Annotated in this window: 98 protein-coding genes and 1 pseudogene (1 of these 99 running past the window's edge); 47 read left to right on the forward strand and 52 right to left on the reverse strand. The window is 70.6% G+C overall.

The annotated features are described in order from the left end of the window. The 4 genes in view from ACWDAG_RS24495 to ACWDAG_RS24510 are tightly spaced (at most 27 nt apart) and all read right to left on the reverse strand, a layout consistent with a single transcriptional unit that may run on beyond the window. A protein-coding gene (locus tag ACWDAG_RS24495; protein ID WP_450697692.1) for a phage baseplate assembly protein V crosses the window boundary here: on the reverse strand, positions 1-107 show its start. The gene continues 430 nt to the left of window position 1, outside the view; 107 of the gene's 537 nt are visible here — the first part of the coding sequence; its start codon is at positions 105-107; the stop codon falls past the left edge of the window. A 27-nt stretch (positions 108-134) separates the two neighbouring features. Then, entirely contained in the window at positions 135-1,274 is a 1,140-nt protein-coding gene (locus ACWDAG_RS24500; protein ID WP_450697693.1) for a hypothetical protein, read from the reverse strand. Beyond that, positions 1,267-1,620 (reverse strand): hypothetical protein, encoded by a 354-nt coding sequence (locus tag ACWDAG_RS24505; protein WP_450697694.1) that lies wholly within the window; start codon positions 1,618-1,620, stop codon positions 1,267-1,269. The genes ACWDAG_RS24500 and ACWDAG_RS24505 overlap by 8 nt, the downstream gene beginning before the upstream one ends. 10 nt (positions 1,621-1,630) lie before the next feature. After that, positions 1,631-2,317, reverse strand: coding sequence for a hypothetical protein (locus tag ACWDAG_RS24510; protein WP_450697695.1), 687 nt, complete (start codon positions 2,315-2,317; stop codon positions 1,631-1,633). Between the two features lie 57 nt (positions 2,318-2,374). On the opposite strand from ACWDAG_RS24510, the gene ACWDAG_RS24515 reads away from it, so the two are divergent. Then, entirely contained in the window at positions 2,375-2,959 is a 585-nt protein-coding gene (locus tag ACWDAG_RS24515; RefSeq protein WP_450697696.1) for an alpha-ketoglutarate-dependent dioxygenase AlkB, read from the forward strand. A 14-nt stretch (positions 2,960-2,973) separates the two neighbouring features. Here ACWDAG_RS24515 and ACWDAG_RS24520 read toward each other — a convergent pair whose 3' ends face one another. Genes ACWDAG_RS24520 through ACWDAG_RS24565 form a run of 10 tightly spaced genes read right to left on the reverse strand, consistent with a single transcriptional unit; the run spans position 2,974 to position 17,120 of the window. After that, the gene (locus ACWDAG_RS24520) at positions 2,974-3,483 is read right to left on the reverse strand and encodes a hypothetical protein (protein ID WP_450697697.1); all 510 of its coding nucleotides are present in this window, start codon (positions 3,481-3,483) and stop codon (positions 2,974-2,976) included. A 7-nt stretch (positions 3,484-3,490) separates the two neighbouring features. Beyond that, positions 3,491-9,868 carry a Rossmann-like fold-containing protein gene (locus ACWDAG_RS24525; RefSeq protein WP_450697698.1) on the reverse strand — a complete coding sequence of 2,126 codons (6,378 nt, stop codon included), beginning with the start codon at positions 9,866-9,868 and terminating at the stop codon, positions 3,491-3,493. Further along, positions 9,865-10,029 (reverse strand): hypothetical protein, encoded by a 165-nt coding sequence (locus ACWDAG_RS24530; protein WP_450697699.1) that lies wholly within the window; start codon positions 10,027-10,029, stop codon positions 9,865-9,867. Before ACWDAG_RS24530 ends, ACWDAG_RS24525 begins: the two co-directional genes overlap by 4 nt. Next, positions 10,026-10,346: a hypothetical protein gene (locus ACWDAG_RS24535; RefSeq protein ID WP_450697700.1), complete on the reverse strand. Its 321-nt coding sequence runs from the start codon at positions 10,344-10,346 to the stop codon at positions 10,026-10,028. The genes ACWDAG_RS24530 and ACWDAG_RS24535 overlap by 4 nt, the downstream gene beginning before the upstream one ends. Continuing rightward, positions 10,337-12,277: an ATP-binding protein gene (locus tag ACWDAG_RS24540; protein WP_450697701.1), complete on the reverse strand. Its 1,941-nt coding sequence runs from the start codon at positions 12,275-12,277 to the stop codon at positions 10,337-10,339. Before ACWDAG_RS24540 ends, ACWDAG_RS24535 begins: the two co-directional genes overlap by 10 nt. 32 nt (positions 12,278-12,309) lie before the next feature. Beyond that, positions 12,310-13,167: a DUF4255 domain-containing protein gene (locus tag ACWDAG_RS24545; protein ID WP_450697702.1), complete on the reverse strand. Its 858-nt coding sequence runs from the start codon at positions 13,165-13,167 to the stop codon at positions 12,310-12,312. A gap of 49 nt (positions 13,168-13,216) precedes the next feature. Continuing rightward, entirely contained in the window at positions 13,217-13,945 is a 729-nt protein-coding gene (locus ACWDAG_RS24550; RefSeq protein WP_450697703.1) for a hypothetical protein, read from the reverse strand. After that, entirely contained in the window at positions 13,938-14,666 is a 729-nt protein-coding gene (locus ACWDAG_RS24555) for a T4 family baseplate hub assembly chaperone (protein ID WP_450697704.1), read from the reverse strand. Before ACWDAG_RS24555 ends, ACWDAG_RS24550 begins: the two co-directional genes overlap by 8 nt. Before the next feature lie 32 nt (positions 14,667-14,698). Next, complete coding sequence (locus ACWDAG_RS24560; RefSeq protein ID WP_004003113.1) at positions 14,699-15,223, reverse strand: phage tail protein; 525 nt, start codon at positions 15,221-15,223, stop codon at positions 14,699-14,701. Positions 15,224-15,257: 34 nt separating this feature from the next. Then, complete coding sequence (locus ACWDAG_RS24565) at positions 15,258-17,120, reverse strand: phage tail sheath subtilisin-like domain-containing protein (protein ID WP_450697705.1); 1,863 nt, start codon at positions 17,118-17,120, stop codon at positions 15,258-15,260. A 374-nt stretch (positions 17,121-17,494) separates the two neighbouring features. Here ACWDAG_RS24565 and ACWDAG_RS24570 point away from each other — a divergent pair, with 374 nt between their 5' ends. Next, positions 17,495-17,920 (forward strand): YchJ family protein, encoded by a 426-nt coding sequence (locus ACWDAG_RS24570; protein ID WP_450697706.1) that lies wholly within the window; start codon positions 17,495-17,497, stop codon positions 17,918-17,920. A gap of 27 nt (positions 17,921-17,947) precedes the next feature. Here ACWDAG_RS24570 and ACWDAG_RS24575 read toward each other — a convergent pair whose 3' ends face one another. Then, complete coding sequence (locus ACWDAG_RS24575; protein ID WP_450697707.1) at positions 17,948-18,649, reverse strand: FadR/GntR family transcriptional regulator; 702 nt, start codon at positions 18,647-18,649, stop codon at positions 17,948-17,950. Between the two features lie 149 nt (positions 18,650-18,798). Between ACWDAG_RS24575 and ACWDAG_RS24580 the strand changes: the two genes are divergently transcribed. The 5 genes from ACWDAG_RS24580 to ACWDAG_RS24600 all read left to right on the forward strand — a co-directional run bounded on the left by ACWDAG_RS24580 (position 18,799) and on the right by ACWDAG_RS24600 (position 23,886). Next, positions 18,799-19,326, forward strand: coding sequence for a gluconokinase (locus ACWDAG_RS24580; RefSeq protein ID WP_450697708.1), 528 nt, complete (start codon positions 18,799-18,801; stop codon positions 19,324-19,326). A 50-nt stretch (positions 19,327-19,376) separates the two neighbouring features. Continuing rightward, on the forward strand, positions 19,377-20,774 hold the full coding sequence (locus tag ACWDAG_RS24585; RefSeq protein WP_450697709.1) for a GntP family permease: 1,398 nt from the start codon (positions 19,377-19,379) through the stop codon (positions 20,772-20,774). 10 nt (positions 20,775-20,784) lie between these two features. Beyond that, positions 20,785-21,543, forward strand: a complete 759-nt coding sequence (locus ACWDAG_RS24590) for an SDR family oxidoreductase (RefSeq protein WP_450697710.1) — start codon at positions 20,785-20,787, stop codon at positions 21,541-21,543. Positions 21,544-21,566: 23 nt separating this feature from the next. Continuing rightward, on the forward strand, positions 21,567-22,595 hold the full coding sequence (locus tag ACWDAG_RS24595; protein ID WP_450697786.1) for an L-idonate 5-dehydrogenase: 1,029 nt from the start codon (positions 21,567-21,569) through the stop codon (positions 22,593-22,595). A gap of 184 nt (positions 22,596-22,779) precedes the next feature. Further along, on the forward strand, positions 22,780-23,886 hold the full coding sequence (locus tag ACWDAG_RS24600) for a hypothetical protein (RefSeq protein ID WP_450697711.1): 1,107 nt from the start codon (positions 22,780-22,782) through the stop codon (positions 23,884-23,886). On the opposite strand, the gene ACWDAG_RS24605 is transcribed toward ACWDAG_RS24600, so the two are convergent. The 4 genes from ACWDAG_RS24605 to ACWDAG_RS24620 all read right to left on the reverse strand — a co-directional run bounded on the left by ACWDAG_RS24605 (position 23,824) and on the right by ACWDAG_RS24620 (position 27,824). Continuing rightward, on the reverse strand, positions 23,824-24,450 hold the full coding sequence (locus ACWDAG_RS24605; RefSeq protein WP_450697712.1) for a cytochrome b/b6 domain-containing protein: 627 nt from the start codon (positions 24,448-24,450) through the stop codon (positions 23,824-23,826). The two genes, ACWDAG_RS24600 and ACWDAG_RS24605, sit on opposite strands and share 63 nt — an antisense overlap. Then, a complete protein-coding gene (locus tag ACWDAG_RS24610) occupies positions 24,434-25,186 on the reverse strand; it encodes a molybdopterin-dependent oxidoreductase (RefSeq protein WP_450697713.1) in 753 nt (250 codons plus the stop codon). The genes ACWDAG_RS24605 and ACWDAG_RS24610 overlap by 17 nt, the downstream gene beginning before the upstream one ends. Before the next feature lie 112 nt (positions 25,187-25,298). Further along, positions 25,299-26,840, reverse strand: coding sequence for an APC family permease (locus tag ACWDAG_RS24615; RefSeq protein WP_450697714.1), 1,542 nt, complete (start codon positions 26,838-26,840; stop codon positions 25,299-25,301). 33 nt (positions 26,841-26,873) lie between these two features. Continuing rightward, positions 26,874-27,824: a hypothetical protein gene (locus ACWDAG_RS24620; protein ID WP_450697715.1), complete on the reverse strand. Its 951-nt coding sequence runs from the start codon at positions 27,822-27,824 to the stop codon at positions 26,874-26,876. A 407-nt stretch (positions 27,825-28,231) separates the two neighbouring features. Here ACWDAG_RS24620 and ACWDAG_RS24625 point away from each other — a divergent pair, with 407 nt between their 5' ends. The 7 genes from ACWDAG_RS24625 to ACWDAG_RS24655 all read left to right on the forward strand — a co-directional run bounded on the left by ACWDAG_RS24625 (position 28,232) and on the right by ACWDAG_RS24655 (position 33,357). Then, entirely contained in the window at positions 28,232-29,125 is an 894-nt protein-coding gene (locus ACWDAG_RS24625; RefSeq protein WP_450697716.1) for a DMT family transporter, read from the forward strand. Between the two features lie 23 nt (positions 29,126-29,148). Next, positions 29,149-29,664 carry an NUDIX hydrolase gene (locus tag ACWDAG_RS24630; protein WP_450697717.1) on the forward strand — a complete coding sequence of 172 codons (516 nt, stop codon included), beginning with the start codon at positions 29,149-29,151 and terminating at the stop codon, positions 29,662-29,664. 126 nt (positions 29,665-29,790) lie between these two features. Continuing rightward, the gene (locus tag ACWDAG_RS24635; RefSeq protein WP_450697718.1) at positions 29,791-30,183 is read left to right on the forward strand and encodes a YidH family protein; all 393 of its coding nucleotides are present in this window, start codon (positions 29,791-29,793) and stop codon (positions 30,181-30,183) included. After that, entirely contained in the window at positions 30,180-30,503 is a 324-nt protein-coding gene (locus ACWDAG_RS24640) for a DUF202 domain-containing protein (RefSeq protein WP_450697719.1), read from the forward strand. Before ACWDAG_RS24635 ends, ACWDAG_RS24640 begins: the two co-directional genes overlap by 4 nt. A 135-nt stretch (positions 30,504-30,638) precedes the next feature. Then, positions 30,639-30,935, forward strand: coding sequence for a hypothetical protein (locus ACWDAG_RS24645; protein WP_450697720.1), 297 nt, complete (start codon positions 30,639-30,641; stop codon positions 30,933-30,935). A 169-nt stretch (positions 30,936-31,104) separates the two neighbouring features. After that, a complete protein-coding gene (locus ACWDAG_RS24650) occupies positions 31,105-32,136 on the forward strand; it encodes a phosphotransferase family protein (RefSeq protein WP_450697721.1) in 1,032 nt (343 codons plus the stop codon). Between the two features lie 6 nt (positions 32,137-32,142). After that, the gene (locus ACWDAG_RS24655) at positions 32,143-33,357 is read left to right on the forward strand and encodes an acyl-CoA dehydrogenase (protein WP_450697722.1); all 1,215 of its coding nucleotides are present in this window, start codon (positions 32,143-32,145) and stop codon (positions 33,355-33,357) included. A gap of 52 nt (positions 33,358-33,409) precedes the next feature. On the opposite strand, the gene ACWDAG_RS24660 is transcribed toward ACWDAG_RS24655, so the two are convergent. The 3 genes from ACWDAG_RS24660 to ACWDAG_RS24670 are packed head-to-tail and all read right to left on the reverse strand — an operon-like array spanning position 33,410 to position 36,488. After that, positions 33,410-34,003: a TetR/AcrR family transcriptional regulator gene (locus ACWDAG_RS24660; RefSeq protein WP_099927728.1), complete on the reverse strand. Its 594-nt coding sequence runs from the start codon at positions 34,001-34,003 to the stop codon at positions 33,410-33,412. 47 nt (positions 34,004-34,050) lie between these two features. Beyond that, on the reverse strand, positions 34,051-35,718 hold the full coding sequence (locus ACWDAG_RS24665; protein WP_450697723.1) for a class I adenylate-forming enzyme family protein: 1,668 nt from the start codon (positions 35,716-35,718) through the stop codon (positions 34,051-34,053). Then, positions 35,715-36,488, reverse strand: coding sequence for an SDR family oxidoreductase (locus tag ACWDAG_RS24670; protein WP_450697724.1), 774 nt, complete (start codon positions 36,486-36,488; stop codon positions 35,715-35,717). Before ACWDAG_RS24670 ends, ACWDAG_RS24665 begins: the two co-directional genes overlap by 4 nt. Before the next feature lie 161 nt (positions 36,489-36,649). Here ACWDAG_RS24670 and ACWDAG_RS24675 point away from each other — a divergent pair, with 161 nt between their 5' ends. Both ACWDAG_RS24675 and ACWDAG_RS24680 read left to right on the forward strand, forming a co-directional pair. Further along, positions 36,650-37,888, forward strand: coding sequence for an exo-beta-N-acetylmuramidase NamZ family protein (locus ACWDAG_RS24675; protein WP_450697725.1), 1,239 nt, complete (start codon positions 36,650-36,652; stop codon positions 37,886-37,888). Positions 37,889-37,970: 82 nt separating this feature from the next. After that, positions 37,971-39,305, forward strand: a complete 1,335-nt coding sequence (locus ACWDAG_RS24680) for a serine-threonine protein kinase (protein WP_450697726.1) — start codon at positions 37,971-37,973, stop codon at positions 39,303-39,305. Between the two features lie 18 nt (positions 39,306-39,323). Here ACWDAG_RS24680 and ACWDAG_RS24685 read toward each other — a convergent pair whose 3' ends face one another. After that, complete coding sequence (locus ACWDAG_RS24685) at positions 39,324-42,104, reverse strand: penicillin acylase family protein (protein ID WP_450697727.1); 2,781 nt, start codon at positions 42,102-42,104, stop codon at positions 39,324-39,326. A 221-nt stretch (positions 42,105-42,325) separates the two neighbouring features. Between ACWDAG_RS24685 and ACWDAG_RS24690 the strand changes: the two genes are divergently transcribed. Next, entirely contained in the window at positions 42,326-42,928 is a 603-nt protein-coding gene (locus ACWDAG_RS24690) for a hypothetical protein (RefSeq protein WP_450697728.1), read from the forward strand. Between the two features lie 93 nt (positions 42,929-43,021). After that, positions 43,022-43,759 (forward strand): 3-keto-5-aminohexanoate cleavage protein, encoded by a 738-nt coding sequence (locus tag ACWDAG_RS24695; protein WP_450697729.1) that lies wholly within the window; start codon positions 43,022-43,024, stop codon positions 43,757-43,759. Here ACWDAG_RS24695 and ACWDAG_RS24700 read toward each other — a convergent pair. Beyond that, positions 43,705-44,439 (reverse strand): hypothetical protein, encoded by a 735-nt coding sequence (locus ACWDAG_RS24700; RefSeq protein WP_450697730.1) that lies wholly within the window; start codon positions 44,437-44,439, stop codon positions 43,705-43,707. The two genes, ACWDAG_RS24695 and ACWDAG_RS24700, sit on opposite strands and share 55 nt — an antisense overlap. A 158-nt stretch (positions 44,440-44,597) precedes the next feature. Between ACWDAG_RS24700 and ACWDAG_RS24705 the strand changes: the two genes are divergently transcribed. Further along, positions 44,598-45,665 carry an RNA ligase (ATP) gene (locus tag ACWDAG_RS24705; protein WP_450697731.1) on the forward strand — a complete coding sequence of 356 codons (1,068 nt, stop codon included), beginning with the start codon at positions 44,598-44,600 and terminating at the stop codon, positions 45,663-45,665. Between the two features lie 164 nt (positions 45,666-45,829). On the opposite strand, the gene soxR is transcribed toward ACWDAG_RS24705, so the two are convergent. Beyond that, positions 45,830-46,300: a redox-sensitive transcriptional activator SoxR gene (gene soxR / locus ACWDAG_RS24710; RefSeq protein ID WP_450697732.1), complete on the reverse strand. Its 471-nt coding sequence runs from the start codon at positions 46,298-46,300 to the stop codon at positions 45,830-45,832. 123 nt (positions 46,301-46,423) lie between these two features. Between soxR and ACWDAG_RS24715 the strand changes: the two genes are divergently transcribed. After that, positions 46,424-46,885, forward strand: coding sequence for a MaoC family dehydratase (locus ACWDAG_RS24715; RefSeq protein ID WP_450697733.1), 462 nt, complete (start codon positions 46,424-46,426; stop codon positions 46,883-46,885). A 16-nt stretch (positions 46,886-46,901) separates the two neighbouring features. Here ACWDAG_RS24715 and ACWDAG_RS24720 read toward each other — a convergent pair whose 3' ends face one another. From ACWDAG_RS24720 to ACWDAG_RS24730, 3 genes are all read right to left on the reverse strand, one after another. Then, positions 46,902-47,525, reverse strand: a complete 624-nt coding sequence (locus ACWDAG_RS24720; protein WP_450697734.1) for a TetR family transcriptional regulator — start codon at positions 47,523-47,525, stop codon at positions 46,902-46,904. Positions 47,526-47,607: 82 nt separating this feature from the next. After that, positions 47,608-47,853 carry a YiaA/YiaB family inner membrane protein gene (locus ACWDAG_RS24725; protein WP_030946212.1) on the reverse strand — a complete coding sequence of 82 codons (246 nt, stop codon included), beginning with the start codon at positions 47,851-47,853 and terminating at the stop codon, positions 47,608-47,610. Positions 47,854-47,914: 61 nt separating this feature from the next. Further along, positions 47,915-49,066 carry an acyl-CoA dehydrogenase family protein gene (locus tag ACWDAG_RS24730; protein WP_450697735.1) on the reverse strand — a complete coding sequence of 384 codons (1,152 nt, stop codon included), beginning with the start codon at positions 49,064-49,066 and terminating at the stop codon, positions 47,915-47,917. Between the two features lie 91 nt (positions 49,067-49,157). Here ACWDAG_RS24730 and ACWDAG_RS24735 point away from each other — a divergent pair, with 91 nt between their 5' ends. The 3 genes from ACWDAG_RS24735 (at position 49,158) to ACWDAG_RS24745 (ending at position 51,655) form a co-directional block, all read left to right on the forward strand. Continuing rightward, the gene (locus ACWDAG_RS24735) at positions 49,158-49,799 is read left to right on the forward strand and encodes a TetR/AcrR family transcriptional regulator (protein ID WP_450697736.1); all 642 of its coding nucleotides are present in this window, start codon (positions 49,158-49,160) and stop codon (positions 49,797-49,799) included. 35 nt (positions 49,800-49,834) lie between these two features. Further along, entirely contained in the window at positions 49,835-50,557 is a 723-nt protein-coding gene (locus ACWDAG_RS24740) for an ArsR/SmtB family transcription factor (RefSeq protein WP_450697737.1), read from the forward strand. Positions 50,558-50,710: 153 nt separating this feature from the next. Continuing rightward, positions 50,711-51,655 carry a DMT family transporter gene (locus ACWDAG_RS24745; RefSeq protein ID WP_450697787.1) on the forward strand — a complete coding sequence of 315 codons (945 nt, stop codon included), beginning with the start codon at positions 50,711-50,713 and terminating at the stop codon, positions 51,653-51,655. Here the strand turns inward: ACWDAG_RS24745 and ACWDAG_RS24750 are convergent. From ACWDAG_RS24750 to ACWDAG_RS24800, 11 genes are all read right to left on the reverse strand, one after another. Then, positions 51,647-52,969 carry an MFS transporter gene (locus ACWDAG_RS24750; protein ID WP_450697738.1) on the reverse strand — a complete coding sequence of 441 codons (1,323 nt, stop codon included), beginning with the start codon at positions 52,967-52,969 and terminating at the stop codon, positions 51,647-51,649. The two genes, ACWDAG_RS24745 and ACWDAG_RS24750, sit on opposite strands and share 9 nt — an antisense overlap. Before the next feature lie 134 nt (positions 52,970-53,103). Then, entirely contained in the window at positions 53,104-54,186 is a 1,083-nt protein-coding gene (locus tag ACWDAG_RS24755) for a zinc-binding dehydrogenase (protein WP_450697739.1), read from the reverse strand. An 11-nt stretch (positions 54,187-54,197) separates the two neighbouring features. Continuing rightward, positions 54,198-55,586, reverse strand: a complete 1,389-nt coding sequence (locus ACWDAG_RS24760; RefSeq protein WP_450697740.1) for an aldehyde dehydrogenase family protein — start codon at positions 55,584-55,586, stop codon at positions 54,198-54,200. 185 nt (positions 55,587-55,771) lie between these two features. Beyond that, entirely contained in the window at positions 55,772-57,118 is a 1,347-nt protein-coding gene (locus ACWDAG_RS24765) for an ABC transporter ATP-binding protein (protein WP_450697741.1), read from the reverse strand. Positions 57,119-57,311: 193 nt separating this feature from the next. Next, positions 57,312-58,043, reverse strand: a complete 732-nt coding sequence (locus tag ACWDAG_RS24770; RefSeq protein ID WP_450697742.1) for a class F sortase — start codon at positions 58,041-58,043, stop codon at positions 57,312-57,314. A gap of 55 nt (positions 58,044-58,098) precedes the next feature. Next, positions 58,099-58,743, reverse strand: a complete 645-nt coding sequence (locus ACWDAG_RS24775; RefSeq protein ID WP_450697743.1) for a hypothetical protein — start codon at positions 58,741-58,743, stop codon at positions 58,099-58,101. Between the two features lie 102 nt (positions 58,744-58,845). Further along, positions 58,846-60,090 carry an MFS transporter gene (locus ACWDAG_RS24780; RefSeq protein WP_450697744.1) on the reverse strand — a complete coding sequence of 415 codons (1,245 nt, stop codon included), beginning with the start codon at positions 60,088-60,090 and terminating at the stop codon, positions 58,846-58,848. Between the two features lie 54 nt (positions 60,091-60,144). Then, positions 60,145-61,548, reverse strand: coding sequence for a CitMHS family transporter (locus ACWDAG_RS24785; protein WP_450697745.1), 1,404 nt, complete (start codon positions 61,546-61,548; stop codon positions 60,145-60,147). A gap of 134 nt (positions 61,549-61,682) precedes the next feature. Then, positions 61,683-63,935 carry a molybdopterin oxidoreductase family protein gene (locus ACWDAG_RS24790; protein WP_450697746.1) on the reverse strand — a complete coding sequence of 751 codons (2,253 nt, stop codon included), beginning with the start codon at positions 63,933-63,935 and terminating at the stop codon, positions 61,683-61,685. Between the two features lie 129 nt (positions 63,936-64,064). Continuing rightward, positions 64,065-64,682 carry a TetR family transcriptional regulator gene (locus ACWDAG_RS24795; RefSeq protein ID WP_450697747.1) on the reverse strand — a complete coding sequence of 206 codons (618 nt, stop codon included), beginning with the start codon at positions 64,680-64,682 and terminating at the stop codon, positions 64,065-64,067. Beyond that, positions 64,679-65,284, reverse strand: a complete 606-nt coding sequence (locus ACWDAG_RS24800; protein WP_450697748.1) for a hypothetical protein — start codon at positions 65,282-65,284, stop codon at positions 64,679-64,681. The genes ACWDAG_RS24795 and ACWDAG_RS24800 overlap by 4 nt, the downstream gene beginning before the upstream one ends. Before the next feature lie 156 nt (positions 65,285-65,440). Between ACWDAG_RS24800 and hmgA the strand changes: the two genes are divergently transcribed. Genes hmgA through ACWDAG_RS24815 form a run of 3 tightly spaced genes read left to right on the forward strand, consistent with a single transcriptional unit; the run spans position 65,441 to position 68,721 of the window. Further along, on the forward strand, positions 65,441-66,757 hold the full coding sequence (gene hmgA / locus ACWDAG_RS24805) for a homogentisate 1,2-dioxygenase (RefSeq protein WP_450697749.1): 1,317 nt from the start codon (positions 65,441-65,443) through the stop codon (positions 66,755-66,757). Positions 66,758-66,784: 27 nt separating this feature from the next. Further along, on the forward strand, positions 66,785-67,534 hold the full coding sequence (locus ACWDAG_RS24810) for a GntR family transcriptional regulator (RefSeq protein WP_450697750.1): 750 nt from the start codon (positions 66,785-66,787) through the stop codon (positions 67,532-67,534). A 26-nt stretch (positions 67,535-67,560) separates the two neighbouring features. Beyond that, positions 67,561-68,721, forward strand: coding sequence for a type ISP restriction/modification enzyme (locus ACWDAG_RS24815; RefSeq protein WP_450697751.1), 1,161 nt, complete (start codon positions 67,561-67,563; stop codon positions 68,719-68,721). 115 nt (positions 68,722-68,836) lie between these two features. On the opposite strand, the gene ACWDAG_RS24820 is transcribed toward ACWDAG_RS24815, so the two are convergent. Continuing rightward, positions 68,837-69,550 carry a TetR/AcrR family transcriptional regulator gene (locus ACWDAG_RS24820; RefSeq protein WP_450697752.1) on the reverse strand — a complete coding sequence of 238 codons (714 nt, stop codon included), beginning with the start codon at positions 69,548-69,550 and terminating at the stop codon, positions 68,837-68,839. Positions 69,551-69,613: 63 nt separating this feature from the next. Between ACWDAG_RS24820 and ACWDAG_RS24825 the strand changes: the two genes are divergently transcribed. Together ACWDAG_RS24825 and ACWDAG_RS24830 are read left to right on the forward strand one after the other, a co-directional pair. Beyond that, positions 69,614-70,582: an ATP-binding cassette domain-containing protein gene (locus ACWDAG_RS24825; RefSeq protein WP_450697753.1), complete on the forward strand. Its 969-nt coding sequence runs from the start codon at positions 69,614-69,616 to the stop codon at positions 70,580-70,582. Beyond that, the gene (locus tag ACWDAG_RS24830; RefSeq protein ID WP_450697754.1) at positions 70,579-71,361 is read left to right on the forward strand and encodes an ABC transporter permease; all 783 of its coding nucleotides are present in this window, start codon (positions 70,579-70,581) and stop codon (positions 71,359-71,361) included. The genes ACWDAG_RS24825 and ACWDAG_RS24830 overlap by 4 nt, the downstream gene beginning before the upstream one ends. A 183-nt stretch (positions 71,362-71,544) precedes the next feature. On the opposite strand, the gene ACWDAG_RS24835 is transcribed toward ACWDAG_RS24830, so the two are convergent. The 3 genes from ACWDAG_RS24835 to ACWDAG_RS24845 all read right to left on the reverse strand — a co-directional run bounded on the left by ACWDAG_RS24835 (position 71,545) and on the right by ACWDAG_RS24845 (position 73,301). Beyond that, on the reverse strand, positions 71,545-71,814 hold the full coding sequence (locus ACWDAG_RS24835) for a hypothetical protein (protein ID WP_450697755.1): 270 nt from the start codon (positions 71,812-71,814) through the stop codon (positions 71,545-71,547). Between the two features lie 126 nt (positions 71,815-71,940). Further along, positions 71,941-72,762 carry an anti-sigma factor gene (locus tag ACWDAG_RS24840; protein WP_450697756.1) on the reverse strand — a complete coding sequence of 274 codons (822 nt, stop codon included), beginning with the start codon at positions 72,760-72,762 and terminating at the stop codon, positions 71,941-71,943. After that, complete coding sequence (locus tag ACWDAG_RS24845) at positions 72,759-73,301, reverse strand: sigma-70 family RNA polymerase sigma factor (protein ID WP_266953822.1); 543 nt, start codon at positions 73,299-73,301, stop codon at positions 72,759-72,761. The genes ACWDAG_RS24840 and ACWDAG_RS24845 overlap by 4 nt, the downstream gene beginning before the upstream one ends. 250 nt (positions 73,302-73,551) lie before the next feature. Here ACWDAG_RS24845 and ACWDAG_RS24850 point away from each other — a divergent pair, with 250 nt between their 5' ends. The 4 genes from ACWDAG_RS24850 to ACWDAG_RS24865 all read left to right on the forward strand — a co-directional run bounded on the left by ACWDAG_RS24850 (position 73,552) and on the right by ACWDAG_RS24865 (position 80,253). Further along, positions 73,552-75,084, forward strand: coding sequence for a DUF4331 domain-containing protein (locus ACWDAG_RS24850; protein WP_450697757.1), 1,533 nt, complete (start codon positions 73,552-73,554; stop codon positions 75,082-75,084). 172 nt (positions 75,085-75,256) lie between these two features. Beyond that, positions 75,257-76,813, forward strand: coding sequence for a tetratricopeptide repeat protein (locus ACWDAG_RS24855; RefSeq protein WP_450697758.1), 1,557 nt, complete (start codon positions 75,257-75,259; stop codon positions 76,811-76,813). Next, positions 76,810-78,582 carry an urease accessory protein UreH domain-containing protein gene (locus tag ACWDAG_RS24860; RefSeq protein WP_450697759.1) on the forward strand — a complete coding sequence of 591 codons (1,773 nt, stop codon included), beginning with the start codon at positions 76,810-76,812 and terminating at the stop codon, positions 78,580-78,582. Before ACWDAG_RS24855 ends, ACWDAG_RS24860 begins: the two co-directional genes overlap by 4 nt. 63 nt (positions 78,583-78,645) lie before the next feature. Next, positions 78,646-80,253, forward strand: a complete 1,608-nt coding sequence (locus ACWDAG_RS24865; protein ID WP_450697760.1) for a protein kinase domain-containing protein — start codon at positions 78,646-78,648, stop codon at positions 80,251-80,253. Here ACWDAG_RS24865 and ACWDAG_RS24870 read toward each other — a convergent pair whose 3' ends face one another. After that, positions 80,254-81,060 carry an SGNH/GDSL hydrolase family protein gene (locus ACWDAG_RS24870; protein WP_450697761.1) on the reverse strand — a complete coding sequence of 269 codons (807 nt, stop codon included), beginning with the start codon at positions 81,058-81,060 and terminating at the stop codon, positions 80,254-80,256. Positions 81,061-81,375: 315 nt separating this feature from the next. On the opposite strand from ACWDAG_RS24870, the gene ACWDAG_RS24875 reads away from it, so the two are divergent. The 6 genes from ACWDAG_RS24875 to ACWDAG_RS24900 all read left to right on the forward strand — a co-directional run bounded on the left by ACWDAG_RS24875 (position 81,376) and on the right by ACWDAG_RS24900 (position 90,006). Next, a complete protein-coding gene (locus ACWDAG_RS24875; RefSeq protein ID WP_450697762.1) occupies positions 81,376-82,584 on the forward strand; it encodes a S8 family peptidase in 1,209 nt (402 codons plus the stop codon). A gap of 113 nt (positions 82,585-82,697) precedes the next feature. Further along, complete coding sequence (locus ACWDAG_RS24880; RefSeq protein ID WP_450697763.1) at positions 82,698-83,201, forward strand: hypothetical protein; 504 nt, start codon at positions 82,698-82,700, stop codon at positions 83,199-83,201. Positions 83,202-83,546: 345 nt separating this feature from the next. Next, positions 83,547-84,368, forward strand: coding sequence for a glycosyltransferase family 2 protein (locus tag ACWDAG_RS24885; RefSeq protein WP_450697764.1), 822 nt, complete (start codon positions 83,547-83,549; stop codon positions 84,366-84,368). Continuing rightward, positions 84,365-85,372, forward strand: a complete 1,008-nt coding sequence (locus tag ACWDAG_RS24890) for a glycosyltransferase family 2 protein (protein WP_450697765.1) — start codon at positions 84,365-84,367, stop codon at positions 85,370-85,372. Before ACWDAG_RS24885 ends, ACWDAG_RS24890 begins: the two co-directional genes overlap by 4 nt. Continuing rightward, positions 85,365-86,165 (forward strand): polysaccharide deacetylase family protein, encoded by an 801-nt coding sequence (locus tag ACWDAG_RS24895; protein WP_450697766.1) that lies wholly within the window; start codon positions 85,365-85,367, stop codon positions 86,163-86,165. The genes ACWDAG_RS24890 and ACWDAG_RS24895 overlap by 8 nt, the downstream gene beginning before the upstream one ends. Beyond that, the gene (locus ACWDAG_RS24900) at positions 86,158-90,006 is read left to right on the forward strand and encodes a lipopolysaccharide biosynthesis protein (protein ID WP_450697767.1); all 3,849 of its coding nucleotides are present in this window, start codon (positions 86,158-86,160) and stop codon (positions 90,004-90,006) included. The genes ACWDAG_RS24895 and ACWDAG_RS24900 overlap by 8 nt, the downstream gene beginning before the upstream one ends. 12 nt (positions 90,007-90,018) lie before the next feature. On the opposite strand, the gene ACWDAG_RS24905 is transcribed toward ACWDAG_RS24900, so the two are convergent. Next, positions 90,019-91,440: a GH39 family glycosyl hydrolase gene (locus tag ACWDAG_RS24905; protein WP_450697768.1), complete on the reverse strand. Its 1,422-nt coding sequence runs from the start codon at positions 91,438-91,440 to the stop codon at positions 90,019-90,021. 119 nt (positions 91,441-91,559) lie between these two features. On the opposite strand from ACWDAG_RS24905, the gene ACWDAG_RS24910 reads away from it, so the two are divergent. Together ACWDAG_RS24910 and ACWDAG_RS24915 are read left to right on the forward strand one after the other, a co-directional pair. Further along, positions 91,560-92,654, forward strand: a complete 1,095-nt coding sequence (locus tag ACWDAG_RS24910; protein ID WP_450697769.1) for a DUF5925 domain-containing protein — start codon at positions 91,560-91,562, stop codon at positions 92,652-92,654. A gap of 23 nt (positions 92,655-92,677) precedes the next feature. Continuing rightward, on the forward strand, positions 92,678-93,448 hold the full coding sequence (locus ACWDAG_RS24915) for a DUF72 domain-containing protein (RefSeq protein ID WP_450697770.1): 771 nt from the start codon (positions 92,678-92,680) through the stop codon (positions 93,446-93,448). Positions 93,449-93,551: 103 nt separating this feature from the next. Here the strand turns inward: ACWDAG_RS24915 and ACWDAG_RS24920 are convergent, their stop codons facing one another. Continuing rightward, the gene (locus ACWDAG_RS24920) at positions 93,552-93,920 is read right to left on the reverse strand and encodes a GntR family transcriptional regulator (protein WP_450697771.1); all 369 of its coding nucleotides are present in this window, start codon (positions 93,918-93,920) and stop codon (positions 93,552-93,554) included. A 71-nt stretch (positions 93,921-93,991) separates the two neighbouring features. On the opposite strand from ACWDAG_RS24920, the gene ACWDAG_RS24925 reads away from it, so the two are divergent. Together ACWDAG_RS24925 and ACWDAG_RS24930 are read left to right on the forward strand one after the other, a co-directional pair. Continuing rightward, positions 93,992-94,924 (forward strand): N-acetyltransferase family protein, encoded by a 933-nt coding sequence (locus ACWDAG_RS24925; RefSeq protein ID WP_450697772.1) that lies wholly within the window; start codon positions 93,992-93,994, stop codon positions 94,922-94,924. Continuing rightward, positions 94,905-95,405: a DUF402 domain-containing protein gene (locus ACWDAG_RS24930; RefSeq protein ID WP_450697773.1), complete on the forward strand. Its 501-nt coding sequence runs from the start codon at positions 94,905-94,907 to the stop codon at positions 95,403-95,405. Before ACWDAG_RS24925 ends, ACWDAG_RS24930 begins: the two co-directional genes overlap by 20 nt. Before the next feature lie 5 nt (positions 95,406-95,410). On the opposite strand, the gene ACWDAG_RS24935 is transcribed toward ACWDAG_RS24930, so the two are convergent. After that, positions 95,411-96,025: a class I SAM-dependent methyltransferase gene (locus ACWDAG_RS24935; protein ID WP_450697774.1), complete on the reverse strand. Its 615-nt coding sequence runs from the start codon at positions 96,023-96,025 to the stop codon at positions 95,411-95,413. A gap of 139 nt (positions 96,026-96,164) precedes the next feature. Between ACWDAG_RS24935 and ACWDAG_RS24940 the strand changes: the two genes are divergently transcribed. Then, the gene (locus ACWDAG_RS24940; protein ID WP_450697775.1) at positions 96,165-96,299 is read left to right on the forward strand and encodes a hypothetical protein; all 135 of its coding nucleotides are present in this window, start codon (positions 96,165-96,167) and stop codon (positions 96,297-96,299) included. Between the two features lie 48 nt (positions 96,300-96,347). On the opposite strand, the gene ACWDAG_RS24945 is transcribed toward ACWDAG_RS24940, so the two are convergent. Beyond that, positions 96,348-96,797: a GNAT family N-acetyltransferase gene (locus ACWDAG_RS24945; protein WP_450697776.1), complete on the reverse strand. Its 450-nt coding sequence runs from the start codon at positions 96,795-96,797 to the stop codon at positions 96,348-96,350. 181 nt (positions 96,798-96,978) lie between these two features. On the opposite strand from ACWDAG_RS24945, the gene ACWDAG_RS24950 reads away from it, so the two are divergent. After that, entirely contained in the window at positions 96,979-97,968 is a 990-nt protein-coding gene (locus ACWDAG_RS24950; RefSeq protein WP_450697777.1) for a lytic polysaccharide monooxygenase auxiliary activity family 9 protein, read from the forward strand. A gap of 61 nt (positions 97,969-98,029) precedes the next feature. On the opposite strand, the gene ACWDAG_RS24955 is transcribed toward ACWDAG_RS24950, so the two are convergent. Beyond that, complete coding sequence (locus tag ACWDAG_RS24955; RefSeq protein ID WP_450697778.1) at positions 98,030-98,899, reverse strand: esterase/lipase family protein; 870 nt, start codon at positions 98,897-98,899, stop codon at positions 98,030-98,032. Between the two features lie 172 nt (positions 98,900-99,071). Then, entirely contained in the window at positions 99,072-99,518 is a 447-nt protein-coding gene (locus ACWDAG_RS24960) for a MarR family winged helix-turn-helix transcriptional regulator (RefSeq protein WP_450697779.1), read from the reverse strand. Between the two features lie 98 nt (positions 99,519-99,616). Between ACWDAG_RS24960 and ACWDAG_RS24965 the strand changes: the two genes are divergently transcribed. Continuing rightward, complete coding sequence (locus ACWDAG_RS24965; RefSeq protein WP_450697780.1) at positions 99,617-99,991, forward strand: cupin domain-containing protein; 375 nt, start codon at positions 99,617-99,619, stop codon at positions 99,989-99,991. A gap of 17 nt (positions 99,992-100,008) precedes the next feature. Here ACWDAG_RS24965 and ACWDAG_RS24970 read toward each other — a convergent pair whose 3' ends face one another. Then, positions 100,009-100,983: a DNA polymerase Y family protein gene (locus ACWDAG_RS24970; RefSeq protein WP_450697781.1), complete on the reverse strand. Its 975-nt coding sequence runs from the start codon at positions 100,981-100,983 to the stop codon at positions 100,009-100,011. Next, positions 100,980-104,423 (reverse strand): DNA polymerase III subunit alpha, encoded by a 3,444-nt coding sequence (locus ACWDAG_RS24975; protein ID WP_450697782.1) that lies wholly within the window; start codon positions 104,421-104,423, stop codon positions 100,980-100,982. The genes ACWDAG_RS24970 and ACWDAG_RS24975 overlap by 4 nt, the downstream gene beginning before the upstream one ends. Positions 104,424-104,575: 152 nt before the next feature. Here ACWDAG_RS24975 and ACWDAG_RS24980 point away from each other — a divergent pair, with 152 nt between their 5' ends. Then, the gene (locus ACWDAG_RS24980; RefSeq protein ID WP_450697783.1) at positions 104,576-105,610 is read left to right on the forward strand and encodes a DUF3533 domain-containing protein; all 1,035 of its coding nucleotides are present in this window, start codon (positions 104,576-104,578) and stop codon (positions 105,608-105,610) included. An 11-nt stretch (positions 105,611-105,621) separates the two neighbouring features. After that, a pseudogene (locus tag ACWDAG_RS24985) lies at positions 105,622-105,714 on the forward strand (hypothetical protein); the annotation flags it as partial.

Consider the following 105,714-nt stretch of genomic DNA (forward strand, 5'->3'; position numbering starts at 1 on the left):
AGGACGTCCGGGACCTCGACAGTGATACGGCCGATGCGCAGGGGGTCGTTGTTGTCGACGACCCGGCCGCGGAACTTGCCGAGGTAGCGATTGTTGGGTGCCGCCATGCTGAACTGCTCCTGAGTGATTCGGTGTTACGGCCGGACGGTGTCGGTGAGGGCTTCCAGTCCCTCCCTGGAGAGGGTGAAGTTCTGCTGGAAGGACCCCGGCCGCAGGTTGTGCGTGACGGACTTGACGTAGTAGTCGCCGTCGTACGCCCGCCCCGAGCCGCGCACGCCGACCAACTGGCGCGGCTGCAGGATGTAGCCGTGCCGGTTGACGTCGAGCGACCCGGACCCGGAGACGACGTCCGCGGAGACGGCGGCCCGGGCGAGAAGCTCGGCCTCGGCCTGCTCGCGCTGCTGCTTGGCGGTGCCGGACAGGGTCCTGCGCCTGAGGGCAGGGGTGGGGCGGCGGCCGAGGGGCGGACGCAGGGGGCTGATCGGCGGCTGGGGCAGCAGCGTGGACACGCGGGTCCCCGGGTCCTGCCAACGGGCCTGCGGTTCCTCCCTCGCCGTCCCGTCGTAGGCGAAGGTCAGCTGGTCGACGGTGGTATTGGCGTCCATGTTCACGTTCAGGGCGTGCTGACGGATGCCGAGGCGGACTTCCGGGCCCCAACGGGCGGAGGACTGGCCGGGGTTGGGCCCGGGTTCGAGATAGAAGGTGTAGCCGTTGGCGCGGGCGAGATCGGTCACGTACTGGAGGTCGGTACCGGTCTGGTAGTGCACACGCAGATCCTGGTGCGGCGGCTGCGCGATCTTCTCTGCGTAGACGTCGGGCCGTATGCCGTAGTCGGAGTAGCGGCGCAGGATGTTGAGGACGCGCTCGGAGGGCGGCAGGTTGGGATACCGGGCGGTGCGCTCCTCGAGGTCCATGAGCAGGGTGAGGTCCTCGCCGGTGACGGTGAGGGTGGAGTGCCCGGGCTGATTGCTCGCACCGACCTCCTGACGCACGATGAGCCCGTCGAAGAGAACATCGGTCGTTCCCCGGACACTGACGGTGACGATGAGCCGCGTCTTGGGATCGAAGAACCCCTCGGGCAGCAGCCGCTGGTTGATGATCCCGGTCTTGGTGAGGTCGAAGGCGAGCTGGAACCCGCTCCTCTCCCCCGCGGTGGCGGTGATCTGGGCGGACAGCAGTGCCTCGGTCACCTCGGCCGGCACGGGCTTCACGAGCTTCGGCCCCATGAGAAGCGTGATGTGGACGGGGCCGTGCAGCACGGGCTGTTCAGACACGGCGACGCCCTCCGGGCTCGGGGATGTCGACGATCCGCCCGGCCTCGTCGGTCAACTCCCGTGGGTCGATGACGGGGTTGGCGTCGGCGATCCGCCACCACTGACCCGGGTCGCCGAAGAAGCGCTGGGCGAGCAAGTCTGGTCGCTCCCCTGCACCCACGACATGCTCCTGCGTCTCCTGGGCGTCGAGAGGGGGCAGCAACCGGCGCTTGGCGTAGCGGACTTCGGTGCCGTCCTCCTGGACGTGAATGCCTATCTCGGCGTCGTGGTAGCGGCTGGTGCGCGGATAAGGGTGAGCGCCCGGTATCGCGCTGAAGGCACTCTCGTAGGACTCGATCTCAGCCATGGGTTCGGACTCAGCCCCTTCCACTCAGTACGTCGGCACCAGGCAGCCCGAGCGCCCCGAGACTCCCGCCGCGCGCGGCAGCGGCGAGCCGCTCCTTCTGCGCGAGGTGGGCCATGTACAGATCGGCACCGCGGTGTCCGGCCGGCAGATCACTGACGGTGAGGATCTTCATCCCGATGCTCAGCGAGGCTCGAATCGGATTGAGGTTCACGTCGAAGGCGGACTCGTTGACGGAAAGCTCGGTGAGCCGCACGGGCATGACCCGCTTGCTTCCCCATGTGAACAGCGTGAGCGGCATCTCGATCGGGCTGATCTCGATGGTGCCCTTCTCCGCCAGCCGACTAGCCGCCCGCAACTGGGCCGTGGTCGGCTGCACGAGCATTTCAAGGGTGGCGAGTTGGGGGTGGATCCCGTCGGGCGCGGCGATCTCCAACTGGTCGGTGGCATCGATCTCGGCGGTGAACTTCCAGGTCTCTTCGGCGGGGCCCTTGAGCCGAAGCGCCTCGTTGCGGTCTCCACCGCCCTTGCCGCCACTGCCGCCGTCACCGCTGTCACCGGCGGACTGGGGGGCGATGCTGCGCTCCAGGGTGTCCGGGTTGAACTGGAGGACGATGATGCGCTGGGGGGTGCCGGTGTCGGGGTTGACGACGACTATTCCGGAGCGGATGGGTTTGGGGATGTCTGCGTAGCGGGTCATAGGGGGCTCCTTGAGCTGTGATCGCCGGTACGACTACCCGAGGGATATGCTGACGTCATGCTTTTCGAATTCCCCTCGGAGGAAGTGACCGTCCCAGGACTTCAGCACTTTCGACAGCGAGTCACTCCCGCGAGACAGACCGCGTTGTTGGAAACGATCGACCGCTCGCCATGGCTGAACGATCTGAAGCGCCGAGTGCAGCAGTATGGATACCGATACGACTACCGCCGCAAAGGACTTGACCCTGCCTCCCGAATCGGACCACTTCCCGTGTGGGCCTTGGATTTGATCGACGAATTCCGCCACGAAGGACTGACGGACACTTCTTACAATCAATTGATCATCAATGAATACACTCCAGGCCAGGGAATTTCCCCGCATATCGACTGCCGCCCCTGCTTCGATGACACCATCTTCTCCCTCAGCCTCGGCTCGCCATGCATCATGACCATGCGGCACATTGAGTCGAATCGAGCGAGAGACATCCTTCTCGAACCGGGCGACATACTGCTGATGTCCGGCGAGGCACGCTACGACTGGCGGCACGGCATCGCACCCCGCAAGACCGACAGAGTTTCCGGAAGAGTCGTCAAGCGAGGTCGTCGAGTTTCCCTTACATTTCGCCGGGTGCTCGAGGATTGAGTAGAGATTTTCCATCATGCGAGCTTCGGCCTCTCGAATCGTCCGCGTACCTCGATGAGCCTCTGCAGCCACTCACAGAAGTCGTCGGCGTACCGAATGAAGGGCTGCTCGGACTCCCTCAGGGTCGAGTCGGCCCGGTAAACGCCCGGCGGCCTGTCGCCTGCCACACTGAAAGCGAAGTCGTGCTCATACGAGTCGACCAGTTCACCGTCCGCGACTTCGCTGTAGATGCACTGGGCGAAGACAAGGAACCCGTTCTCGTCCACCAGCGGAAAATCGGGATCGACAATATCGGTGGACGTTCCACCGAAACCGAAAATGTCGACGATACGGGTCGCGTCCGAATTCTCGGCATAGGCTCCCGCATACTTCATCAGGAAGCCGACATAGCCTTCGTCCTCAGCGATCGAGGGATGTTCGCCGATGAATCGATCCAGCTCGGATTGCAGCTCTCGATTCGGATCGGTCGGATGCTCCGGACCGCGTCCCGTGACGGCACCGACCTGTTCCTCGAGCAACTTCACAAGGTCATCAACGCGCACTGCGGCCCTCGGCTTTCCTGAAGACGAACGTTATACCGGTGGATATGTCAGCGGGCCTGGCCCCGGCCGCCGTTGTTTCGTGATAATACCCGGGATAGTCGTTCTGTCTGAACGGACGCTCGGCCGCCAACCTCATTCCAGCCGCTGCTCCGATTTCACGCGGGCGCCACCTCGAGACGTACCAATTGCTCTTCAGGGTCACGGAGACCGTTCCACCGGGAGCGAGTACTTCTCTGGCGCTGAGCAGGAAGGCGGACAGCAGGGCCTGTCCCCTGGTGGCCACACCCTGTCGATCGCCTCCAGGATGCGGGAACATCCAGATGATGCTGTCGTAAAGGACTCGCGGTGTGCGCGCATGGAGCCGTGTCGCGTCGACGTTGTACTCGACATTGACCCCTCTGTTCCTGAGCTCTTCCGCCCGTCGCAGAGTCGACTCCTCCTTGACGTCCTCCTCCTTCTCATAAATGGTCGAAGTGATGTTGGAGGGTATGTTGCGGTTGAGGTTGAGATTCGCCTCGGTGAAGGACAGGTTCCCCTCGCCGACGAGCAGGGTTCTCCCTGAGGCGGGAACAAGCCTGTCGTCCCTCGCCTCAACGACCCTGCGTCCGGCCAGAGTCACCTCTCCGGGCGCGCTGCGGAGGGCGAGCGCGGCTGGGCTGTTGTCTGCCGCCCCTTCTGTCGGCTGCCTTTCCTGCCTTTCCTGCTGCTCCCGTTGCTGCTGTTGTTGCTCCTGCTTCTTCTGTTGCTCTTCCGGATCCACTTCGATGAACTCGTTGGTGGGCTTCTCCGGGTTGAGCGTCGCCCAGATGTTGCCGCGCTGCAGACCCCGGCGTTCGAGCGACGTAAGCCGGTACCAGGTGCGCAGGGCCGAAAGGGTGCCCTGCAGCGCGAGCGGATGAACTCCCTTGTGCAGCACGGGACTGAGAATCCTGTGGACACGCGGCACGATCTTCTGGAGCCGCGCCTCCTTCGACTCCTTGGACTTCTCGTCCTTCTTCCGCTGGTCCTGTTTGTTCCTCTTCTGCTCCTGCTGCCGCCGCTTGTGGTCGCGGAACTGGTCCTTCTTCTTCTTGAAGTAGTTGCGCAGCTTCGACGCGCCGTTCTTGAGCGCCTTGCCGAGCTTCGACTTCTTCAGCTTCCGGCCAAGGGTCTTCGCCGCGTTGCCGACCTTCTTGAGGGCGGACTTGACCGCTCCCTTGGCCTTCGAGAGGGCCTTGCCCACAGGGGACTTGGGCTTCTTCGGCTTGGTCGGCTTCGGGCCCTCGATCTCCTTCTGCTTCTTCTTCGGGGCGCTCTCCGGAGCCTTGTCCTTGGCGGGCTCCCGTTCCTTGGCAGGCTCTCGCTCCCTGCCGGGGGCCCTGTCCTGCGACGGGTCACGCTCCTTGTCGGGCTTCGTCTCCTTCGGCTTCGTCTCCTTCGGCTCCGTCTCCGCAGCATCCGGCTTCTTCGCCGGTCCCTTGGGTGTCGCGTGGTTCTTCGGCTTCACCGGGGACTTCTCTTCCGGTGACGGCCTGCCCTTCGGCCTCGGCTCCGCGCCGTCCCGGGACAGCGCCTGGCGGGCCTTCCGCACCGCAGCCCGCGCCGAGTTCACCGCCGACCCCGCTGCCTTCTTCGCCCCGCCCCCGACCTTCTTCAGGCCGTCCATGATCTTCTGGGCCATGCCCTTGAGGCGTTTGCCTACGCCCTTTGTGGCTGAAGCCAGTTTCTGGAGGAGGAAGTTGGTGATGAAGTCCAGCAACGCCACCACGCCTGCTGCGACCGCTTCCGCGAACAGGCACGCCGCCGGGCCCGCCTTGACCGCCTTCAGGTAGGCCCAGAACTTCGAGAACGCCGACAGGATCGAGCTGACCGTCGACCACGCCGCCATCAGGCCCTGGATGATCGTGAGGATCGCGCCCGCCGCCGGGACGATCATCGAGACGACCTTCTCGATGACCAGCGTCGCGATCATCATCGGCAGCGACGCGATGATCGCGTCCCAGGCCATCTTGCCGATCTGTTTGATCGACACGCAGCCCTTGACCAGGACGTCGATGACCGCCTTGCCGAGGCCGAGGATGCCCTCGACCTTGGTGTCGAACCATCCCTTGACCGCCACCTTGATGGCGCCCCAGAGGTGGTCCGTGATGCCGGTCTTCGCCGCGCTGCCCGCCTTGGAGATCCAGCCGCCCGGGTCCGGCGCGATGTCCGCCACCAGCGCCGCGAACTTCCCCAGCGCCTCGATCGCCGCCTGGGCGAACTTGATCGCGCCCACGATGATCGCCTGGTACGCCTTGATGACCGCCTTGACGCCCGCCTCCAGGACGTCCAGCAGTTTGTTGAGGCCTGCCGCCAGCGCGTCCAGCAGCGTGTTGACCGCCTTTTTCAGGCCGTCCGCCAGCTTGTTGACCGTAGCGATCGCCGCGTCCCGCAAGCCCTCGATCGCCTTGCGGAACTTGTCCCGCAACTCGGGGAAGGCCGCCAGCAGCGTGTCGCCTATCGCTATCAGGACGTCCGCCAGCGCGTTGATCGCCTTGACCGCCAGGTCCCGTACGAAGTCGATCGCCTGGTTGGCCCACTCCTTGAACTTGTCGATGATCCCGTTGACGGCCTTGCGGGCGGCGTCGAAGACCGCGGTGACCGCTGCGAGCAGGCCCTTGAAGAAGTCGGCGACCTTGTCCGCGATCCAGCCGAGCAGGCCTCCGGAGGGCTTCTTCTCCTCCTTCTTCTTCCGGGCCTCCTTCTCGGCGTTCTCGCGCTCGGTGTCGATCGAGGCGTTGTCCTTGTCCTTGCGCTCGCCGACCTCCTTGTCCTTGTCGTCGCGCGCCTTGACGATCTCCTTGTTCTTCTTGCCGTGTTCGTCGTCGGACCGCTTGTCCGCGTCCTCGATCTTCTTGTCCTGCTCGCCCCGCCAGTCCTCGCGCTGCTTCTGCGTCTCGCGCGCGACACGACCGCGTTCGGCGGTCTGCTGCGAGGTGTTCCGTTCGACCTCGCTGTTGATCTCGGCCTGCTTGTCCTGCTTGGCCTGCTGCTCGCTCTGCTGGTGCTCCTTGTCCTTGGCATCGAGGTCGCCCTGCGCCTTGCCCGCGCCGGCGGTGATCTCGGTGCCCTTCTCCTGCTTGGCGACGGCCCCGACGCCGGCCTTCGGCGCGGGTGTTGCCTCCAACCCGCCCGCCTTGCCACCGCCCGCGCCGCCGGACGCCTTGCCGCGGAGCTGTTCCGCGGGCGCGTTCGGGAAGATCTGGTCCTCGCCGAGCGGCTTGGCGGCGTCCTCGCGGCCCGTCGACTGCAGGTCGGACTGCTTGTCCTTGAGCGCCTTGGCCTGGTCGTCGGTGCGGGTGGGGTCGCTGGCGCCTTCGAGTCGGATCTTGGGCGCCGGGCCCACCGTCTTGTTCTCGAGTTCCGGGTCTGTCGTCGGGACCGCGTCGGCCGCCGCCTCGACGTTCTTCGCCTCCGCCTCGCTGAGCCCCTTGTCGGGCACGGCGGGGGCCGGCGGCGGCGCCACGTCGTCGGTGGGCTGCTTGCCCTCGGCCTTGTCGCCGCCCTTGGCCTTCTGCTTGTCGCCCTGGTCCTCCGGCCCGATCCGCTCCACCTTGCCGGTGACCTGAGCGGCCTCGGGCGCGGCCTCGGGCGGCGCCGAACGTGTCTGCGGTGCCCCCGAAGGACGTTCCCGCGCAGGCGGGGCCGCGTCGAGCCGCTTCTGCTCCTCGCCGATCTTCTTGTCCGCGGCCTTGTCGACCCCGGGCATTGCGGCGGCCGCCTGGTCCGGCGCCAGCTTGCTGACGGTCTGTACGGCGGCCTTGGGGTCCTGCCCCGAGACGTCCGGCGGGTCCTGCTGCTTCTCTTCGGGCGCGGCCTCGCCGCCGCCCCCGCAACCGCCCTGCCCGCCCTCGTCCTTCTCCGGTGCGGGTGCAGGCGGCGCACAGCCGCCGCCGTCCTTCTCCAACGACGCCTCGGGCCGCGGCGCATCCGTCGCCTCGGTCTGACCGGGCCCGTCGGTCTGTTCGGCGGCCGGGCTGACCGCCGCCTGTGCGACGGACGGCGCGGCACCGGGTCCGGCAGCGGTCGTCGGCCCGGTCCTCTCGGCGGCGCCCACGGGTCCACGCGGCGCGGCGCCGGGCCCGGTCTCCTTGGGCACCCGGCTCTTCGCCGCCGGCGCCTCCCGCTCGGACCGCGGCGGTTCGGCACCGCGCCGGGCGGCGGGCGAGGGATCGCGGTCCTCGACCGGGGTCACGGGCGTCTGCGCGCCCGCGGGCTTCGACACGGCCGCCGCCACCGGGCTCGCGACAGGGGGCGCCGCGGCCGACGGGGATCCGGCGCCCGTACGGGACTCCGCAGCCGTACGGTCCCGCTGCTCGCTCTTCTCCGCCTCCGCGTCCTCGGCGTCCGGCTTCTCGTCGTCGTCCGCCCGGTCGCCCTCGGCGGACTCCGGCTCCTTGTTCTGCTCCTTCTCCTGCTGCTGCTCCGGGTCGGGCTTCTCGGCCTCGGGCTCGGGCTTCTCCTTGTCCTGGGTCGCCGGGTCCTGGCCGACCTCCTGGTCGAGCGGCTTCTCGGTCTCCTGGAGGTCCTTGGTGCCGCGGTCCTGGGCCTGCGCGGCGGGCCCGTTCTCGGGCTGCGGCGCCTCGCCCGCGACGGGCCCCTCGTCCTGGCCGGGAGCCTTCTGCTCGGGCCCGGCGTCGTCCTCGTCCTGCTCCTGGTCCCGCTTCTCCCGGTCCTGCTCGGTCTTCTCGGCCTTCGTCGGCGGAGGAGTCGGGAAGGAGGGCACCGACGGCTCGGCGGCGCCCGGTCCGAGTTTGTCCGCGGTCGGTACGGCGGACAGGTCGAGGTCGGCGTCGGGCAGGTAGTCCTCCGGCTTGAGCGCGGGCTCCTCCTCCGCGCCGGGCGCCCGGCCGCTCTCGTCCTCGCCGCCCGCGATCTCCTGGTCGGCACCCGCTTCGAGGCCGAGCGGCCGCTCCTCCTCCCGGAGTTCGGGCTCGGCGCCGCCGTCCTCGTCCTTGTCGTTGAGCCCATGCTCGGACAGCGCGGAGTCGGGCTGTTCGGCCCGTTCGTCCACCTTCTCGGGGCGTACGGGACCGGGCTGCGCCTTCTGCTTCGGGTCCGGCTGCTCGTTCCTGGAACCGGCGCCCGGCTGCGTCTGGTCGTCCCGCTGCTTGCGCTTGTCGGCGCCCGGCGCGCTCGCCTGCTGCGGGTCGGCCTCCTCGCGTTCGCGCTGTTCCTTGCGCTCCTCCTTGGCCTGTTCGGCGCCCTGCTGCTGTCCCTGGGTGCGCTGGTCGGCGGCCTGATCGGTGCGCTTGCGGTCGGCGGCGCCCTGCTCGTCCTTCTGCTGTTCCTCCTCCTTGGCCTGCTGCCGGGAGGCGTTGCGCTCGTCCTCCTGCTCGGTGCGCTGCGCGGCGTCCTGCTCCTCGGTGGCAGCGTCCGCGCGGGCCCGGCTGCGGTCGCTGCCGCTCTTCTCGTCGCGAGCCTTGGCGTCCTTCTGCTCTTCCTGGGCGTCGGCGGCACGCCTGTCGCCCGAACCACGGTCGGACTCCTGCTTCTTCTGCCACTGGACGCGCTCGACGCCGAGTTCCTCGAAGAGGTCGACCTCGGGCAACGGCGCCTGGGTGGGCTGCAGTTCGACCGGTCCGGGGCGGGCCTGGTCGGCGATCTCCAGGAGACGGTCGTACTCGGGTGTCAGCAGCCGGTTCTCCAGGCGCTCGACGACCGCGTCCTCCAACTCCTGGGACATACGGGCCAGTTGGAGCCGTACGCGGCCGGAGGCGTCGGTGGGGTCGCCGCGTAGGGAGCGCAGTACATTGCCCGCGAGGCGGTCCACGAGGGTTGCCGGGTCGATGGCCTCGGCGCGCATCCGGTCGGCGTCGACGGTGGCGTACCGCAGCCAGCCGGGGGTGGCCTGGCCCTCCTCGACCTGCGGGGCCGACTCCGCATCGGGCCCCACGAGTTGCTGGGCGGTCTGCTCCGCCTCCCGCTCGATCGCCTGCTGCGGCAGGCTGACGGCGCCGAGTTCGCGGCCGGCGCGCAGCGCGCCGAGGCCGTGCGGGTTCTGCACCGTGTGCTGGAGTTCGTGGGTGAGCAGCCGCCGGCCGTCTTCGGTACCGGGCCGGAAGGCACCCTCGCGGAACAGGATGTCCTGGCCGACGGCCACGGCGTCCGCGCCCAGCAGTTCGGTCAGCTGCCCGGCGTCCCGGCCGGTGTGCAGCCGTACCCGGCTCAGGTCGTGGCCGAGCTGCTCCTCCAGCTCCCGTCGCAGACCGGGGTCGAGGGGCTGTCCGGCGCCGCTGACGATGTTCTTCGGCTCGGGCGCCCGGGACTTGGCGGCCCGCTCCTTGCGCTTGCGGCGCCGCTGCTCGGCGGCCTGCTCCGAAGCGGCGTCCTGGGTCCGGGAACTCACCGGCCCACCTCCCCGCGGCTGCCGAGCGCCTGGTGGGCGCCCTGCGCCGGTTCCTGGTTCAGGCGGCGGGCGGACACGTCGGCGCACCGCCCGGCACCGCTGACGACGCCCTCCGACCCGGCCGGCCACCCCACACACACATCCCGCGTCCGGGTAATCACCGACCCACCTCCCCGTGTCCGCTGAGCCCCTCGTGCACGGCACGCGCCAGCTCCTGGCCGAGGCGCCGAGCGGAGAGCCCGGCGGGCAGGGGCGGCAGTCCGGACAGTGCGTCGACGGCCAGCGGACCTTCGGCGGCCAGGGGCACTCCGTGCAGCCGTACGAGGCGCGTCAACTCGTCCTCGAACGCTTTCGACACGCGCTCGGGGTCGGCCCGGAAGCCGTCGAGCACCAGTTCGCCGACCTCGATCCGGACAGCCGAGGGCTCCCGGTCCCGCGAAGGGTCGCGGGAGAGGTCCCGCGAGTGACTCACACCCATCCGCGGACCTCCGTAGGCGTCAGCGAGCGCTCCAGCTTCAGGTACTCGGTGCGGGCCGCGGCCAACATGTGCCGCATCTGCAGCCGGTCGCCCTCCTCGGCGGCGAGGAAGGCCCCGGACAGGGCGATGTTGCGGATCGAGCCGCCGGCGACGGTGAGCTGGGCGAGCAGCGCCGGGTCGATGTCCTTCACCGGGGCCTGCGGCGGCAGCACGCGCCGCCAGATCTCGGCGCGCTCGTGCTCGGCGGGGAAGGGGAAGTCGACGACGAAGCGGATGCGCCGCAGGAACGCCGTGTCGAGGGCGTTCTTCATGTTGGTGGTGAGGATGGCCAGACCCCGGTAGGCCTCCATCCGCATCAGCAGATAGCTGACCTCCAGGTTGGCGTACCGGTCGTGGCTGTCCTTGACCTCGCTGCGCTTGCCGAACAGCGCGTCGGCCTCGTCGAACAGGAGCAGGGCACCGCCGCGTTCGGCGGCGTCGAAGACCCGGCGGAGGTTCTTCTCGGTCTCGCCGATGTACTTGCTGACGACCTGCGAGAGGTCGATGACGAAGAGGTCGAGGCCGAGTTCCTTCGCCATGACCTCGGCGGCCAGCGTCTTGCCGGTGCCGGAGCCGCCCGCGAACATGGCGGTGACGCCCAGGCCCCGGCGCAGGGTGGCGGCGAATCCCCATTCCTGGTGGACGGTCGCCCGCTGCCGGACATGCGCGACGATCTCCCGCAGCACACTCGTCTGCCGCTCGTGCAGCACCAGGTCGTCCCAGCCGGCCTGCGGTGCGATCCGGCGGCCCAGCTCGTCCATGCCGATCCGCGCCTCGTCGAGCCCGGCCCGCCAGGCGAGTTCGGCGGCGTCGTACTCGTCCTCGTGCGGCAGCCGACGGTGCACGGCGGCGGCCGCGGACCGCACGACATGCGGTGGCAGCTGGAACTGGGCGACGAGAGAACGGAGTTCGCTTTCGTCCAGTTCGACCGCTTCGAAGGCGCCCGCCCACAGGGCGAGTTGCTCCTCGTCGTCCAGTTGCGGCACCGTCACCCGGGCCCCGTACGAGCGCTCCGACCGCAGCGGGTCCTCGCTCGACACCACCACCGGTACGGCCGCCCCGGCCAGGAAGGACTCGGTCGCCGCCCGCTGGTCGCGGTCCAGTTCGCCCGCCTCGACGAGCAGCGCGGCGGGCAGCAGGATCGCCTCGCGCTGCCACAGCCGGGCCAGCCGGTCGCGTTCGGCCGGGTCGGACGGGATGTCCTCGGCGCTCATGGAATACAGGCCGAGGCCCGCCCGGGCCGCCGCGGCCGCGGAGATGTCGGCCCGGCTGCGCAGATCGCCGCCGGTGACCTCGACCAGCGGCGCCTCGCTGGCGTTCGTCCAGCCTTCGGCGAGACGGGTGGCCGCCAGGTCGTACGACGGTGTCAGCGCCTTCGGCACCGGGGTGCGGCGCAGCTGCCCGTGCAGCCGGGCGTCCAGATAGGGCGAGCCCAGCAGGAAGTGCAGGATCCGCTCGTCCAGCCGCAGCCGGGAGGTGGTCAGCCGTGACTCGTCGTCCAGCTCGACGATCCGCCACCGCCTCAGCGGCGCCACGGGCGTCAGCGCGCTCCAGTGCGGGTCCGCGAGAGCGGCGAGGGCGAGGGAGAAGGTCGGGTACGCGCGTTCCGGGTCGCCGCAGGCCGCGGCGCACCGGGTGGCGGCCGTGGGCTCCAGTTCGTGGGCGGCGGCGAGGAGGACGAGGTCGCGCTCGAAGGGGGTGAGGCTGAGGCAGGCGACGAGGGCGTCGAGGGGGGCGGTGTCGGGGCCCTCGGCGGGAACCACCTGGGCGCCGGGCGTGCCGGGCTGCTCGGCGGACCGTGCCGCATGCGCGTCGACGCGGGCCAGGACGCGCCGGATCTCCGCGGTCAGCGTCGTCCCAGCGCCCTGCCCACCGTGCTCGTACGCCCCCATGCTTTCACCTGCCCCCGTCGTCCCCATGCCGCTCAGTTCTCCGTGCTGTCGTCGCCCTGGCGCGGGGCGGGCCTGGCGGCGCGGGGTGCCGCCTTGCGGGTGCGCGCGGGCGCCTTGGTGGTGGTCTTGGCGACGGTCTTCGCAGGGGCCTTCGTGGTCTTCTTGGCAGGTGTCTCGACGGGGGTGTCCGCCTTCTCGTGCACAACTTCGGCAGGGGCCGATCCACTTGATGGACCGTCACCCGCAGGTTTCGGCCCCGGAGGGACCGGTGCGCCCGGCGCCCCGAACGGCAGCACCCGTACCGCGGGCCGCTCGACCGGCCGGCCCGGTACCGGGCTCTCACGGCCGTCGATGAGGACGAGCGTCGCCTGATAGACCACCGACAGCGTGTACGGGGTCTGGTAGAGCATCCCCCACAGCTTCGACGTCTCGTCGACATCCATCACCGTCGGCGTGAACCGCACCCGCTGCGCGGCCTCGGCGAGGTCGCTGCCCGCCAGGTAGGGGCGCTCACCGGCCTGTTCGATGACGTCCTTCGGCAGGACGGGGATCTCGTGCAGGGTGCGCACCACGGAACCGATGAGGCGCTGCCCGACCAGTTCCCGCTCGTCGCCGTACGCACTGATCAGGTAGTGCAGGTCGAGCGCCGCCGCGGGCCGCTTGACCAGCGTGCCGTCGGCCGCGCGGGTGGGCAGGTCGTTGTTGCGCAGCGAGGTGTTGGGCGTGACCTGGTACAGGAACACGGAGATGGTGGGCTGTTCCAGCTGCGGATCGGCGGGCGGCTTGCGCGGCTCGACCTTGACGGCCTCGCCGAACTCCGGCCCCACGTTGTTCTCGATCAGCAGGGCGAGAGCCTGGGTGACATGGGCGATGGCAAGTGCGTTGCTCATGACGTCAGTTCCTCGGTTCCTCTCGTCCTGCTGCTGTGTGCGTGGCGGCTCACTCGCGCCCCCGGGCCAGGTAGTCCGCGAGGCTCAGGGCCGTCCCGGGCCGCTCCGCCGTCTTCCGCCGCTGCCCGGCGCCTTCCGCGGCAGCGGAGGCGGTCACCTCCAGCCGCCCGATCTGCACCTGCACCACCTGCTCGGTGGGCTTGGCAGGCCGCCGGGCCGCGGCCTGCCGTACGGCGTCGCGGGCTGCCGCCGTGTCGGCGGCGCTGGGTCGCAGCGCCGCCGACACGGCTTGGGGGGCGGCCTCCGTACCCGGGGGGATGGGCACGGACACCGCGGTCTGTGATGCTCCTGGCTCCGCACGGCCCCGCCCGGCCGCGCGCCGCCCGGCGTCGGGCAGCGGCCGCAGGCCCGGCGCAACGGGTGCGACCGGACGCAGCAGGGGTGCCTCGGCGCGGACCGGCTCGGACGGACGCGAGGCCGGTTCGCCGGGCTCCCGTTCGGTGTGTACGACGGTCCGCTCCCGTTCCGTGTGCGTGTGGGTCCGAACGCCCGACGGACGCGGAGCATCCGGCGGCGCGACGGCGGCCGGCGTGGTGGCGGGCCACAGCAGCGTGTCCTCGTCCGATGCGGGTGCGGCGGCCCGTACCGCCTCGACCCGCTCGAACGGGCCGGGCAGCCGGGGCCGTACCCGCACCGCGGCCGGTCGTGGGGCCGTGTGCCGCGCGATCAGCCGATCGAAGAAGTCGGGGAAGTCCGGCTCACCCCGGGTGTCAGACATCGGCACACAGCTCCAGGTAGTAGCGGCGCCGCGTCGGGCTGAGCGCCAGGATCTCCGGCTCGCTCCAGCCGTAGGCGGTGGCGAGCAGGTGGACGTCGAGGAGCACGTCCCGCGCCCAGGCGTCCAGTTCGGTCCACAGGTAGGAGGCGATGTCGAGTTCGGCGCGGGTGGCCTCGCCGCACTCGGGGCAGGCGACGTTGAGTGCCAGGTCGGCGCCCGGGTCCGCGGCCTCGACGGCCTCGGCGATCCGGCGCTGCACCGGCAGGGGCAGCTCGCCCGCCGCCGCTGCCGTCCCGTCGTGGGTCGCCGAGACCAGGCACCGGGCGAGCAGTGCCGTACGCGGGTCGGCCGCCCGGGAAGCGGCGTGCAGGTCGGCGACGCCGGGCAGCCTGAACTCGACGTCCCAGCCGTCCTGTTGCACCCGTACGACGGAGTCTCCCGAAGAGCCGAGTGAGCCCGCGAGCTCCCCCGCGTCCAGGTCGAACTCCATGTCCGCCCCGCACGCGGCGCACTCAAGGCGCACCTGCATCCGCTCGCCGAACAGCGCCCGGCGCAGCGCGAACAGGTCCGCCTCGCGCTCGCCCACCGGAAGCTGCGGCAGCCTGCCGGTGTCGACGTCGGGCCGTGCCGTGCGGTGCAGCAGCAGTGCCCGTCCGGCCGGTGCCTGACCGAGCCCGGCCTCCCAGGCGGCCAGCAGTGCGGCCGCCCCGGTGATCGCCATGTCCCTCCCCGTTTCCCTCAACTACCCCCGAGTCATGCCGGGTTGAGGAACGAAGGCTCCTCCGGCTCGGGCACCTCGTAGTCCCGCTCCCAGCCCTCGCACTCCAGCTTCAGCGACTGGATGGCCACCGCGTTGGCGTTGGCGTCCAGCTCGCCGAGGACCTGGTACTCGCTCGGCCAGGTCCGGTAGAGCTTGTGCGAGACGGCGACCTGGCCGGCCTCGTTGAGGACCTGGATGACGATGTCCTTGCGGAAGTCCGCGAGGGACACCTCCGAACCGAGGCCCGCGCCGACCTGCCAGACCTTGTTGGCCCAGCGGTCGAACTCGGGGTCGTGGGTGACCCCGCGCTCCAGGGTGATGCCCTCGAACTCGGAGCGGCCCGGCGACTTGCGCGGGGAGGACGGGTCGCCGCCGTGGCGGTGCTTGACGACCTCCGTGGTCCGCTTCAGCGGACTGATCTTGCTGATGCCGGCGACCGTCCGACCGTCCCACAGGACCAGGAACTTGAAGTTCTTGTAGGGGTCGAAGCGATGCGCGTTGACCGTGAACTCAGCCATCGATTTCCTTCAGCTCTCCGAGATTGACGGGCCGCTAGAGAGCGAACTGCCCGGACGTCTGCTGGATCCTGACGACCACGAATTCGGCCGGCCGCACCGGCGCGATCCCGACGAGCACGTTGACGACGCCGTTCGCGACGTCCTCGTCCGTCGTGGTCTCGCTGTCGCACTTGACGAAGTACGCCTCGCGCGGGGTGCTGCCCTTGAAGGCGCCCTGGCGGAAGAGCGTGTGCAGATACGAGGAGGCGGACAGCCGGATCTGCTGCCACAGGCTCTCGTCGTTGGGCTCGAACACCACCCACTGCAGGCCGCGCTGGAGGCTCTCCTCCACATGCAGCGCGAGCCGTCGCACGGGTACGTACTTCCAGGCGCTGTCGAGGGCGTCGGAGCCCTCCAGCGTGCGCGCGCCCCACACCAGCGGCCCGGTGACCGGGAAGGTGCGCAGGCAGTTGACGCCGAGCGGGTTGAGCAGCCCGGTCTCACGGTCCGTCAGATCGACGGTCAGCGAGTGCACTCCGACGAGTTGGGCCTCCGTACCGGCGGGTGCCTTCCAGACTCCGCGCTCGGAGTCGGTGCGCGCGATGACGCCGGCAACCGCGCCGGACGGCGGGAAGGCGCGCAGCCGCCCGGTGAGCGGGTCGGTGAGCTGGATGTGCGGGAAGTACAGGCCGGCGTGGTTGCCGCGCACCGGGTCGAAGGCGGACAGCCCGGCACGTGCGCTGTCCACGCTCACCCAGGTGCTGGGCGCGTCGACCAGCAGGAAGATCCGCCGCTCCTCGCACAGCCGCTGAGCGGCGGACACGACGGTGAGGGCGTCGTCGATCTTCTCGTACGAGGCCAGCTCGGGCAGCGCGAGCAGGTTGACGTCGGCCACCCCGCGCAGCGCCTGGATGCCGGTCTTGTCGGCCTCGGAGCCGATGAGGTCGCGCGGGCCGGGGGCCTTGCCGTCCTCGCCGCCCTCCAGCGGGAACACCGGCGGGTTGACCGAGGCCTCCAGGCCCAGGTCGTTGGCGCACTCGCCGAGGAAGCGGACGACGTCCTCGGGGTCGGTGGAACCGGCGACCACCTGGATACGGCGGCCGAACGCCGTGACCTCGACGCCCGCGAAGGCGTGCTTGCCGGGCGCGTCGGGCAGCGCCCGCAGCTTGCGCTCCAGGAGCAGCGCCAACTCGGCCACGGAGGACGGGGCTTCGCCGTCGCAGTCGGGGTCGTAGAGCTTGAACTCGCGCTCCACGTCGCCGATCTTCACCGTCAGGTCGACGGCCAGGTCGGGCAGCTCGCGGCCGAACGGCTTGGAGACGGTGCCGGACGGGTCGGGGCGGCCCTCGCCGACGGCCTCGACACGGATCAGCCGCGATCCGGCGTTGACGACGGTGGGCGCGTAGGTCCCGCTGCCGGCGTCCATGGACAGGCCGGTGAAGCTCTCGCGGGCGTCGCCCTTGGCGTCGTAGACGCGCAGGTTGAAGGTGGCTTCGCAGTCCGGGGTGTCGTAGTCGACGGCGACGCGCAGGCCGTTGCCCCACACGCCGGGTTCCTTGGCGTGCACCTCCAGGGCAGGTCCGGCGCTGTGGCCCTCGGTGGACTCCAGGACGACGCAGGCGGCCTTGCCGCTGCCCGCCTTGGCGACCCGGACGATCACGGCGACGGAGCCGCCGTTGCCGAAGAACTGGTGGACGGCGTAGGCGAGCGGGCTCTGTGCGCTCAGCCCGCCGAAGCGCCGCTCGAAGTCGGCGAATCCGGTGACGCGCACCGGCTCGTTCAGCGGGCCGCGCCGGGTGTGCCCCACGAATGCGGTCACCGAAGTGGTCACGGCGGAGATGGCGCGGGTGCTGCTGGGAAGCTCTTCGACGTAGACGCCCGGATACGTCGGCCTGGCGGCCGCGGCATTCGTCGGCATTCCCCCTCCTATCCCTTCTCAGGCACCGGTGAAAGGCACCAAGAGGCGGCAGAAAGGAGAGGTTTTCGGCACGGCGGCGCGCAACGTCTCCCGACGCGTCCTTGCCGCGCCGGTCCGCGCACCCCGTATCAGCTTCCCCCGTCAATGCCCCGGACGGACGGCCGCCCGGGTCAAGCACGCACGCTTGTGACTCCTGATGCTCAAGTGCTGTGCCCACCTTGATGAGTTGGCGGCTGTGTCAACAAGGCGCGTTCACGCCAGTCCGAAAGGAGGTTCGATGAAGGCAGACGTGCACGACTCACACCGGATGTGCGCGTGTCGGAACAGGCGCTTCACAGATTTCACACAGCCCGTGGTGCAGCAGAATGGGGCTCATGTCCCGACGTACCTCGCAATCCCGGCGGCAGCACGGCGCCGCCCCAGTTCACAACCCCTCGTGCCCTTGCGGTCTTGCGGAGACGTACGAAAAGTGCTGTGGCCGATTCCACCGGGGTGAGGCCGCCGCACCGACGGCCGAGACGCTCATGCGTTCGCGCTACAGCGCCTTCGTGAAGCTCAACGAGCAGTACCTGCTGCGGACTTGGCACCCGCGCACTCGTCCGGCGACACTCGATCTCGACCCCGGGATGCGCTGGAGCGGCCTGGAGATCCTCGACACCACCGACGGCTCGGCCTTCCACAGCACGGGCACGGTGACCTTCCGCGCCTCCTACCAGGGCGGTTCGCTGCTGGAGCGCAGCCGCTTCGAGCGGGTCGAGGGGGCCTGGGTGTACGTCGACGGGGAGTTCCCCGAGGCGTAGGACATACAGGGCTTGGGACATGCAGGGCTACGGCGCCAGGATGTCCAGCTCCTGAAGCGCGCCCACCGTGATCTCCCGGGTCAGCTTCTCCGCGCGGGCCGCGTCGCCCTCGCGGACCGCCTCGGCGACCTGGACATGCAGGGTCACGGCGGCCGGGTCGGGGTCCTCGAACATGACCTCGTGATGGGTGCGGCCCGCCAGGACCTCGGCGACGACGTCACCGAGCCGGGCGAACATCTCGTTGCCGGACGCCACGAGGATCACCCGGTGGAAGGCCATGTCATGGACGAGGTACTCCTCCAGCTTGTGGCCACGGGAGTTGGCGACCATGCCGATCGCGCACTCGGTGAGTTCGGCGCACTGCTCGGCGGACGCGTTCCTGGCGGCGAGGCCCGCGGCGACCGGCTCGACGGCCGAGCGCAGGACGGTCAGCGAGCGCAGCTGGTGGGGGCGGTCGGCGCCGGCCAGACGCCAGCGGATGACCTGTGGGTCGTAGACGTTCCACTCGGACTTCGGGCGCACGGTGACGCCGACCCGTCGGCGCGACTCGACCAGGTGCATGGATTCGAGCACCCGCACCGCCTCGCGCATCACCGAGCGTGACACGTCGAAGCGCTGGGCGAGCTCGTCGGTGCGCAGAACGCTGCCCGGCGGGTACTCGCCCGCAGTGATCGCGGGGCCGAGGGAGTCCAGTACTTGGCCGTGCAGACCCCGGCCCGGAGTGGTCATGCACTCAGCGTACGGGGCGGGTCACGGGGACAAAAAGTCAGACTTATCTGTCACAGGGTCTTGAATTCGTCGTATCTAATCGGTTTCAGTGTCGTCGGCGTCGGTTGAACGGCCGGCGTCCAGATGTCGAAGAAGACTGTGAGAGCACCATGCAGCAGCTGCGCACCCCCCATGTCGTCGTGGTCATGGGCGTGGCGGGCACCGGCAAGACCACCATCGGTCCCCTCCTCGCGGCCCGGCTCGGCGTTCCGTACGCCGAGGGCGACGACTTCCACCCGCAGGCCAACATCGACAAGATGTCGGCCGGCGTCCCGCTCGACGACGCGGACCGGTGGCCCTGGCTCGACGCCATCGGTGCCTGGGCTCACGGGCGGGCCGGGCTCGGCGGGGTGGTCAGCAGCTCGGCGCTGAAGCGGTCGTACCGCGACCGGCTCAGGGCCGCCGCCCCCGGTGTCGTCTTCGTGCACCTGACGGGCGACCGGGCCCTCATCGAGGACCGGATGTCGCACCGGCAGGGTCACTTCATGCCCACGGCGCTGCTCGACTCCCAGTTCGCCACGCTCCAGCCGCTCCAGCCGGACGAGGCGGGTGTCGCGGTGGACGTCAGCGGGAGCCCCGAGGAGATCACCGCCCGGGCCGTGAAGGCACTGGACGCCCTGCCCCACCCGGCCGCGTAACCCCCACCCCCCGCACTCTCCCCCGTCCCCGTACCTGCAAGGGAACTCCCGTGACCAGACTCAGCGTTGAGATGCTGGCAGCGGACGCACCCGCGCCGATCACCTCGGCCGGCCATGCTCAGCTGGGCCTCGCCGTACTGGCGGGCATCGCCGTCATCGTCCTGCTCATCACCAGGTTCAAGCTGCATGCCTTCCTGTCCCTGACCATCGGCTCGCTGGCGCTCGGCGCGATCGCCGGGGCGCCGCTCGACAAGGTGATCGCCAGCTTCACCACCGGGCTCGGCACCACGGTCGCCGGTGTGGGTGTGCTGATCGCGCTCGGTGCGATCCTCGGCAAGATGCTCGCCGACTCCGGCGGTGCGGATCAGATCGTCGACACGATCCTCGCGAGGGCGGGAGGCCGGGCGATGCCGTGGGCGATGGTGCTGATCGCCTCGGTGATCGGGCTGCCGCTGTTCTTCGAGGTCGGCGTCGTGCTGCTGATCCCGGTCGTGCTGATGGTCGCCAAGCGCGGCAACTACTCCCTGATGCGCATCGGCATCCCGGCCCTCGCGGGCCTCTCGGTGATGCACGGTCTGGTCCCGCCGCACCCCGGCCCGCTGGTCGCCATCGACGCGGTCAAGGCCAACCTCGGCGTCACGCTGGCGCTCGGCGTCCTCATAGCCATCCCGACGGTGATCATCGCAGGACCGCTGTTCTCGAAGTTCGCCGCCCGCTGGGTGGACGTTCCGGCCCCCGACCGGATGCTTCCGCAGCGCGCCTCGGAGGAACTGGAGCGGCGCCCCGGCTTCGGCGCCACCCTCGCCACGATCCTCCTCCCGGTCGTCCTGATGCTCTCCAAGGCACTGGTCGACATCGTGATCGACGACCCGACCGCCCTCACCCAGCGCGTCTTCGACGTCATCGGCTCCCCGCTGATAGCCCTGCTCGCCGCCGTGCTCGTCGGCATCTTCACGCTGCTGCGGCCCGCCGGGTTCGGCAAGGAACGGCTGACTCCGCTCGTCGAGAAGGGCCTCGCCCCCATCGCCGGCATCCTGCTGATCGTCGGCGCGGGCGGCGGCTTCAAGCAGACGCTGATCGACACCGGTGTGGGCCAGATGATCCTGGACATCTCCAAGGACTGGTCGATCCCGGCGCTTCTGCTGGCCTGGCTGATCGCGGTGGGCATCCGCCTGGCGACCGGTTCGGCGACGGTGGCGACGGTCTCGGCGGCCGGCCTGGTGGCCCCGCTCGCGGCCGACATGTCGACCGCGCACACGGCCCTGCTGGTCCTGGCCATCGGTGCCGGCTCGCTCTTCTTCAGCCATGTCAACGACGCCGGATTCTGGCTGGTCAAGGAGTACTTCGGCCTGAACGTCGGCCAGACCGTCAAGACCTGGTCCGTCATGGAGACGATCATCTCGGTGGTCGCGGGCGGTCTGGTCCTCCTTCTCTCACTGGTCATCTAGGGGTACGGCAATGAGTCACCCGCTCTTCGACATCAGCGGCCGCACGGCCCTGGTCACCGGCTCCAGCCGCGGTATCGGGCTCGCCCTGGCCCGCGGCCTCGCGGAGGCCGGCTGCACGGTGGTCCTCAACGGCCGCGACGCGGACCGCCTCACCAAGGCGGCCGCACAGCTGCCCGGCACCGTCCACACGGCCGTGTTCGACGTCACCGACGGCCCGTCGGTGGCCGCCGGGATGGCGGATGTCGAGGAGCGGGTAGGTCCGCTGGACATCCTGGTCAACAACGCGGGCATGCAACTGCGCGCCCCGCTCCTGGAGTTCACGGACTCGGACTGGCACCGCATCCTGAACACCAACCTCACCAGCGCGTTCCTGGTCGGCCGCGAGGCGGCCCGCCGGATGACGGAACGCGGCCACGGCAAGATCGTGAACATCTGCTCGCTGCAGAGCGAGGTGGTCCGCCCCGGCATCGCGCCCTATGCGGCCACCAAGGGCGCCCTGAAGATGCTCACCAAGGGCATGTGCGCCGACTGGGGCCCCTACGGCGTCCAGGTCAACGGGCTCGGCCCCGGCTACATCGACACGGAACTGACCCAACCCCTCGTCGAGGACGAGGAGTTCAGCGCCTGGGTGCGCCGCCGCACCCCGGCCGGCCGCTGGGGCCGCACGGAGGACCTGGTGGGCGGCGTGCTGTTCCTCGCCTCGCCCGCCGCGGACTTCGTCAGCGGGCAGGTGCTGTACGTCGACGGCGGAATGACGAGCGTGCTGTGAAAGGGGCATCCGAGATGACTGCGATGCTCGGTTGTGTGATCCACGGCCAGGACGACCTGCGCGTCGACGAGCTGCCGGTCCCCGAGCCCGGCCCAGGACAGGCGCGGGTCGCCGTCCGCTACGGCGGCGTCTGCGGCTCCGACCTGCACTACTGGAGGCACGGCGGGGTCGGCGACTTCCGCCTGAAGGAGCCGATGCTGCTGGGCCATGAGGTGGTCGGGACGGTCGTCGCATACGGCTCCCCGGACGCGTCGGGTCCGGCGGTGGGTACGGCGGTCGCGGTGCACCCCGCCACGCCCTGCGACGAGTGCCCGGAATGCGTGGAGGGCCGCCGCAACGTCTGCCGCGACACCCGCTACCTCGGCAGCGCGGCCCGCTTCCCACACGTACAGGGCGGGTTCGCGGCCCAAGTCGTCGTACCGGCAGAGCAGTTGAGGCCGTTGCCGGAGGGTCTCGAACTGCGACGGGCAGCCCTCGCCGAGCCCCTCTCCGTCGCCCTGCACGCGGTCCGCAGGGCCCGGGACGTGCGCGGCAGGCACGTCCTGGTCACCGGGGCCGGGCCCATCGGGTGCCTCGTGGTCGCGGCGGCGAAGGCGTCGGGCGCCGATCGGGTGACGGTCACCGACCTCCTCCCGGCGGCCCTGGAGTACGCGCGCCGCGCGGGCGCCGACACCCTCGTACGGGCCGACGCTCCGGAGGATGCCGGGTGGCCGTCCGAGGTGGACGTGGCCGTCGAGGCGTCCGGGGTGGCCGCGGGTCTGGACACCTGTCTGCGCCTGGTGCGGCGCGGCGGGGTCGTCGTGCAGCTCGGGATGCTGCCGCCGGGGCCCAGTCCGTTCGCCGGGAACCTGGTCGTGAGCCGGGAGATCGAGCTGCGGGGCGCGTTCCGCTTCGACACGGAGTTCGATCAGGCGCTGGCGCTGCTTGCCACCGAGCCCGCCTTCGACGGGCTGGTCAGCGCGGTGCTCCCGGTCCGGGACGCGGAGTCGGCCTTCGCTCTGGCCGCGGACCGGAGCCGTTCCTGCAAGGTGCTGCTGGACTTCCGCGCGTAGCGCTTCGCCGGCTCAGCGGTGCCTTGTCTGCGGGCCGGTGGGGGCTGTTCGCGCAGTTCCCCGCGCCCCTCGAGGAGCGCGATACCGCTCGATGGCTTCCCCGTGAGCGCGTGCGGACCGATGATGGGGAGACCTCTGGACACGGCCTCCAGGGGCGCTGGGGGTCGGGGGGTCGGGGGGCGTCATGGCGGTTTCCCTCGGGATGCGTGTCTCGGGGCTGCTCGTGGTCGGAGCGGTGGCGGTGGCCGTCACGGCCTTCAACGGTGACGGGAGTGGTACGCCGGACAGCCGGGGCGGGGGCGGCTCGATCGTGACCGCGGGGCCGTCGAACGGCGTCCCGTCGCCCTCCCCCACACCTCGGCAGTCCCCCGCCGGAGAGGCGAGCGGCACCGCACTGCCGAGCGGCCAGGGCCACACCCGTACCGCCACTCCCGCTCCGAGTGGCACCTCGCCGAGCAACAGGCCTTTGCTGAGCCCCACTTGGCTCCCTCCGGGACCCGTCTCGCCCAACGCCGACACCACACCGGACCCGTCGAGCGTCTACGACCAACTCCGCGACCCCGGCCAGTGCCGGACCACTCTCAGGGTGATCCCCACGGGATCCACGGACCCGGAGTGGCGACTGCTCCACGCCCTCACGACCGCCTGTCTGGCCGTGCAGGGCGGGCACGGCAGCTGGGCCACGGCAACCAAGGAGTACGCCTCCCTCGCGGGCAAGGCAGACACCTGCAAGGGCCGCGCCGCCTACACCGTGCTCGGTGCACTGCTGGACTTCCACCGCCAACACCCGCACGGCACCGTGCGGTTGAAGCCCTCCTCGGGCGGCCCACCCGCCTGCACCTACCGGATCGCAGGCGTGGACACGGGCGGCGACGGCGAGGCCCAGCCAGGCGACACGATCACCATCGAGCTGCGGGGCACCTTCTTCGACCACGCCGAACTGCTGCGGTTCGGAAGCGTGTTCATCGGCGGCCAGCAGACCGCGGGCCCGCCCGTACTGCGCTCAGGGACGGGCGAAGAACTGGTGCTGTCGACGGTGGTGCCATCTCCGTGCGGTGCAACAGCGGCCTTTAGGGGCGCGGGGAACTGCGCGACCAGCCACAACGGCGCCGCAGACGAACTCACCGTGGACGTGATCATCCGCTACGGCAACACCGAGGCACGCCTCAAAAACGCCTTCACGGTGGCGGCACCCGCCGTAGTCTCCTCGCCCCCGCCGGAGGCATCCTCAGGGCCGCCACAAGGGATGCTCCCGCTCGGCCCACTCCCGGCTCACCCTTCCGGTCCGTAGCCCGCCCCGCGCCTCCGGATCCCCGATCGCCATCCCGATGTGCCCGGCGAGCACGATCCCGATCGTCAGAGCCAGCCAGTCATGGACGAACGTCGCGCTGGTACGCCACATCAGCGGGGTGAGATGGGTGAACCACATGATCAGGCCGGTGCCGAGCATCACCAGCGTGGCCCCGGCAATCCAGGCGGCGTAGATCTTCTGTCCGGCGTTGAACTTCGCCGCCGGACGCGACGAGCGCCGCTTGTCCCGGCGCAGTGCCGCCCGCAACCAGAGCCTGTCGTGCGGGCCGAAGCGGTTCAGATGCCCCAGGTCGGCGCGGAAGTGGCGGGAGACGAGACCGACCAGGACGGGCACCGGCAGGGCGAGCCCGGCGCACTCGTGGACGCGGACCACCAGCTCTCGGCGGCCGACGAGTTCGGCGAACTGCGGGATGTAGAGGAAGGCCGCGGTCACCACGCACACACCCATCAGCGCGGCCGTGGTCCGGTGCACCCAGCGCTGGACGGGGCCGAACCGGCGGACCCCGGCGACCGGCGGCGTGTGCGCCTCAGCTCGTAGGCTCATCGTCCCGCCCGTTCGAGTGGCCGACCCAGGCGTCGACGTCGTAGCCGCGGTCCTCCCAGTAGCCCCGCTGCACGTCCTCGGTGACGGTGATGCCGGAGAGCCACTTGGCGGACTTGTAGAAGTACATGGGCGCCACATAGAGGCGGACCGGGCCGCCGTGGTCGTGGCCGATGTTCTTGTCCTGCATGCGCAGCGCGACCAGGACGTCCGAGCGGCGGGCCTGGTCGAGGGTGAGGCTCTCGGTGTACGTGCCGTCGAAGCAGGTGAAGCGGACCGCCCCGGCCGTGGAGCGCACTCCCGCGGCGTCCAGCAGCCGGGACAGCCGCACCCCCTCGAAGGGCGTCCCCGGGACCCGCCAGCCGGTGACGCACTGGACGTCCTTGACCAGCCGGGTCTGTGGCAGGGCGCGCAGGTCGTCGAGGGTGTAGGTCTTCGGGCGGTCGACGAGGCCGTCGACGGTGAGGCGGTAGTTCGTGGCGTCCTTGTGCGGTACGGAGGCGGCGACCGAGTAGTAGCGGAAGCCGCCGCCGTTGGGGAGCAGGCCGGTCAGGCCGGTGGGGTCCTTGTCGGCCGCCGCGCCGAGGAAGCCTTCCAGGGCGCGCTGCAGGGTGGGCGCGGCCACCACGCCGAGGGCGCCCAGGCCGATGGTGCCGAGCAGGACACGTCTGCCGACCGGAGTGCCGCGCTCCGGAGGTGGCTGCGGTGTGCCCGGCTCCTCGGGTGGTTCGGAGTTCACGTATCCATTCGAACACCCGCGGCCCCGGCGGGACCAGGAATCGCGGGTGCTCGTCAGAGTTCCGTAATCACTTCTTACGGCGTTCTCAGAAACCGTCGGCGATCCGCCGGAGTCACGACGCCTCCTGCGCCGCCCTGTCCAACTGGAACGCCTCGTTGCCGAGCCCGATGCGGGCGTGCGCCTCGGGCGAGCGGGAGCGCAGCAGCAGGCCCTGGACCAGGCCGCCGACCAGGGCGAGACCGATGATGCCCGGCAGCGCCCAGCTGAGGGCCGAGTCCGGGCCGGCGCCGACCAGGACGTCGAAGTCCTTGACCGTGTAGCCGGCGATCACCAGCAGGGCGACCGCCGCGAGGGCCGAGGTGACCAGTCGCCAGGCCTGGGCGCCCGCCGCTCCGCGCCGGGCGAAGAAGACGATCACCGACACGGAGGCGGCCGCCATCAGCAGGATCACGCCGAGTGCGCCGATGTTGCCGAGCCAGGTGAACAGGTGAAGGACGGGTGCGGTCGGGTCGCCGGTCGGCTTGTCGTCGGCGACCGCGAAGGCGATCACGACGAGGGCGGACACGACGGTCTGCAGCAGGGAGCCGGTACCGGGCGCGCCACTCGTGCCCGTCGTACGGCCGAAGGTGCGCGGCAGCAGTCCCTCGCGGCCCATGGCGAAGGCGTACCGGGCGACGACGTTGTGGAAGCTGAGCAGGGCCGCGAACATGCCGGTCACGAACAGCACGTGCAGGACGTCGGTGAAGGTCGAGCCGAGCCGGGACTCGGTGAGGGAGAACAGCAGTCCGGCGCTCTGCTTCTGCGCGGCGCCGACGATCGCGGAGGGGCCGGTGGCGACGGTGTACGCCCAGGAGCTGACCGCGAAGAAGACGGTGACGAAGCCGACCGCGAGCAGCATCACACGCGGGACGAGGACGTGTGGGCGGCTGGTCTCCTCCGCGTACACCGGCGCCTGCTCGAAGCCGGTGAAGGCGGCGATGCAGAAGCACAGGGCGGTGCCGACCCCGGCGCCGGTGAGGGTGTCCGGGTTGAAGGCGTGCAGTGACAGGCCCTGCTTGGCAGGGTCGGCGATCGAGGCGACGTCGAAGATGACGACGAGGATCACCTCGACGACCAGCAGAACGCCCAGCACGCGCGCGTTGACGTCGATCTTCAGCCAGCCGAGCAGACCGACGACGGCCACCGCCGCCAGCGCCGGTATCCACCACGCCACCTGGACGTCGGCGTATTTGGCGAACAGGTTGGAGACCTCGAAGCCGAAGATGCCGTAGATGCCGACCTGGAGCGCGCTGTAGGCGGCGAGGGCGACGAGGGCGGCGCTCGCCCCGGCGGTGCCGCCCAGGCCGCGGGAGATGTACGCGTAGAAGGCGCCCGCGTTGTGGACGTGCCGGCTCATCTCGGCGTAGCCGACGCTGAACAGGACCAGCACCACGCCGAGGACGACGAAGAGCAGCGGCTGTCCGACGATACCCATCACCGCGAATGTGGTGGGCATGACACCCGCGACCACCATGAGCGGGGCGGTCGCCGCGAGCACGGAGAGCAGCAGGCCGCCCGCGCCCAGGCGGTCGGCGCGCAGTGCGCGCTCCTGTCCCAGATAGGTACTGATGCCGCCCGCGTCGGTTCTGCTCGCGTTGGAACTGCCCGTGCTCATGGAGGGACCGTCCTTCTGTCGGGGTCGGGAGTGTCATGCCGTGCCGAGCGCGGTGGCGCGCGCAGCACGGAAGGCGGAGTGCGGATCGCGGTCCGGGTAGGACCAGGGGGCGGGGGTGGCGTGCTCGCCGATGCGGTGGAAGAGGGCTGCGGCCTCGGCGCCGCGACCCTCGCAGACCTTGGCGTGGGCGAGGTAGTTGAGGTCGACGAGGCGGCGCGGGTGGCCTTCGTGCTCCCATTCCAGCCACCAGTCGAAGGCGGCCTTCATCACCTGCCGGGCCCGGCGTCCGCTCCAGTGGCCGGAGGCGGCGGGGTCGGCGGGCTCGTGCCCGGCGGCGGCCAGTACGCGGTAGCGCTCGGCGTGGGCGACGACCGGCAGCATGGCGAGGGGGGAGTCGGCGGGGGCGTGCAGGGCGGACCGGTTGGCGAAGTCGTAGACCTCGTGCAACGGGTCCGGGCCGGCGTCCGCGTGCCGCTCGGCGAGGCGGGCGACCATCAGATGGTGGGCGTGGTGGTGGTCGGGGTACCGGCCGCGGACCTCGGTGAAGAGCCGCTCGATGTCCCCCGCCGGGCCCGGGTCGCGCTCCAGCATGAGCAGGCCGAGCCAAGGGGTGGGGTCGGCGGGCACGCGGGCCGCGGCATCCCGGCAGGCCTCGCGGACGCGGTCCGGTTCCTCCTTGCCTCGTAAGGCGCGCTGGACCAGCGCGAGCGCGAGCAGCACGGCGGCGTCACCGGAGTCGGGCTCGGCGAGCAACCAGTCCCGGGCCCAGGCGGCACTGTAGGGCTCCAGCGCGAGCACGGTGACGCGATGCCCGCGACGGTCCCAGTCGTCCCCCGTCTGAACGAGCAACGAGCGCGCGGCCTGCCATCGCCCCTGCGTCAACGCGGCCCGGGCGGCGACGAGTTCGCCGTCGTCGAGGGCCGCGTCGAGGGCCTGGGCCGCGCGCTTGCGGCCCCGGCCGAATGATGGCGGGGGTGGGGACACCGCGGGATCTTCCTCACGCGAACGCGGCTCGACGTCTGGTATCGGTCCGGCCCGATATCGGTTTGCCGTCAACTGATCACGCACAGCAAACCCCCCGCCAATGCTTTGCGTCAAGGGAGGGACGGTTGTTACTCGCGTCAACTTCCGTTACAGGTGGGGCACTTGTGATCACACAGGCCCGTACGTCCCGCCGCACCAGGTCCCGCGTGTGGCGCACGCCATGGCGTCACACGCCCCGGCACCTCACCATGGCGGGACGACTGCGGCACCGCCCTTGATCGTCGGGGCAACGTGACCGAGTCGACGGCCCGGATCCGGGCACTCCCAGGGGCAAGCCGGGCCCTGGGACGCTACAGTCACCCACTACGCACCCCGTGGCCCGGCCCATCTGACTCGGAGTACGCAGCGTGTCCGTTCTGGTTCTGATTCTCGCCGTGAGCGCTGCCTGCTGCCTGGGCTTCGGATTCGTGCTCCAGCAGAACGCGGCCCAGCGGGCGCCCCTCAGTGACTTCCTCTCGCCGCGCCTGCTCCTCGACCTGATGCAGGTGCCGCGCTGGCTCGGCGGCATAGCCCTGATGGCGGCCGGCATGGTCCTCGGCGCGATCGCCCTGAGCCAGGGCGAGATCTCCCTGGTCGAACCGCTCCTCGCCACCAACCTCCTGTTCGCCCTCGCTCTCTCCCGCAGACAGAGCGGACAGCCGCTGGGCCGCCAGGGCTGGACCGGCCTCGCACTGCTCGCGGGCGGTGTCACCGCCTTCATCGTCGCCGGGGAGCCGCGCGGGGGCACCGCGGTCAGCGACCCCTTCCGGCACTGGCTGATCATCGGAGCCATGATCGGCCTCGCCCTCCTGCTGACGACGTACGCAAAGCGCTCCCGTCTGAGCGCGGCCCCCGTCCTCCTCGCCCTCGCCGCCGGTCTCCTCTACGGCGTCCAGGACGCCCTCACCCGGATCAGCGGCGAGCGCTTCGCCCAGGGCGGCCTCACCGAGCTGGTGACGGGCTGGCAGCCGTACGGCGTGGCGGCGCTCGGGGTCGTCGGCCTGATCCTGGTGCAGAGCGCCTTCGAGACCGCGCCCCTGCGGATGTCGCTGCCCGCCCTCACCGCGGCCCAGCCGCTGGCCGGCATCCTGTGCGGAGTGGGCTTCCTGGGCGACCGGCTGCGTACCGACACGGGCGCACTCGCCTGGGAGGCGGCGGGCCTCGCAGCGATCGTCGGAGGCATCGTCCTCCTCGGCCTACACCCCTGCATGCCGAGCGGCACCAGCAAGCCGGACCGGGTACAGGCCCTGCAGCGCAGCTGACACCGTCCTGCTTGGATGGCGGTATGACGAGCCCCGCAGACGAAATCCTCGACATCGTCGACGAGAACGACCAGGTCATCGGCCAGTCCCCACGCGGCGAGGCCTACGCCAAGGGCCTGCGCCACCGCTGCGTCTTCATCCAGGCCAAGGATGCGGAAGGCCGCCTCTTCGTCCACCGCCGCACCCCCACCAAGCTGGTCTTCCCCTCCCTCTACGACATGTGGGTCGGCGGAGTGGTCGGCGCGGGCGAGTCCTACGACGAGGCCGCGCTGCGCGAGGCCGAGGAGGAACTGGGAGTCCATGGCCTCCCGAGCCCGCGCTTCCTCTTCAAGTTCCTGTACGACGACGGCGCCGGCCAGACCTGGTGGTCGGCGGTGTACGAGGTCCGCTGCGAGCTGCCGGTCAGCCCCCAGGTCGAGGAGGTGGCGTGGCACGACTTCCTGCCGGAGGCGGAGGTGCAGCGACGGTTGGACGAGTGGGAGTGGGTGCCGGATGGTCTGGCGGCGTTTGAGCGGATGAGGGAGTACAGGGGTGCATGAGGAGCGCCGGTCTGTGCATTTCGGCCCGTCCGGCGTTTGAGGACGAGGCCGTTCAGGCCGAAGCGGGGGCCCGGGGCGGCAGCCCCCAGCGGACGGCGCCCGCTGAAGCTGGATAAAGTCGTAAGCGTGATCGAATTCGCGCGAAACGTCCGGCTCTGGTTCGCCCCGGCACAGGTCCAGGAAGAGGGCGGAACGCCGGACTACCGCTTCTCGCTGGCGAACGAACGCACCTTCCTGGCCTGGCTGCGCACCGCCCTCGCACTGATCGGCGGCGGCTTCGCGGTGGACCAGTTCCTGCCGGATCTGCGCTGGGCCTGGCGCGTGGGGCTGGCGCTCGCGCTGCTCGGCGCGGGCGTGCTGTGCTCCCTGCGCGCGGTCAACCACTGGATGCGCTGCGAACGGGCCATGCGCCGCGGCGAGGATCTGCCGGTCTCACGGTTCCCGGCGCTGCTGAGCATCGTCGTCGCCGTCGTGGCCGTGGCGATGGTCGTCGTCGTACTCGTCGGGTGGGAGGGATGAACGCCGACGCGGGCCAGGAGCGCGACCCCGGCCTTCAGCCGGAGCGGACCCGGCTCGCCTGGCGGCGTACCACGCTGGCGAGCACCGTGGCCGCCGTCCTCGCCACCAAGACCGCACTGCACGGCGGTGTCTCCGCGGTCGGGATCATCGCCTGCGCCCTGTGCTGCGCCCTCTGGCTGGGCTTCCTCGTCGTCGCCCACAGCCGCATAAGCGCCCTGGCGTCCTCCGACAGCCCCATGGCACTCGCTCCCCGGCACGCCACGGCGGCGGTCCTGTGCACGATGGCCCTGGCGGCGTGCGGGGCGGCACTGGTCCTCTGACCAGTGCCGACTACCTTCATGGGCTCGCTCCTGCGACGCACACGGACGCCACACAAGCCCGAATAGCCCGATATGCACCGTTCGCATGGCACCCTGTCCGACGTCATCAGCCGCATTTCCCGAAGGCGAACCCCCATGACCACGCTTCACCTGGAACACACCTCTCACGCCCACATCCACGGCTCCGACTGCGGACACACACAGGTGCCGCACGGGGACCACGTCGACTACGCGCACGACGGGCACCTGCACCGCGAGCACGGCGACCACTGGGACGAGTGCGAGCCGGACGGGCACGCACCCCACGAGGGTCACGACCACCGGCACGGCGAGGGCTGCGGACACGAGAGCGTCCTGCACGGCGACCACGTCGACTACCTGCACGACGGCCATCGGCACGCACCGCACGACGGCCACTGGGACGACCACTGACACCTGCCGGAACAGGCCGGAACCAGACGGCCGACGGCTCCCCGCGCCACCGCACGGGGAGCCGTCGGCCTATCGTGGCTCAGATCACGTTCGCCGCACACACTGGACGACATACCGACCGGTCGGCATCATGGTGGGGAACCGTTCTCACGCCCGCTAAGGAGCACCGATGAGCCCCGACCACCCGCCAGGTCTCGATCTCGACCGGCTGCGCGGCCTGCTCGACCAGGAGCGGCCCGGCCTGGTGCACGGCCCCCTGACCGGTCGGCTGATCGAGGGCGGACGGTCGAACCTCACCTACGCGGTCTCGGACGGCACCTCGAAGTGGGTCGTACGCCGGCCCCCGCTCGGCCATGTCCTGGCCACCGCGCACGACATGAAGCGCGAGCACCGGGTGATCAGCGCACTGCACCCGACGAACGTGCCGGTGCCGCGTCCGGTGCTGCTGTGCGAGGACCCCGAGAACGGGGCGGTGCAGGGGTCGCCGTTCTACGTCATGGAGTTCGTGGAGGGCACCCCGTACCGCACGGCCGACCAGCTCGCCCCGCTCGGCCCCGAGCGCACCCGGGGCGCGGTGCTGTCCCTGGTGGACACGCTCGTCGAACTGCACGCGGTGGACCCCGTCGAGGCGGGCCTCGCGGACTTCGGCCGCCCCGAGGGCTTCCTGGACCGGCAGCTGCGCCGCTGGGGCAAGCAGCTGGACGCCTCCCGCAACCGTGACCTGGCCGGCATCGACGAGCTGCACGCCTCGCTGGGCCGGCAGCTGCCCGCCTCCCCCGCGCCGGCCGTGGTGCACGGCGACTACCGGCTGGACAACGTCCTGATCGGTGAGGATGACAAGATCAAGGCGATCCTCGACTGGGAGATGTCCACGCTCGGCGACCCGCTCACCGACCTGGGTCTGCTGGTGATGTACAGCATGCCGCTGGGCATGCCCGACTCGCCGGTCACCACGACCGCCGAGGCCCCCGGCCACCCTGATCCGGCCGAGCTGATCGAGCGGTACGCCGCCCGCTCCGGGCGCGACGTCTCCTCCGTCTCCTGGTACACGGCGTTCGCCTGGTTCAAGCTGGCCGTGATCCTCGAAGGCATCCACTACCGCTACACGCTGGGCCAGACGGTCGGCCGTGGCTTCGACCGCATCGGCGACCTGGTGCCCGTGTTCATCGAGCACGGCCTGACCACTCTTCAGGAAGGCTGACAGACCATGGACTTCGCGTTCGACGCGCGCACCGAGGAACTGCGCGCCAAGCTGCTCGCCTTCATGGACGAGTACGTCTATCCGGCCGAGGCGGTGGCGGAGGAGCAGCGGGCCGCTCTTGCCTCCCCCTGGGACACCCCGGCCGTGGTGGAGGAGCTGAAGGCCGAGGCGCGCCGACAGGGCCTGTGGAACCTCTTCCTGCCGGACGCCGAGCACGGCGCCGGACTGACCAACCTCCAGTACGCGCCGCTGGCCGAGATCACCGGCCGCAGCCCGCAGCTGGCGCCGACGGCCACGAACTGCGCGGCCCCCGACACCGGCAACATGGAGGTGCTCGCACAGTTCGGCGACGAGCAGCAGAAGAAGCAGTGGCTGGAGCCGCTGCTGGCGGGCGAGATCCGCTCGGCGTTCGCGATGACCGAGCCGGAGGTGGCCTCGTCCGACGCCACCAACATCACCACGCACATCGAGCGGGACGGTGACGAGTACGTCATCACGGGCCGCAAGTGGTACATCTCCGGGGCGATGAACCCGGACTGCAAGATCTTCATCGTGATGGGCAAGACGGACCCGGACGGCGCGGACATCCGCCGCCAGCAGTCCATGGTCCTGGTCCCCCGCGACACCCCGGGCGTCACCGTCAAGCGGGCGATGCAGGTCTTCGGCTACGAGGACCACTACCACGGCGGCCACGCCGAGGTGATCTTCGACCACGCGCGCGTGCCGGTCACGAACCTGATCGGCGAGGAGGGCGGCGGCTTCGCCATCGCCCAGGCCCGCCTGGGCCCCGGCCGTATCCACCACTGCATGCGGCTGATCGGCATGGCCGAGCGCGCCATCGAGCTGATGTGCCGCCGGGCGGTGTCCCGTACGGCCTTCGGCAAGGCGCTGGCCCAGCAGGGCGTGGTGCACAACTGGATCGCCGACGCGCGCGTGACGGTGGAGCAGCTGCGGCTGCTCGTGCTGAAGACGGCCTGGCTGATGGACACCGTCGGCAACAAGGGCGCCCACGCGGAGATCCAGGCCATCAAGATCGCCACGCCCCGCGCGGTCGTCGACATCATCGACCGGGCGATCCAGCTGCACGGCGCGGGCGGCGTCAGCCAGGACTTCCCGCTGGCCGAGCTGTACGCCGGAGCCCGGACGCTGATGATCGCCGACGGCCCGGACGAAGTGCACCAGCGGTCGCTGGCGCGCCGGGAGCTGAAGAAGTACCTGTAGGGCATGGGTAAGGGGCGGTCGCCATGGCGACCGCCCCTTACCCATGTACGTGCTACGGCCGCAGCGCCCGCAGCAGCAGGTCCGCCAGGTGGTCGGCGACCTCCTGCGGACTCATCGGCCCGTCCGGGCGGTACCACGTCGACAGGTGGTGCACGGACCCGAAGTGGTAGTCCACCACCAGGTCGGCAGGCGTCGCCTTCGAGAAGACACCCGCCTCCTGCCCCTCTTCCACCAGCGCACGGAAGCGTTCGTGGTAGCGCCGGCGCTCGGCACGCACCTGTTTGTTCTTCTCCGGACTCAGGTGGTGCATGGACCGGAAGAAGATCATCGCGTCGTCGAGGTTCTCGATCGTCGTGACGACGACATCGGCCGCCGCGCCCCTGAGGCGCTTCTCGATCGGCTCGTCGGCGTCCGCGAACGCGTCGAGGCGCTCCTGCTGGAGGCGCAGCACACGCGAGTACACCTCGTGCAGGAGGTCGTCCTTGGAGCCGAAGTAGTGGTACAGCGCCCCCTTGGTGACGCCGGCCGCCTCGACGATCTCCTGCACCGAGGTGCGGTCGTAGCCCTGCTCGGCGAAGAGCCGGGTGGCGGCGGCCAGTAGCCGCTGCGGGACGGGAGTACCGTCACCGTCCGTCGTTCTGGGCACTGTGCCGCCACCTGCCTTCCAAGCTCTCTGCCTGTATCTGTTCGCTGCTATTCGCTGTCCTGCGGCCGGGAACGAAGCTCCCGACGGAGGATCTTCCCACTCGCCGTCTTCGGCAAGTCGGGCAGGATCTCCACCTGCCGCGGGTACTTGTAGGCGGCCAGTCTCTCCTTGCAGTACATCGCCAGTTCACCCGGGTCCGTGTCGGCGCCCGGACGCAGGCTGATGTACGCCTTGACGGTCTCCCCGCGATACCCGTCGGGCACCCCGACGACGGCCGCCTCCCGGACCGCGGGATGCGTGTACAGGACGTCCTCGACCTCGCGCGGCCACACCTTGAAGCCGGACGCGTTGATCATGTCCTTCTTGCGGTCGACGACGTACAGCCAGCCCTGCTCGTCCATGAAACCGATGTCGCCGGTGCGCAGCTCGCCGTCCGGGAAGGTCTCGGCGGTCGCCTCCGGCCGCCGCCAGTAGCCGGGCACCACCTGCGGCCCGCGGACGACGATCTCGCCCTGCTCGCCGAAGGGCACCTCCTTGCCCTGGTCGTCGACGATGCGTACGACGGTGTCGGGGCCCGGCAGGCCCACGGCCAGCGTGCCGGAGGCCGGGTCGACCGGTGCCTCCAGGCCGGGCGGCACGGAGGCGCAGGGTGCGGTGCACTCGGTCAGCCCGTAGCCGTTGCGGATGTACGGCCCGAAGCCCGCCCGGAACTTCTCCACCAGGGCGGGCGGCACGGGCGCACCGCCGCTGGAGATGTTCACGAACGACGAGAAGTGGTCCCGGGTGGCGTCCGGGTGGGCGCCCAGCGCCATGAAGGCCGTCGACGGGCCGACCGTGTAGTGCGGCCGGTGCTCGGCGAACGCCTCCAGCACGACACCCGCCTCGAAGCGGTACGTCAGTACGAGCGTGCCCGCGCTGTTGAGACAGGCGCCGAGCTGGCACACCATCCCGGTGATGTGGAACAGCGGCGCCAGCGCGTAGTAGACGGGCGCGTCCGGCAGGGCGAGCCCCGTCCGCTGCCGCTCCGCGTTGTACATGATGTTGCCGTGCGTGTTGGTGGCGCCCTTGGGGGTGCCGCTGGTGCCCGAGGTGTAGCTGATCAGCGCGATGTCGGACGGTGTGAGCCGACGGCCCTCGGGCGCCTCGTACCCGGCGCGGGCCACGGTCGTCAGGTCGGCGGCGTCCACGGCCTGCGGCAGCCGCTCGAAGCCCAGCACCCGTGCGTCGCCGCGCGTCTGGAAGTCCAGCTCGCAGGCGGTGAGCACGATCTGCACGGGCGAGTCCGCGGCCGTCTCCCGCAGATACGACTCCCAAGCCCGGTCGGAGCAGATCAGCGCCGTGACCTCGCCGTCCCGCAGGACGTGCCCGACCTCCCCCGACTTGTACATGGGGTTGACGGGCACGACGATCGCCCCGGCCTTCCAGGCGCCCAGCAGCGCCAGCACGAAGAGCGGGGAGTTCTGCAGCAGGATCGCCACCCGGTCGCCGCGCTCCAGGCCGCGGGCGGCCAGATGCCCGGCGACCGAGTCGCTCAGCTCGTCGACCTCGCGGTAGCTCAGTCGCCCGTCGAAGTAGGCGAGGAAGGTGCGGCCCGGGGCCTCGGCGACGGACCGGCGCAGCGCGTGCACCAGGGAGTCGGCGGGGTCTATGGGGCCGCGCTGGGCCTCGTTCAGCAGGGCCACCCAGGGCCGTGCGGCGTACGAGGAGCCGGTCACCGTGCCTCCTCCCACTTCTGCTGGAGGTGGTTCATGTTCGTCAGCCAGTGGTCGGGGTGGGTGGCCCTGGCCTGGTAGTACCCGGCGACCTCGGGGTGCGGCAGGATCAGGAACCGGTCCTCCTCGATCCCCTTGAACAGGGCGTCCGCGACGTCCGCCGGCTCGATCGCGGTCGGCTGCAGCACGAGGTCGCCCGCGGTTCCGGTGGCGGCCAGCATGTCGGTGCGCACACCCTGAGGACAGATGGCGTGCACCTTGAGCCCCCGGTGCCGGTACGTGAGCGACAGCCACTCGGCGAAGGCGTACGCACCGTGCTTGGTGACGCTGTAGGAGGGCGCCCCGATCATGGTCAGCAGCCCGGCGGCGGAGACGGTGGACACGAAGCGACCGCTGCCCCGCTCCAGCCACTCGGGAAGCAGCTCATGAGCGGCACGGACATGGGCCATCAGGTTGACGTCCCAGGAGACGGCCCAGGACCTCTCGTCCAGCGGCTGCCCGGGTCCCGCGTCCTCGAAGGCGACACCGGCGTTGGCGCAGTAGACGTCGATGGTGCCCCCGAGCGCGTCCCGCGCGTCGGCGACGATCGCGGAGGCGTCGCCGGGCACGGCGACACCACCGATCTCGTCAGCGACCGCCTTGGCCCGCTCGCCGTCCAGGTCGTTCACGACGACCCGGGCCCCTTCGGCGGCGAACCGCCGGGCAAGGGCAGCCCCGATCCCGCCTCCCGCTCCGGTGACGACCACTCCGGCATCCTGCACGGCTTCCACCATCGGTCTCCTTCGACTGCGGCTCCAATGCGGCCAGACTAACCGGTCGGTATGTGCGAGGAAAGGGGCGCCGGCAACCCCCTCAGGGGCGCGGGGAACTGTGCGAGCAACCACCGACTTCCCGCACCTTCCCCACGACCTGCGGGAGCAATACCGTGCACCCCATGCGCCTATCCAGACGAGCCCTGCTCGCAGCGACAACGGCAGCAACACCCTTCTCCGCGGCACCGCCGGCCACCGCAGCCACCCGGCACAGAACCCTCCGCACCGGCTTCGAGCGCCTCTCCGCCGAAGGCTACGCACTCCTCGAAGGCCAACGAGTCGGAATCGTCACCAACCCCACCGGGGTGACCCGAGACGTCCACCACATCGTCGATGTGATGCACGCGGACAACCGGGTGGACCTGGGGGCCGTCTTCGGCCCCGAACACGGCTTCCGCGGCACCGCACAGGCAGGCGGCTCCGAAGGCCGCTACGACGACCCCGCCACCGGCCTCCCCGTCTACGACACGTACCTCAAGAGCGGCCGGCCCCTCGCCGATGTCTTCACGGCCTCCGGCGTGGACACGGTCGTCTTCGACATCCAGGACGTCGGCGCCCGCTTCTACACGTACATCTGGACGCTGTACGACTGCATGGAGGCCGCCCAGCTAGCCGGCAAACGCTTCGTCGTCCTCGACCGGCCGAACCCGGTGACCGGCCGCGCGGCCCAAGGACCGGTGCTGCACAAGGAGTTCGCGACCTTCGTGGGACGGCAGCCGGTCTCCCAGGCGCACGGCATGACGGTCGCCGAGCTGGCCCGGTTGTTCAACGGGGAGTTCCTGACCACCCCCGTGCCCCTGCAGACCGTACTGATGACGGGCTGGAAGCGCTCGGAGTTCTACGACGCCCGGTCGCTGCCCTGGGTGCCGCCGAGCCCCAACATGCCGACACCCGACACGGCGCTCGTGTACTCGGGGACGTGCATGTTCGAAGGCACCAACCTGTCGGAGGGCCGCGGCACCACCCGCCCCTTCGAGCTGCTCGGCGCGGAGGGCATCGACGGGAGGTGGGCGGCCGCGGCGAACGAACTCGCCCTGCCCGGTGTCCACTTCAGGGAGGCGTACTTCGCGCCGACCTTCTCCAAGTTCCAGGGCAAGACCGTCGGTGGCGTGCAGATCCATGTGCACGACCGGGCCGCGTACGACCCCGTCCGTACCGGGATCGCGCTGCTGGTGACCGCCAAGAAGGTGTGGAGCGGCTTCGGTTGGCGCTCCGACAACTGGATCGACAAGCTCACGGGCTCCACGAGCGTGCGTACGGCGATCGACGCGGGCGCGAGCACCGACGAGGTGGTGGCGGGCTGGCAGGAGGAACTCGCCGCGTTCCGGCGGATTCGAAAGGAATACCTCCTCTACAAGTGAGTCGGGACGTATGGCCATCCTCGGCCGGTAGCAGGACGATGCGCCCACATCGCACTGCCTACGGGGGACGAGGGGGCTTGTCATGGCACAGCCGGCAATGAGCGTCACTCCTTACTGGGAGCTGACCTTCGACGCGGACGGGGACATCGACGGGCGGGAGCGGGACCGGCTGCTCGCCGAGGTCACGCGACGCGGAGTCCATGACCTGATCGTCTTCGCACACGGCTGGAACAACGACCGCTCCGGGGCGACCGCCCTCTACAGCCGCTTCTTCGCGCCGATCCCGGAGCTCGCGGCACAGGCGAAGATCGGGTACGTGGGAGTGATCTGGCCGTCGATGCGGTTCTGCGACGAGCCGATCCCCGACTTCCCGAAGTCCGTGGTGGCCACGGAGGCGGAGGCTGTCCAGGCCCCCGCACTCGACAAGGACACCCGGCACGCGCTGCTGGAGACGTTCCCCGGGCGGGCCACCGTGATCGACCAGATCGCACGGATGCTGGAGCAGCGGCCCGAGAACGAACTGGAGGAGTTCGGGCGGCTGGTCCGGCTGCTGGTGGAGCTCGTGCCGGGCGGCCCGCAGCCGCTGTTCGCGGCGGACACCCTCGCGGAGGGTGTCCCGCAGAGCGAGCCGGTGCTGTTCACCGGGGACACGGCGACGCTCTGCGACGAGTTCGCGCAGGCGCTCGCGGCCGTACGGTCCGACGGTGGCACGGAGGGCTTCTCGTTGCCGAACCCCTGGGACGGTGCGAAGGAGCTGCTGCGGCAGGCGACGTACTACGCGATGAAGCGGCGCGCGGGCACGGTCGGCGAGCGCGGGCTCGGCCGTCTGGTCGGGCAGCTCGCCGTCTCCGCTCCCGCCGTGCGCGTCCACCTCGTCGGGCACAGCTTCGGCGGTCGGCTGGTGTCCTTCGCGCTGCGCGGACTGCCCGAGGGCGTGCACACGGTGAAGTCGGTGACGCTGCTGCAAGGGGCGTTCTCGCACTACGCGTTCGCGGCCCGGCTGCCGTACGACGCGCATGCGGGGGGTGTGCTGCAGGGCCAGCAGAACCGTGTCGACGGCCCTCTGGTGTGCTGCTACTCCCGCTTCGACTCGGCGCTCGGCACCATCTACCCGCTGGCCTCGCGCATGGCGGACGACGCACAGGGCGTCGTCGAGGGGGCCGCGGAGGGCTTCGGTATCGGGGCGATGCTGGGGGCCAAGTGGGGTGCGATGGGGCACGACGGTGTGCAGGCGGTGCCGGGCACGCGCGCGTACAAGCTCGCGGACGCCCTCAAGGGCACGCTGCCGACCTCGGGTTGCGTCAACATCGATGCCGCGGCCGTGGTCAAGAACGGCGGGCCGCCCGCCGGTGCACACAGCGACGTCGTGCACCGGGAGCTGGCCCAGGTGGTGCTGGCGGCGGGCCGCATCCGCTGACCCGCCACCGCTGGTCCGTCACCGGTGCGAGGTGTACTCCACCACCTGCTGGAAGGTGGGCCGGTTCTGCCAGCTGATGTTGTAGTGCTTGATGCCGCCCAGGGTGCGCTGGACGATCGAGTCGGCGCACCACTGGTCGCCCGCCGAGCACAGCGAGTCGCCGGGGTAGACCGTCGACGCGGACGTCCCGGCCGCCGTCTTGAGGGTGCTGATCAGGATGTCCCGGCACGAGGTGAGGCTGCCGCCGCCGCAGTACTTCGCCGCCAGCGGCCCCTGCACCGACTCACCGAGCACCGCCCGGATGTCCTTGTCGACATAGCTCCACCAGCCGTACTGGAAGGAGCTGCCGGCGTGCGAGCCGGTCGGCCCGTGTGCGGCCGACGGGGACTCGTCGACCGGCAGGTTGTTGGTGAAGGCGGTGTACAGATCGCTGCCGAGGCCCGGTTGGAACTCGGCCTTCACCAGCAGCGGCCACCAGGCGTCCAGGATGCGGATCGCGTCGGCGTTGGCGTACTTCTTCGAACCGGCCGACGTCTCGGTGCGCTTGGCGCCCGCGGTCACCCACGCCTGCAGCTTGCTCACGGCGTCCGCGGCCGTGGAGTCGGTCACCGTGCTGCTGTTGATGACCCTGAGCAGCTTCGGCAGCACGTCCTCGGCCCGCAGGTCCTCCAGTGCCGCGTCCGCCATGGCCTGCACCAGCTTGGTACGGGTCACCCCGCCGGCCGCGACCAGCTTCTTGACCCGGTCCTCCAGCAGGTTGCCGCGGTGCACGGACCCGTTGCCCCAGGGCGCCGTCGTGTAGTCCTTGGCCTGCTTGTTGTTCCAGGAGATGTAGTAGTCCTGGTCGATGGAGTTGGGGTGCGCGGAGGCCGCCGTGTAGTCGGCCGTGTTGGTCGTCGGGTCCCAGTTCTTCCACTCGTAGGACGCCTGCCCCCACACCGGGAACTCGGCGTCGACACCGCTCGCACGCACCGGGTTGTTGCCGCTGTTGTAGTACGCGGTGTGCTGGGAGTCGGCGTAGAACCAGTTGAAGGTGTAGTTGATGTGCTGCGCCGCGCTCTGGAAGTCCTGCGGGCCCTTGACGTAGTCGGGGTCGTTCAGCATCTGGAAGCCGATGATCGAGTCGGCCTCGTGCATGTAGGACGAGCGCAGGGTGGTGTAGGCGACCTTCTTGCCGCCGACGGTCGCCCGGTACTCCACCGGCCCGTACTTGGTCTTCCAGACTCTCATCGTGTACGAGCCTGCCGCCGTGCTGTCGGCCGTGGTCGGCTTCCAGGAGTTGGTCTGCTCGACCTTGTCCATGGCCGTGCAGGTGCCGTGGTACAGGTAGTGGTAGTCGTCCTGGCACAGCTCGACGGCGTAGGTGTCGATGATGTCCTGGCCGGAGGTGGTCGCGCTCCAGGAGTAGTCCTGGCCGCGGCCGAGTTCGACGTACATGCTCAGGCCCGCGAAGGAGGCGCCGCGGGCGCTGATGCCCGGGCCCTGGATCTCCTGGAGCATGAGCAGCTGGGGGGCGAAGTAGCCGGTCTGCGGTCCGAAGACGGCGATCGGGTGGCCGCTGGCGGTGTACTTGCCGCTCACCACCAGGGCGTTGGACATGCCGCGTCTGGCGGAGCTGAGGGCGGTCGTGGTCGCCGTGGCGGAGGCGGCCCGGGCGCTCTGGCTCGCCCCCGTACCCGTGGCGTCGTAGACCAGCGGCTCCGTGGTCACCGAGCCGGAGTCGGGCAGTGCCTCGCCCTGGGGGCTGTCCGGCTTGGAGGCATACGGGAAGCTCTCGCCGTTGTGGACGGTGAGGACGGCCTCGGCGTCGTTGCGTTCGCGGAAGGACTCCCAGACCTTGGTGCCCTCCGCCACGCCGTACTTGGACTGGGCGGCGATCAGAGAGATCGCGTTGTTGACCTCGCCGCCACCGCCGGCGCCGAACAGGGAGCCGATCACGGAGCCGAGCGCGACCAGGTCGGTGATCTTGAAGTGGTCGATGGTGCCGGCGTTGGTGATCGAGTCCTTGTGACCGGTCAGGACGTACTCGCCGGGGAAGTAGCGGCCGCTGTCGGAGGCGTCGATGTAGGCGTTGATGCCGGCCAGGTAGGCGTTGGCGTCGGCGAGGGCCTGCTGGCCGCGGGCGCCGTTGGTCGCGACGGCGTTGTCGATCTGGGCCTGCAGGTCGGCCTCGCTGTAGGGGGCGTTGCGGTAGAACTGCTGCTCCAGGCCCTGGTTGGAGGCCGCGCCGCCCGCGAACGTCGTCAGCTGGCCTCGTCCCACGTGCCGGAAGACGTCCATGAGCCACAGCCGGTCCTCAGCCGCGGCATACCCGGCGCCGAACTCCGTGCCGTATCTGGTGGTACCGGTGATGTGCGGAACGCCCGCCTTCTTGTCGCGGACGATCGTCACGTCGCTGCGACCCGCGGGCTTCTCGGTGGAGGCGACTTGATCGGAGGAGACCCCGAACGACGCGTCGTTGAAGAACGTGTTGATCGTCGAGTTTGTGAGCGAGGAGTACCCCTTGGCCAGGTTGGCGTAGGGGCCGAGCTGGTCCTCCGCGTGGTCGGGCTGGGTGCCGAAGGCCTGGTTGAGCAGGACCTGGGCGAGGGTCGCGTTGCCGTTCTCACCGGGCGGCAGGATGTCGGAACACTGGCCGCCGCAGTAGTCGTTCGAGGCCGCGGCCACTGCCGTCGCCTGGGTGAGCGGGGACAAAAGACCAGCAATCAGGACGCATATGGATGCGGTCTTCAGGAACCCGGCGAGTCTGCCGGGAGTTCTCAGTCTGTCTGGGGCGCTACGAGAGGTACGCCAGGGCATGGCAGCTCCTACCGACGGGGGTGAGCCGGGACGTTACCGCCGGTATCCCCGGGAGTGAAGATGAACATGCGTCAAGTTTTGGAGTGGGCGGGACGGCTTATGGAGGTCATCGGAAATCGGATGGAGCCGAATCGCTTGTCGATACGTCTATTCGGCGACGTCCGTACGACGACGCCGAAGTGACCGAAGTACAGGTGCAGGTGTGACGGAGGTGCAGGGCGATGGCCGGTTTCCGGAGTCTGGCGAGACAGGTCCGCGACCCGCGGTGCGATCTCGCACTGCGGCGCTACTCACTGCGCAAGTGCCTTGAGAGGTTTGCCCCTTACGGGCACAGGGCGACCTGGGACCATTTGTGCTCCCGGGCAGGGTTCGGTCCCGAGGACCGCTCTCCCGACCCGGCGCGGCTCGTGGCCGCACTGGAGGAGTTGGAAGAAGCGCGTTCCGTCTGGCTCGCCTACGAGGTCGAGTTCGCCGAGCGACGCAAGAAGGAGAAGCACGACGGGCTGCGCCGACCGGGCACGGTGGACGACTGGCACCGGCTGACCTGGGGCGGTTTCGGTGTCGCCTGGTGCGACGACCCGCGGGTGCACCCCCGCGAACCGCTGGCGGAGGTGCTGCGCCGGCTGATCTCCGGCCTGGAGCACGAACCGGGTACCGGTTGCCCGGTGTGCGGCGCGGAGCGCCTGATCTGGAAGTACGACCTGGACCACGAACCCTCTGCGGGTCCGGTCTGCACTCACTGCGGAATTCTCGTGCCACGGCCCGTGCTCAAGCCCGAGGCCCTGGCGGACGCAAGGCGCGGAAGGCTGCTCGTGTCGGCCTAGTACGGCGGGGGTGCGCCGGGGATGCCGCACCCCCTGTATGTCCCTCTTTGTCGGCTGGTTCTCGTTGTCAGTGGTGACTGGCACCATCGAGACATGGTGCAGGTGTGTCTCAACGGGCCCCGGGGGGCCAACGACGGTGCGATGGTGCCGTTGACTCCGCAAGCGCTGGCCGAGTCCGCCGCGCAAGCCGTCGCGGCCGGGGCCACGGACATCCATGTCCACCCCAAGACATTCTGCGGGCGCGACTCGTTGTCGCCCCGCGTGATCGGCCCGGTGCTCGACGCCGTACGAGCGCGCGTGTCGGTGCCGGTGGGCGTGACCACGGGCGCCTGGGCGGAACCGGATCCCGCGGCACGGCTGGAGCGCGTCAAAAGCTGGGCCACACTCTCCGAGCTCCCTGACCACGCCTCGGTCAACTGGCACGAGGAGGGCGCCGAGCAGATCGCCGCCGCACTGCTCGAGCTGGGCGTGGAGGTCGAGGCCGGCATCTGGTCAGGGACGGACGGGGCGATACGGTTCGCGGCCTCGCCTCTGGCCCCGAGAGTGGTCCGCGTACTCGCCGAGGTGACGGACACCTCGCCGGACACGGCGGAGGAGACAGCGCGTGCGCTGATCACGGCCCTGGGCCCGCACCCGGCCGCCCCCGTGCTGCTGCACGGCGAGGACGGCGGGGCGTGGCCGGTGCTGCGGCTTGCGGGGCGGCTCGGGCTCGCGACCCGGATCGGCCTGGAGGACACCCTGTTCCTGCCGGATGGCGAACGGGCCCTGTCCAACGCTCAGTTGGTCGCCGAAGCACTGGCCCGGTACGGGTGCGCCCAGCGCTCGTCGTAGGGCAGGGCGAGGAGCGCGGCACGGATCGCCAGGTCGGGCTCGCCCTGGGCGCGGAGGCGGGCCGCGCCGGGGCCGGCCAGCCAGCTGCGCAGGTCCGCGAGGCCGGCGTCCTCGCTGTCGTCGTACCACCAGGAGAACGGGGAGAGGTCGGACAGCAGGTCGTACAGCCAGACGTCGGTGCAGTGGGCGAGGTGCGCGTCGGCGACGGGGCTGCGGCCCCAACCGTCCAGGAACGGGGTCACGGTTCCGGCGATCGTGGCGCAGGTGTCGAAGATGTCATCGATGCCGTAGGGCGGGTCGGGCCTGCTGAGGGCGTCCTGCCACCAGGCGTGCAGGAACGCCTCGATCGCGGCGGCCTGCTCCACCGGCCAGGAGCGCCAGTCCACCCTGGTCAGCCCGTGGGCTCCGTAGCCGATCGAGCCCAGGGAGCCGTCGGTCATCGCCCGGGCCGCCTGCGGCAGCAGGCGCCGCATGGCGGCAGCATGGTCGTCGAAGTGGTCGGGGACCTCGAAGAGGTAGTACCGCACCACGTCCACCGGTATCCGCACATGCGGCGTACGCAGATACGCGGTCTCCTCGGGTGCGTGGCAATACCCGCAACCGGTCTCGTCGAGACTGGCGAAACCGTCGAAGACCCTGTCGATGTCGGCCAGGGCGGCGTCAAGGGCGGCTGAGGACATGGGAGTTGATCCCGTCAGGACTCCGTGCGCGGCGTCTCGGCCGGCCGAAGATCGCGACGTTACCAGCCGCTAATCCGCTCGCTCCACCCGTTTCCCGTCCGGACAGTTGGGAGGCGATGAAACCGAACCGAGCGACCCCGGAAACCTAGGAGTCCCGCATGTCGACGCTCCGCGTCACCGCCGAAGTGCTGACCGTCCACGAGCATCCGAACGCCGATGCGCTCGAACTGGCCCAGGTCGGCCTCTACCGGGCCGTCGTCGCCAAGGGCGCGTACCGCACCGGCGACGCCGCCGTGTACATCCCCGAGCAGTCCGTCCTGCCCACCGGGCTGATCGAGGAGCTGGGGCTGACCGGGCGGCTGGCGGGGAGCAACGCGGACCGGGTCAAGGCGGTGCGGCTGCGTGGTGAGCTGTCGCAGGGCATCGTGTGCCGGCCGAAGGCGCTGGCGGACGTCGACCTGGCGCGGGCGGCGCTGGACGGGACGGACTTCGCCGAGCGGCTCGGCATCACCAAGTGGGTGCCGCCGATCCCGCCCACGATGAACGGCGAGGTCGAGTCCGCGCCCGAACTGCTGCCCTGGGTGGACATCGAGAATATCCAGCGGTTTCCGGACATCTTCACACCGGGCGAGGCTGTGGTCCTGACCGAGAAACTGCACGGCTCGGCCTGCCTGCTCACCTATCTCGCCGACGAGGACCGCGTGCACGTCTCCTCCAAGGGCTTCGGCGCCAAGTCCCTCGCCCTGAAGGAGGATCCGCGCAATCTGTACTGGCGGGCCATGCACGGCCACGGCGTCGCCGAGGCCGCCGCGCGGCTCGCCGAGCGGCTGGGGGCGCGCCGGGTCGGCATCTTCGGCGAGGTGTACGGGGCTGGGGTCCAGGACCTGACGTACGGCGCGGACGGGCGGCGCGACAGCCTGGGATACGCAGTGTTCGACGTCTCCGCGGAGATCGGCGGCACGGTGCGGTGGCTGGATGCGGCCGAACTGCTGGGCGGGGAGCTGCCGTTGGTGCCGCGGCTGTTCGAGGGGGCGTACGACATCGAGCGGGTGCTGGAGGTTGCGAGCGGGCGGGAGACCGTGTCGGGGCGGGGGCTGCATCTGCGGGAGGGCGTGGTGATCCGGCCTGCGGTGGAGCGGTACAGCGCCGTGACCGGGGGCAGGGCGATCGCGAAGGCGGTCAGTCCGGCCTATCTGACACGGAAGGGCGGGACCGAGTACGAGTGAACGGGGGTGCGTGGCGCCCGGCGCTGGTGCGGGCAGGCGGTTTCGCTTGCCCGCGCTCGCGGGGTGCCGCTTTCTTTGGGTCGGGAGCCGCCCCTAGCGGCACGACTGCCCGCAGCTACGCGGGCTGCAAGGCGACCCGCGCCACGCGGGCGACGCAGCGCAGGCTAGGTGCGCTTCCCCCTGCGCTCCACCATCAGCCGCGACCCGGTGAGCCGTTCGCCGAACACATCGTCCGGGTTGGACAGGACGCACCCGTCCAGCGAGAGGCAGCCGCAGCTGATGCAGTCGGTCAGATGGTCGCGGAGCCGGTTGAGCTGGCTGATGCGTTCGTCGAGTTCGGAACGCCAGGCCTCGGAGAGACGGGCCCAGTCCTCCCGGGTGGGGGTGCGTTCCTCGGGGAGCTCGGCGAGCGCCTCCCGGATGGTGGCCAGGGGGATGCCGACACGCTGTGCGGCGCGCACGAAGGCGACCCGGCGCAGCGTGTCGCGGTGGTAGCGGCGTTGGTTGCCCGTGGTCCGTCGGCTGGTGATCAGGCCCTTGGACTCGTAGAAGTGGAGGGCGGAGACGGCGGCGCCGCTGCGCGCGGCGAGCTGGCCGACCGTGAGCTCGTGGATCTTCTCTGGAATCTGGGGCACCCCTCGAACCCTACCCATCCGTACCCGGCCGTTGTCCGTTGACATTGGTTTCGCAGGCGACCATGCTAAGCAGTTGCTTAGGCACGATGTTCAGGATATGAGCGAGGCATGGGAGGCCGGGACATGGCAGAGCCGAGGATCTTCACGTCCGTCGACGAGCTGAAGGCGGCGGTGGGCGAGCAGCTGGGGTACACCGACTGGCTGGAGATCGACCAGAAGCGGATCGATCTCTTCGCGGAGGCCACCGGCGACCATCAGTGGATCCACGTCGACCCGGAGAAGGCCGCGGCCGGGCCCTTCGGGACGACGATCGCGCACGGCTATCTCACCTTGTCGCTGCTGCCGCTCTTCGGCCCCCAGCTGATGAGCGTCGAGGGCGTGAAGATGGGCGTCAACTACGGCACCAACAAGGTCCGCTTCCCCGCCCCCGTGCCGGTCGGCTCGCGCCTGCGCGCCACCGCGAGGATCAGCAGCGTCGAGGACGTCCCGGGCGGGGTCCAGCTTGCCGTCGCCTACACCGTGGAGCGCGAGGGCGGGGACAAGCCGGTCTGCGTGGCCGAGTCGGTGGCCCGCTTCTACGTCTGAGCAGCGGCCCGGCGGGCTACTTGACCCCCACCATGCGCAGCACGAGGTCGGCGTCGAGCGCGCCGACCTCGTCGGGCGTCCAGGGCCCGTCGACATTGAACCAGCGCGCGACATCGATGCAGAGCGACATGACGGCGAGGGTGGTGCCCTTGACGTCCAGCACGTCGAACTCGCCGGAGGCGATGCCGTCCTCGATGATCCCGCGCACCTCGGCGTCGCACTGCCGGCGCAGCGCGAGGATCTCCTCGCGGGCGTCCGGACCGAGCGAGTCGAGCTCGTACTGCACGACCCGGGCGGTGGTGCGGCCGCCCGCGTGCCAGCGGACGAAGGAGCTCACCGCGTCGGCGAGCCGCTCGGTCGGGGTGCCCTCGCGCCGGGCCGCCGTCCGCAGGATCTCCAGGGCCTTCTCGTGACCGATCCGGCTGATCCGGTGGAGCAGCTCTTCCTTGGTCTTGTAGTGGATGTAGAGCGCCGCGGGGCTCATGCCCGCGCGGCCCGCGATGTCACGGGTCGTCGTGGCGTGGTACCCGCGCTCGGCGAAGGCCTCCACCGCGGCGATCAGCAGCCGTCGGGCCGCGTCGGGCGTGACCTCACCCCACGCGGACGTCTCGCCGCCTGCCGTCTCCTCCGCCGTACTCATCGCTTGTTCGCCCCTCTCACCGACAGAACCTCCACCATACCGCTGAAGGTGAGCGAGCGCTTAGAGTCCCCGCTCAGGGCTTTCAGAGCTTCTCAAAGGGGTGGTACGCGCGCTCCGTCGCCTCCTGCCGGTCCCGGATCACCTTGGCCAGGGTGAAGGCCGAGGTGACGAGGTACAGGACCGCGATCCCGAGGAACGCCCGCACCCAGGCGTCGGCGTTCAGCCGGAAGATGCCGATGGCGGTCGCGGCCATGGCGATCGCGAACGAGGCGACGGCCTGGCCGTAGAAGGCGGCGGTGTTCTGCTGCTTGCCGGATGTGTCACTCATGGGGACAAGCGTCGGCGGATGTGGCCGGTGCCACATCCGCCGAGATACTCAGCTCAGGTACTCAGAACGCCGAAACCCCCGTCAGGGCACGCCCGATGAGCAGTTTCTGGATCTGGCTGGTGCCCTCGTAGAGGGTCATCACACGGGCGTCGCGCAGCAGCTTGCCCGCCGGGTACTCGTCGATGTAGCCGTAGCCGCCGAAGACCTGGAGGGCGTTGTTGGCGGCGCGGACGGCGGCCTCCGACGCGAAGAGCTTGGCCTTGGAGGACTCGACGGCGAAGGGCTGCCCGCGGTCGATCAGATCGGCGACCCGCCAGGTCAGCAGGCGGGCCGCGTCCACGTCGACGGCGATGTCGCTGATCAGCTCCTGGACGAGCTGGTGCTGCGCGATCGACTTCCCGAACTGCTCGCGCTCGCCTGCGTACTTCAACGCCGCGTCCAGCGCGGCCTGGGCTATGCCCACACAGCCCGCCGCGACCGACATCCGCCCCTTGGCCAGGGCCGACATGGCGACCGAGAAGCCCTTGCCCTCCTCCCCCAGCATCGCGGAGGCGGGCACGCGGACGTCCTCCAGGGCGAGCTCGGCGGTCGCCTGGCCGCGCAGGCCGAGCTTGCCGTGGATGGTGCGGCGGGTCAGACCGGGGGTGTCGGTCGGGACCAGGAAGGCGGAGACGCCCTTGTGGCCGGGGGCGTCCGTGGAGCGGGCGAACAGCAGCACCACATCGGCCCAGGTGCCGTTCGTGATGAACATCTTGGCGCCGTTGATCACGTAGTCGTCGCCGTCGCGCACCGCGCGCGTGGAGAGGTTGCCGGCATCGGAGCCGGTGCCCGGCTCGGTGAGGCCGAAGCAGCCGACGTACTCACCGGAGGTGAGCCCCGGCAGCCACTGCCGCTTCTGGTCCTCGCTCCCCCAGGCGGCGATCGTCTTGGCGACCAGTCCGAGCGACACGGACACGATGCCGCGCACGGAGGAGTCACCGCGCCCGAGCTCCTCCGTGACCAGGCAGTACGCGAGGTGATCGCCGCCCGAGCCGCCGTACTCCTCGTCGACGGTCAGACCGAGGAAGCCGACCTCGCCGAGCTTCTTCACGATGGACCGGTCGACCTCCTCGGCCCGGTCCCAGGCGATGACGTTCGGGGCGATCTCGCGGTCCACGAAGTCCTTCGCGAGCCGCCGGACGGCCTCCTGCTCGTCACTGAGCCCCAGATTCATGACCGGTCACCCCACTCGCGAGATCCTGCACAATCCTGCACATTTAAATTAGCACTGCTAGTTTCGGCCGCGCAGCCCTACTATGTGCGCCATGGCCCGACCGCGCAAGCCCCTGCTCAGCACCGACCGCATCGTCGAGACGGCACGCGCGCTGGTGGACGCGGAGGGCCTCGCGGCCGTCTCCACGCGTCGGCTCGCCGCGGAACTGGGGGTGAGCGGACCCTCGCTCTACAACCACTTCCGCACCAAGGACGAGATCCTGGAGGCGGTCGCCGACTCGGTGAGCGCGCAGGTCGACCTGTCGATGTTCGAGGACGGCCGCGAGTGGCGCACCGCGTTGCACGACTGGGCCGTCTCCTACCGGGCCGCGCTGCGCGACCACCCCAACATCGTCCCCGTGCTCGCCCGGGGTCCGGGCCGCCGCCCGGCCGGACTGCGCCTCGCCGACGCCGTCTACGGCGCGATGGTCGACGCGGGCTGGCCGCCGGCACAGGCCACCTCCATCGGCGCGCTGATGCGGTACTTCATCATGGGCTCCGCCCTCGGCTCCTTCGCCGGGGGTTTCGTGGACGACCAGAGCGCGTACGACCCCGCCGACTATCCGCACCTCGGCCAGGCGCATCTGCTCGCCGAGCAGCAGGAGAAGATCGACGAGCGGGCCTTCGAGACGGGCCTCACGGCGCTGCTCGACGGCCTGGTGCAGCAGTTTGAGCAGGTGAACCGGACCGTCTAGCGACAGTTCGGCGACCGCCGAAGTGTCCGTGTCCCATGCTGGGGCGCATGACCACCAGGGAACCCCAGGCACCGCGGCTGGCCCGGCTCGCCGGGCTGATGGCCGACGAGACGCGGGCCACGTGTCTGCTGGCGCTGCTGGACGGGCGGGCATGGACCGCGAGTGAGCTGGCACGTCATGCGGGGGTCGCCGCGTCGACGCTGAGCGAACATCTGGGCAAGCTCGTCGCCGGGGGCCTGCTCGCCGAGGAACGACAGGGCCGGCATCGGTACGTGCGTCTCGCCGACGCGGGCGTCGCCCAGCTGGTGGAGGACCTTGCCGCGCAGGTGGGGCCGGGGGATGCGGTACGGCCGCGGGGACTCCGGGAGTCGAGTGCCGGGTCGGCGATGGCACGGGGGCGGACCTGTTACGACCATCTCGCGGGGCGGCTGGGGATCGCGGTGACGGATGCGTTGTCGCTGCGCGGGCTGTTGCGGCAGGACACGGGGTTTGCCCTGACGGACGCGGGGGTTCGGTGGTTCGACACCATCGGCCTCTCCCTCGACCGCCGGGGGCGGCGGCCGTTGGCCCGTGCGTGTCTTGACTGGACTGAGCGGCGGCCGCACCTGGCGGGGGTTGCGGGGGCGGCGCTTTGTCGGCATGCGCTGGACTCGGGGTGGTGTGTGCGGATCGGGTCCGAGCGGGCCGTGAAGGTGACTCCGTCGGGGGAGCGGGCGTTGTGGGAGCTGCTTGGTGTAGATGCAGCGGCGCTCCGGTGAGCCGTTTGCGTCTGCGGGTGCGTCGTGGCTTGTCGCGCCCACGCGGCGGAGCCGCATATCGATACAGCCCCGCGCCCCTTAGAAGCCGCTGCTGTGCGCCGTCCGAAATCCGCGAGCCCCTGCCCCACTCCCCCTCCTAACCTCTGGAGCATGATGAACTCCCGTCGTACCAACCTGCTCGCCCCCGCTGCCGCCGCAGTGACCGTCGTATTGTGGGCCTCCGCCTTCGTCTCGATCCGGAGTGCGGGGGACGCGTACTCGCCAGGGGCGTTGGCGCTCGGGCGGTTGTCCGCCGGGGCGGTTTCGCTCGGGGTGATCTGTCTGCTGCGACGTGAGGGGTTGCCGCCGCGGAGCGCCTGGCGGGGGATCGCGATATCCGGCGCATTGTGGTTCGGGTTCTACATGGTCGTCCTGAACTGGGGCGAGCAGCAGGTCGACGCCGGTACGGCCGCGCTGGTGGTGAACATCGGGCCCATCCTCATCGCCCTGCTCGGTGCGCGGCTGCTCGGGGATCCGATGCCGCCGCGGCTGCTTGCGGGGATGGCGGTGTCGTTCGCGGGGGCGGTGGCGGTCGGGCTGTCGATGTCGGGGAGCGGGGGGTCGTCGGTGCTCGGGGTGGTGCTGTGTCTGCTTGCGGCGGTGGGTTATGCGGGCGGTGTCGTCGCGCAGAAGCCCGCTCTGGCGAAGGCGAGTGCGCTGCAGGTGACGACGTTCGGGTGTCTCGTCGGGGCGGTGGGGTGTCTGCCGTTCGCCGGGCAGCTGGTGAGCGAGGCGGCCGACGCGCCGGTGTCGTCGACGCTCAACATGGTGTACCTGGGCGTGTTCCCGACCGCGCTCGCCTTCACCACCTGGGCCTACGCACTGGCTCGTACGACCGCCAGTCGGATGGGAGCGACCACGTACGCGGTGCCGGCGTTGGTCGTACTGATGTCGTGGCTGGCGCTGGGCGAGGTGCCGGGGCTGCTCACGCTGGGGGGCGGGGTGCTGTGTCTGGCGGGCGTCGCGGTCTCGCGTTCGCGGCCGGCTGCCGCCGTGCGGGCCGTGGCGCCGGAGAGCACTCCGGCGCCACAGCCCGAGGGCGCCTCGGAATCAGCTTGAACGCACCCTGCCCGCAAGGACCTTGATGGACAGCAGGGCGATCACGGACAGGGCGATGATGTAGCCGGACACCGCCATCGAGGTGCCCGTCGCCTCCAGCAGCAGAACCATGACGAAGGGCGCGAGACCACCGCCGAGCACGGCCGCGATCTGGTAGCCGAGGGAGGCGCCCGTGTAGCGCATCTCGGGCGTGAACAGCTCGGCGAACAGGGCGGCCTGGGGGCCGTACATGACGCTGAGGAAGCAGCCGGCGACGAAGGTGGCGACCGCCAGCCAGAGCAGTGAGCCGGTGTCGATCAGCAGGAACATCGGGACCGCCCACAGGGCGATGCCGACCGCGCCGAACGCGTAGATCCGGATGCGGCCGATGCGGTCGGAGAGGGCGGCGGCGGCCGGGATCAGGACCAGCTGGGTGAGGCTGACGCAGAGGGAGACGGTGAGCACCGCGTCGCGCTTCATGCCGAGGTCGCGGGTCGTGTAGTCGAGGACCCCGGTGATGAGGATGTAGAAGGTCGCGGTGTTCACGGCGAAGGAGCCGCCCGCGAGGAGGACCGTGCCGAGGTGGTTGCGGAGGACCGTGCGCAGGGGTGAGTTCTGTTCCGCTTTCTCCTTCTCCGCCAACTCCCGTTCCGCCTGGCGGAATTCAGGGGTCTCCTCGACGTGCCGGTGGATGTACCAGGCGAGCGCGAGTACGAACAGGCCCACCAGGAACGGCAGTCGCCAGCCCCAGGCCGCGAATTCCGAGTCGGTGGTGAACGCTCCGGCGAGCAGGAAGACCGTGTTGGCGGTCACCACGCCGATCGGGACGCCCAGTTGGACGACACTGCCGTAGACGCCACGCTTGCCCTCGGGGGCGTACTCCGTGGCCAGCAGCATCGCGCCGCCCCACTGCGCGCCGACCGCCACGCCCTGCACGACGCGGAGCAGGACCAGCAGGATCGGGGCGGCGACGCCGATCGTTTCGTAGGTGGGGAGCAGGCCGATGCCGGTGGTCGCCACGCCCATGAGGGTCAAGGCCAGGACGAGCATCGGTTTGCGGCCCCGTTTGTCGCCGAGCTGGCCTGCGACGATGCCCCCGAGCGGGCGGGCCAGGAAGCCGACGGCGAAGGTGGCGAAGGCGGCGAGGACTCCGGCGGTGGGGCTGCCGGCCGGGAAGTACAGGTCGCCGAGGACCAGGGCGGCGGCTATGCCGAAGACGAAGTAGTCGTACCACTCGACGGCCGAGGCGAGGGCGGCGGCGGTGGCTACGCGGCGGCGGTTGACCGTGGGGAGGCCGGTCGTGGGAGCGGATTGAGCGGAGGGGGCCATGTCCATGCGTGCACACTCCGATGGGTGCGGTGGGGACGTTGGCGGCGAACATACTGACCGGACGGTATGGGGTCAACGGGTGTGCACGATGGTTGTACGGGACATCCGGAGTGAGCCCCGGATGTCCCGTAGAAACTTGATCAGAAGACCACCAGCGCCCGTCCGCCCTTGCCCGCCAGCATGTTCTCGAACGCCGCCGGGATGCCGTCCAGGCCGATCCGTTCCGTCACCAGTGCGCCCAGGTCCAGGCGGCCCGCGCGCACGTGTTCGGCCAGCACCGGGAGGTCCTTCGCCGGGTCCGAGTTGCCGTACACGCAGCCCGCCAGGGTCCGGCCCCAGTGGAAGATCTCCAGGGCGTTGAAGGTGACCTGCTGGTCCTTGCCGCCGATGCCTACGACCGTCGTGCGGCCGCCGCGGCGGGTGGAGTCCCAGGCCGTGCGGATGGTGGACGCGCGGCCCACGCATTCGATCGCCACGTCGACGCCCTGTTTGTCGGTCAGCCCACGGATCTCGCGGGCCGTCGTGTCGGAGGCGATGACGTAGTCCGTGGCGCCCGCGCCGCGCGCCAGCTCCTCCTTCTGCGGGGAGACGTCGACCGCGACGATGCGTGCGGCGCCGGCGATCCGGGCCGCCTGGAGCGCGGCCAGGCCCACTCCCCCGACGCCGTACACCGCCACCGTCTCGCCCGGCCGGACCTGCGCCGAGTGGTGGACGGCGCCGTAGCCGGTGAGGACCGCGCAGCCCAGGAGGGCGGCGTCCGTGAGGGGGATCCCTTCCGGGAGGGGCAGGACACAGCCCGCCGAGACGACCGTCTCCTCGGCGAACGCGGCGACGTTCAGGCCGGGGTGGAGGTCGGAGCCGTCGGAGGAACGGTGGGCGTACACGTCCGCCGCCCCGTTCAGCGCGTTGGCGCACAGCCACACCTCGCCGAGCGTGCAGGCGTGGCAACTGCCGCAGGACGGCGCCCAGTTGAGGACGACCTGGTCGCCCGGTGAGACATGTGCGACGCCCTCGCCGACGGCGACGACCGTCCCGGCGCCCTCATGGCCGAGGACGGCGGGGACCGGTACCCGCATGGTGCCGTTGGACAGGGACAGGTCGGAGTGGCACACCCCGGCGGCGGCGAGGCGGACGCGGACCTGGCCGGGGCCGGGGTCCGGGAGGTCGATGCCGGTGATCTCCAGCGGGGCGCCCACGGCGGGAAGGACTGCTGCGCGAACCATGGCTACGCTCCTCAGAACTGCAGGGACTTGGTCTGGAGGTACTCGGCGAGGCCGTGCGTGCCGAGTTCGCGACCGACGCCCGACTGCTTGTAACCGCCGAAGGGGGCAAGGGGGTTGAAGCGGCCGCCGTTGATGTCGACCTGGCCGGTCTCCAGGCGGCGTGCGAAGGCGACCGCCTCGCTCTCGTCGCCCGCCCAGACGGCACCCGCGAGGCCGTAGACCGTGCCGTTGGCGATGCGCAGGGCGTCCTCCTCGTCCTCGTAGCGGAGGATGGAGAGGACCGGGCCGAAGATCTCTTCCTGGGCGATCGTCATCTCGGGGGTGACGTCGGCGAAGACGGTCGGGCAGATGAAGTAGCCCTGCTCGCGCGGGGATTCGGTGCCGCCGGCCACCAGCCGCGCACCCTCGGCCAGGCCCTTGTCGATATAACTCAGCACCCTGGCCCGCTGCTTGGCGTTCACCACCGGGCCGATGCGGTCGCCGTACTTGGCAGCGGCGGTGGCGGCCAGCCCGACGGCCTCCTCGTACTGGTCCCGGTGCACGAGCATCCGCGTCCAGGCGCTGCAGGTCTGGCCGGAGTTGGACATGACGTTGGCGACGCCGACGTTGACCGCCTTGGCCAGGTCGGCGCTCGGCAGGATGACGTTGGCTGACTTCCCGCCCAGCTCCAGGGCGACCTTCTTCACCTGCGCACCCGCCGTCGCGCCGATCTGCCGGCCGACCGCCGTGGAGCCGGTGAAGGAGACCAGGTCGACGCCCGGGTGCTCGGCGAGGGCCTGGCCCGCGACCGGGCCAAGACCCGTGACCAGGTTGAAGACGCCTGCGGGGAGCCCCGCCTCGTGGACCGCCTCGGCGAAGAGCTGGGCGGTGAGCGGGGTGTCCTCGGCGGGCTTCAGGACCACCGTGCAGCCCGCCGCGAGGGCCGGGGCGACCTTGGCCACGATCTGGTGCAGGGGGTAGTTCCAGGGCGTGATGGCACCGACCACGCCGACCGGTTCCAGGTAGACGGTCGAGTTCCCGGCCTTCTCCTCGAAGGCGTACGTCGCAGCCAGTTCGGCGTACGAGCCCGCGACCGCGATCGGCACGGCCGCGTGCACGTTCTGCGAGAACGACAGGGGCGAGCCGAGCTCGGCGGTGACGGTCTCCGCGATCTCGTCCTTACGGGCGACGAGGACGTCCCTCAGCGCAGCCAGCCGGGCGCCCCGCTCGGCGGGCGGGGTCGCGGCCCAGGCGGGGAAGGCGGCGCGGGCGGCCCTTACGGCAGCATCGACGTCTTCCGCCGTCCCGGCGGCAACCCTGCCGATCGCTTGCTCGTCGACCGGATTGACGACATCGATCACATCCTGACCTGCGGCGGGGCGCCAGGCGCCGTCGATGTACAGGCCGTCGTGTGCCTTCATGGTGCTCCTCCGGTGCGGGCTGCGTCGTCCACATCAAAACCTACCGACAGCCACATAAACTAGCGACGTTAGTTTTCGGCCGCCAGTCACAGCACCCCACTCAGGCGCGCGGGGAACTGCGCGACAAGCCCCCCACACACCCGCAGACGCCAAACAACCCATACCGGCACCCCGCGAAGCGCCCGTTAATCCTCCAGATCAGGCAGCCGTGCCGGAGCCGGACAAATCCGCTCCCCATGCTGATCGAAGACAAAGAGGTGGGCGATGTCCACCAGCAGCGGCACCTGCATGCCATGGCGGAGCTCGATGTCGGGGGTGGTGCGAACCACCAGATCCCCCGGGAGGCGGGCCTCCGTGGCCCCAGGGTCGGCGGGCCGGGCGTCCCCCGGGTCGTCCATGACCACCACCGGCCCCGCGCGGAGCGCCCCCGCCCGGTCCCGGAACCGCTCCAGGACGGTCGGCCCGCCCTCCCGCCGACGGCGCCGGGACGGGCGGGAGGCCGGTCGCGGCGCCTCCAGGTCCGGTACGACGGCGGGCTGCGAGCCGGTGTTGAAGTGCACGAGAACCTCGTGGCCCTGGAACTCCACATGCTCCACCAGACCGGTGAGCGCCACCTCGCCGGGCCGGGCGGAGGCGGGCTTGGCAATCCGCACGGCCTCCGAGCGCAGCCCGACGATCACCTCGCGGCCCTGCTGCACCCGCAGCAACTGATGGTCCAGGCAAAGAGGTTCGGGCAGCCGCAGATACTGCTTGCCGAGGCTGATGGTCATCGCGCCGTCCAGCGGAGCGCGGACCAGGCCGCGCAGCAGGTTGATGCGCGGGGTGCCGATGAAGGCGGCGACGAAGACGTTGCGGGGCAGGGCGTACACCATGCGCGGGGTGTCCAGCTGCTGGAGCACCCCTCCGCGCAGTACGGCGACCCGGTCGCCGAGCGACATGGCCTCGGCCTGGTCGTGGGTGACGTAGACCGTGGTGACGCCCAACTCCCGGGTGAGCTTGGAGATCTCGGCCCTGAGGCGGTTTCTGAGCTTGGCGTCGAGGTTGGACAGGGGCTCGTCCATCAGGAAGACGGAGGGATGGCGGGCGATGGCACGGCCCATGGCGACGCGCTGGCATTCCCCGCCGGAGAGCTGGCTGGGAAAGCGGTCGAGGAGGTCCTCGATGCCGAGCATCCGGGCGGTGGCGTCGACGCGTGGGCGCGGGTCCTCGCCGGGGTTCTCGACGCGCAGCGGGAAGCCGATGTTGCCGCGGCTCGTCATGTTCGGGTACAGGGCGAAGTTCTGGAACACCATCGCCATGTTCCGGTCGGACGGGGGCAGCTCGTTGGAGTGCTCGCCGTCCAGCAGCAGTCTGCCCTCGGTGATCTCCTCCAGACCGGCGATCATTCTGAGCACGGTGGACTTGCCGCAACCGGACGGCCCGAGCAGCACGAGGAATTCGCCGGGGTGGATGTCCAGCGACAGCCCGTCCACCACGCGAACTCCTCGCGTGTAGGTCTTGCTCACGTCGTGCAGAGAGATGGCGCGTGTCATGGCACTGCCCCCGAGGGCGTACTGAGCGAGTCCTGAGGCTCTGCGGTCGAACGGCCCGTACGGGTCGCACGGGCTGTGAGTCACGGAAGCTAACGGACCGTACGCGCTCGGGGGAAGACACCTGACGGAATCGGGTCCTTCGTTCCGCCCAGCGAGAAAACGGACGCGGCGATTGCGAGAGGCGCGCGCCGGGTCAGCGGGTCGCCGTGAGGTGGGCGAACACGACGACGTTGCTGGAGTAGCCGGTCCTCCGGGTGAACAGGCCGCCGCAGGTCAGCACCCGCAGCTCGGGGCGTGAACTCGGGCCGTACACCTCCTTGTCGGGGAAGTGGTCCTTGTCGAAGACCCGTACGCGGTCCACGGTGTAGACGACGATGCGGCGGTCGGCGCGCCGGACCTCGATCCGGCCGCCGGGGTGCACCTGCGCGAGGGCGGCGAAGACCGCGGCGCCGGTCCTGGTGTCGCGGTGGCCGACTGCGATGGCCGTGCCGGTCTCGCCCGGTGCGGGCCCGTCCTGATACCAGCCGACGAGTCTGGGTTTGTCGAGCGGCGGGGTCTCCAGCTGCCGGTCGGCGCCGACCCGCACCCCGATGACCGGCGCGTCGATGCCCAGGGACGGTACGCGCAGGGCGGTCGCCGGTGACCGGGGCAGTGGCCGGGGCGGCGTGGAGGGTTGTGCGGGCGCGGCCGGCTCGGAGGTCCGGGGGCGCCCGTCGGCAGGGCCCGGGGCCGGTTCGGCAGGAGCCTCGGCGGGCGCCGGCCCCCCGGCCCGGACGGACTCGGTCGGGTGGTGGTGATGCCCCCCGCACCGGAAGACCGTCACCAGGGCGGCCACGATCATGGCCGTCCTGGTGAGGCGGTAGGCGCGGGTCCGGTGCCAGGGCCTGCGTCGTCGCCTGCGCCCGGGAGCTGCCCGGCGGACCATGCGGGCGTCGTGGGGTCGGGCACGCACTCCCCCGGTGGGGGGCGCCGGACAGGTCCTACTCGGCACCGTGGGAGCGGCGGCGCAGCAGCGTCCGGACGTACACGGCTCCGCCGACGGCGACCAGCCCGACGCCCGCGGCCGCGCTCAGCGGGGTGTACGCCTGCACGGTGTCGACGAGCCCGCCGCCGCCGGCGTGGACGCCGCCCTTCGGCCCGTGGTCCTCGATCGTGTGGCTCGGGCCCGCCTGCCCTCGGTCGTGCCTGCCGTGGCAGTCGACGCTGAAGATCTTTTGCTTGGGCGGGACGGGCGTCGTGGGCGGTGTGGTGGGCGGCACGATCCACTGGAGTGTGTACTTGCCGTCGGCCAGCCCGAGGGTGTCGGTGTGACCGGCACCGCCGGCCAGGGAGATCGTGCCGCTCACGGTGGCCGCGGTGGGCAGCGGGGGCTGCGCCGTGATGGTGTAGGAGACGGTCGTCAGGTCGCCGAAGTTCGCGGCGTCGAGATAGAACTTGCAGACCACGGGGTCGTCCTTCGAGACCCCGTAGGGCACCCGCTCACTGTGGATCCTGATGTCGGCACCGTCGCCGGGGGCGGCCACGGCGGCCGTCGTCGCGGACCAGGAGGCCCCGGCCGCGGTGAGTACGGTGAAGACCGCGGCGCCGAGACGTACGCCGGCGGACGGGGGCATCAAGGTGCGCATGGACGTTCCTCCGAGTCAGACGATTTTCATACAAATCGCTCTTTCATCTGACTCTCTTTCACATCCGCCCGGCGTGTCGCGGCAGCACCACCCGACTCGCCGTCAGATTTCCCTCGACCGGCGCAAGGGAGTACCGGCCGGGCGCCCGCCCGGAGCTGCCCCCGCTACCTGACCGCCGCCCGGAGCGGCCGGCGCACGCAGGGCGCTGCCCGCCGAAAACAACAGCAGGGCCCCGAGCATCACAAAGGGTGCCGCCACGCCGGCGACCCCCGCGACCAGACCCGCGGCGGTCGGCGCGGCGACCTGGCCGAGGCGGTTGCCGGTCAGACGCAGGGCGAGGGCCGTGGAGCGGGCACCGTCCGGGGCCGCCTGGACGACGGTCGTCATGGACAGCGGCTGCCCGACGCCGAGGCAGAAGCCGAGGGCGGCCAGTACCACGCCGAGCGCCCACACGGGCATCGGCAGCGCGATCCCGGCGCACAGCAGGGCCGCCAGCAGACAGGTCACGGTGAGCAGCAGCGGCCGGCCGAGCAGCCGCAGCAGCGGGGTGAGGACGAGGCGGCAGGCGATGGTGGCGCCCGCGCGCAGGCTGAGCAGTACACCGATCACCGAGGGCGCGATGCCGCGGTGTTCACCGACCACCGGCAGATAGGCGGTGAGGATGTCGGTGGCGGACAGCACGGAGAGGCTGATGAGCATGCCCCCCGGCACACCCGGGGCGCGCAGGATGCTGCTGACCGGGACGTGATCGCCTTGTGCGGTACGGGACTTGACGGCCGTTCGGTCCTCGATGCGCCACAGCGAGGTGAACGCGACCGCGGCTCCCGCACCCGCCACCACGAGGGCCAGGGTGCTGGTGTCCGCCATGTCCGGGCCGCCGATCAGTGCGCCCGCCGCGATCGGGCCGACCAGCTGGCCGAGCGAGACACCGATGGTGAAGTGACCGAAGTTGCGGTCCTGTTCGTGCGGGGCGGACTGGCGGGCGACGAGGGACTGGGCACCGATCACGAAGCAGAGGTGGCCGAGGCCCATCACTCCGCTCCAGAGCGCCATCGCCCAGAGGGAGCCCGCGAGTCCGCTCAGCGCGCAGCCGCCCGCTATCAGGACCACGCCGACCGGCAGCAGGGGTGCGCAGCGGCCGTGGTCGGTGCGGCGGCCCAGCGGCACCGCGGCGAAGAGCGGCAACAGCGCGTACACGCCCGCGATGACGCCGACCGCCCGCTCGTCGGCGCCCAGCGCGAGGGCCCGGTAGGAGACGGCGGGCCGGGCCATCGACACCGCCCCCTGCGTGAAGCCGAAGGCGATGACGAGGCGGAGCAGCCAGCCGCGGTTCCTCCCGGGCCCCATGTGCGGATCCTCCTGAATTCCCTTGTGCCAAGCCGGATTCCCTGGTCCGGACGGTCAGATGATGCCGAAGAGGATCCCTGCCCCGAGGACCACGAGTGATGTGAGCGCGGCCCACTTGACCACGAACCTGGTGTGGTCGCCGAACTCCACCTTGGCCATGCCGACCAGGACGTACACGGCCGGGACGAGCGGGCTCGACATGTGCAGCGGCTGGCCGACGAGCGAGGCGCGGGCGATCTCCAGGGACGAGACGCCGTGGGCCTGGCCGGCCTCGGCGAGCACCGGGAGGATGCCGAAGTAGAAGCCGTCGTTCGACATGAAGTACGTCAGCGGGATGCTCAGGATGCCGGTGACGAAGGCCATGTGCGGGCCCATCCCGTCCGGGATGTTGTCCACCAGCCACTTGGCCATGCTGCCCACCATGCCGGTGCCCTGCAGGACGCCGGTGAAGACGGCGGCGGCGAAGACCATGCCGGAGACGTTGAGGACGTTCTCGGCGTGGGCGCCGAGGCGGGCCTTCTGGTCGGGCATGTGCGGGAAGTTGACGGTGAGCGCCAGCGCGGCACCGAGCAGGAACAGCACCGGGATCGGCAGCCACTCCATGATCATGGCGGTGAGCAGGGCCACCGTGAGCAGCGCGTTGAACCAGTACAGCCTGGGGCGCAGGGTGGGCCGGTCGGGGTCGAGGCCCTGGAGGCCGTCGTCCTCGTCCGCGGGGAGGTCCGCGTCGGTCCCGGAACCGGAGCCACCTGTGCGCTTGGCGCCCTTGCCGGAACCGGAGCCGGCGCCCACGAGGACCGTCTCGGTCTCCTTCTCCTCGACCAGCACCTCGTCCAGCGTCAGCACGCCGAGCCGCTTGCGCTCGCGGCGCCCGAGCACGTAGGCGAGGGCGAAGACGAAGAGCAGGCCCATGGCGAGCGCCGGGATCATCGGGACGAAGATGTCGCTCGCGTCGAGCTTCAGCGCGGTGGCGGCGCGGGCGGTCGGGCCGCCCCACGGCAGGGTGTTCATCACGCCGTTGGCCATGGCGGCGACACCGGTCATCACGACCAGGCTCATCCTCAGGCGCTTGTACAGCGGGTACATCGCCGAGACGGTGATCATGAAGGTGGTCGAGCCGTCGCCGTCGAGCGACACGATCGCGGCGAGGACGGCCGTACCGACGACGATCCGCAGCGGGTCGGCCTTGCAGAACTTGAGGATTCCCCGAACGATCGGGTCGAAGAGGCCGACGTCGATCATCACACCGAAGTAGACGATCGCGAACATGAGCATCGCCGCGGTGGGCGCGAGGCTGGTGACGCCGTCGATGACGTAGTCGCCGAGCTTGGCGCCCTTCCCGACAAAGACGCAGAACAGTGCCGGGATCAGCACGAGCGCCGCGATCGGCGACATCTTCTTCAGCATGATCAGGACCAGGAAGGTCGCGATCATGGCGAAGCCGAGGATGGTCAGCATGAGTGGATACCTAACGTTCGCCCTTGAACATCCCACCGGGCAGGCGGTGCGAGGAACGTTAGGTCCGTTCAAACGGCGTTAACAAGACGTTGATGCGTGAGCAATAAGCGCGAAACTGCAGGTCACGGCTTTGCTCAGGTCACAGGGCTGAGCTTTTCGGTCACGGCGGCGATTTCCACCGGCACTCCGTTGAGGACCGCGTTGCCCGACAGCGGGTCGAGCAGGCTGCCGTCGAGCAGCTGGTTGACGTTGACGCCGGGATCGGTGGCGGCATGGCTCATGCGGGTGCCGGGCCGGTCGTGGCCCCAGCCGTGCGGCAGGCTCACCACGCCCGGCCGCACCGCGTCCGTGACCTCGGCGGGAGCGGTCACCTCTCCCCCGGCGCCCTTGACCCGTACGGCCGCCCCCTCCCGCACGCCGAGCCGCTCGGCGTCCTCGGGGTGGATGTGCAGCGTGCAGCGGTTCGTGCCGCCGGTGAGGGCCGGGACGTTGTGCATCCAGCTGTTGTTGGAGCGCAGATGCCGGCGGCCGACGAGGACGAGGTCGTCCGGGAGCCGGTCCAGGGCCGCCCGCAGCCGCGGCAGATCGTCCGCGATCGGCTGGGGCAGCAGCTCGACCTTTCCGCTCCTGGTCTTCAGCGGCTGCGGCAGACGCGACCGCAGCGGACCGAGGTCGATGCCGTGCGGATGCGCGAGCAACTGCTCCAGGCTCAGCCCGTCCGGCCGCGCGCCGAAGCCGTCGCCGTAGGGGCCGAGGCGCAGCATCATGTCGAGCCGCCGCTCGGGGCCGCTCACGCCGGTGAGCTGGGCGGCGAGTTCCTTCGGGTCGCGGCCGTGCACGGGCGACCACGGCTCCTTGACCGCCTTGCCGAGGGTCTGCCCGATGACCATCTCGTCGACGGCGGACGGGTCGGCGCCGTGCATGCCGGTGGCGGCCAGGATCAGCCGGGCGAAGATCTCGGTCTCGGACAGGCGGCCGGGCTCCAGGGGGACGGCGGGGCGGGTGTAGCGGACCTGGTTGCGCACGGCGAGGGTGTTGAAGGCGAAGTCGTGGTGCGGGCTCTGCGAGGGCGGGGGCGGGGGCAGCACGACGGTGGCGTGGCGCGTGGTCTCGTTCAGGTACGGGTCGATGCTGACCATGAAGTCCAGGGAGTCCAGGGCCTTGTCGAGACGGTCGCCGTCGGGCGCCGAGAGCACGGGGTTGGCGGCGGAGGTGATGAGGGCGCGGATCGGCTCGCCCTCGTCGGTGGCGGTGTCGATCTCCTCGGCGAGGGCGGACAGCGGCAACTCGCCCTTCGCCTCGGGGTGTCGACTCACCCGGGAGTGCCAGCGGGCGAGGGTGAAGCCGTGGCTCGGTCCGGCCGGGCGGGGTGTGCGGTCGGTGGCGGCCTGCGGGAAGAGGGCGCCCCCGGGGCGGTCGAGGTTGCCGGTGAGGATGTCGAGGACGTCGACGAGCCAGCTGGCCAGGGTGCCGTGCGGGACGGTGCAGCTGCCGATGCGGCCGTATACGGCGGCGGTGGGGGCGGCGGCGAGTTCGCGGGCGAGGGTGCGGATCGTGGGGGCGTCCACGTCGCAGGCTCCGGCGACGGCTTCGGGGCTGAAGTCCTGGACGGCCGCGCGCAGTTCGTCCAGGCCCTGGAGGTGCGAGGTCAACTCCCCGGTGTCGACGAGGCCTTCCTCGAACAGGACGTACGCCATCGCCGCGAGGAGCAGCGCGTCGGTGCCGGGGCGGATCGCGATGTGCCGGTCGGCGAGCTTTGCGGTGCGGGTGCGGCGCGGGTCGATGACCGTGAGGGTGCCGCCGCGGGCCTTGAGGGCCTTGAGTTTGCCGGGGAAGTCGGCGGCTGTGCACAGGCTCCCGTTGGACTCCAGGGGGTTGGCGCCGATCAGGAGCAGATGGTCGGTGTGGTCCAGGTCCGGCACCGGGATGGCGTTCGCGTCGCCGTAGAGGAGTCCGCTGGAGACGTGCTTGGGCATCTGGTCGACCGTGGACGCGGTGAAGACGCTGCGGGTGCCGAGGCCGGCGAGCAGCACCGGCGGGTAGAGGGCACCGGCCATGGTGTGCACGTTCGGGTTGCCGAGGACGACTCCGACGGCGTTCGGGCCGTGGCGCTCGACGACCGCACGGACACCGGCGGCGACCGCGTCGAAGGCCTCCTCCCAGGTGGCCTCGCGCAGCTCGCCGTCCTTGCGCACGAGGGGGGTGCGCAGCCGATCGGGGTCGCCGTCGACGGCGCCGAAGGAGGCGCCCTTGGGACAGATGAACCCCTTGCTGAACACGTCCTCGCGGTCACCGCGGGCGCCGGTGACACGGGTGCCCTCGATGGTGAGGGTGAGCCCGCAGGTGGCCTCGCACAGGGGGCAGATTCGCAGGGCGGTGCGGGACACGGGTCCTCCCGGTGGCGGCGACGGTGACGCTCGTACTGTGCGGCCGAGCATACCGACCGGTATGCACAGAGGGGAGGCCTCCTCGGGGGTGAGGTCGGAAATCCGGCGGACCGCGGCCCCCGCGGGATCTCAGTCCAGCACGCGCGCCAGATAGGCCCGCAGCAGCTCCCGGGCCTCCTCGATGATCTTCTCGTCACCCTCCGGGGCCACCCGAAAGGCCAGGTGGACCAGGGTGTCGGCGGTCTCCACGGCGATCAGGAAGGTACGGCGCAGATCGTCGTCCGGCTCCCGTTCGAGGTAGCCGGAGAGCAGGTCGGTGAGGCGGTCGGCGACGCGGGTGTTGGGTTCCGCGGTGCGGGCGCCGACCGGGATCTGGTTGCCGAAGTCGACGAGGGAGAAGCCGGGCGCGGTGCGCTTCATGGCCAGGTACTCGTCGAGGACGGCGTCCATCGCCGTGCGCCAGCCGCCGTCTTCGGCCGATCGCAGCCGCTCGGTGACCTGCTCGGTGAAGCGCTCCAGGTTGCGCTGGGCGAGGGCGTCGGCCATCTGCCGCTTGTTGCCGAAGAAGCGGTAGACCGAGCCGATGGGGACTCCGGCGCGCAGGGCCACGGCCCGGGTGCTCAGGTCGTCGTAGCCGACCTCGTCGAGGAGGTCGGCGCAGGCGTCGAGGATCCGGGTCAGCCGTTCGGCACTGCGTCGCTGCACGGGGGCTCGGCGTAGCGATGTTGCGTGGGGCACAGGCTTCATGATGCCGTTCCGGAGCGCTCCGGTGAACCTCGCCCCCCGGCACGCACATAGGTGCCGGATGCACCCAGTGCGGTCGCCCCCGGAGTGGCGCTCGGCGCGCCCGCCGCCTGAGAGGCCGTGATGTCGGCCGTGCTCTCCACGGGCCGGCCCTGCACGGCCCATACGGTGCCGTCGTCGGCGTACAGCCGGGCGGTGACGTGATGCGTGCCGTGCGGCACGAACCTGGCCGGGAGGCGGCAGGTGAGGCCGCGGAGCCGGGTGACGAGCCGGTCGTCGACGAAGACGTAGGCGAGACCGCGGCCTGCCGCCGCGACCGCCTTCGCGCCGCGGGGCGAGAAGCGGAAGTTGTGGACGGTCAGATGGACGTCCCAGGTGTTGCCGTAGTCCGGCTGCACCTCGATCCCGACCGCGGGCGCACCCTTCTTCTTCACTTCACGGTAGTGCCGCCCCTGCTTGTCCGTGTCGTCCAGGAGCTTGCCGACCGGCGAGATGGAATCGCCGTTCTTCCCCTCGTGCGCATCACTGGAGCCGCAGCTCACGGATCCGGTCAGCAGCAGGACACCGACCGCGAGCACGGCTGGAAGACCCCGCGTCCACGACATGCCCGGGAGACTAGGACACCGGTCCGACACTCGGATCCCCCTGGAGTCTGGTTCTCGTTCCTCCCTGATGAGGAGCCCGGGTACCCCCTTGCGCCCGCGAAACCGCAATCCTACGGTGATGCATAGGAATCAGCAGGCAGTCGCAAGGGAGCGATGATGAGCGGGGACGCGCGCAAGACGGCCGAGGGGCTGACCTACCTCTCCGGCTTCGGCAACGAGCACAGCTCCGAGGCGGTGCCCGGCGCCCTCCCCGAGGGCCGCAACGCGCCACAGCGCGCACCGCTCGGGCTGTACGCGGAACAGCTCAGCGGTACGGCGTTCACCGAGCCGCGGGCCCACAACCGCCGCTCCTGGCTCTACCGCATCCGCCCGTCGGCCGCGCACCCTTCGTTCGCGCGCACGGACAACGGTGCGATCCGTACGGCCCCGTTCACCGAGTCGGTCCCCGACCCGAACCGCCTGCGCTGGAACCCGCTGCCCGAGCCCCCGGCCGGGACGGACTTCCTGGCCGGCCTGTGGACCCTGGGCGGCAACGGCGACGCCACCCAGCGCACCGGCATGGCCGTGCACCTGTATCACGCCAACTCCTCGATGGAACGCGTCTTCAGCGACGCGGACGGCGAGCTGCTGATCGTCCCGGAGCACGGCGGGCTGCTGCTGCGCACGGAGTTCGGGCTGCTGCATGTGGAGCCCGGACATGTCGCGCTGGTTCCTCGTGGGGTGCGCTTCCGTGTGGAGCTGCTGGATGCCTCCGCCCGCGGTTATGTGTGCGAGAACTACGGCACGCCCTTCCGCCTCCCCGACCTGGGCCCGATCGGCGCCAACGGTCTCGCCAACGCGCGCGACTTCCGGGCCCCCGTCGCCGCGTACGAGGACGTGGAGGGCCCGGTGGAGGTGGTGAACAAGTTCTGCGGCAACCTCTGGACGGCCGTCTACGACCACTCGCCGCTCGACGTGGTGGCCTGGCACGGCAACCATGTGCCGTACGTCTACGACCTGCGCCGCTTCAACGTCATCGGGACGATCTCCTACGACCACCCCGACCCGTCGATCTTCACGGTGCTGACGTCCCCGTCCGACACCCCGGGCCTGGCCGGCATCGACTTCGTCGTCTTCGCGCCGCGCTGGCTGGTGGGCGAGGACACCTTCCGGCCGCCGTACTTCCACCGGAACGTGATGAGCGAGTACATGGGCCTGATCGAGGGCGCCTACGACGCGAAGGCGGAGGGCTTCGTGCCGGGCGGCGGCTCCCTGCACAACATGATGTCGGCGCACGGTCCGGACCGGGAGACGTTCGACCGGGCGAGCGCGGCCGAGCTGAAGCCGCAGAAGGTGGACGACGGGCTGGCGTTCATGTTCGAGACCCGCTGGCCGGTGACGCTCACGCCGCAGGCGGCGGGCGCGGAGCATCTGCAGCAGCGCTACGACGACGTGTGGCAAGGCCTCGAACGGCATTTCCGCCCGTTGCACTGATCGCGTACGACCGGTACGGATAGGCCCGTGACCTCCTTCGCCCCGGACTCGATCGTCCTGAACCGCAAGCTGCCGCTCTGGTACCAGGTGTCGCAGTCCCTGCGCGCCTCGATACTCGGCCGCTCGCCCCAGGACCCGCTGCGGCTGCCCACCGAGGAGCAGTTGGCCGGGCACTACGGGGTGAGCGTGCTGACCATGCGGCAGGCGCTGAAGGAGTTGGAGGACGAGGGCCTGATCACGCGCCATCGCCGCCGGGGCACGTTCATCGAGCCCGGCGCCCTGAGGGGTGCCCCGGTCCGGCTGCTCGGCTCGGTGGACGCGATCGTGGCCCAGCAGTCCGGGATGGTGACGGAGCTGCTGGACCACGGCAGGTCGCCCGTGCCGCCCGAACTCGCCGAGCACTTCCCTCAGACCGGCGAGGTGGCCACCTACCACCGGCTGCGCAGCGACGAGAAGACGGGCGAGCCGACCAACCACGCCCGCAACTACGTCCGTCCCGAACTGGCCGCCCGCTTCGACCCTGCCGACCTGGTGCGCCGGCCGATGACCAAGGTGCTGCGTGACATCGTCCGGGCGGACATCAGCCGTATCACGGACACCGTGGAGGCCCGCCTGGCCGACCCGGAGACGGCCCGTCTGCTCCAAGTCCCGCTGCTCAGCCCGATCCTGCACTACACGGGCGTGACGTACGACGGGGACGGACGCGTCCTGGACGTGGCCGTCATCCACTACCGCGGCGACCGTTTCTCCTTCACGGTGACGCTGGACGCCACATGACGTCACCGTCAGTGCCAGGCCGTACGATGCCCAGCGTGACGCACGACGACGCTCCGCTGCTCGCGGACCTCATGCCGTGGTCCGTCGCACCGCCGCGGCTCGGCCGGGGGTGGCCGACGGGCCCCGACGCCGCCTCCCTCAAGGCCCGCTGGGACGCCCTGATGAAGGCCGAGGGCCCGGACCGCGAGGCCCTGTTCGAGCCGACCCGCTCGCGCACGCTGCGCTCGGCGGTCGGCCAGCTGCCGGGCCAGCCGAGCGGCACGGAGAAACTCATCCACACCTCCGGCCCCTGCCCCGAGCCGGTACGCGTCCTGCGCGCCCCCTTCGACGAACAGTGGCTGATCCCCGACCACCGCCTGATCGACACGGCCCGCCCCGAGCTGTGGCGGGTCGCGGACGAGCACCAGGTCTTCGTCGTCGAGACGGCCACGGACGCAGCCGGCCCGCAACTGCTCGCCACCTCCTGCCTCCCACTCCTGCGCCCCGGCCGCATCCGCCCGCTGTACCGGCGCCCGGGCGGCACGGAACCCAACCTGGCGCCGGGGCTGCTGGAGCACCTGAGCACCCGCCTGGGCGTGGCCACCACTCCCCCCGACGTCCTGGCCTGGACCCTGGCAACCATCCGCCCGGACCTCACCGTCCCCCTCACCGATGACCCCGAACTCTGGTCGCACGGTGTGGAGTTGGGCCGCCGCATCCTCTGGCTGATGCGCCGCAACGGCGACCGCCCCAAACTCCCGGGAGGCCGCCGCCCGTACGTCCGCGCCCCACTCCCCTCCCGCCCCCTCACGATCGCCTACGCCCGCGACGAGGAGACCCTGCTGCTCGACGAGGGCCGCATCTCCCCGGTACCACCGGAGGCCTGGGACTTCGAGACGGCGGGCATCCGGGTCCTGGAGCAGTGGTTCACGACACGGACGGCGGAGGCGGAGCCGGGGACGCTGGCTGCGATCCGTCCGACGACGTGGCCACAGACGTGGACGTCGGAACTGCTGGAGCTGATCACGATCCTGGCGCTGTTGGCAGAACTGCGGCCGCGACAGCAGGAGTTGACGGTGACAGCGCCGATCACGGCAGCCGAGCTGGGCAAGGCGAGCGTCCTGCCCGTGCCGGATACCTCCCGCAAGCCGGCCTCGGTCTTCGACCACCACGAAGAAGGCCCAGAGGGCCAGTTCGCGTTGCTGTAACGGCTTTCAGGGGCGCGGAGCAGTATCGATTTGCGGCTCCGCCGCGTGGGCGCGACAAGCCACGACGGAGCCGCAGACGCCCGACAACCCATCCCGTCACCCCGCGGAGCGCCCCTCACCCCCGCGGCGCAAACGCATCCAGCATCCGCTCCACCATCAACTCAAAAGCCCCGTCAAGATCAATCGGCCCCGAGTCCTCGGTGAACGCCGCAGCCATCCGCGGATAAGCCCCACCGGCAAGGACACCCCCCAGATAAGCGATCCGCGCCGCACTCTCCTCCTCCGCCGACCACGGCAACGACCGCGTCCGCTCGGCGGCAGCCAACTCCGTGGCGACATACGACGTCACACACCCGTTCAGCATCCCGACGAGCTGCATCTTCATGCCGTAGCGCGCATCGAGCGGGTCCAGGCAGGCCAGACAGTGCTCCAGATACCGCAACGCGTTCGGACTGAACCCGTACACCGGTGACATCAGCCGCGTCAGCCACGGATGCCGGTGCATCAACGCCCGCGTCTGCTCGGCGACCCGGCGCATGTCGGCCCGCCAGTCCCCCGAGGGCTCCCACACCTCGTGCTCACCGCTGACCGCGTCCACCATCAGCTCGTACAGGTCCTCCTTGCGGGGGACGTAGTTGTACAGCGACATGGTCCCGCAGCCCAACTCGGCCGCGACGTGCCGCATCGACACCGCGTCCAGGCCGCCCTCGTCGGCGACCTTCACCGCGGCCGCCGCGATGTCGGTACGCGTGTAGGCCGGCCTCGGCCCCCGGCCCGTCCGCTCGGGACGCGCCCAGATCACTTCGGGTACCGCCGCTCGGCCCGCCATCGATCATCACCTCGGTCACCATCCTAGTTACGTACACCGTACGTAGTGCGCTATGGTCGAGACATGACTTCTACGTACGCTGTACTTAGTGAAGGTCTGGAGAAGAGGTTCGGCGAGGTGCACGCGGTGCGCGGGCTGGATCTCGCGGTGGCCCAGGGCACGGTCTGCGGCGTGCTGGGGCCGAACGGGGCGGGCAAGACGACCGCCGTACGGCTGCTGACGACACTGCTGCGGCCGGACGCGGGATCGGCGCGGATCGCGGGGCACGACCTCGTCCGGGAGCCCGCGGCCGTCCGGCGCGGGATCGCGGTCACGGGGCAGTACGCGTCGGTGGACGGTGACCTCACGGGCCGCGAGAACCTGCAGTTGTTCGCGCGGCTGCACCGGGTGCGCGCGCCAGGGCAGCGCGCCGACGAGCTCCTGGAGCGGTTCGGGCTGGCAGAGGCCGCAGGCCGGGCGGCGTCGACCTACTCGGGCGGAATGCGTCGTCGGCTGGACCTGGCGGCGAGTCTGATCCGTCGGCCCGAGGTGCTGTTCCTGGACGAGCCGACGACGGGGCTCGACCCGGCCAGCCGCCAACTGATCTGGTCGGCCGTGCGCGAACTCACGGCCGACGGTACGACGGTGCTGCTGACCACGCAGTACCTGGAGGAGGCCGACCGACTCGCCGACGACATCGCCCTGATGGACCGGGGGCGGGTGGCGCACACGGGCTCGCCGGACCAGTTCAAGGCGCTCGTCGGGGCGTATGTGGAGGTCGTCGTCGCCGATGCGGGCGTGCTGGTCAGGGCCGCGGGTGTGGTCGATCAACTCACCGGCACGGAACCGTCGTTCGACCACGAACGGAACGCGGTGGGCGCGGTGACCCGTGACTCGACGCTCACCCTGCCCCGCCTGGTACGCGAACTCGACGCCGCCGGGGTGCCGTTGCTCGACGTGAGCCTGCGTCCACCGACCCTCGACGAGGCATTCCTGCGGCTCACGGAAGGAACACAAGAGGTCCCTGCCGACCCCAAGGAGGCCGCGGCATGAGCACGTTGGCGTACGACGGTTTCGCGATGGTGGGCCGACAGCTGCGGCGGGTCCGCAACAGCCCGGGGCTGGCGATCCTGACTCAGGTCATGCCGATCAACATGCTGCTGTTCTTCGGCTATGTCTTCGGCAGCGCCCTCACGATGCCCGGCCGCGAGTACCGGTCCTTCCTGGTGCCGGGACTGCTGGTGGCGACGGCCGCGGGCGGCATCATGACCGGGATGTTCCAGGCCGCGGCCGATTCGCACCGGGGCGTCATGGACCGGTTCCGCACGATGCCGGTGAGCCGGGCCGCCGTACCGCTCGGGCAGGCGGTGGCCGATCTCGTGGTCACGGCGATCGGGACGGTGCCGCTGCTGCTGGTCGGGCTCGCCGTGGGCTGGAGGGTCGAGGGAAGCCCGCTTGAAGTGGCGGCCGCCGTGGCGCTGTTGCTGCTGTTCCGCTTCGCTTGCACGTCGGTCGGGATCTTCCTCGGACTGCTGACCCGCAGCGAGGACGCGGCCGGGCAGCTCGGCGCCTCGACCTTCGTGCTGCCGCTGCTGTCGAACGCGTACATCCCGACCGAGGGACTCGCGGGCTGGCTCCGGACCCTCGCCGAGTGGAATCCGATCAGCGCGGTGACCACGGCACTGCGAGACCTGTTCGGGAACGCGCCGGTGCCGGTGGATGCCGCCTGGCCGGTGGCGCATCCGATCGCCGGGTCACTGGGCTGGTGCGTGGCCCTGATCGCCGTGTTCATGCCGCTCGCGGTGCGGAGGTACACGTACGCAGGCCGGTGATCTCAACAGCCGGGGAGTCGATGGAGGGTTGCCTTCGGTACCGAGCGGGTGGGACGCACCGAAGACGCCCTCCATGGCGGGGCATGCCCGAGTACGGGCTGCGAGCCGGTGCACCACTGCACGCCGCGGGGATGAGGGACGGCTGCCGCAGCACTGCACCGGACGCAGAAACGCCGGTAGGGCTCAGCGCCCGCCGAACAGCGAACGGCGCAGTCGGCGCAGCGGCGCGAAGAGCAGCACACGGCTGATCCGGTTGCCGCTGGCACTGCGCTCACGTGGGGTGTCACGCGCGGTCAGCTCACGCATCAGCGAGGTCGCCTCGGCCGTCTCGCGCTGCGGTACGGCCGGGCCGCCCAGCACCGAGAGATGGCGGTCGAGACGCGAACTGGTCGCGCTGCTCCCGTAGGTGATCGCAGGGACCCTGGCCCTGCTGCGCATTGTTATCTGTTCCATGTCACTCCCCACCCGTACGAGTCCACCCGGCCCGGGCAGGGTAACCCTATCGCTCCCTCGGGGCACTCGTGTATCGCGGTCACAGGATTCACCTTCCCCATAAGGGTGTTGACGACTCCTCCATGGTCACTCTCCGAATCCAACCGATTTCAGGGCGAGTTGGACAATGGGCTGGCTGGTGGGCTGCGGTGACCCGCCGTCGGGCTCGACGGTCACTGCGAGTGACGTCGCCGACTTGCTGAGGTCGGTCGCGACCAAGGGCGTGTCGCCGCCCCCGAAGAGCCCGAGGGAGCGTGGCTGCGCACCGGGGCGCATGAGCCACAGCTGGTGCACGCGTCCGCTGGGCAGGGCGTCGTATCCGCTGAGCGTGACGACCGCCTGTCCCTCCGATGCGGAGGCGACCGCTCCGATACTTCGGCCCTGCGGGTCCTTGCGGGTGGTCGCCCGCGCGTCGGGAGCTGCGAGAACGTGGGCGATCTCACGTGTCTGGGCGCGCTCGGCGTCCAGCTTGTCCTGGGTCTGATGCGCCTGCACGGCGAAGAGCGAGGCGACGACGAGGGCCGCGGCCGCCGTCGCCGTGGCGAACGGCACGAAGAAGGGGCGGCGCTCGCGCGGCGCACGGGAGCGTCCCGGCGGCGGTTGTGTGCCCCAGACGTGGGGCGGCAGCTGGGGCGTGTGCTCCCGGGCGAGCGGCCCCGCCTCCTGCGCGGTGGCCCGTACGGCGGCCAGCACCCGGTCGCGCATCGCGGCCGGCGGCGGGGCGGCCGTGGACCAGGCGAGGCGGACGGCGTCCTCGGACAGGGCGCGCACCTCCGCGGCGCAGCGCTCGCACTTCTTCAGGTGCCGCTCGAAGCGGACCCGCTCCGCGGGCTCCAGCGCGTCGAGCGCATAGGGGGCCGCGAGCGAGTGCAGATCCCCGCGGCCGAGCAGTCGAGCGAGGAGACTCATGCGACACCTCCCAGGCACTTGCGCAGCTGGGTGAGTCCGTCGCGCATCCGGGTCTTGACCGTGCCCAGCGGCAGCGAGAGCCGCTCGGCCACTTCACGGTACGTGTAGCCGTCGTAGTAGGCGAGGGTGACGGACTGGCGCTGCAGGGTGGTGAGGCGGTCCAGGCAGCGGCGTACCCACTCGCGTTCGAGGCCCGCCTCGACCTCCTCGGTGACCTGGTCGAAGGCGGGGTGGTGGGCCCGGCGTGCCTCGCGCTGCTCGCGGTCGACGGCCGCGCGGGCGCTGCGCACCCGGTCGACGGCGCGGCGGTGGGCGAGGGTGAGGATCCAGGACAGGGCACTGCCCCGGCCGGGGTCGAACCGCGCGGCGGACCGCCAGAGTTCGAGCAGCACTTCCTGCGCCACCTCCTCCGACTGCGCCGGGTCGCGTACGACCCGGCGGACCAGTCCGAACACCGGACCGGACACCAGGCCGTACAGCTCCTCGAATGCCTTCTGGTCGCCGCCGGCCACAAGTACCAGAAGCTCGTCCGCCTCCACTCGGTCCCCCTCTCCCCGCCCGCATGGGCCCCGTCCCGTCACACCAGGCATTCGCAACGAACGCACCTCCGGATGGGGTACGGATCAGCGCGCCCGAAACGCGGGTCCACGCCCCACCAAAGAAGTTTTGCGGTTCGACTGAAACAAGATCAGGGGTTTGCCGTAAAGACGTTTGAGATTCCACCAATCCACTCCGGCGACCGCTCCGAATCAGCGTTCGTCAGGCAAGTTGGGACTGAGGACGGACGGCATGACAACTGACTCCAGGAGCGGCGCGGGACGCAGGAGCATCGCGACCCTCATAGCTGGTGCACTGGCCGCCGGCGGGCTCGCGGCCGCCGGTGTGGCCACGTTGGAACCGGGGGCGGCCTCCGCCTCCAGCCACCGGGAGGCCCCGCTGATCTCGGGGCAGCCCCAGTACGACAACACGGACCTGTACGCGTTCGTCAGCCCGGACAAGCCGGACACCACGACGGTCATCGCGAACTTCATCCCGTTCGAGGAACCGGCGGGTGGCCCGAACTTCTACCAGTTCGGCGACGACGCCCAGTACGACATCCACATCGACAACAACGGTGACGCGCAGGGTGACCTGCTGCTTCGCTACACGTTCCGCACGCAGACGAAGAACAAGAAGTCGTTCCTGTACAACACGGGCGTGGTCAGCAACCTGACCGACCCGGACCTGAACATCACACAGACGTACGACATCGACCTGATCAAGCTGAGGAAGCAGCGGGTCGTCTCGAAGACCAGGCTCGCCGACGACATTCCGGTGGCGCCGTCGGACGTCGGCAAGGCGTCGATGCCCGACTACGGCAAGCTGCGCGACCAGGCGATCTACAAGCTCTCCAACGGCGGCCAGACCTTCGCCGGCCAGGCCGACGACCCGTTCTTCGCGGACCTGCGCGTCTTCGACCTGCTGTACGGCGGAAACCTCTCCGAGGTCGGCCGGGACACCCTCAAGGGCTACAACGTCAACTCGATCGCCCTGCAGCTGCCCACGGAGATGCTCACGGAGTCCAAGCATCAGCCGATCATCGGCGTCTGGTCGACCGTCGCGCGCAAGAACGCCCGGGGCTACTACGAGCAGGTCTCGCGTCTGGGCAACCCGCTGGTCAACGAGGTCGTCAACCCGCTGAAGGACAAGGACAAGTTCAACGCGTCCTCGCCGTGGGAGGACGGGCAGTTCCTGAAGAACGTGACCAACCCGGAGCTGCCGAAGCTCATCGAGTCGATCTACAAGATCAAGGCGCCGTCGGAGCCGCGCAACGACCTCGTCGACGTGTTCCTGAAGGGCGTCAAGGGCCTCAACCAGCCGCCGTACGTGCGTCCGGCGGAGGAGCTGCGCCTGAACACGTCCATCAAGCCGACCGCCTATCCGAAGCGGCTGGGCGTCCTCGACGGTGACAACGCGGGCTTCCCGAACGGGCGCCGGCTCACCGACGACGTGATCGACGAGGCGCTCCAGGTCGTGGAGGGCGAACTGGTCGGCTCCAAGAACGACCTGGGCGACGCGGTCGACAAGAACGACAAGGGCTTCGGCAAGTACTTCCCGTACCTGGCCAACCCGACGTCCGGCTCGCGCGGTGCGACCGCCAAGGGCGTCTCCAGCGGCAGCGACGTCAAGAGCCAGCTCGGCGACGCCCTGCAGCCCGCGTCAGCCGGTGGCATGAACAACACCACGCTGATCGCGGCCTCGGCCGGTGGCGGAGCCGCCGGTATCGCTCTGATCGGTGCGGGCCTCATGTGGTGGCGCCGGATGCGGAGCCGGGTCTACTAGGCCGCCCCCGACGGCGGATCGGGCGGACTCTTCGGAGCGGCAGCCGCCCGATCCGCGGATCGCATCACCCCTTGACTGGCGCGGCCTGCACGTACTCATCCCCCACGGTGCGGGCCGCGCCGCCCTCCGGGCGGCAACTTTCTTACTTGGCACGGTAGTTGAGGAGGGGGCAATGGCCCCGCGTACGAACGACAGCGAAGACCGCTCCGCGGGCGGGGTGGAGAGTGCCGAGGCCGGCAGTGCGCCGTCTGCGGGCTCGTCCGGGCTGGTCGCGCAGTTCCCCGCGCCCCTTCAGGGCGCTGCCGAACCGGAGTCCTGCACAGCCGTCGACGTCCCTGAGGGCGAACCCGTCGACGAACGCGTCGCCGCTGTCCGTCGGGTCGCGTCCGTCGGGCGGCGTTGGCATGTCGGGCAACTGGCCGGGCTTGCCGCTCTGTTGGCCGTTGCGCTGACCGGTGGGTCCATCGCGTACGGCGCCATCCGGGACGGTGGTACCGCGGCCGTCTCCGCCGCGCCCAGCGCGCTGTCGCCGGCCTTGCTGAACAGCGGGGACATCGACGCGAGCATCCTGTCCCTGCAGGCCCATCTCAAGGCGCAGCCAAGGGACTTCGGGAGCTGGGCGAGTCTTGGGCTGGCGTACGTCGAGCAGGCTCGCACCAAGGGTGACCCGTCTCGCTACCCGCAGGCCGAGAAGGCGCTGAAGCGCTCCCTCGCCGTGCGGCCCGGCAACGAGCAGGCCATCACCGGGCAGGCCGCCCTCGCCGCGGCCCGGCACGACTTCAAGGACGCCCTGAACTACGCCGACCAGGTGCTGAAGGAGAACCCCTACAGCCAGAACGCCCTCTCCTCCCGTATCGACGCCCTCGTCGAACTCGGCCGCTACGCCGACGCGTCGAAGGCCGCCGACACCGCGGACTCGCGGCGTCCGGGCATTCCCGTCTTCACCCGGTACGCGTATGTGCACGAGCTGCGCGGGGACGTGAAGACGGCCCGCCGGGTCCTGGAGCAGGCCCTCGGCACCGCGAGCACCAAGGGCGACATCTCCTACGTCGCCTTCCAGCTCGGCCAACTCGCCTGGAACCAGGGCGACCACAAGACCGCGGTCAGCTACTACGCCCGCGCCCTCGCCGCCGACGACAACTACCTGCCGGCGCTGGAGGGCCGCGCCCGCGCCGAGTACGCGAGCGGCGACAAGGCGACCGGGCTCAGGGACATGGAACAGCTCGTCGCCCGCTACCCGCTGCCCCAACCCCTCGTGGAACTCGGCGAGATGTACGAGGACCGCGGCGCCGCCGGCGACGAGGCGAAGGCCCGCGACCAGTACGCCCTCGTCGACGCCTGGATCGCCCTGGCCCGCGCCAACGGCGTCAACGCCGATCTCGACACCGCCCTCGCGGCGGCCGACCACGGCGACAAGGCCGCGGCCCTGCGCGCCGCACGCGCCGAGTGGGCCCGTCGCCACACCGTGCACACCGCGGACGCCCTGGCCTGGGCCCTGCACGTCAACGGCAAGGACGCCGAGGCCCTCCCGTACGCCCGGCAGGCGACGGCCACCGGCTACGACAACGCCTCGTTCATCTACCACCGCGGCATGATCGAACGCGCCACCGGCCACACCAAGGACGCCCGTGACTCCCTGAAGGCGGCGCTGAAACTCAACCCCGGCTTCTCACCGCTGGGCGCCCGTGAAGCCCGTAAGGCACTCGAAGACCTGGAGGCGGCGCAGTGACCCCTCGTCGATCGCTCGCCTCCGCCGGGGCCGTCCTCACGGCGGCCTGCGCGCTCGCGCTGGTACCTTCCACCGGCGCGAGCGCGCACCCCCTCGGCAACTTCACCGTCAACCGCTACGACGGTCTGGTCGCCGCCCCCGGCAAGCTCCGCGTCGACCACGTCGAGGACCTCGCCGAGATCCCGGCCACCCAGGCCAAGCCCGACATCAAGCGGCTCGGCATGACCGAGTGGGCGAAGGAGCGGTGCGCGAGGGCGGCCGAGGGCAGCAAGGCCACCGTCGACGGACAAGCCGCCGCCCTGACCGTCGGCAGCAGCAAGGCTCAGCTGCGGCCGGGGCAGGCCGGGCTGAACACCATCCGGGTGGAGTGCCGGCTGACCGCGCCGCTCCCCAAGGGCGACACCGTGACGCTCGACTTCCACAGCGAGGGCGCCACCTCCGGGCCCGGCTGGCGGGAGATCACCGCCCGCGGCGACCGCATGACGCTCACCTCGACGGACGTACCCAAGACGTCGGTCTCCCATGAACTCACCAGCTATCCCAAGGAGTTGCTCTCCTCCCCCGCCGACACCTCGTCCGCCTCCCTGCGTGTGCGCTCCGGCGGGCCGGCGCTGGTCGAGGAGCGGCAGGACGCCCCCGGCGCCGCCGTGCTGCCGCGCGGCGCCGACCGCTGGACACAGGCCCTGAACAACCTGGTCGCCCGCCACGACCTCACCTTCGGCTTCGCCGCGCTGTCGCTCCTCATCGCAGTCGTGCTGGGCGCGATGCACGCGCTCGCGCCGGGGCACGGCAAGACCCTGATGGCCGCGACGGCAGCCGCCCGCGGCGGCCGTGCCCGCCTCAAGGACGTCATGCCCCTGGCCGCGTCGGTCACGGTCACCCACACCCTGGGCGTGGTCGCCCTCGGTCTCCTGGTCACGGCCGGCTCGGCGGCGGCCCCCTCGGTGATCACCTGGCTGGGCATCGCGAGTGGCGTCATGGTCACCTGCGCGGGCGCGACGCTCGTACGCCGGGCCTGGCGCAACCGCGGCCCCGGACACGGACACACGCACGACCACGGGCACACGCACGACCACGACCATCCGCACCCGCACCCGCACGACCCCGGCGGGCACACGCACCCCCACGAGACCTCCGAGCCCGAGGAACGCGCCCTGGTCCTGGTCGCCGCCCACACCGAAACCGCCTCGACGGCAGCGGAGGCTCGCACTCACACCCACTCCCCCGGCCGCACACACGACCACGACCACGACCACCCCCACAGCCACGATCACGACCACCTCCACAGCCACGACCACGACCACAGCCAGGACCACGACCACAGCCACACCCACCACTCCGACCACACCCACTCCCACCACCACCCCCACTCAGACACCGTCGAGCACACCCACGGCGGCTTCACCCACACCCACTCCATCGCCCCCACCCTCCGCGGCACGATCCTGCTCGGCTTCGCCGGGGGCCTCGTGCCCAGTCCCTCCGCGGTCGTCGTGCTCGTCGGCGCGGCGGCGCTCGGCCAGGCCTGGTTCGGGCTGCTGCTGGTCGTCGCGTACGGCGTCGGGCTCGCCCTCACCCTGACCGCGGCGGGGTTCGCCGTCGTCAAGCTGGGTACCGGGATGAACCGTGTGCTGGACAGGCGCCCCCGCTGGACCACCCACCCGATGGCGGCCCTCGTCCGCAGGACCGCGCCCCTGGGCTCGGCGTTCCTCGTCGTGGCTCTCGGGGTGGGACTGGTGCTCAAGGGGGCCGCATCCGCACTCGGCTGAGCTACGTTTGTGAAGAAGACGCACGGAGTGGAGAAAACACGCGGATGCGAATGGGGGACGCCCGTGTCCGAAGAATCGGGCAGTGAACGTCTGATCGCGGGCCGCTACCGTCTTCTGTCCCCTCTCGGCGAGGGCGGCATGGGAACCGTGTGGCGGGCTCGGGACGAGGTGCTCCACCGCGAGGTCGCCGTCAAGGAGGTGCGTGCGCCCGCCGGGCTGCCGGCTGCGGACGTGGAGCGGATGTATGCCCGGCTGGAGCGCGAGGCGTGGGCGGCCGCGCGGGTCGCCAATCGCAACGTTGTCACGGTGTACGACGTGGCGACGCAGGACGGCCGGCCGTGGATCGTCATGGAGCTGGTCCGCGGTATCTCACTTGCCGAACTGCTGGACGCCGAGGGCCCGTTGGAGCCGCAGCGCGCCGCGCACATCGGTGCCGAGGTGCTGGCCGCGCTGCGGGCGGCGCACGAGGCCGGGGTGCTGCACCGCGATGTGAAGCCCGCCAATGTGCTGCTGTCGAACGACGACCGGGTGGTGCTCACCGACTTCGGTATCGCGCAGGTCGAGGGGAGCTCGGCGCTGACGATGACCGGGGAGGTGATCGGCTCGCCGGAGTTCCTGGCGCCGGAGCGGGCGCTGGGCCGCACGCCCGGCCCGGAGTCCGACCTGTGGTCGCTCGGCGTGCTGCTGTACGCGGCGGTCGAGGGCAACTCCCCGTTCCGCCAGGAAACCCCGCTCAGCACCCTGCGCGCGATCGTCGACGAGGAGCTGCCGCCGCCGCACCGGGCCGGTCCGCTGACCCCCGTCATCGAGGGGCTGCTGCGCAAGGACCCGGCCGAGCGGCTGCCGGCCGACCGGGCCGAGCAGGATCTGCGGATCATCGGAGCGGGAGGCACGCCCTACGGGTACGGCGCGCAGGCGTCGCCGTTCGCGCCGACGGTCGCGGCGTTCCCGCAGCCTCAGTCGCCGACGCCTCCGATGCCGTATCCAGCCGGATATACGCGGCCCACGCCGAGTCCCGCGACGACCGCGACGGCCGCACCGCCGCCGGAGCGCAACCGACGGGCCGGCGCCGTCCTGGTCATCGGGGTGGTCGTCCTCGCCCTGGCCATCGCGGGGCTGACGTACGCGCTGCTGAAGCGCGACAACGGTGGCGGGGGAGACAACAATGCCGACACCCCCCGTTCGGACAGCAGGACTCCGTCGACCGCCACCCACAGCAACCCCGGCGGAGGCGCGAGCCCGACGCCGACTCCGAGCAGCAGCGCCTCCACGGCGGCCCCCCAGACCGTGAGCGTCACCCTGGCCGGCTCCAACACCGACTACTCCGGCGCCTGTCCGCCCGCCCAGAGCGACGCGCCCGGGTTCACGGCGACCTTCACGGTCGGGAAGCTGCCCGCGGAGGTCAGTTACCGCTGGCTGTCGAAGGACGGGCAGATCATGGATCCGGGATGGAAGACCCTGTCCTTCCCGGAGGGCGGCGGGAAGACCAAGCAGGACAGGGCGTTCGTGACGACGTACAACAGCACCGGGACCTTCCGGAACTCGATCAGTGTCGAGGTGCGCTCGCCGAAGCGGACGACGTCCAACTCGGTTCCGTTCTCGGTGACCTGTGTGTCGGAGACCCCGACGGGCGGGGCCTCCTCCAGTACTTCGCCGTCACCTTCCGAGTGATCAGGCCGCGCTGGTCAGGACGGGCAGATAGCCGCCCGACTGGCCGGCCGCGGTGGGGTGGTACGACTCGCCGATGTTGAACCACTCGACGCTGTGCAGCCAGGAGCTGCCGGAGCAGATCTCGTGCCCGGTGAAGGTGGTGCGGACGTCGCCGAAGGTGAAGCCGTGGTCGGCGGCGACCTTGGCGGTGGCGGTGTCCAGGTAGTCGGCCGCGTCGTTGATCGCCTTCCGCTTGGTCTCGGAGAGACCGACGCAGGTGGTGCCGAGCTTGTAGAAGCGGGGGTAGCCGAGGACGACGACGTGGGCGTTCGGGGCCTTGGTGGTGATCGCCGAGTAGACGTTGTTCAGCTGTCCGGGGAGCGTCGAGTCGACGTACGCCTTCGCGGTGTTGATCCGGGAGAGGCAGGCGCTGTCGGACTGGAGCACACACGTCGTCATGACGTCGGAGAAGCCGGCGTCGTTGCCGCCGATGCTGATGGAGACCAGGCCGGTGGCGGCGCTGAGCGGGCCGAGCTGACCTGACAGAACATCACCCGTACGGGCGCCCGAGCAGGCGGTGAAGTCGAACGTCGAGGGTGAGTGCGCGGCGGCCCAGAGGTAGGGGTAGGCCTTCGTGCTGCGCTTGCAGTCGCCGCTGGCGCTGATGTAGCTGCCGGTGCCGACGCCGGAGGAGTAGGAGTCGCCGAGGGCCACATAGCCGGTGGCTGCGGCCTGCCCGGACGCCTGCGCCGCCGTGGCCCCGGTGAGGGCCGTGCTGGCGGCGAGGAGGATCGAGCTCACGAAAACGGCAATTCGGGAACGTCTCATGGAACCTCCCTTTAGCAGGATCTCTGCCGTAACCGTCGTACCAATTACACGTGTCGATGGGAAGTGTCCATGTCAAGACTTTTCGGATCCTGACGGGTCATCACCGGCGCTTCACGGGATGTTTGATTACGTGCCCATGACAGGTTTGTTGACGAACCCTCAACTCCCTTGTTCCACACCGGCCTATGACCCATTCTTTACTTCGGCTTGGGGCGGGAACGCGACGTTCCGGGCCGTGCGTGCCACCTCGCGCGCACCCCCCACAGTCGTGCGCCCGACCCAGGCGTGCGCCGCCTAGAGGAGGACTCCCTCGTAATGGCACAACTGCGCAGCATGAAGTTCCGGTTCGCCGCCGTCACCGGTCTGGCGACCGCCGCTCTCGTCGGCGGACTCACCACCCTCCCCGCCCAGGCCGCCCCGGCCGAGGGCAGGGTCCTGGCGGCCGGCTCCCCCACGGCGGTCAAGGACAGCTACATCGTCACCCTGAAGAAGAGCGCCGGCCTCAAAGCGGCCTCCAGCGCGGGCAAGGGCCTGATCAAGGAGTACGGCGGCACGGTCCGCAAGACCTTCGACACCGTGCTCAACGGCTACACCGCCACCCTCTCGGCGACCGAGGCCAGGAGACTCGCGGCCGACCCGTCGGTGGCCTCCGTCGAGCAGAACCAGCGCGTCCGGCTGACCGACACCACACAGTCCAGCGCCCCTTGGGGCCTGGACCGCATCGACCAGGCCGCGCTGCCACTCTCCGGCACCTACACGTACCCGGACAGCGCGGGCAGCGGCGTGACCGTGTACGTCATCGACACCGGCGTCCGCATCACCCACACCCAGATCAGCGGCCGTGCCTCCTACGGCTACGACGCCGTCGACGGCGACACCACCGCCTCCGACGGCAACGGCCACGGCACCCATGTGGCCACCACGATCGCGGGCTCGACCTACGGTGTCGCCAAGAAGGCGAACATCGTGGCCGTCCGGGTGCTCGACAACGACGGCTCCGGCACCACCGCGGGCGTCATCGACGGCATCGAGTGGGTCACCGAGAACCACACCACGCCGGCCGTCGCCAACATGTCGCTGGGCGGCTCCGCCTCGTCCTCGCTGGACACGGCGGTCGCCAACTCCATATCGAGCGGAGTGACTTACGCGGTCGCGGCGGGCAACAGCTCCGCCAACGCCTCCTCGTACTCCCCGGCCCGTGTCTCCACCGCGATCACGGTCGGCGCGACCACCGACTCGGACGCCAAGGCCAGCTACTCCAACTACGGCTCGGTCCTGGACATCTTCGCGCCCGGCTCCTCCATCACGGCGGGCTGGAACACCAGCGACACCGCGACCAACACCATCTCCGGTACGTCGATGGCCACCCCGCATGTCGCGGGCGCCGCGGCGGTCTACCTCGCGGGCCACACCTCGGCCACCCCGGCCCAGGTCGCCACGGCCCTGGTGAACGGCGCCACCTCCGGCGTGGTCACCAGCGCGGGCTCCGGCTCGCCGAACAAGCTCCTTAAGCTCGTCCCGTAGCAACGGCGCGAGGGGCCCGCGCGGCCTGAACCACGTTCCCCGGAGGCAGCCGAAGCCTCCGGGGAACACATGTTTAAAGCCGGATGAGAACAGCTGTGGGAGGGCGCCATCTCTTGACGGCCCGTCTGACGCTGCGCGACATTGAAGTCCGGCATCCGGCGCGCTGGGGGGCAAAGTCGCCAATGCAGACCATCCGCATCAAGAGACTCACCAACAGATCTTCGGCCGACGGCAGATCGTCGACGGACGGCGCCGAGCGGGCGCGACCAGGACCGGGGAGGGACCTGTCGCCACTGCTCGCGGGCGCCGCGACGGCCGTGGGGGGATTCGGCGCGCTGCTGGCGCTGGCCGACTCCGGCTCACCTCTGCGCGGGCCGCTCACCCTGTTTTTTCTGCTCGCCGCGCCCGCGACGGCCATCGGGGTCGCGCTGCGCGGGCTGGAGCCCTTCGGCCGCACACTCGCCGCGCTCGCGGGCGCAATTGTTCTCAACATGCTGGTGGCACAGGGCATGTTGGCCGTTCACCGGTGGTCGGTGCCCGGCGGAATCATCGCAGTGACCGTGATCAGTTTTCTGATTCTTCTGGGTTCTGTAACGGTCAAACCAACAAAAACGTGAGGCCTCGTTCCAGGTCTTGCCATACGGGTTCAATCGTCAATACCGTCGTACATCTCACCCGCATCGGTCCATCATCGAGCGGCCCAGGGGAGGGCTCAGGACCGCGATGGTTCCCGGCGTGGGGCGCGGTAGGGGGGTGCCGTGCTCGGTGACCGCACTTGTGACCGGGTCGTGCCGCGCGACCGGCTGCCGTTCGGCGGCAGACGGCCAGCTTTGCCAGCTCGCCATCGGCGTGCACGGAGATCCATTTCGTCATGCCACAGGCGTGAAACCCCCCTTTCGAACCGGACACATAACCGGGCCGCCCAGGGGCGGGCGGTCCACCGGACGAGAGGGACCAGACTCATGAGTTCTGTTCTGCGGCCGGTGGCCACGGGCCACGGTCCGTCACTTGCCGGCCATTACCGGCCGATCTCCTCTCACCTGGCCATCGCGCCACCGGTGAGTGTGGTGATTCCCGCCATGAACGAGGCGGAGAATCTCCCGTACGTGTTCAAGACACTTCCGGACTGGATACACGAAGTCGTTCTGGTGGACGGCAATTCCACGGACGACACCGTCGAAGTGGCCCGTGACCTGTGGCCGAACGTCAAGGTCGTCGAGCAGCAGGGCAAGGGCAAGGGGGACGCCCTGATCACGGGGTTCGAGGCGTGCACCGGCGACATCATCGTGATGGTCGACGCGGACGGCTCGGCCGACGGCAACGAGATCGTGTCATACGTGTCCGCCCTGGTCTCCGGTGCGGACTTCGCCAAGGGGTCGCGCTTCGCCAACGGCGGCGGCACCGACGACATGACGTTCATCCGCAAACTCGGCAACTGGGCGCTGTGCACCATCGTCAACCGCAAGTTCGGCGCCCGCTACACCGACCTGTGCTACGGCTACAACGCGTTCTGGCGGCACTGCCTGGACAAGATCTCCCTGGACTGCACCGGTTTCGAGATCGAGACCCTGATCAACATCAGAGTGGTCAAGGCGGGGCTCAAGGTGCAGGAGATCCCGAGCTACGAGTACCTCCGCATCCATGGCGCAAGCAATCTGCGGGCCGTGCGGGACGGGTTCCGGGTGCTCAAGGTGATCCTCAAGGAGCGGTCGAACCGGCGCGAGCTGCGCAGTCAGGAACGCCACTCGCCGATGCTCGACTCGGTGCGGGGAGAGGTGTCTTGAGCGATCTCGACATCTCCGTCGTGATCTGCGTCTACACCGAGGACCGCTGGGAGGACATCCTCGCGGCGGTCTCCTCGGTGCGGGCGCAGTCCCGACCCGCGCTGGAGACCCTGCTGGTCGTCGACCACAATCCGGCTCTGCTGGACCGGCTCGCCAAGGAGTACAAGGACTACCAGGAGACCGGTGAGGTCCGCGTGCTCGCCAACGCGGGCCCCCGCGGTCTGTCCGCCGGCCGCAACACCGGTATCGCGGCCGCGCGGGGCGAGGTGATCGCGTTCCTCGACGACGACGCCGTGGCCGAGCGGGAGTGGCTGCGGCGTTTCGCCGAGGGGTACGCGGATCCGCGGGTGATGGCCGTCGGCGGCCGTACGATGCCGATCTGGGCCTCGGGCCGCCGTCCGGCCTGGTTCCCCGAGGAGTTCGACTGGGTGGTGGGCTGCACGTACAAGGGGCTGCCGCCGGGCCTGGTCCGGGTGCGCAACGTCCTGGGCGGCAACGCCTCGTTCCGTCGTACGGCGTTCGACGCGGCGGGCGGCTTCGCGACCGGTATCGGGCGGGACGGCGACAAGCGGCCGCTGGGCTGCGAGGAGACGGAGTTGTGCATCCGTCTGACCCGCGCCAGACCGGACGCGATCCTGCTGATCGACGACCGTGCGGTGATCCATCACCGGGTGCCCGAGGCGCGTGAGCACTTCGGGTACTTCCGCAGGCGCGCGTACGCCGAGGGCCTGTCCAAGGCGCTGGTGGCGCGAAGTGTGGGGGCTGAGAAGGGACTTGAGTCCGAGCGCCGGTACACCACCCGGGTGCTGCCGGCCGGTGTGGTGCGGGGGCTGCGCGACGCCGTGCTGGCCCGGCCTGGCGGTGCGGGGCGGGCGGGCGCGATCGTCGCCGGGGTGCTGACGGCGGCGGGTGGGTACGTGGTGGGGAGCGTCCGGGCCCGCAAGGGCGGTGCTGCTTTTTCAGTGGTCTCCGTCGTCGAGATCAAGGGGGGATCTCATGGGTGAGGCGCCCGTACCGGTTCTCATGTACCACTCGGTCGCGACCGCGCCGAACGACGTCACACGCGCGCTGTCGGTCGCGCCGGAGGCGTTCGCCGAGCAGATGGCGATGATCGGCGACCTGGGGCTCACACCGGTCAACACGGCTGATCTGGCGGCAAGTTGGCGCTCCGGTCGACCGCTGCCGCCGCGCCCCGTCCTGATCACCTTCGACGACGGCTACGAGGGCGTGCACCGGCACGCCCTGCCGGTGCTCGCCAAGCACGGCTTCGCGTCCACGCTGTTCGTCTCCACCGGCTGGATCAAGGGCGCGTACGACACCGGGGGCGGACTCGACACGATGCTGGACTGGGGACAGGTGCGCGAACTGGCCGCCGCGGACGTCGAGATCGGCGGGCACAGCCACACCCATCCGCAGCTGGACCAGCTCGACGACGACGCGCTGCGGCACGAGCTGATCCACTGCAAGGAGATCGTCGCCGACGAACTGGGCACCGTCCCCGCCTCCTTCGCCTACCCGTACGGCTACTCCAGCCGCCGGGTGCGCGAGGCGGTCCGCGAGACGGGGTACGCCCAGGCGCTCGCCGTCGGCAACGGCCTCGCGCGCCGCCGGCAGGGGCCGTACGCCCTGCAACGAGTCACCGTGCGCCGCAGCACGGGCATCGAGGAGTTCGAGCGGCTTGTCGAGGGCCGTTCGATCGCCCGCACCTTCGCCGGGGACCGTGCCCTCACCAAGGGGTATGCCCTGGTCCGCAGAGCACGACAGGTCCGCCGGAAGGCCATCCGTTCCCGTGTCTGACACGACCACGACGACCGAGGCCGAGCAGGCCGCGCCCGAGCAGCCGGGGCGCCGTCTTCGGCTGCCCGGAATGGGCCGGCCCAACGGGGGCAGCCCGCTGTTCCGCAACGCCTACGCCCTGATGCTCAACACCGGCATCTCCGCGGTGCTGGGCCTGGGCTACTGGCTGATCGCCGCCCGCTACTACTCCGAGTCCGCGGTGGGCCAGGGTTCGGCCGCGATCGCCGCGATGAAGCTGCTGGCCGGGCTGACGGCGGTGACCCTGACGGGCGCCCTGGCCCGGTTCATCCCGGTCGCCGGGCGCCACACCGGACGGCTCATCTTCCGTACGTACGCGGCGAGTTGTGTGGTCGTGTCGTTCGCGGCGGGAGTCTTCCTGCTGACCCTCAGCACCTGGGGGCCGTCGTACCACTTCCTGCACGGGCCGATCAAGGGCCTCGGCTTCATCATGGCCGTGGCCTCCTGGAACCTGCTGACACTGCAGGACGGGGTGCTCACCGGGCTGCGGAGTGCGCCGTGGGTGCCGGTCGGCAACACGGTGTTCTCGGCGGTGAAGCTGGCGCTGCTGGTCGGACTCGCCGCCAGCATGCCCACGACCGGTGTGTTCGTCTCCTGGGTGCTGGCGATCGCCACCTCCGTCGTGCCGCTCGGCCTGCTGGTGTTCCGGCGGCTGGTCCCCCGGCACATCGAGGCCACGGCGGACCACGCGAAGCCGCCGACGCTGAAGGAGATCGGCAGGTTCCTGGCGGGCGACTACACCGGCTCGCTGTTCTCGCTCGCCGTGGTCTATCTGATCCCGGTGATCATCGCCTCGCAGGTCAGCTCCGAGGACAACGCGTACTTCTACATCACCACGACGATCGGCGGCACGATCAACCTGCTGGCCATCAACATGGGCGCCTCGCTGACCGTGGAGGGCTCGCACGACCCGGGCCGGCTGTCCGCCAACACGCGGGCGGCGCTCAGGCGGATGGCGCGGATCATGCTGCCGATCTGCGGGCTGCTGTTCCTCGGCGCGCCGTGGATCCTCGGCGTCTTCGGCCAGGGCTACGCGGACGCGGCGACGCCGCTGCTGCGCTGGTTCGCGGTCGGCGCGCTGCTCAGGGTCGTCATGGAGACGTACTTCGCGGTGCTGCGCGCGCAGAGCCGCACCGCGGGACTGGCCTGGTTGCAGGGCCTGTTGTGCGCCCTGGTGCTCGGCCTGACGCTGCTGCTGCTCCCCCGGATGGGTCTGACGGGCGCGGGCGTCGCCGAGATCTCCTCGCTCGCGGTGATCGTCGCCATCGCCGCGCCCAAGCTGTACCGGACCGTCCGGGCCGCACCGGCCGACGCCGTACCGGAGGACGCGGCACCCGACGGGGACCTCGCCGACCTGGGGGCGCGCGAGATCCCGGCCGCCGACAAGCCCCGCAGGCGGGGGCCCGCCTGGGCGCTGGACACGGACACCCTCGCCCTCGGCATCCATGTCGACTTCGACCACCTGGAACGCCGTCCCGACGTCCGCCCGGGCCCGGGCACCCCGCCCACCGGAACGCCCGTCGTCCGCGCCGACCCCCGGCCGACCTGGGCGAAGAACCCGGAGGTCGGGCTCCCCGTCGAAGAGCGCGAACCGGGGTCCGAAGCCTCCCTGGGACCCGCCGAGATGGAGGTGGACGCACCGTTCGAGACCGAGTTCGAACCCGGCTTCGACGCGGGCTTCGACGCGGGCTTCGACAGCCGCTTCGACGCGGGCGAAAAGGTCGTACGACAGGCGGAGGCACCGCTCGTACAGGAAGAGGCGCCCGTACCGGGGGCCGAACCAGCGCCGCTCTCCTGGCGGGAGCGGCTGCGGCCCACCCGCCTCGGCGTCGTCCTCGGCTGTCTGCTGGTGGCCGCGCTGCTGCTGTACTGGGTGCCCGCGCTGCGCCTGGGCGAGGCCGACCTGGACCGGATGGGCGGGCTGGGCCTGATCTCGGTGCTGCCGCTGCCGACGCTGGTCGGGGCGGCGCTGCTGGTCGCGGTGTTCGCCTCGCTGCTGTGGCTGGGCCGGGAGCACAAGGCGCTGCTGCTGGTCACCCTGGTGGCCACCGTGGTGTCGCTGCATGCGCTGCCCGCGGTGATCGAGACCGAGCCGCGGTTCCCGACGGCCTGGCAGCACCTCGGGTTCCTCGACTACATCGACCGCACCGGGTCCGCCGTACCGGACCTGGACGCGCGCTGGAGCTGGCCGGGCTTCTTCGCGGTGGCCGCGTTCGTCACGAAGGCCTGCGGGGTCACCGACCTCACCGAGCTCGTCCGCTGGTGGCCGCTGACCATCCAGCTCCTCTATCTGGCCCCGATGTTCCTGCTCGTGCGCTCCCTGCGGGCGAGCTGGCGCGCCAAGTGGACCGGCATCTGGGTCTTCGTGCTCAGCAGTTGGGTGGGCCAGGACTACTTCTCCCCGCAGGGCTTCACCTACCTCCTCTACCTCGCGTTCGTCGCCATCCTGCTGGTCTGGTTCCGTGAGCCGCGGGTGATCTGGACGAGGAAGCGGCCGGGCGAGGCGGAGGTCGAGCCGGCGAACCGCCGCCAGAAGGCCGTCCTGCTCGGGGTGCTGATCGGCCTGTTCATGGCGAGCGTCCCGGCGCACCAGCTCACCCCGTTCGTGATGCTGGGCGTCCTCGCGGTGCTCGTCCTGATCGGCAGGTCCGAACTGCGCGGCCTGCCCATCCTGTTCGCCGTGGTGGTCGCGGTGTGGATCGGCTTCATGGCCGAGCCGTACTGGTCCGGGCACTTCAACGAGCTGTTCGGCGGGGTAGGCGGCGTCAGCAGCAATGTCTCCACCTCGGTCTCCGGCCGTATCCAGGGCGGCGACTCGACCCACAAGCTGGTCCTGTACGCGCGCGTGCTGCTGGCCGGCGGTGTGATGGCGTTCGCCTGCTGGGGCTGGTGGCGGCGGCGCGACCACAAGTACCGCGAGCGGTCGCTGCTGGTGCTGACCTTCGTCCCGTTCCTGGGCTTCGGCATGCAGTCCTACGGCGGCGAGATGGCCCTGCGCGTCTTCATGTTCGCGGTGCCGGGCGCGGCCCTCCTGGGAGGCCTCGCCCTGTTCCCGCGCACCGGCATCACCGCCGAGGAACGGGAGAAGGACCGCGTGAGCCTCGCCCCGCTGGCGGCGCTGATGGCGGGCCTGGTCCTCATGGGCGGCTTCCTGGTGGCCCGTTGGGGCAACGAGCCGTTCGAGCGGGTCCGGCCCGGCGAGGTCGCCGCCATGGACTACGTGTACGCCCACGACAAGCCGACCGTCCGGCTGCTGTGGCTGAGCAACGACACCGTCAACGAGGTGACACCCGCGATGCCGTGGGGCGCGAAGGACATGGAGCGGGTCAACTACGTGCCCACGCTGGCACCGGCCGACCCGGTACTCGTGTCCGGCCTGGTCAAGGCACTCAAGGACGCGGGCCCGAACTCGTATCTGATGGTCAACGCGAGCCAGACGACCTATCTCCGGATGGACGTGGGCTACTCGGACACCTGGGAGCCGCGGCTCATCCAGAACCTGGACCAGCGGCCCGAGCTGAAGAAGGTCTACCTCAACGACGACGCCACGGTCTACGCCCTCAGGAAGCAGCCCGAGGGCAAGGTGGCGAAGCCGGATCCGGGTCCGATCGGACCGCAGATCACCTGGACGCCGTGGTCGGTCGTCGGCGCCCTGGCCGCTCTCGCGCTGATCGTGCTGCTGACGGCTCGCGAGGTGGTGCGGGTCGCGGTGCGGCCGGGAGTGCGGCAGCTGCGCTGGCTGCAGAGCAGCTTCTGGTTCTCGCTGCCGCTGCTGGCGGTGCTGCTGGCCTCGCTGGTGCAGCGGTTCCTGACGATGAAGTGACGGTGCGGTGGCTCAGCGCGTGAGCCACCGCACCTCGTACGCCTGCATCTCGAACCGCTTCCCGTCGACCTTCGCGCTGATCGACCGGTCGAGGGTGTTGACCACCAGGACGGTCTTGTCGGTGGCCAGGACGCGGACGTTGGGCACGTCGTCCGCGGCGACGGAGACGGTCGCGTACTTCGTGCCGGGCGGGAACTCCCGGTGGAAGCGGGAGACCAGGACGAACATGGGCAGCTTTTTGCCGCCGTCCGCGCTGTCGGTCGGCGTCCACATGCAGCCCGCGCAGTCGCTGCCCTTCTCGTCCTCCGGGTTCCAGTAGAACCCGGAGGAGGCGCCGCCCTTGACCATGGCGATCATCCCGGCGGCCTGGACGGCGACACGGCGGGTCTCGGACCAGCCCTTGCGGTCGTCGTTGCCGTCGGCGGGCTCGACGTAGTACTCGGACCACCACAGCGGCAGATCGTGCGTCTGCTGCCGCACCCACCTGCCGACGGCGGTGAACTTGTCGGTGGCGGCGAACTCGTTCGGCAGCATCTCGTCGTCGTTGGTGTAGCTGGAGCCGTCCACGACGACGAAGTCCGCGCCTGCCTTGTTCTTGTTCCAGTAGTCGAAGGCGTCGAGGACGCGCTGGTCCATGGCGCCCCACGGCCCCTTGAAGGTCTTCGAGGCCTCGTCCGCGCGCGGGTCGACACTGTCCATGACCAGGTACGGCCCGCCGACCATGATGTCCTTGTCGACCTTCTTCAGGGCCTTGTGGACCAGGTTGTAGAGCTTGGTGTAACCCTCGTAGTCCCAGCGGCCCTTGGCGTCGCTCCAGAAGCCCTTGAACTCGTTCCAGACGATGAAGTGGCGTACGTCCGGATAGCGCTTGGCGACGGTCGCGGCGAGCGCGGCGAAGTCCGCGTAGTGCTCGGGCTGCGGGGCCGTCTCCAGCGCGGACTTGCTCCAGTTCGTGTTGTCGACGCCGGCCTTGCCGCCCTTCATCCAGTCCGGGGAGCAGCACAGGGTGACGACCGGGGTGCCGCCGGACTTGCGGATGAAGTCGATACGGCGGTCCATCGCGTCGAAGTCGTAACGCCCCTTCACCGGCTCGGGGTTGTCCGCGCCCCATCCCATGACCGCCTGGTCCTGCGGCATCCCCCCGGCGTCCGAGATCAGCCCCTCGACCCGCTCGGTGGCGGCGGAGCTGCCCTCGTCGGCGCTGTACTGGGTGTGTGTGAAGCCCCAGCCGACCTCGGGCCTGTCCTGGTCGGGCACGGTCACCGGGGTGCCGTGCACCGTGTCGCCGTTGCGCGAGGTGCCCGCGGTGCTGGCGCCGTCCCCTGGAAGCGTGTTGATCAGGGTCACGATCAGAGCCAGTGCGGCCACGCCCACGCCGAGCAGCGCGGTGAGCCGCCACCGTCGCGCCCCCGAAGTCCACTCATGACGTCCCATCGAGGGAAACAGTAACCGGCGGAATGCCAGGTATGGCAGATGTTGTAGCAAACAGACACCGAGGACAGAGCGGGGGAAATCCAGTGCGCGGAGCGCCCGGGTGCCGGATCATGGACGCCATGTCTGCGAACCCATACGACGCTCTGCCGATCCGGCTCAACGTCGACGACAGCGACTCGCCGTCCGACGTCGTCGACGCGCTGTTCCTCGGCCGCTTCGCGACGGGCGAGCAGCCGTACTCGCATGCGGCGAACATCGACCGCGTCCGGTCCGGGGCGACGCTCCTGCCGCCGGGCGCCCGGGTGCTGCGCATGGCCCGTGACGACGACCGCAGCGCGACGCTGGCGGAGGGCGACGGCTGGACGCTGCTGATCTCCCGCTGGAACCGCGGCGCCGACGTGACGGTGACGGCGACCAGCGCCGAGCTGGCACAGAAGGTCCTCGACCAGGCGACGGAAGGGGCGGCGGACGAGCCCGAACCCCAGCCGGAGAACGTGACGATGGGCTTCTGGTACGTCTCCCCGAGACGCGGCCCGCACCGCACGACCCGGCAGATCTCCGCGGGCACGTGGGACGAGGTGCGGGAGAACTACACGGCGCCGGTGGCGGATGCGATGGACCGCCTGATGAGGACGACCCCGGAGGACATCGCGGGCCGCCTGCTCCTGCTGCACGGCCCGCCGGGCACCGGCAAGACCTCGGCCCTGCGCACGCTCGCCCGTTCCTGGCGGGACTGGTGCCAGGTGGACTGCGTGCTCGACCCGGAGCGCCTGTTCTCCGACGTCGGCTATCTGATGGACATCGCGATCGGCGAGGAGGACGGGACGGGCAAGGGCCGCTGGCGGCTGCTGCTCCTGGAGGACTGCGACGAGCTGATCCGTGGCGAGGCCAAGCACACGGCGGGCCAGGCCCTGTCGCGGCTGCTGAACCTGACCGACGGCCTGCTCGGCCAGGGCCGCAATGTACTCGTGGGCGTGACGACCAACGAGGACCTGGAGCGCCTGCACCCGGCCGTGGTCCGCCCGGGCCGCTGTCTGGCCCGCATCGAGGTCGGGTCGCTGACCCGCGCGGAGGCGGTGAACTGGCTGGGCACGGAGGAGGGTGTGGGCCGCGAGGGCGCGACCCTGGCGGAGCTGTACGCGCTGCGCCGCGGCACCTCGCCGACGTCCCTCCCGGAACCGCGGGACGGGGCGGACGCCGGGCTGTATCTGTAGGCGACCGGTGTTTTGATGGACGTATGACCCTGTTCGTCGGGACGTCGGGCTGGCAGTACAAGGACTGGCGGGGCGTTCTGTACCCGGCCGGGTGTCCGACACGGCTGTGGCTGGAGGAGTACGCGGCCCGGTTCGCCACGGTGGAGATCAACAACGCGTTCTACCGGCTCCCGACGCGGGAGAACTTCGAGAACTGGCGGGAGAGGGTGCCCCGGGACTTCGTGGTCACGGTCAAGGCGAGCCGCTATCTGACCCACATCAAGCGCCTACGGGACCCGGAGGAACCGGTCGACCGCCTCATGACCCACGCGGCGGGCCTCGGTGACCGCCTGGGTCCGGTGCTCCTGCAACTCCCGCCGACGCTGAAGGCCGACGCGGGCCTGCTGGACGCGTGCCTGGCCTGCTTCCCCTCGTCGACCCGGATCGCGGTCGAACCGCGCCACGACTCCTGGTGGACGGCTGTTGTCCGGAAGGTCCTGGAGTCCCGAGGCGCGGCCCTGTGCTGGGCCGACGTCCAGGCCCACCCCACCACTCCGCTCTGGCGCACCACCGACTGGGGCTACGTCCGCTTCCACGAGGGCCGCGCCCACCCATGGCCACGCTACGGCCGCCAGTCCCTGGAGACCTGGGTGGACCGCATCGCCACCACCTGGTCCAACGCCCGGGATGTGTACACGTACTTCAACAACGACCCTGGTGGGGCGGCGGTGGAGGACGCGGTCACCTTCGCCCGAACGGCGACGAGGGCGGGCCTCACAGCAACCCGCACACCGGAACTCACTGCCCGACGCTGACCAACGCCCCCCAAGGGGCGCGGGGAACTGCGCGACCAACCACAACGGACCCGCAGACGATCGACCAGCCGGCCGCAGCGCCAATCGCGCCCCCGGGGCCTGCTCACCCCTCGTAAGCCGCCCGCAGGGCATCCCGCACCGCAGCCAGCGCATCGGCCTCCGCGAGACCGAGCCGCCGAGCCCGCTCGACGTAAGCCTGGGCAGCCGCCGCCAACTCCCGCTCCGCCGCCGAGCCCGCGGCAGCGACAAACGTACCGTTGCGCCCCCGCGTCTCGATCACCCCGTCGCTCTCCAGCGCCCGGTACGCCTTGGCGACGGTGTTCGCCGCGAGCCCGAGCGATTCGGCCAGCCCCCGCACGGTCGGCAGCCGGTACCCCACCGGCAGCACCCCCGACCGCGCCTGCTCGGAGATCTGCGCCCGCACCTGCTCGTACGGCGCGGCACTGTCGTCGATGTGGATCTTCAAGGTCACGCTGCCGATTGTCCCGCACCGGCCCGAAAATGAGAGGCACCCGGGGGTACCTGCCCCGTAGCGTGCGCCCAATGACAGTGACCGTGCGCGATCTCCGCTCCGACGACCGGGCCGACGTCGAGAGCTTCGCCCATGTCCGCCATCTGGCCCTCCCCCACATCCTGTGGACCCCGGACGCCATCGCCCACTGCCTGGCCCGCACCCACCCCGACGCCCGCTTCAGATCCCTGGTCGCGGAAGAGGACGGGGAGGTCGTCGGCACCGCTCAGGTGCAACTGGCGTACGACAGCCCGGAGCCGGGTCAGGGCATGCTCAACATCTATGTGCACCCGGACCGGATCCACCGCGGCGCGGGCGGCCTCCTGGTCCGCGCGGCCGAGCAGCACCTCACCGAGCACGGCGCGACCAAGCTGTTCGCCTGGGTCCTGGACGAGCCCGCCAACCGGGCCTTCGCCGAACGGCGCGGCTACCGCGCCAGCCGCTCCGCCCACTTCCTCCGCCTCGATCTGACCGGCGGGACGCTCCCGCCGCTCCAGTCCCCGCCACCGGGCGTCGAGCTGCGCTCCGCGGCCGACTTCGCGGACGATCCGCGCCCGCTGTTCGAGCTGGACGCGGCGGCCACCTCGGACGAACCGAGCGATGTCGACGCCGAGCTCACCGACTACGAGACCTGGATCGAGGAGAGCTGGAAGGCCCCGCTGCTCAACCGGGAGCTGACCACGATCGCGGTCGTAGAGGGCCGCCCGGCCGCCTTCAGCGTGGCCTGGACGGACCCTGCCAGCGGCCGCTACGCCACCGCCATGACCGGCACCGCCCGCGCCCACCGCGGCCGCGGCCTGGCCAAGCTCGCCAAGAACGACTCCCTGCACCGCGCCCGCGCCGCCGGATACAAGGTGGCGCTCACGGGCAACGATGCCGGAAACGAGCCCATGCTCGCGATCAACAAATGGTTCGGATACGAGATCTGCGCATCGGAGGTGCGTTATGTCCGCGAACTCGCCTGAGAATCCGACCCAGTTGGACGTCGTCCTGGTCAAGGCGGGCCGGACGAAGATCCGTTACGGGGCGGAGCTGCTCGGCGACGACGGCACGCGCGTCGTCGTCCGTGCGCCCTGGGCGGGCGACGGCGTCCGCGACTTCGGGTTCGTCCGCTTCGAGAAGGGCGACCTCTTCACGGAGTACTACTGGCGCGACCGGTGGTACGCCGTGAAGGAGGTCCGCGACTCCGAGGGCACCCTGAAGGGCTGGTACTGCGACGTCACCCGCCCGGCCACGCTCTCCGGCACGGAGCTGGTCGTCGAGGATCTCGACCTGGACCTGTGGCACTCCGCCGACGGCAGCGACGTACTCCGGCTGGACGAGGACGAGTTCGCCGAGAGCGGCCTGGCGGAGACGGACGCGGCGGCCGCGGCAGCCGCCGTCGCCGCCCTGGACGAGCTGGAGACACTGGCCCGCGAGGGCGGCTTCGCGGCGCTGCTGGCCTGAGCGACTCACACCAGCGCCACCACGGCGTACCGCTCGTCCTCCACCTCCTTCCCCCACAGCTGCGTGTGCTGCGACAGCCGCTCCAGCCGCACCTCACCGGCGAGCGGCGCGAGGAGACCGGTGAGTACGTCGGCCGGTATGCCGACCGGTGCGACCGTCCCCCACACGCCCTCGACCAGCACGAGCCGGCCTCCCGGGCGCAGCAGCTCCCGCCAGTGCCGCAGCACCCGGCCGGGCTCGGGCAGCGCCCACAGCAGATGCCGTACGAGTACGACGTCGAAGCGCTGCTCCCCCACCGGCGGCGCCGCCGCGTCACCGACCAGGAACGCGGCGTCACGCCCGGCCAGCTTCGCTCTCGCGAGGTCGACCATGGCCGGGGAGCTGTCCACGCCGGTCACGTGATGTCCCTGCTCGGATGCGAGGAGCGACAGGCTGCCGGTGCCGCAGCCGAGGTCGAGGACGTCGCCGGCCCGCTCCGGCAGCCAGGAGCGGAGCCGCTCGGCCCAGGCGCGGCGCACCTGCGGGTCGCGCAGACCGTGATCCGGTTCGTCGTCGAAGGACGCGGCTTCCGCGTCCCAGTCCACAGCCGCCCAGCTCAGTGCGTCATTGTCGTTGGTCATGCGCCCAAGAGTGACACCCGCCACTGACAGTCGATTCGTGACAGCCACCACAGACAGACCCCGACCGATGAGTCACTCTCCCCGAAAGGGTCTACCTCCGTGAAAACGCGGAACCCGGTGGAACCTGAAGGAGGCAGCCATGCGCCGCACCACTGTGCAGAAGCCCCTGAGGAAGACGGACGCCCGCAAGGTCCGCGAGGAGCTCGACGAGCGTCCCGCCGGGCGCCCGGAGGTCCGCAAGGACATCGCACGAACGTGGTGGCCGGACGGCTGAAGCAGCCGGTCCAGCCGATCAGTCCAGCCAATCAGTCGGTTCAACCAGTCAGTCCAGCCGCTTGCGGTAGTGGATGCGGTCGTAGGGGCCGTCCACCCTTCGCTCCACGACCTCGTAGCCGAACTTCGGATAGATCTTCTGGTTCTCCCACATCATGGCGTTGGTGTAGAGCCTGACCTCGGGCAGCCCGAGCGCACGCGCGCGTGCGTCCACGAACTGCAGCAGCCGTCGCCCCACGCCCCTGCCGTGCGCGTCGGGGTGGACGGCGATGTTGTCGAGGTACAGATGGTCCGTGTGCTCCTCCAGCACGACCAGACCGATGACGGGGTCTCCGGTCACGAACACCCTGCCCGCGGCCACGTTCGCCGCGTGGTCCGCCTCCATGGGCTGCGGCACCACCCCGATGCGCTCGATGTAGCGGTGGTAGGCGGCGTCGGTCACGGCCTTCACGGCCGGTACGTCGGCGGCGACGGCCGCGCGGATCTCCTCATCGGTCATGCCGCGCACGGTATTACCTGATCCCAGGCTGAGCACTCCCTTAACGCCACCATAAGGATCTCCATCACCCGCCTCCAGCAGGCGATTTCACGGTTTCTTCGGGCTAGCTTCTGATCGCGCCCCACGGGATTCGCCCCCGCGATCCGCCCCACGCATCAGGACCGTTCCGAGGAGATTCCGCATGCCCGCACGCCGTCGCAAGGTCGCCGCTCTCACTGCCCTCGGCGCCGCCCCGCTCGCCCTGACCGCCCTCGCCGCGGCCCCGGCGTCCGCGCACGGCACGATGGGCGACCCGGTGAGCCGCGTCTCGCAGTGCTACGCGGAGGGCCCGGAGAGCCCGAGGTCGGACGCGTGCAAGGCGGCGGTCGCGGCGGGCGGCACCCAGGCGCTCTACGACTGGAACGGCATCCGGATCGGCGACGCGAACGGGCAGCACCGGACGCTGATACCGGACGGCAAGCTGTGCAGTGCGAACAACGAGGAGTTCAAGGGGCTCGACCTGGCCCGCGCCGACTGGCCGGCGACGAGAGTGAGTGCGGGTCCGTACACCTTCAAGTACCGTGTCACCGCACCGCACAAGGGCACCTTCAAGGTGTACGTCACCAAGGCCGACTACGACCCGGCGCACCCGCTGGCCTGGTCCGACCTGGACCTCGACCACCCGGTGGCGACGGCCACCGACCCGGTCGCCGCGGGCGGCTTCTACACGTTCTCCGGCACCCTCCCCGAGCGCTCCGGCAAGCAGCTCCTGTACGCGATCTGGCAGCGCTCGGACAGTCCGGAGGCGTTCTACTCCTGCTCGGACGTGAGCTTCGGCGGAAACAGCAGCGGTGGTGGTACGACGAGCAGCTCGCCCCCGGCTCCGCGCGCCTCCGCCCCCTCCGACGAGCAGATCGAGGCGGGTGCCGACAAGTCGACGGTCGAGCACCACGGTCACGGTGACGGCGACGCGAGCGCCTCCACGGACCCGACGACCGCCGCTTCAGCGGCCAACGAGCCCAAGGCGGCCGGGACGTCGGAGAACCTTGCCGAGACGGGCGCCGACGACAGCACCTCGTACATCGCCATCGGCGGCGCGGCCGCCCTGGCGCTCGGTGCGGCGGCGTTGTTCGTCTCGGTCTCCTCGGTCCGCCGCCGCGCGACCGGCGACGGCGGACGGCACGGCCGCTGACCCGGCCGAAGAGCGCGGGGCCTGTCCGGCGGCTCAGGTCGGACAGGCCCCGAGAGGTGCGTCAGCTCAGCGCCGACGCACAGGTGGTGGCGGTGGCGTGCGCCGGGTCGAGGGCGCCCGCCACCTCATGGAAGGCGATCCGGTCGGTCAGCCCGATCAGGGCGTGCTCGGAGAGGTCGAGTGCGCACAGGTTCTGCAGCAGCACGTTGTGCACGTCGGAACCGCTCAGGAACTGGCTGCTGTACGGCGTGACCACCTCGTCGTACTTGGTGGCGATGACCGTGTAGTGGACGCCGGGGACGGTGTCCCCGCCCGCGTTGAGCTTGGTGAGGAAGGCGGATCCGACGATCTGGTCGGCGAGCCCGGGCGTCGAGGCGGAGATCAGGTCCGCGGCGCCGGGGAAGTAGGGCAGCAGGTTGGTGAGCCCGTCGAGGTCGGTGCCGTGGTTGTCGGGCGCGATGCCGACGAGGGCGTTCACCTTGGCGGCTCCGCCGAGGAACTTGAGGTAGTAGCGGGGCATCATGCCGCCCTGCGAGTGGCCGACGAGGTCGACCTTGGCGACACCGGTCGCGGCGAGCACCTTGTCGACGTAGGCGGACAGCTGCTCCGCCGACTTGTCGATGGGGCCGAGGCCGTAGAAGACGGGGACCCCCGGCAGCTGACCGTAGTCGAAGGAGAAGACGCAGTAGCCGCGGTCCTCCAGATACGGTGCGAGGGCCAGCCAGTTGTCGACGGAGTTGGCGAGGGTGCCGTGGACCAGGACGACGGGCCGGGGATGGGTGGCGGACGGCTTGCAGGAGTAGTCGTTCCAGCCGCTCGACGAGGTCGCGGCCGTGTCGGCGGCATGGGCGGCGGTGGCGGGGACGGTGGCGACCGCGGCGGTCAGCAGCAGCGCGGCCAGGGGTCTGAGCACTCGTTTCCAGGGCAGCATCGTGTGATCTCCTTGCGGCTCAAGGGAGTTGCGATGGCCTTACGCCCTGTGATCCGGATCACGAAGGATGCTGTTCACTCGTCAAGTTACGGGCGAGTAGTGCAAGTGTGAAGTTACGCGTCAGTAAAAACTTCCAGTGATAACTGACTCGCCAGTAGTCGACACCGAACCCTCACCAGGCAGGCCGGATGGGCCCACAGGGAGCAATGCGCCCCAACCGCTCACCCAGCGCCCGAACTTCACCCTCACCGAGCACAGCACTCCACCCCCGCACCACCTCCGCGGCAGCCTCCTCCGCGGCCCGCGTACAGGCCCACCCCTGCTCGGTCAGCACGATCAACTTGGCGCGCGCGTCCACGGGATGCGCCCGGCGCTCGGCATACCCCTTCCGCACGATCTCTTCGACGAGCTGACTGGCAGCCTGCTTGGTGACCCCGAGATGGGCGGCGAGGTCGGTGACCGTCGCGCCGTCCGGGGCGAGCCGGGCGAAGGCGAAGCCGTGCGCGGGCCTCACCCCCTCGAATCCGCGAGCAACGACGCCCTCGTTGATGCGTTGCGTGAGCTCGCCGGCGACGGCGAGCAGGGCGGCGGACAGGGCCATGGCCTCGGAGTTGTGCACGGAGGCATTGAAACACCCTTGACGGAATGGTCAAGCAGCTTGACTATGGATCCGGAATGGATAGTCAAGCTGCTTGACCATATGGATCGGAGTCAGCCATGCCCGTCATCCGCACGTCCGAAGCCGTCACCCACGAGATCCACGGCGCCCGCTTCGTCTCGTACGCCGGCCCGCTCACCGGTAGCAAGGAGCTGTGCGCCTGGCGCGGTGAGATCCCTGCCGGGGCCAAGGCGCCGGTGCACACCGTCAGCCGCGAGGAGATCTTCCATCTCCTCATCGGAGAACTGCTCATCACCCTCGACGGCCGCACCGACCGCATCACCGCGGGCGACACGGTCATCGTCAACCCAGGCGCGACCCTCGGTGTCGAGAACCCCACCGATCAGACGGCGATCTCCTGGGTCACCACGTCCATCGGCCTGGAGGCGGAGCTGGAGGACGGCACCCGGATCACCCCTCCATGGGCCAACTGACCTCCTGATATGAGGAGTTACGCCGCCAGCGCCCCCGGCCGCACCGCCCCCGGTCCGAACTTCGCCCGTACCCGGTCCGCGACCTCCTCGATGCGGCGGGCCTTCTCGTCCACCGGGTCGAAGGTGAGCTGGTAGGAGGCCTGTTCGGCGGGGCCGAGGGACTCGGCGCGGAGGGTGAGGGCGCGGACGCGGGCGCGCTGGAGGCCCAGGGACTCGTACATGTCGTACGCCGTCCTGGTCAGGGCGGCCGAGTGGGCGGTGGGTTCCTTGAGGGTGCGGGTGCGGGTCGTCGCGGTGCGGTCGGCGTAGCGCGCGGTGAGGGTGAGCGTGCCGCAGACCTTGTCCAGGGCGCGCAGCCGGGCGCCCAGTTCCTCGGCGGCACAGAGCAGTGCGCGGCGGTGCCGGTCCGGGGACAACTCGTCGCGGGTGAAGGGGCGTTCGGCGGCCAAGGAGCGGGAGACGGCGTTCGGGACGACCCGGCCGCGGTCGACGCCGTTCGCCTTCTCGTGCAGTTCGCGGGCCGCCCTCGCACCGATCAGGCGCTGGAGTGTGGAGAGCGGTGCGGCGGCGACCAGCCCCAGGGTGTCGAGGCCGTACTCGCCCAGGGTGCGGGCGGTGGCCGCACCGACGCCGGGGAGCGCGGTGACCGGGCGGTCCGCGAGGAACTCCGCGATGCCGTCCGGATCGCCGGGGGCCTCGCAGGTCAGCCCTGGCCTGGCCGCGCCCAGTGCCACGCGGGCCAGCATCGGGCCCGGCCCGGCGCCGATCGCGCAGTCGACGCCGTACAGGGCGAGAGCGCGCACCCGGATCACCGCCGCCAGCTCGACCGCGCTGCGCCCGAAGTACCGCTCGGCGCCGCGCAGATCGGCCAGCGCGGCGTCCGGCGGAAGCGCCTCCACGACCGGCGTGAACTCCTCCAGCAACCCGAGCAGCCCCGGCAGCGCGGCCTCGGACGCCGAGGGCAGCTGGAAACGTACGCACACGATGGTCATCCCGCGCTCCCCGGGCTCTGGTGCCACAACTTCCGTACCTGTGAGGGCTCTTGACCCGCGGGCCGCAGATCGGCCCACGGGTTCATCTCGTATCCGGTGGGCAGCTGGATCCGCCGGCCGTGGGCCGAATCCCCGCCGCCCTCCGGCAGCGGCTGCGCCAGCCGCTTCGCCACCTCGTCGAGGCCGCCCTCGGCGCGCAGTTCGACCAGTTCGGCGAGGTTCCAGGCGGCGGCGCCCACCACGCTGAGGCTGCGCGGGCCGCGCCGCTGCACCACCCCGCGCACCAGCAGCAGCCAGGAGTGGAAGACGGTGTGGGCGCAGGCGTCGTGGGAGTCGTCGAAGAAGGCGAGGTCGACCAGGCCCGTGCCGTCGTCCAGAGTGGAGAAGATGACGCGCTTGCCGGAGCGGATCGGCGGGGTCTGCGTCGCCGCCTTGGCGCCCGCCACGAGGACCGTCTCGCCGTGCCTGGCCTCTCGCAGCCGGCGCGCGGAGACCACACCCAACTCGTCGAGGAAGGCCCGGTGGTCGTCCATGAGATTGCGCGAGGCGTCCATCGACAGCACTCCCAGTTCGGCGCTGAGTTTCTCCGCCTCCGACAGGTCCGGCAGCCCGGCAGGAGCCGTCTTCCGCCCGCCCGCCAGGGGGAGTTGGCCACCGCCCGCACCCCGGGCGCCCCGCTGCAGCTCGGTCAAGTGCAGTTGCAGATCACGCCGGTTGGCGCCGAAGGAGTCCAGCGCGCCGACCTGGGCGAGCCGTCCGGCCAGCGGGCGGCTCGGCCGCGCCCGCTCCCAGAAGTCCAGCAGCGAGGCATACGGCTGCCCCTCCGCGATCCGCACCGCCTCGGCCTCGCTGATGCCGTACACGTCGGAGAGGGCAAGACGCAGCCCCCACACAGCAGGAGATTCAGACACCAGTTCGATACGGTGTGCGACCGCCGACTTGTTCACATCCAACGGCAGCACCGGCACCCCGCGCCGCCGCGCATCCGCCAGCAGCAGCCGCTTCGGGTACATCCCGGGGTCGTGCGTGAGCAGTCCCGCATAGAAGGCGGCCGGGTGGTGCGCCTTCAGCCACGCCGACTGGTACGTCGGTACGGCGAAGGCGACGGCGTGCGCCTTGCAGAAGCCGTAACTGCCGAAGGCCTCGACGATCTCCCAGGTCCGCCGAATCGTTTCCGCGTCGTACCCGTTGGCCGCCGCGTGCTGTGCGAACCACACCTTGATCCGCCCCTGCGACTCCGGGTCCGACAGCCCGCGCCGCACCCGGTCCGCCTCCCCGCGTCCGCAGCCGGTCATGATGGCGACGATGTCGATGATCTGCTCGTGGAAGACGACGACCCCGTACGTCCCCTTCAGCGGTTCCTCCAGGTCCGGGTGCGGATAACGGACCGGCGCCCGCCCGTGCCGCGCCTCGATGAACGGCCGCACCATGTCGGCGGCGACCGGACCGGGCCGGAAGAGGGAGATGTCGACGACGAGGTCGTGGAAGGTGGCCGGCTGCAGACGCCCCACCAGATCCCGCTGCCCCGGCGACTCGATCTGGAAGCAGCCCAAGGTCTCGGTGGAACGGATGAGTTGATACGTCGCCGGGTCGCCGCCCTCTAGTCCGTCCAGGTCGATCCGCTCCCCCGTGGCCCGCTGCACCTCGGCGACCGCGTGCGCCATCGCCGACTGCATCCGCACCCCGAGCACGTCGAGTTTGAGCAGTCCGAGGTCCTCGACGTCGTCCTTGTCGAACTGCGACATGGGGAAGCCCTCGCCACTGGTCGGCATGACCGGCGTACGGGAGAGGAGGGAGGCGTCGGAGAGCAGTACCCCGCAGGGGTGCATGGCGACTCCGCGCGGGAGGGCGTCGAGCGCCTCGACCAGTTCCCAGAGCCGTCCGTAGCGCGCCCCTTCCCGCTGAAGCTCCCCCGCCAGTGCTTTGAGTTCGGGCAGTTCCTCCAGTGCCGCACGGGCGTCGCGGGCCCGGATGTGCGGGAAGGACTTGGCGATGCGGTCGATGTCGGCCGGGTCCATGGACAGGGCCGCGCCGACGTCACGGATCGCATGGCGGACGCGGTACGTCTCCGGCATCGCGACCGTGGCGACCCGCTCCTCGCCGAACCGGGCGATGATCGCGCGGTAGACCTCCAGCCGGCGTGCGGACTCCACGTCGATGTCGATGTCGGGAAGCACGACCCGCTCCTTGGACAGGAAGCGCTCCATCAGCAGTCCGTGCTCGACCGGGTCGGCGTTCGCGATACCGAGGAGGTGGTTGACCAGGGAGCCCGCTCCGGAGCCGCGGGCAGCCACCCGGATGCCCATGTCCCGTACGTCATCCACCACTTGAGCGACCGTCAGGAAGTAGGAGGCGAAGCCGTGGTGGGCGATGATGTCCAGCTCCTGGTGCATCCGCTCCCAGTAGGCGCGCCTGCCGGAGTAGCCGTGCAGGACCATCCCGGCCGCCGCCCGCGAGGCCAGCGCCCGCTGGGCGGTGCGGCGGCCGGCGCCCACGAGGTGCGGCTCGGGGAAATGGACGGCGCCCATGCCGAGGTCGTCCTCGGGGTCGACCAGGCACCCGGCGGCCGTCGCCTGCGTCTGCTCCAGCAGGCGGTGGGCGGTGTCGCGCCGGTAGCCCGCGGCCTCGACGATCCGCTCGGCGGTGTACAGCATGTCGCCCGCGCCCTTGAGCCAGGCCTCGCCCGAGTCCAGTTCCTTCGTCGGGTCGACAGGGACCAGACGGCGGGCCGCGTCCAGGACGTCGGCGACCGGGCCGAGGCCGGGGTCGGCGTAGCGCACGGCGTTGCTGAGCACCGGGCGGATGCGCTGCTCGGCGGCGAAGCCGACGGTACGGGCGGCCAGGCGCAGGGAGCCGGGGCCGGTGCCCTTGCGGCCGTGCCAGACCGTCTCGAGGCGCAGGGCTTCGCCGTAGACCTCACGCCAGGGGGCGAGCAGCCTGGCCGCGCGGTCGGGGCGGCCGGCGGCGAGGGCGCGGCCGACATCGGAGGCGGGGCCGAGCAGGACGGTCAGGCCGTCGGCCCGGTTCTCGGTCCAGGGCAGCAGGGGCGGGCCGTCGGCGGAGTGCGCCGCGGTGACCAGGCGGCACAGGTCGGCCCAGCCGCGGGCGCCGTCCCGGGCGAGGAAGGTGACGCGGGGGGTCGACTCGTCGATGAAGGCACCGCCGCGCACGGGGGTGCGGCGCCGTTCCCGTCGTACGGGATCGTCCTCCCGCAGCCGGGCGGGCTGCTGCACCGCCAGTTCCGCGCCGAACAGCGGACGGACGCCCGCTTTGGCGCAGGCCTTGGCGAAGCGGACCGCGCCGGCGAGGGTGTCGCGGTCGGTGAGGGCGAGGGCGTCCATACCCCGCTCGAAGGCGCGCTCCGCCAGCCGCTCCGGATGCGAGGCGCCGTAGCGCAGGGAGAACCCGGAGACGGTGTGCAGATGGGTGAAGCCAGGCATCCGCACCTCCCGCTGTCTGAGCCGTCTCCATTATCGAACACCAGTTCCCGACTGCCTCACCTCCACCATAGACCAAAAACCGAACGAGTGTGCGACAACCGTTCGGCCCTCCCCCACCTGCGGAAACGTCCGCCGCCCCGGACCGTGAGGACATGGCACAGAGCAGCTTTCTCGCCGAGGTGAAGGACGCGGTCACCCCGCGCGCCACGCTGCTGGTCGTCGGTGTGATCGCCCTCCAGCTGCTGTTCATCGCCTCCTATGTGGGAGCGCTGCACGATCCGAAGCCCAAGGACGTGCCCTTCGGAGTCGTCGCACCCAAGGCCGCGGCCGAGCAGGCGGTGGCCCGGCTGGACAGGCTGCGCGGCTCGCCCTTCGACCCACGGGTGGTGGCGGACGAGGCGACGGCGCGCGAGCAGATCCTGAACCGGGACATCGACGGCGCACTGCTGATCAACCCGGCCCGCACGACCGACACCCTCCTGGTCGCCAGCGGCGGCGGCACCGTTCTCGCGAACACCCTCCAGCAGTACCTCACCCTCCTGGAGGCCTCTCAGCAGCGGACCGTCCGGACGGTGGACGTGGCCCCCGCCTCGTCCGAGGACTTCGACGGGCTGTCCTCCTTCTACGTGGTCGTGGGCTGGTGCGTCGGCGGCTATCTGTGCGCCTCGGTCCTGGCGATCAGCACGGGCGCCCGGCCCGCCAACCTGCGCCGCGCGGCGATCCGGCTGGTCGTGATGGCGCTGGTCTCGATCGTCGGCGGGCTCGGCGGGGCGGTGATCGTGGGCCCGATCCTGGGCGCCCTGCCGGGGAGCGTGATGGCCCTGTGGGGGCTGGGGGCTCTGATCACCTTCACGGTCGGGGCAGCGACGCTCGCGCTCCAGGGGGTCTTCGGGATCGTCGGCATCGGCCTGGCGATCCTGCTCGTGGTGATCGCGGGCAATCCGAGCGCGGGCGGCGCCTTCCCGCTGCCGATGCTGCCGCCGTTCTGGAAGGCGATCGGGCCGGCGCTCCCGCCGGGCGCCGGGACCTGGGTGGCGCGGTCGATCGCGTACTTCGACGGCAACGACACGACCGACGCCCTGCTGGTGCTGTCGGCCTGGGCGGCGGCCGGGATCGCGATCACGCTGGGGGCGGCGGTGCTGCGCGAGAGACGCGCGGACGAACCTCTGCCTACCCAGGTGCAGTGAGCGGTTCGGGCTTCGTCGCGCACAACGGTGAGATCAACACCGTCAAGGGCAACCGCAACTGGATGGTCGCCCGCGAGTCGCAGCTGGTCTCCGACCTCTTCGGC

Source organism: Streptomyces sp. NPDC001157 (assembly GCF_053598255.1).

Bases quoted from the DNA above. Each gene is read 5' to 3' on its own strand.
- ACWDAG_RS24600 (WP_450697711.1), top strand. From the start codon at position 22,780: ATGGCGGTTTCCCTCGGGATGCGTGTCTCGGGGCTGCTCGTGGTCGGA.
- ACWDAG_RS24705 (WP_450697731.1), top strand. From the start codon at position 44,598: ATGTCGACGCTCCGCGTCACCGCCGAAGTGCTGACCGTCCACGAGCAT.
- ACWDAG_RS24965 (WP_450697780.1), top strand. From the start codon at position 99,617: ATGCCCGTCATCCGCACGTCCGAAGCCGTCACCCACGAGATCCACGGC.
- ACWDAG_RS24560 (WP_004003113.1), bottom strand. From the start codon at position 15,223: ATGGCTGAGTTCACGGTCAACGCGCATCGCTTCGACCCCTACAAGAAC.
- ACWDAG_RS24925 (WP_450697772.1), top strand. From the start codon at position 93,992: ATGACAGTGACCGTGCGCGATCTCCGCTCCGACGACCGGGCCGACGTC.
- ACWDAG_RS24680 (WP_450697726.1), top strand. From the start codon at position 37,971: ATGGCACAGCCGGCAATGAGCGTCACTCCTTACTGGGAGCTGACCTTC.
- ACWDAG_RS24690 (WP_450697728.1), top strand. From the start codon at position 42,326: ATGGCCGGTTTCCGGAGTCTGGCGAGACAGGTCCGCGACCCGCGGTGC.
- ACWDAG_RS24535 (WP_450697700.1), bottom strand. From the start codon at position 10,346: ATGGGTGTGAGTCACTCGCGGGACCTCTCCCGCGACCCTTCGCGGGAC.
- ACWDAG_RS24765 (WP_450697741.1), bottom strand. From the start codon at position 57,118: ATGACACGCGCCATCTCTCTGCACGACGTGAGCAAGACCTACACGCGA.
- ACWDAG_RS24695 (WP_450697729.1), top strand. From the start codon at position 43,022: ATGGTGCAGGTGTGTCTCAACGGGCCCCGGGGGGCCAACGACGGTGCG.
- ACWDAG_RS24820 (WP_450697752.1), bottom strand. From the start codon at position 69,550: ATGGCGGGCCGAGCGGCGGTACCCGAAGTGATCTGGGCGCGTCCCGAG.
- ACWDAG_RS24510 (WP_450697695.1), bottom strand. From the start codon at position 2,317: ATGACCCGCTACGCAGACATCCCCAAACCCATCCGCTCCGGAATAGTC.
- ACWDAG_RS24955 (WP_450697778.1), bottom strand. From the start codon at position 98,899: ATGCTGCCCTGGAAACGAGTGCTCAGACCCCTGGCCGCGCTGCTGCTG.
- ACWDAG_RS24640 (WP_450697719.1), top strand. From the start codon at position 30,180: ATGAACGCCGACGCGGGCCAGGAGCGCGACCCCGGCCTTCAGCCGGAG.
- ACWDAG_RS24735 (WP_450697736.1), top strand. From the start codon at position 49,158: ATGGCCCGACCGCGCAAGCCCCTGCTCAGCACCGACCGCATCGTCGAG.
- ACWDAG_RS24575 (WP_450697707.1), bottom strand. From the start codon at position 18,649: ATGACCACTCCGGGCCGGGGTCTGCACGGCCAAGTACTGGACTCCCTC.
- ACWDAG_RS24675 (WP_450697725.1), top strand. From the start codon at position 36,650: ATGCGCCTATCCAGACGAGCCCTGCTCGCAGCGACAACGGCAGCAACA.
- ACWDAG_RS24550 (WP_450697703.1), bottom strand. From the start codon at position 13,945: ATGTCTGACACCCGGGGTGAGCCGGACTTCCCCGACTTCTTCGATCGG.
- ACWDAG_RS24605 (WP_450697712.1), bottom strand. From the start codon at position 24,450: ATGAGCCTACGAGCTGAGGCGCACACGCCGCCGGTCGCCGGGGTCCGC.
- ACWDAG_RS24940 (WP_450697775.1), top strand. From the start codon at position 96,165: ATGCGCCGCACCACTGTGCAGAAGCCCCTGAGGAAGACGGACGCCCGC.
- ACWDAG_RS24555 (WP_450697704.1), bottom strand. From the start codon at position 14,666: ATGGCGATCACCGGGGCGGCCGCACTGCTGGCCGCCTGGGAGGCCGGG.
- ACWDAG_RS24670 (WP_450697724.1), bottom strand. From the start codon at position 36,488: ATGGTGGAAGCCGTGCAGGATGCCGGAGTGGTCGTCACCGGAGCGGGA.
- ACWDAG_RS24775 (WP_450697743.1), bottom strand. From the start codon at position 58,743: ATGCGCACCTTGATGCCCCCGTCCGCCGGCGTACGTCTCGGCGCCGCG.
- ACWDAG_RS24945 (WP_450697776.1), bottom strand. From the start codon at position 96,797: ATGACCGATGAGGAGATCCGCGCGGCCGTCGCCGCCGACGTACCGGCC.
- ACWDAG_RS24800 (WP_450697748.1), bottom strand. From the start codon at position 65,284: ATGTCGTGGACGCGGGGTCTTCCAGCCGTGCTCGCGGTCGGTGTCCTG.
- ACWDAG_RS24750 (WP_450697738.1), bottom strand. From the start codon at position 52,969: ATGGACATGGCCCCCTCCGCTCAATCCGCTCCCACGACCGGCCTCCCC.
- ACWDAG_RS24770 (WP_450697742.1), bottom strand. From the start codon at position 58,043: ATGGTCCGCCGGGCAGCTCCCGGGCGCAGGCGACGACGCAGGCCCTGG.
- ACWDAG_RS24795 (WP_450697747.1), bottom strand. From the start codon at position 64,682: ATGAAGCCTGTGCCCCACGCAACATCGCTACGCCGAGCCCCCGTGCAG.
- ACWDAG_RS24935 (WP_450697774.1), bottom strand. From the start codon at position 96,025: ATGACCAACGACAATGACGCACTGAGCTGGGCGGCTGTGGACTGGGAC.
- ACWDAG_RS24830 (WP_450697754.1), top strand. From the start codon at position 70,579: ATGAGCACGTTGGCGTACGACGGTTTCGCGATGGTGGGCCGACAGCTG.
- ACWDAG_RS24875 (WP_450697762.1), top strand. From the start codon at position 81,376: ATGGCACAACTGCGCAGCATGAAGTTCCGGTTCGCCGCCGTCACCGGT.
- ACWDAG_RS24715 (WP_450697733.1), top strand. From the start codon at position 46,424: ATGGCAGAGCCGAGGATCTTCACGTCCGTCGACGAGCTGAAGGCGGCG.
- ACWDAG_RS24655 (WP_450697722.1), top strand. From the start codon at position 32,143: ATGGACTTCGCGTTCGACGCGCGCACCGAGGAACTGCGCGCCAAGCTG.
- ACWDAG_RS24885 (WP_450697764.1), top strand. From the start codon at position 83,547: ATGAGTTCTGTTCTGCGGCCGGTGGCCACGGGCCACGGTCCGTCACTT.
- ACWDAG_RS24590 (WP_450697710.1), top strand. From the start codon at position 20,785: ATGAGTCACCCGCTCTTCGACATCAGCGGCCGCACGGCCCTGGTCACC.
- ACWDAG_RS24650 (WP_450697721.1), top strand. From the start codon at position 31,105: ATGAGCCCCGACCACCCGCCAGGTCTCGATCTCGACCGGCTGCGCGGC.
- ACWDAG_RS24540 (WP_450697701.1), bottom strand. From the start codon at position 12,277: ATGGGGGCGTACGAGCACGGTGGGCAGGGCGCTGGGACGACGCTGACC.
- ACWDAG_RS24870 (WP_450697761.1), bottom strand. From the start codon at position 81,060: ATGAGACGTTCCCGAATTGCCGTTTTCGTGAGCTCGATCCTCCTCGCC.
- ACWDAG_RS24760 (WP_450697740.1), bottom strand. From the start codon at position 55,586: ATGAAGGCACACGACGGCCTGTACATCGACGGCGCCTGGCGCCCCGCC.
- ACWDAG_RS24580 (WP_450697708.1), top strand. From the start codon at position 18,799: ATGCAGCAGCTGCGCACCCCCCATGTCGTCGTGGTCATGGGCGTGGCG.
- ACWDAG_RS24910 (WP_450697769.1), top strand. From the start codon at position 91,560: ATGTCTGCGAACCCATACGACGCTCTGCCGATCCGGCTCAACGTCGAC.
- ACWDAG_RS24515 (WP_450697696.1), top strand. From the start codon at position 2,375: ATGCTTTTCGAATTCCCCTCGGAGGAAGTGACCGTCCCAGGACTTCAG.
- ACWDAG_RS24730 (WP_450697735.1), bottom strand. From the start codon at position 49,066: ATGAATCTGGGGCTCAGTGACGAGCAGGAGGCCGTCCGGCGGCTCGCG.
- ACWDAG_RS24915 (WP_450697770.1), top strand. From the start codon at position 92,678: ATGACCCTGTTCGTCGGGACGTCGGGCTGGCAGTACAAGGACTGGCGG.
- ACWDAG_RS24785 (WP_450697745.1), bottom strand. From the start codon at position 61,548: ATGCTGACCATCCTCGGCTTCGCCATGATCGCGACCTTCCTGGTCCTG.
- ACWDAG_RS24780 (WP_450697744.1), bottom strand. From the start codon at position 60,090: ATGGGGCCCGGGAGGAACCGCGGCTGGCTGCTCCGCCTCGTCATCGCC.
- ACWDAG_RS24835 (WP_450697755.1), bottom strand. From the start codon at position 71,814: ATGGAACAGATAACAATGCGCAGCAGGGCCAGGGTCCCTGCGATCACC.
- ACWDAG_RS24895 (WP_450697766.1), top strand. From the start codon at position 85,365: ATGGGTGAGGCGCCCGTACCGGTTCTCATGTACCACTCGGTCGCGACC.
- ACWDAG_RS24825 (WP_450697753.1), top strand. From the start codon at position 69,614: ATGACTTCTACGTACGCTGTACTTAGTGAAGGTCTGGAGAAGAGGTTC.
- ACWDAG_RS24755 (WP_450697739.1), bottom strand. From the start codon at position 54,186: ATGGTTCGCGCAGCAGTCCTTCCCGCCGTGGGCGCCCCGCTGGAGATC.
- ACWDAG_RS24930 (WP_450697773.1), top strand. From the start codon at position 94,905: ATGTCCGCGAACTCGCCTGAGAATCCGACCCAGTTGGACGTCGTCCTG.
- ACWDAG_RS24905 (WP_450697768.1), bottom strand. From the start codon at position 91,440: ATGGGACGTCATGAGTGGACTTCGGGGGCGCGACGGTGGCGGCTCACC.
- ACWDAG_RS24740 (WP_450697737.1), top strand. From the start codon at position 49,835: ATGCTGGGGCGCATGACCACCAGGGAACCCCAGGCACCGCGGCTGGCC.
- ACWDAG_RS24630 (WP_450697717.1), top strand. From the start codon at position 29,149: ATGACGAGCCCCGCAGACGAAATCCTCGACATCGTCGACGAGAACGAC.
- ACWDAG_RS24815 (WP_450697751.1), top strand. From the start codon at position 67,561: ATGCCCAGCGTGACGCACGACGACGCTCCGCTGCTCGCGGACCTCATG.
- ACWDAG_RS24975 (WP_450697782.1), bottom strand. From the start codon at position 104,423: ATGCCTGGCTTCACCCATCTGCACACCGTCTCCGGGTTCTCCCTGCGC.
- ACWDAG_RS24505 (WP_450697694.1), bottom strand. From the start codon at position 1,620: ATGGCTGAGATCGAGTCCTACGAGAGTGCCTTCAGCGCGATACCGGGC.
- ACWDAG_RS24850 (WP_450697757.1), top strand. From the start codon at position 73,552: ATGACAACTGACTCCAGGAGCGGCGCGGGACGCAGGAGCATCGCGACC.
- ACWDAG_RS24645 (WP_450697720.1), top strand. From the start codon at position 30,639: ATGACCACGCTTCACCTGGAACACACCTCTCACGCCCACATCCACGGC.
- ACWDAG_RS24595 (WP_450697786.1), top strand. From the start codon at position 21,567: ATGCTCGGTTGTGTGATCCACGGCCAGGACGACCTGCGCGTCGACGAG.
- ACWDAG_RS24745 (WP_450697787.1), top strand. From the start codon at position 50,711: ATGAACTCCCGTCGTACCAACCTGCTCGCCCCCGCTGCCGCCGCAGTG.
- hmgA (WP_450697749.1), top strand. From the start codon at position 65,441: ATGAGCGGGGACGCGCGCAAGACGGCCGAGGGGCTGACCTACCTCTCC.
- ACWDAG_RS24720 (WP_450697734.1), bottom strand. From the start codon at position 47,525: ATGAGTACGGCGGAGGAGACGGCAGGCGGCGAGACGTCCGCGTGGGGT.
- ACWDAG_RS24970 (WP_450697781.1), bottom strand. From the start codon at position 100,983: ATGACCATCGTGTGCGTACGTTTCCAGCTGCCCTCGGCGTCCGAGGCC.
- ACWDAG_RS24950 (WP_450697777.1), top strand. From the start codon at position 96,979: ATGCCCGCACGCCGTCGCAAGGTCGCCGCTCTCACTGCCCTCGGCGCC.
- ACWDAG_RS24545 (WP_450697702.1), bottom strand. From the start codon at position 13,167: ATGAGCAACGCACTTGCCATCGCCCATGTCACCCAGGCTCTCGCCCTG.
- ACWDAG_RS24685 (WP_450697727.1), bottom strand. From the start codon at position 42,104: ATGCCCTGGCGTACCTCTCGTAGCGCCCCAGACAGACTGAGAACTCCC.
- ACWDAG_RS24570 (WP_450697706.1), top strand. From the start codon at position 17,495: ATGTCCCGACGTACCTCGCAATCCCGGCGGCAGCACGGCGCCGCCCCA.
- ACWDAG_RS24615 (WP_450697714.1), bottom strand. From the start codon at position 26,840: ATGAGCACGGGCAGTTCCAACGCGAGCAGAACCGACGCGGGCGGCATC.
- ACWDAG_RS24840 (WP_450697756.1), bottom strand. From the start codon at position 72,762: ATGAGTCTCCTCGCTCGACTGCTCGGCCGCGGGGATCTGCACTCGCTC.
- ACWDAG_RS24725 (WP_030946212.1), bottom strand. From the start codon at position 47,853: ATGAGTGACACATCCGGCAAGCAGCAGAACACCGCCGCCTTCTACGGC.
- ACWDAG_RS24855 (WP_450697758.1), top strand. From the start codon at position 75,257: ATGGCCCCGCGTACGAACGACAGCGAAGACCGCTCCGCGGGCGGGGTG.
- ACWDAG_RS24565 (WP_450697705.1), bottom strand. From the start codon at position 17,120: ATGCCGACGAATGCCGCGGCCGCCAGGCCGACGTATCCGGGCGTCTAC.
- ACWDAG_RS24980 (WP_450697783.1), top strand. From the start codon at position 104,576: ATGGCACAGAGCAGCTTTCTCGCCGAGGTGAAGGACGCGGTCACCCCG.
- ACWDAG_RS24700 (WP_450697730.1), bottom strand. From the start codon at position 44,439: ATGTCCTCAGCCGCCCTTGACGCCGCCCTGGCCGACATCGACAGGGTC.